This is a genomic window from Rathayibacter sp. AY1E2 (assembly GCF_002932325.1).
Taxonomy (GTDB): domain Bacteria; phylum Actinomycetota; class Actinomycetes; order Actinomycetales; family Microbacteriaceae; genus Rathayibacter.
This window is the reverse complement of record NZ_PSVO01000014.1, coordinates 1-94,135: the sequence shown is the minus strand read 5'-3', so window position 1 is coordinate 94,135 and position 94,135 is coordinate 1. Positions and strand designations below refer to the sequence as shown.

Genomic DNA, 94,135 nt, shown 5'->3' with positions numbered 1-94,135 from the left:
CTCGGGGGCGGTGCAGGAGGAGCGCTGCGGGACGCTCCTCCCCCGGCCCGTCGCGCGGGGGCGCTCCGGGCCGGGTGGAGAGGGGATCAGCTCGCGAAGGTCCAGGTGAGCGGGAGCGAGGCGGACAGGCCCTGGTAGGCGTTGGTGGCCGACGAGTCGAGGGTCACGGCGATGGAGAAGGGGGTGGAGGTGCCGGGGGTGACCGGGGCGGTGTTGAGGGTCTTGACGGCCGAGCCGGCGAGGGTCGCGGCGGTGCCGGTGAAGACGGTGGTCCCGCCGGAGGTGATCACGACGTTGAGCTTGCCGCAGAAGTCGGTGGCGGAGCCGGAGGCGCCGGCCGCGACGTTGTTGCTCTGCGAGCAGGTGGCGCCGGGGGTCAGCGTGAAGGTGTTGGCGTTGACGGTGCCGGTGTTCTTCAGCGTGATCGCGGTGGTGACGGTCTGGCCGGGGACCATCGTGGTCGATCCGCCGAACTTGTTGATGGTCGCGCAGGTCGCGGTGTTGGTGCTGATCGAGCCGCCGTCGGTGCTGAGGCAGGTGATGGGGCTGGCGCCGGTCGACTTCTCCTCCATGACGAGCGAGCCGGAGGCGGCGGTGTTGCCGGTGTTGGAGATGCTCGCGACGAAGCCGGACAGGGTGCCGGACATCGAGACGGAGAGGAGAGCAGCGGCGGCGATGCTCGTCGCGATGGCGAGGGGAGCGAAGCGGACGCGCTTGGACTTGGCGGTGTGGGTCGACATGGCAGGACTCCTGATCGGATGGGGCGGGCTGATGCTGAAGGGGGAGGGTCCGGCTGGTGTTCCGCCGAACTCGATTGACCGCTAAGTTACTTGATGGCAAAGATACATTGCAATCGTTCTTTCACCCCCTGTCCGGGTGACAGGCCGGGACCCCCGAGGGCGACCCGTACGATGACCCCAGCCCTACCCCGAGAAGGACGAATGACCACCGAGAGACCGACCCCGCGCGACGTCGACCAGGACGCGCCCGCCGTGCAGCTGCGGCAGTCGCTCCGCCTGCTCGAGAACGCGCAGCGGCACCTCCGCGCGAGCATCGCCGCGGGCGTGGGCGTGGGCATCTCGGAGCTCACCGCGCTCGAGGTCCTCGGCGAGTCGCCCGACCTCACGCCGAAGTGGCTGGGCCTCGAGCTCTCCCTCTCGACGGGCGCCGTGACCGCGCTCCTCGACCGGCTGGCGACCGCCGGCCACGTCGACCGGCTCGCCAACCCGCAGGACCGCCGCAGCGTCCTCCTGCGCCTCACCGCCTCCGGGGAGCAGCTGCTCGCGCAGGTGGACGAGCGCTACGACGAGGTCAGCGCGGAGGTGCTGAAGGCCTCCCCCGGGCTGAACGGCATGGCGGACGACCTGGCGCGTGCCGCCGCGGTCATCACCGCGCACACGATCCGCTGATCCGCGCCAGTCGCTAGGAGTCCAGCGCCCGGGTCAGGGTCCAGACGTTGCGCCCCTCCGAGCGCTCGTGCTCGAACGTGGTCGTCAGAGCCTGGATGAGAGCGAGCCCGCGGCCCGACTCCGCGAAGACGTCCGGCATCTCCCGCGGCCCCGTGCCGATGTCCGGCGGATCGGCCGTGTCGACCAGCTCCGCGTGGATCGCGTCTCCCTCGACGCGCACGACGAGGCGGCAGACGATCGTCGTCGTCGACGTCGCGTGCTGGATGACGTTGTCGACCAGCTCGACCAGCGCCGTCTCGACGGCCATGCGGTCGCGGGCCGGCAGGTCCGGCCGCTCGCCCCAGAGCCCGGCGAGCATCTCGTGGACGACCTCGGTGTCGTCCGGGGGCGTGCGGAACCCGACGCTGCGCTCAGTCACGGTACGCGTCGCCGGCCGTGTCGAAGAGGGTGAGCACCCGGTCCAGATTGGACAGCTGCAGCACCATCACGACCTGCTCGCTGGGCGCCGCGATCCGCAGGTCGCCGCCCGCCTGCCGCGCGGTCTTGAGAGCGCCGACCAGGGCGCCGAGGCCGGAGGAGTCCATGAACGTCACCGCGCTGAGCTCGACGACGATGCGGGGGCTGCCCTCGTCGATCGCCCGGCGGACGGCCGAGCGCAGCTCCGGAGCCGAGGCCGCGTTGAGCCGCCCCTCCCCCCGCAGCACGGCGATGTCGGGGGCGATCGTCTCGGTCGTGAACGTCATGCGGGGTCCTTCTCGGCGGAGCGGTCGGCGCCCGTGCGGGTCAGCACGAGGGCGGTGATGTCGTCGGACGCGGAGCCGGAGGCGGCGAGCGCCTTCAGCGCCTGCAGGAACTCGGCGGTGTCGGCGGAGTCGCGGGCGAGATCGACCGCGCGCGCCAGGGACTGCAGGGTCCCGTCGTAGAGGTCGAGGACGCCGTCGGTGAAGGCCAGGAGCGAGTCGCCGACCGCGAGCTCCACGGTCTGGGTGATCCAGCCGCCGTCCTCCGCGATGCCCAGCGGGAGGCCCAGTGCCGCGAGCCGCTGGAACGAGCCGTCGGCGCGGAGGAGGACGGTGAGCCCGTGGCCCGCGTCGACGAAGTCGATCCGGCCGGACGCGGTGTCGAGGCGCCCGTGGAAGAGGGTCGCGAAGGTCTCCGTGGCCGTGAAGTCGTCGTGCAGCTGGGCGCTCACCGCGCTGACGACCGCGTCGGGGTCGCCGCCCAGGCGCGCCCGGAACGCGGAGCGGATCGAGGCGGCCACGATCGCCGCCGCCGTCCCCTTGCCCATCACGTCCACGAGGGTCAGGTCGACCGTCTCGTCGTCGCCGCGCCAGCTGTAGAAGTCGCCGGTGATCGTCCACCGCGGCAGCGAGAGCCCCGAGAGCTCGTAGCCGGCAGGGTGGTGGAGGGAGGAGGGAGCCATCTGCGTCTGCATGTCGGCGGCGCGGTCGCGCTCCGCCGTGTCGCGCAGCTCGCGCTCGACCCACTCGCCGAACTCCTCGAGCAGCTGCCGCTCGTCCGGGGTGAGGCTCCGGGGCACGAAGTCGATGAGGCAGAGGGTGCCCAGCTGAAGGTCGCCCTCGACCGACAGCGGCCGCCCGGCGTAGAAGCGGACGTGCGGGTACCCCGCGACGTGCTCGTGCCCGACCCACGCCTCGTCGGCACCGAGGTCCGGCACGACGAAGGTGGTGCGCTTCTCGAGCGTCGCGTCGCAGAAGGTGCCGGCGCGCGGGTAGGCGAGCACGGCGTCCGGACGCTGCGGGGACTTCGTGAACAGCGTGGTGTCGTCGAGGAAGTGGATCTCGGCCACGGGCACGCGGAACAGCTCCTCGGCCATCCGCGTGATCCGGTCGAAGCGCTCCTCCGGAGCCGACCCCATCATCTCGAGCGCCTCGAGCGCCACCAGCCGCGGATCCTGCTCGGCCTCGATCATCCGTGCCCCCTTCCCCCTGCGCGCCGCGCCGGGACTCCCCGGAGCGCACACGCACCTCCGACCGTATCGCCCCGCTTGACGGGTGGGGGACCTTCGGCGCCTCTGTACCCCTCACGGGGTACGGCTGTCGCAGATCGCGCGGTCGGGAGCGTCGGCGGTGGCCGATCCCGGCCGTCCTCGCGTCCGCCTCTTGCCGCCGGACGGAGCGGACCCCTACTCTTCACCCGACGCTCCCCCGGCGACCCGTGAGCACCCGAAGCCCGCAGGCTCGTGGGCGTCGCCTCAGGAGCGCCCGTGCCCACCCAGCCGCGTCCCCTCCGCCGAACGCGCGCGGAGACGAACCGACCCTCTCGATCCGACGCGCCCCGGCGCGGGAGCCCGCTCGCTGCGGCGCTCCTGCTGGTGACCGCCCTGATCCTCCCGCTCGCCGCCGCGCCGACCGCGTCCGCCGTCGACTCGGCGGGCGACGAGTACGACGCGATGCGCCTCGGCCTCGTCGCCGACCTGACGGGCACGATCCCGGGCAGCGCGAGCGTCGGCGGCCTCGCCGCGGCGAAGGGCCGCCTCGTCGCCGAGGCCGAGGGCTACTGGTCGACGCTCGAGACCGGCGGCGGCGAGCCCTGGCCCGACCTGGTCACGGGCACCTCGGCGGTGGAGGTGTGGGCCGCCTACAAGCGGGTCACCGTCCTCGCGACCGCGCTGAAGACCCCCGGCACCGCCCTCAGCGGCGACCCGGCGCTCCTCCGCGACGTCGTCACGACCGCCGACTGGCTCTCGGCGAACCGCTACAACCGCTCCACCACCGGCACCTCCCGCTGGTGGGAGCAGCAGATCGGCATCCCGCTCGAGCTGAACAGCATCACCGCCCTCCTCTACCCCGACCTCTCGGCGGCGCAGGTGCAGGCCTACCTGTCGGCCTCGACGCGCTTCGCCGACACCGTCACCCGGACCGGCGCCAACCGCGTCTGGACGGCGGCGGTCATCGCCGGGCGGGCGGTGCTGCTGAAGCAGCCGACGAAGATCGCGGAGGCGGCCGCCGGCATCGACCCGGCGCTGCGGACGGTGGCGTCCGGCGACGGCTTCCACGCCGACGGCTCCTTCGTGCAGCACAGCGTCTTCGCCTACAGCGGCGGGTACGGGCTCTCGATGCTCGACACCCTCGACGACCTGTACGCGCTGCTCGCCGGCTCCCGCTGGGAGATCACGAGCCCGGAGGGGCTCGGCGTGTACGACCGGCTCGCCTCCTCCTTCGCCCCCGTCACCTGGTGCGGCGCCGTGATGTCGACGGTCCGCGGCCGCGAGACCGCGCGGGCGGAGTCGGAGGACGGCGACGTCGGCGTCCAGCTGCAGGCGGCGGTGCTGCGCCTCGCCGACAGCGCCCCTCCCTCGGCCAGGACACGGACGAACGCGCTGGCGAAGAGCTGGCTGGCCTGCAACTCCGGCAGCCCCGTGAGCATCGAGACGGCCGGATCCGTCAGCGACGTCGTGCGCGCGCGGCTCGTCCTCGCCGACACCGGCCTGACCGCGACCCCGATCGGCTCGGGCGTCCGGGCCTTCGCAGGCATGGACCGCTTCACGCGGACCACGGCGACCTCGGGCTTCGCCGTCGGCCTGTCGAGCACGCGGATCGCCCGCTACGAGTCGCTCAACGGCGAGAACCGCAGCGGCTGGTACACCGGCGACGGAGCGACGTCGCTCCACCTGGGCAGCGGGCGCCAGTACGACGACGGCTACTGGGCCACGGCGAACCCGTACCGGATGCCCGGCACCACCGAGGACACGATCGTCCGGAGCGCGGGCGAGGGCGCGTCGTCCCGCCCGACGACGACCTTCACCGGGAGCCTCGAGAGCCCGTCGCGGCGGACGGGGATCGCGGCGCTCGACTTCGACGCGGCGTCGGTGAGCCTGGTCGCGAAGAAGGCCTGGTTCACCTTCGACGACGAGATCCTCGCGCTCGGCTCCGGGATCACGGCGACCGACATGTCCGGGACCGGCTGGGACGGGGCGCGCCGGCGCGCGGAGACGGTGATCGACGACCGCCGCGACGTCGCTCCCGATGCGAGGCTCCGCGTCGACGGCGTCCTCCGCGGTGCGGAGGCGACCGCCACGAGTACCGCCCGCTGGGCCTCGATCACCGGCTCCGCGGAGTCGGTGGGCTACGTCTTCCCGACGCCGATCGCCCTGACCGCGCAGGGGCGGACCCGCACCGGAGCCTGGAGCGCCGTGAGCGCCGCCGGTCCGACGGCGCCGGTGACCGGCCACTACTACTCCCTCACGACGAGCCACGGCACGAACCCGACCGGCGCCTCGTACGCGTACACGGTCCTCCCCGGCGCCTCCGAGGCGGCGACCGCCGCGTACGCGGCGGACCCGGACGTGACCGTGCTCAGCAACACACCCCAGCTGAGCGCCGCCCGCGACCGCTCGACCGGCACCGTGAGCGCCGTGTCGTGGAAGGCCGGGACCACGAGCCCCGTCCTCGTCGGAGGCGCCCGGGTCGCGAGCATCACCGGCGCCGGACTGGTCTCGATCCGGGAGGACGCGGACACGGTGACCGTCTCGACCGTCGACCCGACGCAGGTCTCGACGAGCGCGCTCACCGTGACGCTCGCGCGGCCGACCGCGGGCACGGTGTCCTCGAGCGCCGCCCTGAGCGTGACGAGCAGGACGAGCACCGCGACGACGATCACGTTCCGGCCGAACGGGCTGAAGGGAGCGACGGCGTCCATCGTGCTCGCGAAGAGGGCCGCCACTCCGGTGCCGACGGCCACGCCCACGCCGACCGCGACCGCCGCGTCGACCTCGACGCCGACCGCCACGGCGACTCCGCTTGCCGCCGTCGGGGCCGGCACCCACCAGAACGGCTCACCGGCCGTCGCCGTCACGGGCACCTGGTCCACGACCTCCTCCTCCGCGGACAGCGGCGGCGGCGTCTCCTTCTCGTCGACGGGGGGCGCCTCGGCGACCCTCCGCTTCACCGGCACCGGAGTCTCGTGGGTGAGCCGCCGGTCCAGCACGTCCGGGATCGACGAGGTCCGCCTCGACGGCGTCCTCGTGGCCTCGGTCGACCGCTACAGCGCCACCACCCGCTCCGCCCAGACCGTCTGGACCAGCGGCATCCTGCCCGCCGGCATCCACACCGTCACGATCACCCGCGGCAGCACACGGAATCCGGCGGCGACCGGGGGCAATCTGATCCACGACGCCTTCGTCGTGAGGGGCTGACCGCCCGGCTATCACCGGCCGCGGTGCCTGGCCAGGCCGCCCCCTCTCCTGATAGGCACACCGTCTCTCTATCCCTCCGGCTCCTGCGCGGGCCGCAGTCGTCTCGGACCACACCGCGAGATCGCCTACCGGCCGCCCCCCGAAGCGACCTCGGCCGCCGGGCGGTAAGTAGCGGTGAGGCAGAACTACCGTCGATAATGGTTCGGGTCGTCGGCCGAGCAGCCCTTTTTGCTACTCCGTCTCAATAACAGCGTCACGATCAGCAGCGCAGGGAGTCTCGAATGACAGCGTGGGTAGTTCGAGCCGGGGCGAGTGGCGAACGCGACTCCTGGACCCTCGAGAAGTCGATCGCAGGAGGCGGGTTCCACGAGGTCGAGGACCTTTCCCACCTCACTTTACGGGGCCAGATCGCCGCATCAGTGGAAGCGGGGTTCCCAAGGGACTCGCAGCCGGGTCGGCTCGCGAACTACACCGGTCAATTACTCGCCCTCCGGACCCTCATCGAGCCGGGCGACATCGTTGTGACTCCACTGAAGTCGACGAAGCGAATCGCGATCGGGGTGTGCACTCGCGGCTACAGCTTCGATGCCGACGAGCCTGATCCGACACGCCGCCATACCATCGGGGTCGAATGGAGAAATTCGGAAATCTCCCGCGGTTCCCTCAAGGACGATCTTCTCAACACGGTGAATGGCGCAATGACCATTTTCCGCGCAACGAAGAACAATGCAGAGGCAAGATTGCGAAGCGTGATGCAGACAGGGGTGGATCCGGGCTCCGGACCGATCAGCGCTCCCCAGAGCTCCGCGGTTTCCGCTGGAATGGACGAAAGGCGAAGCACGGTCGAGGACGTAACGGACCCTCGAAGCGTTCCCACTCTTCAGGCAATCCGCGACAGGGTGAGGACTCACCTCATCGAGAACTTCGGCGGCCACAAGTTGAGCCACCTTGTCGGCGATCTCCTGAGGGCCGAGGGCTACACCTGTGATGTGTCACCCGAGGGGCCCGATTTCGGGGTAGACATCATCGCCGGACGCGGTCCGCTCGGTCTGGATTCTCCGACCCTCATCGTCGAGGTCAAATCTGAAGCAGGTCAGATAGGTGCGCCTGTTGTACGAGGCCTCCAGGGAGCGATGGCTTCGAACAAGGCTGATCAGGGTCTGCTCGTAGCCTGGGGCGGTCTGAATCGTCAGGCGCGCACCGCCATTCGCACCGATCGCCTGACGATCCGCGTCTGGGACTCAGAGGACCTTCTTGATCGTTTGTTCATGGTCTACGAGCGCTTGCCCGAAACCACTCGATCGAGAATCCCACTGACGAGGACGTGGATTCTTGACGAGGACATCGACTCTTGAAGACCTGAAGGTACTTGGCGGCAAGCAGGATCGCTTCTCCCGAAACTCCCGGGTCGATCCGTTTCGCCTCACCCGAGGGGCGATCAAAATGGTCGTCAATGCCTACTCGAGCAAGTGGACGCGTTGAACACGGTGATTTCTGCGCGCAGGTAGTATTCATGCATGACAGTCGCGAGTCCGCCACGCCACAATCGCCCCGCCTCCTTCTGGGTGGCACTCATCGGTGCTGTGATAGTCGCCGTCCTTGCCGCTGTCGCGGTCGCAGTGACAGTCGTCACACAGCAACAGGAACTCGCACGAGCGTCTGAGGCGGCGACGAATTACGCAGCTCAAGTGGACGACCTGCGGGACGCCCTGGACGAGGCGGACTCGCGTCTCGACGTCTGCGAGGCGGAAGCAGACCTCCTCGCAGCGAACTTCGACTCGGCTCTGGCCTCATTCACCGCGATGCTCGCCGCCAGTGACTCGCGAGACGACGCCGCTTTCGCAGAGAGCTACGCGAATCTGGCTGTGTCTCGTGACAGTCGAGATTCGTATATCGGCTGCTGATCCGAAGGTTTCAGCCCATTCGGCGTGAGCCTCGGTCGCCGGTCCTCGGGCTGAGGGTGTCTTGGCCAGGGAGTGCCCCGTCGCTATGGTGCAGATCTCCAAAATTCCCCATTGGCGACGCAAGGGCTGTGTCTGGCCCGATCGCTCCTCCAGCTCACCACTCACGACGGCCCGGCTATCACCGGCCGCGGTGCCTGGCCAGGCCCTCGCCCGGTGGCGGGCGGGCCCGTAGCGTCGCCCGGACCGATCGACCCGCCGGGGTCACGACGAGAGGACGCGCCATGAGCAGCACGAGCGACATGATCCGGAGCCACCCCGAGGAGCTGCGAGGCGTCGATCCGGAGGTCCTCGCCGAGTGCATCGACGCGTGCGGCGCCTGCGCGCTCACCTGCACCGCCTGCGCCGACGCGTGCCTCGGCGAGGAGTCGGTCGCCGAGCTGGTCCACTGCATCCGCACCGACCTCGCCTGCGCCGACGTGTGCGCCGCGACCGGCGCCGTGCTCTCCCGCCGCGGCGTCGTCGGATCCGCGGCCGTCCGCGCCCTCGTCGAGGCCTGCCTCCTGGCCTGCCGCGCCTGCGCCGACGACTGCGAGCAGCACGCCGGGATGCACGAGCACTGCCGGATCTGCGCCGAGGCCTGCCGCCGCTGCGAGCAGGCGTGCGAGAGGCTGCTCGCGCAGCTCTGAGCGCGGGCGCCACCGCGGGACGCCTCCCCCACCGGATTCGACGGGCGGCTGTCAACCGTCCTGCCCTGAGCGTCCGGCGCTCCTACGGTCGGTGGCGAGCACGGCGTCGTCGGGGCGCGGAGCGATCGCAGGCGGTCCTTCCGTCCCCGACGATCCGCAGACGCTCGAGATGGAGGACGACCGTGGCCCAGACCAGCACCGAGCGCGACCGCACCGCGCCCGACCCCGACGACTCCCGCAAGCCCGACGGACCGACCGAGGTCACCAAGCGCTCGTGGGGCTACGTCCTCAAGAAGACGCTCCGCGAGTTCGGCGCCGACCAGTGCACGGACATCGCGGCCGGACTCACCTACTACGCCGTCCTCGCGCTGTTCCCCGGGCTGCTCGCGATCGTCTCGATCCTCGGCCTCTTCGGCCAGGCCGAGACCACGACCGACACCGTGCTCGAGATCGCCGGCGGGTTCGTCTCGGCCGACGTCCTCGACACGGTCCGCGGCCCGATCCAGGAGCTCACCTCCAGCCCCGCCGCCGGCCTGGCGTTCGTCACCGGTGTCCTCGGCGCCCTCTGGTCCGCCTCCGGCTATGTCGGCGCGTTCGGGCGCGGCATGAACCGCGTCTACGAGATCGACGAGGGCCGCCCGATCTGGAAGCTGCGCCCCACGATGCTCGCCGTCACCCTCGTGACGGTCCTCCTGCTCGTGATCGCCGGGCTGATCCTCGTGCTCAGCGGACCCGTCGCGCAGACCATCGGCGACGCCGTCGGCCTCGGCGAGGTCGCCCTGACCGTGTGGAGCATCGCGAAGTGGCCGGTGCTGATCGCGATCATGGTCGTGATCGTCGCGGTCCTCTACCACTGGTCGCCGAACGTGCGGCAGCCGAAGTTCCGCTGGACCAGCATGGGATCGATCCTCGCCCTCGTCGTCTGGGCGCTGGCCTCGGCCGGCTTCGCGTTCTACGTCGCCAACTTCAGCAACTACAACAAGACCTACGGCGCCCTGGGCGGTGTGATCGTCTTCCTCCTCTGGCTCTGGATCACGAACCTCGCCCTGCTCTTCGGGGCCGAGTTCGACGCCGAGCTCGAGCGCGGCCGCCAGCTGCAGGCGGGCATCCCGGCGGAGGAGCACATCCAGCTCCCGCCCCGCGACACCCGGCAGAGCGAGAAGAAGGCGGAGAAGCACGCCGAGGACGTCGCCGACGGCCGCGAGCTCCGCGAGAGCGCCGGGCGCCCCGAGCGGTGATCCCGACCGGGCGGGACCTCCCGGCCCATTAGGGGAGCCGCCTCCCCGCGGCAACCCTCTTGAGGGCCCGTGGGCGGCGCGCGGAGGCTGGACGCATGCGGAAACTGCACTACTCCAGCGGCCACCTCCTCGTCGGCGACCTGACCTGCAAGGCGGTCCTCCGGTACGCCCGGGCCCTCGCGGACGTCAACAAGTCGGACGTCGTCTCGGTGCCGGTCCTGACCGAGGGCGGCGGCCGCGCCTACGCCCACCTGCTGATCGGGCCGGCGAGCCAGCTCTGGTCGCTGCCGATCGACAGCAGCGAGGTGGAGGATCCGGACGACGCGGAGGTCATCGCCCACATCGAGCTCGAGACGCGCCGCATGCAGCCGGCCCGCCCCTCCTGGAGCGAGGAGATGACGGACATCCCGCCGCTGGACTTCCTCGAGTACACGGACATCGCCGACCTCGAGGACGCCCGGCGCGACCCGACGGACTAGGCCGCCGCCGGCTCCTCGGTGGAGCGGGAGTCGCTGAGGGACAGCGAGCCGATCGTCGCGATCACGCCGACGAGGACCGCCACGACCAGGAAGGCGACCCGCTCACCCGCGAAGAAGCTCCGGACGAGGTCCGCGCTCCACGCGCCCGCCGGGAGGGTGGTCGCCACCAGTGCGGCGATCAGCGTGCCGACGACGGCCGTGCCGATGCTGGTGCCGATCTCCTGGGCCGTGTCGTTGAGCGCCGCACCGATCGACGTGCGGTTCGCGGGCATCGCCTCGACGAGGGCGACGGCGCAGATGGTCATGATCGTCCGCAGGCCCACCGTCATCACGACCATCATCACGGCGATCGCGAGGTAGCCCCGGTCCATCGCCCAGGACATCCCGAGCAGCGCGCCGACCAGGAGCCCGGTGCCGATCAGGCAGGCCGCGCGGTGCCCCAGCTTCGCGGCGAGGCGCTCGGTGACCGGAGTGGCGGCGAGCATCGTGACGATGACGGGCAGGTTCGCGAGGCCGGCGCGCACCGGGCTCCAGCCGTAGGCGTACTGGAAGTGCAGGATCAGGCCGAACAGGACGCTCGCGAAGGCGACCGAGGCGCCGAGCTGCGTGAGCGCCGCTCCCCGCGCGGGGCCGGCGCGGAAGATCGCGAGGTCGATCATGGGCGAGACGGCGCGGCGCTCGCGGACGACGAATCCCGCGACGGCGGCGACGGTGCCCGCGGCGCAGGCGATCGTGAGGAGCGACAGCCAGCCGTTCTCGACTCCGCTGGTGAGCGTGTAGCAGCCGAGCCCCACCGCGGCGACGGTGAGGGCGGTCCCCGGCAGGTCGAGCCGACCGGAGGTGAGGTCGGCGCGCTGATCCGCGGGGACTCCGAGGCGCACGCCGATCCAGACCAGCAGCGCGATCGGGGCGTTGACGACGAGCAGCCACTGCCAGCTGACGGTGCTGAGGATCGAGCCGCCGAGGAGGGGGCCGAGGACCATGCCGGACATCCCGACGATCATCACGATCGTGATCGACCGCATGCGGAGCCTCTCGTCGTCGAAGAGCCGGAACACCAGCGACATCGTGACGGGCGCCATGGCGGCCGCGGCGCAGCCGAGCGCCGCGCGGAGGGCGATCAGCTGGCCGATGTCGGTGACGAGGACGACGGCGAGGCTGATCAGCCCGAACGCGGCGAGGCCGGTGAGGAGCACGCGGCGGCGGCCGAACCGGTCGGCGGCGGACCCGGCTGTCAGCAGCAGCCCGCCGAAGGTCAGGGAGTAGGCGCCGGTCACCCACTGCAGTCCGGCGGTCGACCCGTCGAGTGAGCGTCCGATCGTCGGGAGGGCGATCGAGAGCAGCGTGTTGTCGACCATCTCGACGAAGAACGCGAGGCAGAGAGCGGCGAGCGGGAGTGCCGCGGAGCGGAGGGAGGTGTGAGCGCGGGACTCGGTGGAGGTGGTCGTCGGAGCGGACATCGAGGCGCCTTCCTATCGAACGCCGTTCGACTCTCGTACGGCGTTCGATAGTATGGAACGCCGTTCGGTAAGATGCAAGCCATGCCTGCAGATCGCCCGACGGAGACCGCTGCCGCGCCCTCCCCCGCCCGGGGCCGCCGCCGAGCGTCGCACTCGCTCGACACCGTGCTGGCCGAGGCGATCGCGATCCTCGACGAGTCCGGGGAGTCGGCCCTCACGTTCCGCGCGCTCGCGGCCCGACTCGGCGGCGGTGTGGCGAGCATCTACTGGTACGTCGGCAGCCGCGACGAGCTGCTGGAGCGGGCGACCGACGAGGTCATGGGTCGGGTCCTCGCAGACAGCGAGCCGCTCACCCACGGGCCGGACCCGATCGACAACGTCCGCGCCGTCGCACTGGCCCTCTTCGACGAGTGCGTCCGCCGACCCTGGTTCGGCCTCTACATGCTCCGCACGACCGGGGTGCAGCCCAACTCGATGGCGATGTACGAGCGCCTCGGGCAGCAGCTCATGGCTCTCGACCTGACGCCCCGGCAGCGGTTCCACGCCGTGTCGTCCATCGTCAGCTACGTCGTCGGAGTCGCGGCCGACCTGGCGCAGCCGCCGCCCCGCGAGTTCCTCGAGAGCGGGATGGAGAGGGGCGAGTTCCTCGAGCACCTGGCCGACCGCTGGCGCGCCCTCGATCCGGAGGAGTTCCCCTTCGGCCACCACGCGGCCGACGTCATGGCGACGCACGACGACCTCGACGTGTTCCGCTCCGGCCTCGACCTGCTGCTGGCCGGGCTCCGGCTGCAGGCGGGGCGGGGCTGAGGCCTCCGGCGAGACGCCCCTACTGCTCGTCCCGGGACCCGCGACAGCTCGACGAGCGCCGTACGACGAGCTCGGGCTGGAAGCGCACCTGACGCGGCTCCCGCTCGAGGAGGAGCTCGACGGCCGTCGCGCCGAGGAGCGCGCTCGGCTGCCGGACACTCGAGAGCGGCACGACCGTGGCGGTCGCGAAGGCGATGTCGTCGTAGCCGATGAGGGCGATGTCCTCGGGGACGCGGACCCGGCCGAGGAGCACGAGCGCCTGCAGGACCCCCACCGCGAGCAGGTCGTTGGCGCAGAAGACCGCGTCCGGGCGATCCTCCGCGTCCCGCTCGGCGAGAGCCCGGCCGGCTTCCCTGCCCGCCAGGACCGAGAGCGCGTCGGTGGGGATCTCCTCGAGGACCGCGCCCTCGACGGCGGCGACGGCCGCGCGTGCACCGGCCAGACGGTCGGCGACCTGCCGGATCGACTCCGGACCCCCGATCACGGCGAGGCGGCGGCGACCGAGACCGAGCAGGTGCTCCGCGGCGAGGCGCCCCCCTGCCACGTCGTCGACCGAGACCGAGGAGACGGCGGGGTCGTCCGATTCGCTGTCGACCAGGACGCAGGGGATGCCGTGCGATCGGAGACGGGCGAGCCGCGTCGGGTTCTCACCCTGCGGCGAGAGGAGGACACCGGTCACCCGCTGCTCCTCGAAGAGGTCGAGGTAGGCGCCCTCGCGTTCCGCGTCGCCGTCGGTGCTCGCCAGCAGGACGGCGAGACCGGCCTCCGCAGCCCGGGCCTGGGCACCCCTGGCGAGCTCGGCGAAGAAGGGGTTCCCGCCGTCGAGGACGATGAGGCCGATGCTGCGGCTGCGTCCGGCGCGGAGCTGGCGGGCGGCGTCGTTGCGCACGAAGCCGAGCTCGGTGATCGCGTCCTGCACCCGGCGGACGGTGTCGGCGTTCACGCTCGATCGCCCGTTGAGGACGTTCGACACGGTGCCGACGGCGACACCCGCGCGGGCGGCGACGTCCCGGATGCTCACGGCCACGGCGGGTCCCTCCTCCGGTCGGGTCGGGCCCGACGCTCGGAGCCCCGGGCCCGAGGGTAGGCCATCCCCTCCTCGCCGGGACCGCGGGCAAGCGGTTCCTTTGACACCGGGCGGAGGGGGCGACTAGGGTCGCTGCCGAGCGATGAAACGATTCATCCATCGCCTTCCGCCACCGCCGTCTCGAAGGATCCGCCCGTGACCGACCTCTCCCCCGATCTCCTCACCCGGCTCGAGCAGCAGGCGATCGAGCTGCCCTCGTGGGCCTTCGGCAACGCCGGCACCCGCTTCAAGGTCTTCACCACTCCGGGGACCCCGCGCACCATCGAGGAGAAGATCTCGGACGCGGCGACCGTCCACGAGCTCACCGGACTCGCGCCGACCGTGGCGCTGCACATCCCCTGGGACGAGGTCGACGACTACTCCGCGCTCGGCGCCTTCGCCGCATCGAAGGGCGTCGCGCTGGGCACGATCAACTCGAACACCTTCCAGGACGACGACTACAAGTTCGGCTCGCTGACGCACTCCGACCCGCGGATCCGCCAGAAGGCGATCGACCACCACCTCGCGTGCATCGACGTCATGGACGCGACCGGATCGCGCGACCTCAAGATCTGGCTCGCCGACGGCTCCAACTACCCCGGCCAGCAGGACATCCGCGGTCGCCAGGACCGCCTGGCCGATTCCCTCGCCGCGATCTACGAGCGCCTCGGCGCCGATCAGCGGATGGTCCTCGAGTACAAGTTCTTCGAGCCCGCGTTCTACCACATGGATGTGCCGGACTGGGGCACCTCCTACGCCCACGTCGCCGCGCTCGGCGACCGCGCGCTCGTCTGCCTCGACACCGGCCACCACGCGCCGGGCACCAACATCGAGTTCATCGTCGCGCAGCTGCTGCGCCTCGGGAAGCTCGGCTCCTTCGACTTCAACTCGCGCTTCTACGCGGACGACGACCTGATCGTCGGCGCCGCCGATCCCTTCCAGCTATTCCGCATCCTCCACGAGGTGGTCCGCGGCGGCGGCTTCGGTCCCGACTCGCCGGTCGCGTTCATGCTCGACCAGTGCCACAACGTCGAGGACAAGATCCCGGGCCAGATCCGCTCCGTGCTCAACGTGCAGGAGATGACGGCGCGCGCGCTGCTCGTCGACCGCGACCAGCTCGAGCAGGCGCAGCTCGCCGGCGACGTGCTCGGTGCGAACGGGATCCTGATGGACGCCTTCTACTCGGACGTCCGCCCCGCGCTGGCCGCCTGGCGCGAGACCCGGGGCCTCCCCGCCGACCCGATGCGCGCCTACGCCGACTCGGGCCGCGCTCAGCAGCTCGCCGAGGAGCGCATCGGCGGCACCCAGAGCTCCTGGGGCGCCTGACCGATCCAGGGCGGGGCCGTCCGTCGCCGCGGCGGACGGTCCCGTCCCGACCCCTCCCTCCTCCTCACCACTTCTCTCCGAACAGGAACCCTCGCACCCCATGACGAACGACACCGCCGCGGAGCTCATCGCCCGCTCGAACCGCCTCGGAGCAGACCCGCGCACCACGAACTACGCGGGCGGGAACACCTCCGCGAAGGGCGTCGAGACCGATCCCGTGACCGGCGAGCCCGTCGAGCTGCTGTGGGTGAAGGGCTCCGGAGGAGACCTGGGCACGCTCACCGAGTCCGGCCTCGCCGTGCTCCGGCTCGACCGCCTCCGTGCGCTCGTGAACGTCTACCCGGGCATCGAGCGCGAGGACGAGATGGTCGCCGCCTTCGACTACACGCTGTACGGCAAGGGCGGCGCCGCCCCCTCGATCGACACCGCGATGCACGGCCTCGTGGACGCCGCGCACGTCGACCACCTGCACCCCGACTCCGGCATCGCCTTCGCGACCGCCGCCGACGGCGAGCGCCTCACCGCCGAGGCCTTCGGCGGAACCGTCGCGTGGGTCCCGTGGCGCCGCCCCGGCTTCCAGCTCGGCCTCGACATCGCCGCCGTCAAGGAGGCGCGCCCCGAGGTCATCGGTGCGATCCTCGGCGGCCACGGCATCACCGCCTGGGGCGACACGAGCGAGGAGGCGGAGGCGAATTCGCTCCGCATCATCCGGACCGCGAGCGCCTACATCGCCGAGCACGGCCGCCCCGAGCCCTTCGGCCCGGCCCTCGACGGCTTCGCCGCCCTCCCGGAGGAGGAGCGCCGCGTGAAGGCCGCCGCCCTCGCCCCGCACCTGCGCGCGATCGCCTCGCGCGACCGTCCCCAGGTCGGCCACTTCACCGACTCCGCCGAGGTCCTCGACTTCCTCGCGAGCACCGAGCACCCGCGCCTGGCCGCACTCGGCACCTCCTGCCCCGACCACTTCCTCCGCACCAAGGTGAAGCCGCTCCTCGTCGACCTGCCGGCCACCGCGTCCGTCGAGGAGATCCTCGAGCGCCTCCCCGCCCTGCACGAGGTGTACCGCGCCGACTACCAGGCCTACTACGACGTGCACGCGACGCCGGAGAGCCCCGCGATCCGCGGCGCCGACCCGCTGATCGTGCTCGTCCCCGGCGTGGGCATGTTCTCCTACGGCGCGAACAAGCAGACCGCCCGCGTCGCCGGCGAGTTCTACGTCAACGCGATCAACGTCATGCGCGGCGCCGAGGCGATCTCGACCTATGCGCCCATCGACGAGGCCGAGAAGTTCCGCATCGAGTACTGGGCCCTCGAGGAGGCGAAGCTGCAGCGGATGCCGGAGCCCAAGCCCCTCGCCTCCCGCATCGCCCTGGTGACCGGTGCCGCCTCGGGCATCGGCAAGGCCATCGCCACCCGCCTCGCGGCAGAGGGCGCCTGCGTCGTCGTCGCCGACCTCGACCTCGCGAAGGCGCAGGCCGCGGCCGCCGAGCTCGGCTCGACCGACGTCGCGGTGGGAGTCGCGGCGAACGTGGCCGATGCCGCTGCCGTGAAGGCCGCGATCGACGCGACCGTGCTCGCCTTCGGCGGATTGGACCTCGTCGTCAACAACGCCGGTCTCTCGCTCTCGAAGTCGCTCTTCGACACCACCGAGGCCGACTGGGACCTCCAGCACGACGTGATGGCGAAGGGCTCGTTCCTCGTCTCGCAGGCCGCTGCCCGGGTGCTCGTCGACCAGAAGCTGGGCGGCGACATCGTCTACATCTCCTCGAAGAACTCGGTCTTCGCGGGCCCGAACAACATCGCCTACTCCGCGACCAAGGCCGACCAGGCCCACCAGGTGCGCCTGCTGGCGGCCGAGCTCGGCGAGCACGGCATCAAGGTCAACGGCATCAACCCCGACGGCGTCGTCCGCGGCTCCGGCATCTTCGCCTCCGGCTGGGGCGCGAACCGCGCCAAGACCTACGGCATCGACGAGGAGGACCTGGGCGCGTTCTACGCGAAGCGCACGATCCTCAAGCGCGAGGTCGTCCCCGAGAACGTCGCCAACGCCGTCTTCGCCCTCTGCACGTCCGACTTCTCCCACACCACGGGTCTGCACATTCCCGTGGACGCTGGAGTCGCGGCGGCGTTCCTCCGATGAAGGCCGTCGCCGCCGTCGACCTCGGCGCGACCAGCGGCCGGGTGATCCTCGGCTCCGTCAGCCACGACGAGCTGCGGCTGCGGCACGTCGCGCGGTTCCCGAATCAGCCGGTGCGCACCCACGAGGGCGCCTCGTCCGCACTGCACTGGAACATCCTGGAGCTGTACCGCTCGCTGACGGCGGGGCTCGCGAGCGCTCTCCGCGAGGAGCCGGAGACCCTCTCGATCGGCGTCGACTCGTGGGCCGTGGACTACGCGCTGTTGCGTCAGGGCCGGATGCTCGGCACCCCGTACCACTACCGCGACGAGCGGACCGTGCGCGGCGTCGCCGACGTCCACGCCCGGATCGACGGCGACGAGCTGTACCGGCGCAACGGCCTGCAGCACCTGCCGTTCAACACGCTGTTCCAGTTCGCCGCGGAGCGCGACGTGCTGGCCCTGGCGGACCGGGCTCTGCTCGTCCCCGACCTCATCGGCTACTGGCTGACCGGTGTCGCGGCGACCGAGATCACGAACGCCTCCACCACCGGGCTCCTCAGCCCGCACACCCGGGCGTGGGACGAGGACCTCCTCACGCGCCTCGACCTTCCGCGCGAGATCCTCGCGCCCCTGATCGAGCCGGGCACCCGGCTCGGCACGCTCCTGCCCTCCGTCGCCGCCGACCTCGGCGCACCGGAGAGCCTGGGCGTCGTCGCCGTCGGCTCCCACGACACGGCCTCCGCCGTCGTCGCGGTGCCCTCGACGGGCGATCACGTGGCGTACATCTCGAGCGGAACATGGTCGCTCGTCGGCGTCGAGCTCGAGAGGCCGGTGGTCTCGCTGGAGGGTCGGACCGCCGGCTTCACCAACGAGGGCGGCGTCGACGGGCGTGTCCGCTTCCTGAAGAACGTGTCGGGACTCTGGCTCCTCTCGGAGTCGATCCGGACCTGGGAGAAGCAGACCGGCGAGCGGATCGAGCTGCCGCTCCTCCTCGCCGAGGCCGCCGCGATCCGCGGCCGCGTCACCACCTTCGACGCGGCCGACGAGCGCTTCGTCGCACCGGGGAACATCCCCGGCCGGATCGTGGAGTGGTGCGTCGAGCGCGGGGTCGCTCAGCCCCGCTCCCGCGCGGAGTTCGTGCGCTCGATCCTCGAGTCCCTCGCGGAGGCCTACGCCACGACCCTCCAGCAGGCGTCCGCGCTCTCGGGCACACCGATCGACACCGTGCACATCGTGGGCGGCGGATCGCAGAACGAGCTGCTCTGCCGGCTGACCGCCGACCGCACCGGCCTCACCGTGCTCGCCGGTCCGGTCGAGGCGACCGCGATCGGCAACATCCTCGTCCAGGCCCGCGCTCAGGGCCTCGCGCACGGATCCCTCGAATCGCTCCGCTCCCTCGTGCTCCACGCCTTCCCGCCGGTCCGCTACGACCCCCGCCCCACCTCCTCCCCCGAGAAAGGCTGACCAGCATGGTCCAGCGCCAGTTTCCCAAGCCCGTCGAGCTGCTCGAGTACCTCAGCTTCAAGAAGCCCGAGCTCGACGGCCGCAAGCGCCGCCTCGACGCCGCCCTCACGATCGAGGACCTCCGCACCATCGCGAAGCGCCGCACCCCCAAGGCCGCATTCGACTACACCGACGGCTCAGCCGAGGGCGAGATCTCGATCGCTCGCGCCCGCCAGGCCTTCGAGGACGTCGAATTCCACCCGCAGGTGCTCCGCGACGTCGCCGCCGTCGACACCACCGCCACCGTCCTCGGGGCGCCCTCCGCCCTGCCCTTCGGGATCGCTCCGACCGGGTTCACCCGCCTGATGCAGACCGAGGGCGAGACGGCGGGAGCGGGTGCCGCGGCCGCCGCGGGCATTCCGTTCACCCTCTCCACGCTCGGCACCACCTCGATCGAGAACGTGAAGAAGGTCAACCCCGACGGCCGCAACTGGTTCCAGCTCTACGTGATGCGTGACCGCGAGATCTCCTACGGCCTCGTCGAGCGCGCCGCGGAGGCCGGCTACGAGACACTCTTCTTCACCGTCGACACACCGGTCGCCGGTGCGCGGCTCCGCGACAAGCGGAACGGCTTCTCCATCCCGCCGCAGCTCACCGTCAGCACCGTCCTTGACGCTCTCCCGCGCCCCTGGTGGTGGTTCGACTTCCTCACCACGCAGAAGCTCGAGTTCGCCTCCCTCAGCGCCACCGGCGGCACCGTCGGCGACCTCCTCGACCTCGCCATGGATCCCACCATCAGCTTCGAGGACCTGAAGGTCATCCGCGAGATGTGGCCCGGCAAGCTCGTCATCAAGGGCGTGCAGAGCGTCGAGGACGCCCACAGGTTCGCCGACTTCGGCGTCGACGGCATCGTCCTCTCCAACCACGGCGGCCGCCAGCTCGACCGCGCGCCGATCCCCTTCCACCTGCTCCCCGAGGTCGTCCGCGAGGTCGGTGGCGACACCGAGGTGATGGTCGACACAGGCATCATGAACGGCGCCGACATCGTCTCCTCCATCGCGCTCGGCGCGAAGTTCACCCTGATCGGCCGCGCCTACCTCTACGGCCTCATGGCCGGCGGACGCCAGGGCGTCGACCGCACCATCGCGATCCTCTCCGACCAGATCGTCCGCACCATGAAGCTCCTCGGCGCTCACTCCCTGGAGGAGCTGACGCCGCAGCACGTGACCCAGCTCGAGCGCCTGCTGCCGCGGCCCCGCAGCTGAGACGAGCAGCGCGGACGTCTGCGTCCTTCCTCCGAAGACGTCCCCACTCCTCCGAACGTCTCGTCCTCTCGCTAGTCTTGAAGCGCTTCATTCTTCCGACGACTCAATGACGAGGAGCAGGACATGCATTCGACGACAGAACCCCGACGATCAGCGGACGGGGGCGTCCCGGACCACCGGCGCCGCAGGCGGGCCGGCCTCGCCGGAGTGGCCGCACTCGCGATCGCGGCACTCGGCGTGACGGCTGCAGGGCCGGCGGCCGCCCCAGCAACCGCAGCCGGAGGCAGCGTCTCCATCACCTGGAGCTCGGACGACGGCGCCTACCGCCTGACAGACCGGCCCTCCGCGACCCTGGCGACCACCACGACCACCACCACGGATGCGAGGATCACCGTCGACCCGGGAGCCGCGTACCAGCGCATCCTCGGCCAGGGCCAGTCGCTCGAGAGCAGCAGCGTCGCGAACATCGCCGCGCTGTCGCCGACGAAGCGGGAGCAGCTGATGAACCAGCTGTTCAGCCCCTCGACCGGGAACGGATACAGCATCATCCGCCTCTCGATGGGATGCCCCGACTTCTGCTCGCAGGAGTTCTACACCTATGACGACGTCCCGGCCGGACGGACCGATGAGAGCCTGTCCGGCTTCTCCATCCAGAAGGACATCGACGCGGGCATCATCGCACTCGCTCAACGGGCGAAGCAGATCAATCCGGCCATGACCTTCTACCTGTCGATGTGGTCCGCCCCTGCGTGGATGAAGACCAACCAGAGCTTGAGCAACGGCGGCTCGGTGAAGCCCGAGTACTACGACGAGCTCGCCCGCTACCAGAGGCTCGCGATTCAGGCCTACCAGGCGCAGGGGATTCCGATCACGGCACTGACCCCGCAGAACGAGCCGAGGGTCGTCACGAACTACCCCACTGGCGAGTGGACGGGCGAGCAGATGCGCGACTACATCCGCGACCACCTCGGCCCCGAACTGGAGCGGTCCGGGTTGTCGACCGAGATCTGGGTGGGCGACGACAACCCGCCCCGGTTGAAGGACTTCGTCCCGGCGATCCTCGACGACCCGAACGCGGCCCGGTACGTCGACGGCGTCGCGATCCACGACTACAGCGGCGACGACCCGACCGTTCTGTCGGAGTTCCAGGTGAAGTACCCCGGCGTCCCCCTCCATCTGACCGAGCGGACCTACTACGGCGTCACCGGCGAGCGGAATGCGGTGGACGGCAGCCAGCAGGCGGGGGTGACCCGGGTCATGGACTTCTTCCGCAACGGTCTGACGAGCTGGACGTACTGGCTCAGCTTCTTCGACACCAACGGAGAGCCCAATACCGGTCCGCTCCGCGCCGAATGCTGCTCCCTCCCCGTCACCGCGGCTCCGGGGGCGCTCGACGCGTACACGCTCAACCGCGACTACTACCTCTACGGGCAGTTCTCGCGCTACGTCACGCCGGGCTCGGTCAGGATCGGGTCGGACCAGACGTCGCGCGACGTGACGAACGTCGCGTTCCGGACGCCGACCGGGACGATCGTCGTCGTGGTGGCGAACAGGGCCGCGAGCGCCCGCTCCGTGACGATCACGTCCCCGGACGGCGTGGTGACCGACACGATCCCCGCCGCTGCCGTCGCCACCTACCGCTGGGCGGGGACGACAGTGCAGTCCGACGCCCGGCTCGGCTCGTTCGAGCTGGTCAACCGAGCCCACCCCGACCTGGCCGTGCACACCACCAGGGAGACCTACCTGGGGAACCCGGATGCGACCCACGCCGTGGCGACACCCCTCGCCCTGAACCTCCTCGAGCAGCGGTGGAGCATCACGACCGCGGGCGGCGGCTACTACCGGGTGACGAGCCGCAGCGCCCCGTCGACCGTGCTCCACACGACCGGCGAGCACTACCGCGGGTCGGCGTCCGTCTGGAGCATCGCGAGCGTGTCGGGTGCTCTGAACTGGGACGAGCAGCTCTGGCGGATCGAGCCGACCGGCGACGGCTACTACCGCTTCGTCAACAAGGCCCGAGGGACCGCGCTGCAGGTCACCGGGGACCCGTACGGCCCGTACGGATCCGCGCGCGAGCTCGCCGGATCGCCGACGTCCTGGAACACCACCGAGCAGCAGTTCCGACTGATGCCGGCCGCCTGAACGGTCTCGCGTACGAAGGGCGCCGCTCCTCCTGTCCGAGGGGCGGCGCCCTTCGTCGTGCCGCCTCCCGTCGAGGTCCTCGTCCGCGCCCGCTCCCTCCGGGGGCCGTCACTCGGGTACTGCCGGATCCCGTTCCTCGTCCCGGAGGAGCTCGGCGTCCGGTCGTCTGCGGCGACTGCCGCTCCGGCGCGGCGTGCGCTCGACCGGACGAGCCGCCGCGGACCCTCCCGCTCCCTGCGCCGCACACGGCGAACGGCCGCCGGCCTCCGAGGAGGGCCGACGGCCGTTCACTGCGTCCGGCGTGCGCCTAGCGGTACGAGCGGACCGGGCCCGTGTTGCCGGCGACGTCGGTCGCGCGGTACTCCACCTTGATATAGCTCGGCAGGCCGAACAGGACCGGGCTGCGGTAGGTCAGCCACGGGGTCATGCGCGTGACCCCCTTCACGGAGATCTGGTACCGGTACTCCACCTTCTCCACGCCCGACGTCTCGTCGGAGGCGGTGAGCGCCACGCGGTAGCGCGACTTCTGCGCCGCCTCGACGGTCGGCGCGGTCTGGTCGATCCGACCGGACCACTGCACCGTCTCGGAGACGTTGCCCGAGGCGTCGGTCGCTCGTGCGACGAGCGAGTGCTCGCCGTCCGTGTCGAAGACGACGGGTCCCGTGACGGGGGCGAAGTCGCCTCCGTCGATGCTCGCCTCGACGGCCGGTGCCGCATCGACGTCGTCCGTCGCCGTGGCGGTGACGGTCACCGGGGTGCGGTACCAGCCGGCCTTGCCGGTGGGCTCGGCCGGATCGATGCCCAGGCTCACGACCGGGGCGACCTCGTCGTCGGAGGCGCCGACGACGATCGAGTCGGTCAGGCGGATGTCGCGCGAGGACGCCCCGGCGAAGAGCGTCGTCTCCCCCTCGGGCGTCACCCAGGCGTCGGACGCCGTGTCCCAGTAGGCGAGGCGGTGGGTCGAGTCGTTCAGCGGCACGGGGATCTCCACGGTCCCGGTCGCTCCGGGCTCGAGGGTGATCTGGCCCCAGCCGAGCAGCTGGCGCTCGGGAGTGACCACCGCGTCGGTCGGCAGGACACCGTGGTAGAGATTCACCGTCTCGGTGCCGGCGACGTCACCCGTGTTCTCGACCTCCACGCGGACGAGACCGGGCTCGGTCGCTCCACTGGCGTCGGTGACCGGGTCCTGGACGTCGATGCTGCGGTAGTCGAAGTCCGTGTACGAGAGGCCGTAGCCGAACTCGAACAGCGGGTCGATGTCCTTCGCGTCGTAGCCCCGGTAGCCGATGTTCACGCCTTCGCTGTACTCCACCGTCAGATTCCCGGTGTTGACGTCGTAGACGGGGTTCTCGATGCCGAGATCCTCGGTGACCTGCTCGGTCGACCTGGGCCAGGTGATCGGCAGCTTGCCGGAGAAGTTCTCGTCGCCGAACAGCAGTGCGGCGACCGCTGCCCCCGCCTCCTGCCCCGGGTACCAGGACTCGAAGACCGCGGCGACGTCGTTCAGCCACGGCATCTCGACACCGGTTCCCGTGGCGAGGACGACGACCGTGTTCGGGTTGACCGCGGCCACGGCCGAGATCAGACGGTCCTGGTTCTGCGACAGCGCGAGGGTTCCGCGGTCGAGCGACTCGCCCATGTAGTCGTTGGCCACGATGACCGCGACGTCCGACTTCGCGGCGGCCGCGACCGCCTCGACGATCTGCGGGGAGGCGGCGGCGCTCGGCGGGGTCCAGTCGAGGCGGATGGCCGTCCCGATGTTGCCGCCGGTCGAGCAGCACTGCCCGGGCGCATCCGGGACGTAGTCGATCCGGATGTCGTAGCTGCGGCCCGCCTCGAGGACGCGGTCGACGGAGTAGGTGTCCATCGTGTCGGTGTCGACGTCGAGCACCTTCTCGCCGTCGACGTACAGGGTGGCCGAGCCGAGGGCGGTGAAGCCGAGCCCGTAGGTCCCCGACACGGTCGGGTTCAGCGAGCCGGTCCACCGGGTGGCAGTGGGAGATCCGGCGAAGGTGGTCACGGGAGGGAGCTTCGGAGCAGGCGAGGGGTCGTAGCCGAAGGTGGCGAGGAGCGCCACGAGTCCTTGGCCCCAGTTGACCTGGTCGTCGACACGCGTGGTGACGGCGGGGCCGCTGAAGTCGGGCGAGCCGAACCACTCGCCGGTGATGCCGGGGGTGGTGCCGTCCGCGGCGCGGAGCACGCCCGAGGGGATCGGCTGAGCGCCGGGGAGCAGGTCGCCGGGGCGGACCGGGTCCCAGCCCTCGACGTGCTCGACGGTCGTCCCGGCGCCTGCGCGCTCGGTGATGCCGTCGAGGATCGTCGACGTGTCGGTGGGGTTCACGACGATGTCGCTGCCGAATCCGGTGATGTACCGGTCGGCGCCCTCGCCGATGACGGCGACGGAGTCGATCTGGTCGGAGTCGAGGGGCAGGGCGTCGTCGTCGTTGCGGAGCAGGACGGAGCCGTCGACCGCCATGCGGTAGGCCGCGTCCCGGCCCTCCTGCACGACGGAGGCGGGCAGCGGCGAGGCGGCGGGCGCCGGGTTCTGCAGGCTCCCGGGCGGCGGGTTGTCGATCAGCCCGTGCTCGAAGTAGGTCCGGAGCACGCGGTGCACCATGTCGTCGAACCGGTCGGGAGCGATCGTGCCGTCCTCGACCGCGGCGCGGAAGGTGGCCGCGTCGGGGAAGTTCGGCCCGCACACGTCGGTGCCGGAGTTGTACGCCTTCAGGGTGACGCACGCGTTGAAGTCCGAGGAGATCCAGCCCGGGAAGCCGAGGTCGCCCTTGAGGGTGTCGGTCATCAGCGACGGGTTCTCGCACGCCTTGCTGCCGTTGACCTTAGGGTAGGCGCACATGATGGCGCCGGGGTCCGCCTCGACGATGGGGCCCCATTGCCGGACGTAGAGCTCGCGCAGGGTGCGCTCGTCCACGACGGTGTTCATCGTGGTGCGCGAGGTCTCCTGGTTGTTGGCGACGAAGTGCTTGGGCAGGGAGTAGACGCCCATCGTGTCGTTCGTCTCGTTGACGCCCTCGACCACCCCGGCGGGCATGAGGCCGCCGAGCAGAGGGTCCTCGCCGTAGGTCGCGAACTGGCGGCCGTGGAACGGCGTGCGTCGGAGGTCGGCGGCGGGTCCCGCCCAGCCGGAGAAGCCCGTGAGGTGGGCCTCCTCCCCGGCGATGCGCCCGAACTCGCGGGCGAGCTCGAGGTTCCAGGACGAGGCGATGGCCTGGCCTGCGGGGAACGCGGTCGTCGGGGTGCCGGCTGCGATCACGCCGCTCGCGCCGTCGATCTCGCGCCGTGCGGGGATGCCGAGCTCGGGGATGGCGACGGCACCGCTGCCGCTGCCGGCGAAGAGAGTGAGCTTCTGGTCGAAGGTCATGGCGTCCGCGAGCAGATCGGCGCGCTCGTCCGAGGAGAGGGTCGTATCCATCCACGGGTCCCCCTCCGCTGCGGCGGCCGGCACCGCCGCGGCGGTGGCGATGAGGGCACCCGCGAGGGCTGCGGAGACGAGCCCCCGCAGCCAGGGTCGGCGGGACGAGGGTCCCCCTCGTGGTGAATCGGGCTTCGACAGCGTCATCGCTGACCTCCAGGCGGTGAGAACACGCAGCGGTCAGGGGGATGTGGGTGCCGCCGTGTCCGCCCAACTTGGCAGTTGAAGCGCATCAAGTCAACGATTCCGACTGCCCGCGCACTATTCGGCCGACCTGGGAAAAAGCTGGAAATCAACGAAGAGATCCTGTCGAATCGCTTCACCTCCTGCCGGGTCACCGGCGCGTGGAGTCCGCGACGCGTTGCTCGAAGCGGATGAAGTCGACGACCGCGTAGGCGTTCGGCGATGATTCCGTTCCGTTTCGGGGCCAGGTCGACTCGTCGACGTCGCCCGAGAGGAACGATCCGACGGTGAGCACGATCGTGACGAAGAACGGCCGGTCGAAGGGCCACCCGCCGGCCGCGCGCGGATCGGAGGCGTCGGCGACGTGGTAGACCGTCCCGTCGATCGCCCAGCTGATCCTGCCCGGCTCCCACTCGAGCACGTGCTCGGCCCACCGGTCCACCAGTGAGGGGATCGCGCCGGTCGCCGAGATCGGCGAGCCGCCGGAGTAGCCGGGGCCGTGGATCGACGCGAAGGGCGACCTGGGCCGCCCGGCGGCGATCTCGGTCGCGTCGATCTCACCGCACGCGGGCCATCCGACGGAGTCGATGTCGACGCCGTAGAGGCAGACGCCGAAGCCGAGGCCCTGACCCGGCCCGAGGAGCTGGCGGGTGCTGAGCCGACCGTAGGGCCCGACCGCCAGCTTGTCCTTCGACGAGATGCTCCCCGCGACGAACGGATAGCCCTCGCGCTCCTGGCGTCGGGCGTGGAGGACGAGGCTGCCCCCCTCGATCGCGACCATCGCCGGATCGTTGTAGTGCTTCTCGTTCAGATCGCGGTTGCCGCCGTGGTCCGCGGCGGTCCAGACGGCGGCATCCAGGTCTGCGCTCGAGAAGTCCTCCTCCCAGACGACCTCCCATCCGGATGGGGCGGCCGACGGGAGCGGGTCGGGACCGATCGGTGCAGGCTCGGCCGAGCCGCCGTGCGGGCTGCAGCCGGCGAGGGCAGCCGACACTCCGATCGCTCCGCCCGCGGTCAGCAACGATCGGCGGGACACCGCTCGGGGAGCAGGATCGATCATCGGTCGGCCTCCTCTCCGCTCCGGGCGGCGCTGCCGCCTCCCCAGGTGCGAGAAGATGGACCGATGGACTCACGGGCGGCGGCGGACGAGGCGCGACAGGGCGTTCGCGCGACCGGTGAGGCGCGGCCCGGTTCCGTTCCGAATGCTTCCGAGCGGGTCTCCCCTCCGCGGATGGAGGACGTGGCGAGACGCGCCGGCGTGGCTCTGGGCACCGTCTCGAACGTGCTGAACCGCCCGTCGCTCGTCTCGGCCGCGACCCGGTCGAGAGTGCAGCAGGTGATCGACGAGCTCGGCTTCGCACCGAATCGTGCCGCCCGCGCCCTCGCCGCGGGGACGAGCAGCACCATCGGCTTCGTCGTGATCGACCTGAGCAACTCCTTCTTCCTCGACATGGCGCGGGGAGCGGAGCAGACCGCGGAGACCGCGGGGATGACCGTCGTCCTCGGCAACGCGGACGTCCGGGCGATCAAGCAGCGCACGTACCTCGATCTCTTCGTCGAGGAGCAGGTCGCCGGCATCCTCCTCGCCCCGCTCCCCGAGACGGCCGCCGATGCGATCGGGAGGCTCCCCCCGGGGCGTCGGCTGGTCTTCCTCAACGACTCGGCGGTCGACGGGGCCTGCACGGTCAGCGCGGACGACGAGCACGGCGGGTACCTCGCCGCGCGCCACCTGATCGAGCTCGGGCGCCGGCGGCTCGCCTTCGCAGGCGATCCCGCCATCGCGGTCCCCGTCCGGGACCGGCTCCGAGGAGTGGAGCGCGCCGTCGCCGAGAGCAACGGCGCGGTCTCCTTGGAACTGGATCTCACACCCGAGGTGCAGGTCGAGGACGGACGCCGCTTCGGCCATCTCCTCGCCGACAGGGCGGTCGCCGACCGGCCCGACGGCGTCGTCGCCGCTGCCGACCTCCTCGCCCTCGGCGTCCTCCAGTCCCTCCTCGCGCGCCCCGACCTCCGCGTCCCGGAGGACATCGCGGTGACCGGGTACGACGACAACCGCTCGGCCTGGGACAGCGTCGTGCCGATCACGACCCTCGCCCAGCCCGGCGAGGCCATGGGGGAGGCAGCGATGAGGCTCCTCCTCGACGAGATCTCCGATCCGCAGCACGTGCACCGCCACGAAGTACTGCGTCCGCGCCTCGTGGTCCGCGGCAGCACCGTTCCGCGCTGAACCCCTCGGCACGGAAGCGGCCGTCCCGAAGGCCTGCGGCTGCTGCCGATCCCCTTCGCCACCCCGCGGTCGCCTCGTCGGGTCACCGGGACCGCGACTCCTCCAGCGTCCTGGTGCCCGTCGGCAGCGGCTCGGCGAACGAGTGCTCGCCCGGGCCGACCTCCACCACGCTCCGACCGGGCAGGACGACCTCGGCCGTCGTGCCGATGGGGACGACGACGGAGACGGACACCGTCGTGTCCGAGACCTCCCAGTCGATGCTCGCGTCGCCGTACGGCGTGCGGTGCGTCGCTCCGGCCGACGTCAGCCCCCCTCCGGGTCGCGGCTCGAACCGGATCCGGCGGTAGCCGGGTGCGGCCGGTGTGAGGCCTGCGACGACCCTGTGGAGCCAGTCGGCCACGGCGCCCAGGGCGTAGTGGTTGAACGAGGTCATGTCCCCGGGATTGACCGTCCCGTCGGGGAGCATCGAGTCCCAGCGCTCCCAGGTCGTGGTGCCGCCCATCGCGACCGTGTAGAGCCAGGACGGGCACTCCTCCGTGAGGAGCATCCGGTAGGCCTCGTCCAGGTGCCCGCCGAGCGTCAAGGCGTCGGAGACGACAGGCGTCCCGGCGAAGCCCGTGGCGACCCGTCCACCGGCGGCGTCGACGAGCTCCGCCAGCCGTCGGGCGCCGGTCTCGGAGGCGTCGGCGTCGGGCCACAGCCCGAAGACCGTGACCAGGGACAGCGCGGTCTGGGTCTCCTCGCGGAGCCGCCCGTCCGGATCGATGTACCGCGCCGCGAAGGCCTGCACCACCCGCTCCCCGAGGTCACCGAAGTAGGCCTCGTCCTCCCGCTCGCCCACGATCCCCGCGATGCGGGCCATGGCCCGCGCCGAGCGCGCGAAGTACGCGGTGGCCACAAGAGCGGGATCGGTCGTCGCGAGCGCCGGGTCGTCCGGCGGTGCGGCCGGATCGAGCCAGTCCCCGAGCTGCATCGTGCCCTCGCAGATCAGATCGCCGCCCGCCCGCTCCTGCACCTGCAGGACCCAGGCCCGGGCGCTGGCGTACTGGCGGCGGAGTATCCCGGCGTCCCCGGTGCGGTCGTAGAGGACCTCCGGAGTGAGGACGGCGGCGTCGCCCCAGACGGCGACCGGGTCGACCGGCGCGTCCGCCCAGGAGCCGAGCGGGAGGTAGGGCACGTAGAAGGGGACCGTGCCCCGGTCGTCCTGGTCGTGCGCGAGATCCTGGAGCCAGGAGGCGAGCATCCCGGTCACATCGAAGAGGAAGGCCGCGGTCGGCGCGAACACCTGGATGTCCCCGGTCCACCCCAGGCGCTCGTCGCGCTGCGGGCAGTCGACGGGCAGGTCCACGAAGTTCGACCGTGCGCTCCAGACGACGTTCTCGTGCAGCCGGTTCACGGCCGCGTTGCTGCTGCGGAACCATCCGGTCCGCTCCATGTCGGTGTGCAGGACCCGCGAGACCACAGAGGAGGCGTCGAGCGGACCGCGCCATCCCGAGATCTCGGCGTAGCGGTATCCGTGGATCGTGAACTTCGGCTCCCACGTGAAGTCGCCGCCGGCGAGCACGAGGCGGTCGGTCGCGTCGGCTCCCCGGAGCGTCCGGGTGTAGAGCTCGTCGTCCTGCAGGACCTCGGCGTGCCGCAGTACGACGGTGTCCCCCGCTTCACCGCTTCCGGTGATGCGGAGCCGCCCGGAGTGGTTCTGACCGAAATCGAGCAGCCACCGGCCGTCGCCCCGGTCGTGGACAGAGACAGGAGCGAGCTCCCCGGTGCAGCGGACGGGCGAGCCGGTCGGAGCGACCAGGATCGAGGGATCCGCAGGGATCACTCGTGCTGCGACGCGCTCCCCCGACCAGTCGGGGGTCGACCATGAGGGATCGTCGAGACGGAGGTCGGTGTGCTCGCCCTCGTAGAGCCCGGTGCTGAGGATCGGGCCGCCGCCGACGGTCCAGTCCGGGCCGCTGGCGATCGTGAGGAGAGTGCCGTCGGCCCGTGTCAACTCGATCTGCGCCAGCGCGCTCTGATCGGCTCCGTAGACGTCGGTGAGGCCGCCGTCGAACCCGACGAGGCCGCGCCACCATCCGTCCGCGAGCCAGATCCCGACCGCGTTCGCACCGGAGCGGAGGTGGGAGGTGATGTCGTAGGTCGCATAGCGGAGCCGGTGGCGGTAGGTCGTCCAGCCCGGCGTGAGCTCCTCGTCGCCGACGCGCAGCCCGTTGACCTCTGCCTGGGCGAGGCCGTGCGCGCTGAGGTAGAGGCGTGCCCGGACCACGTCGGCAGGAGAATCGAACTCGGCTCGGACGCGTGAAGGACGCCGGAGACCGGATGCGTCCTCGTCGTCCGGCCCGACGAACGACGCGGTCCACTCGTCCGGACCGAGGAGACCGACCTCGACCGTCGACGGAGCGCTCCAGCCTGCTCCTTCGAGAAGAGGGTGGACGCGCACGGTGACGCGCTCCCGCGAGCGGAGCGGACGAGCCGGCCATGCGACGAGCACCTGCTCGGGGCCGGCGTGCCGGTGGAGGCTCACCTCCGGATCGGAGCCCGGCCGCTCGATCGACACCTCGATGTCGACCCCGGTCTGGACGTAGCCGGTCGGGGCCTCGCCGTAGCGCCAGGAGAGCCGCGGAGCGCTCTCCCCGATGCCCAGGCGGCCGTCCTCGTGGTGCTCGAATCGGACGGAGGACACGGAGACGACGGCGCTCATCCCTTGACCGCGCCCGCGGCGAGCCCCCGCATGACCTGCTGGTTCAGGAACACGTAGAGCACGAGGATGATCAGCACGTTGATGCAGATGGCCGCGAAAGTCGGGCCGTAGTCGACGACTCCGAACTGCCCGGTGAAGTTCAGCAGGCCGACCTGGACCGTGCGCAGACTGTCGTCCGTCGTGAACGTCAGGGCGATGAGCAGGTCGTTCCACATGAAGAAGAACTGGACGAGCGCGATGGTGAAGACGGCGTTGCGCATCATCGGGAACGCCACGGACACGAACGAGCGGATGATGCTGGCGCCGTCGAGCGTGGACGCTTCGAAGATTTCGCGCGGGATCGCTCGGAAGTAGGTCGCCATCATGAACACCGTCAGCGGAAGCGCCGTGGCCGTGTAGGTGATGATCAGCGGCCACAGCGACCTGCTCAGCCCGAGGTTGAAGTAGACGGAGAAGAGCGGCAGCAGGATCATCTGGCCCGGGATCATGATCCCGACCAGGAAGAGCAGCAGCATCGTGCGCCGGCCCTTGAACACCATGATCTCGAGCGCGAAGCCCGCGGCTGTGCCGATCACGAGAGTGATCAGCAGCGCAGGGAAGACGGCGAGCACCGAGTTGAGCAGGTAGCCCGCGACCGAGCCCCAGGCCGTGGTGTAGTTCGAGAAGTTGAGCCAGTTCTCGGGGAGGGCCCACGTCGGATTGTTCAGGAACTCGTCCTGCGTCTTGAGCGATCCGAGCAGGAGCCACACCAGCGGATAGACGAAGACCACGAGGAGAACGGCGACGACGAGGTAGAGCGGCAGTCGCTTGACGAAGGCGGCGCCGACGCCCCGGCCCGCGCGGCGCGGTCCGCCGGGTCGTGGCGATCGAACGGCGGTGGCCGCAGCTGCGGCAGCGGTGGTGGTCATGCGCGATCCTTGTCGGTGGTCATGGAGCCGCGGAAGATGACCGCTGTCACGAGCAGGCACATCACGGTCAGCAGCAGAGCGATCGTCGCGCCGTACCCGTAGTCGCCGCCTGCGAAGGAGGTCCGGTACATGTACAGCGTGAGCGGAGTGGTCGAGGTCCCCGGCCCGCCTCCGGTGAGGGCGTAGATCGAGTCGAAGACCTTGAGAGTGCCGTTGATGCTGAAGATCGCAGAGGAGACCACGATCGGGAGCGACAGCGGGAGGATCACGTGGCGGATCAGCTTCCCCTTCGAGGCGCCGTCGAGGCTCGCGGCCTCGATGACGTCGTCCGGGATGTCGAGGAGGCCGGTGTAGAGCAGGACTCCGTAGAAGCCCATCGCCCGCCAGATGTCCATCAGGGCGATGACGATGAACGCGGTGTCGGCGCTGCCTAGCCAGTCGACGGAGGGGATGCCGACCGAGTTGAGGACGGAGTTCACGAGCCCCGTCTGCGGGGCGAACTCGAACAGCTTCTGGAACAGCAGCGAGACGGCCACGGTCGGGAGCACGACGGGGAAGAAGATCAGCGTCCGGATGAGGCTCGATGCACGCTTGAGGAAGAACTGGTAGAGCAACGCGAGCAGGTAGCCGGCTACGACCTGGCCGACAGTGACCAGCAGCGCGTACTTGACGGTGAACAGGACGGCCGGCCCGACGGACGGATCGCTGAAGAGCCGCTCGAAGTTGGTCAGCCCGGCGAAGCTGAAACCGCCCAGGACGCCGCCGGTGAAGAAGGTGTAGCCGAGCGACCAGAGCATCGGCAGCAGCATCACGGCCGTGTAGACCACGAGCGCGGGGCCGAGGAGGAGGGCGATGGCGCGCTTGTCGGCGAGCACAGAGTTCATGGTGTCCTCAGGGGGAGAGGGAGGGAGAGAAGGGAGACGAGGGCGGGGCCGGAGCCCCGCCCTCGTCGGAGCGGCTGCTACTGGCCGAGCGAGGACTGCACGGTGTTCATGAAGTCCTGTCCCGAGACCTGACCGGCGCCGAGCGGGCCGCCGTTGCTCTGGCTCGTCGTGGTGGCATTGGCGCCGAAGAGCGCCTCGAACCAGGCCACGCTCTGGTCGGTCGCGGCGATCTGGTCCTGCACCTGCTGGGTGAGGGCGGGGATCTCGACGTCCCCGTTCACAGTGAATCCGGAGATCTGCCCGGCTTCGCGCAGCGCGGCCGCCGCGTAGTTCTCGGAGATGCACGAGGCCCAGTTCTGGACCTTCTCGTCCTCGTAGGCCGTCTTCGAGAACGCGATGCTCGTTCCGACGTTGGCGGGAGTCTGGTCGGTGGTGCCCACTCCGCCGTCGACGGTCGGGAACGGCATGAAGCCGACGTTGTCGACGCCGATCTTGTTGGCGGTCTCGTCGGTGAAGTTCGAGACGGCCCAGGACCCCATGTAGATGAAGGCGGCGTCGCCGGTCAGGAAACTGTTGAGAGCCGTGGCGTAGTCGATGGACGAGGGCGACGGCCCGAAGTCGCCGGCCGAGCCGAGCGCTGCGACCTGCTCGGCGGCCTTCACGTACTCGGGATCGGTCAGCTTCGCCTCACCGCTCTCGATCCTGCTCATCGCGTCCGGGCCGAGCTCGCGGTAGAGGTAGGCGCCGACCCAGCGGGTGACGCCCCATCCGTCGCCGCCCTTGCCCGCCGCGGAGACGGGCTGCACGCCCGCGGCCTTCAGCGTGTCGAAGGCCGACACCAGGGAGTCCCAGGAGTCCGGGATCGTGATCCCGTTGTCCTTGAGGATCTGATTGTTGTACCAGATGCCCTCGATGTTGAGCTCGGTCGGCATGACCATGGTCGTGTCGCCGTAGATGGAGGCGATGCTCGACGCCGCGACCGGCACGAAGCTCTTCGCGATGTCCGAACCGGTGAAGTCGGCGACCTTGTCGGCGGCGAAGAGGTCCTTCATCAGGTCGGGCGAGTTGGCCGACACGAAAGCGGACGGCAGGGCGTTCTGGCCACCGAGCAGCTGGAGCTGCTGGTCGAGCGAGCCCTGCGCCTGCTTGTTGATCTTCAGCGGCAGGGCCTCGTTCTCCGCCGAGCACTCGTTCTCGCTCAGCGAGGTCAGGACCGCGGGGATGGTCGTGTTCTCGTTGATCGCGAGGAAGGTGAACTCGGTGGCAGCGGCCGAGCCGCCACCGCCTCCACCACTGCAGGCGGTGAGGGCGAGAAGAGTGACAGCGGCCGCGCTGAGGGCGGTGACCGTGCGTCGAGACTTCATGCTGGTGCTGGGCATGGGTTCCTCCTTGAACCTAGAGCTGTGATTGAAGCGCTTCAGACGCCGCAGGTGACACCGTAGCACCTCGTCGCCGGAACGACGTCGGCGATCGGAATGAGGCGCGCTCCCGGCCCCGACCTGCTGCCGACACGCTGCGCCTGCAGGCGGGGCGGGCACGAGCCGGGTCAGCTCCCCGAGGTCCGCCGGATCGCCACCACGGTCACGTCGTCCGCCAGCATTCCCTCGGCCGCCAGGCCTGTGACGCCGGCGACCGCGTCGGCGGCGGTCGCCGGGGCGGCGACGGCCGCGTCGGCCACCCGGTCGAGGGCGGCGAGGGAGCCGTCGAAGAGGTCGAGCACACCGTCGCTGCAGATCAGCAGCAGGTCGCCGGGGTCGAGCCGGAGGCCGGTCGGCTGCCACTCCTGCGTGCCGAGGAGGCCGAGCGGCAGGTGGGCGGAGGGGATGCGCTCGCGGGAGCCGTCGGTGCGGCAGACGATCCCGAGTCCGTGGCCGGCGTCGACGAGCGCGATGTCGCCGGTCGAGGCGCTGAGCCGCAGGTGGAGGAGCGTGACGAACGCGTCGTTCGCCGACAGATCCGGCTCGACGACCCGGTCGATGAGCGCCATCGTCGCCGCGGGGCCGAGAGCGGGAGGAGTGACGCGCAGGGCGGCGCGGACCGTGGCCGCGATCATCGCAGCGCCGACCCCCTTGCCCATCACGTCGGCGACGGTGACCGCGAGCCCGTCGGGCGTGCAGCGCCAGTCGAAGAAGTCGCCGCTCACCGTCCCGCTGGGCACGCAGGCGCCGGCGACGTCGTAGCCCGGGAGGTCCGGGACCGAGCGGGGCTCGAGCCGCCGCTGCACCCTCTCGCCGTCGGCGAGCTCCTGCCGCGAGCGGGCGGCGCCGGCGGTGAGCATCTGCGCGACCTGCTCGCCGCTGAGCGAGGCCATGCTGAACGACACCACGACCAGCAGCACCAGCGTGATCAGCGTGGTGGTCGGGGTCCCGAACCAGGTCGCGAACAGCTCGCTGCGCAGCCCCGCGGCCAGGAACACGGCGAACCGGAGCGCGTAGTAGAGGGAGAGGGCGCCGGAGCTCAGCAGCAGCGGCCAGCGCGTGCGCGAGCGCCCGGCGCCGAGCAGCGCGATCTCGCGGGTCGACAGGCCGATGAGGAGCGCCATCGAGGCGAGGTAGAGCGGCCCTCCCGACCAGTCGTTGACGGCGGGCGAGTCGAGGCTGGACACGCCCGTCACCACCACGGTCGGAGCGACCACCAGCCACCACGGCGTCGGCCGGCCGCGGAGGGAGCGGCTCGCCGCCCAGACCGCGGCGGCGCCGGCCACGATGAGCCCGTTCCCGAGCGGATTCGCCCACACCTGGTCGGCCGTGCCGTCGCGGAGGTAGGCGAGCGAGCCGCCCATGAACAGCGCGAGCGCCGTGCACCACCAGAAGCTGAAGGACGAGCGCGTCGATCGGTAGGTGACCAGCGCGAACAGCAGGAAGAGGGTGAGGGCGGTGACCCCGAAGGCGACGCGGAGGGTCGTGGCATCGAGCAAGGCGGGTCCGTGGCCCTTCCAGGAGACCGAGCGGCGGAGCGGCGGACGGGCGCCGTGATCAAGGGGATCCTGGCACGGCGCACGGGCCGTACGCGGCGCGCCGTGGAGGCCGGCCCCGGGGATCCGCGGCAGTGCGGCCCGTCCGCCCACCCGACGGGGGGAGAAGGAGGGGACCTCGCACGTTCGGGGAGAGACCACCGCCCTCGCGCTCGATACAGCATCGCGTGTACCGTCGCTCCCGTGCCCGCCTCCGCGACCCTCACCCACTCCGCTGCTCTCGCGCGCCTCGGATCCGCCCTGGCCGACGAGACCCGGTCCCGGATCCTGCTCACGCTGCGCGAGGCTCCGGCCGTCCCCTCCGACCTCGCGGACGCGCTCGGGGTCTCGCGGCAGGTGATGTCGAATCAGCTCGCGTGCCTCCGCGGATGCGGGCTGGTGGAGGCCGTGAAGGACGGCCGATACACCTGGTACCGGCTGGCCGAGACCCGGATCGCCGGGGCGCTCGACCATCTGCTCCGCCTGGCCCTCGTCGTCGATCCGGACTGCTGCTCCGGCGACGACTGCCGCTGCGCATGACCGCCCTGCGCGCTCCGCTCCTCCCCGCCCGCCGCCGCGTGCTGCAGAGGCGCATCCGCTGGATCGTCGGCGCGACGATCGGCTACAACGTGGTGGAGGCGATCGTGGCCCTCGCCGCCGGGACGGTCGCGTCGTCCACCGCGCTCGTCGCCTTCGGCCTCGACTCCGTGGTGGAGGTGCTCTCCGCCGCGGCCGTCGCCTGGCAGTTCTCGGGCCGCGATCCGGAGGCGCGCGAGCGCACCGCGCTGCGGGTGATCGCCGTCTCGTTCCTCGGCCTGGCTGCGTTCGTCGCCGTCGACTCGGTCCGGGCGCTGCTCGGATTCTCGGAGGCCCAGCACTCCCCCGTCGGCATCGTGCTGGCCGCCGTCAGCCTGCTGGTGATGCCCGCGTTCTCCCTGCTCGAGCGCCGGACCGGCCGCGAGCTCGGCTCGGCCTCGGCCGTCGCGGACTCGAAGCAGACGCTCCTCTGCTCGTACCTCTCCGCCGCCGTCCTGGTGGGCCTGCTGCTGAACAGCACGCTCGGATGGACGTGGGCCGACCCCGTCGCCGGCCTCGTGATCGCCGCGGTCGCCGTCCGCGAGGGCCTGGAGGCCTGGCGCGGCGAGTCCTGCACGACGCCGATCTCCGCGCTGACGAGCGAGGACTCCGAGGCCTGCGGCTGCTGCTGACGGTCGGTGCTGTTCCGACGAGGAGGGCGGGACGGCGCGCTTCGGCGGCCCTCTCTCCGCGCTGACGCCGCAAGCCCGTCCCCCTCTCGAGCCGCCGCCGCCGGAGCAGGTCCCTCACGAGCGTCGGCGGGTCAGGAGGCGCCGGGGCCGCCGGGGATGAGAGGGTTGCGCGATGTCCACTGCGAGCGTGCCGTCGCCGCGCGCCGGGGTCCGGACCCGGCGCTTCCGGCGCCTCGCCCGCACGGGATTCGCCGTCAACGGACTGATCCACCTCCTGATCGGCGGCCTCGCCCTGCGCGTCGCGGTCAGCGACGAGACCTCGCGGGAGGCGGACGCGTCCGGAGCGATCGGGCGCATGGCCGACTCCCCCGTCGGGCTCGTGGTGGTCTGGGCCGCGCTGGTCGGGCTGGTCGCGCTCGGCCTCTGGCAGCTCTCCCTCGGCGGGCGCTCCTCCGCGCCGGGGCTCCCCGCCCGCCTGGGCCGCCGGATCGTCGAGTCGGGCAAGGGCTTCGCCTCGCTCACGCTCGCGGGCACCACGCTCGTCTTCGCGCTCGGCGGCTCGACGAGCTCGTCGGCGACGATCCGCCGCATCAACACCGAGCTGCTGACGAGCACGGTCGGAGTCGTGATCCTCGTGATCGTCGGCGGGATCGTGCTGGGCAGCGGGATCGGCTTCGTCGCGATCGGGATCCGACGCGGCTTCCGCAAGCTCGTCCGCATCCCCGAGGGCCCGACGGGGACGGCCGTGCTGATCCTCGGCGCGACCGGCTACATCACGAAGGGGCTCGCTCTGGGCCTGGCGGGCGGGATCTTCGTGGTCGCGGCGCTGACCGGCGACGCCCGCCAGGCGACCGGGCTCGACGGGGCCATCCGCTTCCTCGACGTCCCTCCGTACGGCACGATCGCCCTGACCCTCGTCAGCGCGGGACTGGTCATGTACGGGCTGTTCCTCGTCGCCCGGGCGAAGCTCGCGAAGCTCTGAGCCGACGCGGCAGTCGTTCACAGTCGCCACCCATATCGCTGAGTATCGTTCGGAGAAACAGGAGGTCATCATGAACGGATCGTCATCGACCGGCGCGTTCGGCACCGGCACGCCCATCGAGAGCATCTGGCGCGCGATGGAGCAGGCCCGCTCCCGCATGGAGAAGCGCGTCGGCTCCCGGGTCGGCCGCGGGGACGTGCGCACCGCGGTGCTCGCGCTCCTCGCCGAGCAGCCCATGCACGGCTACCAGATCATCCGCGAGATCGAGGAGCGCAGCGGAGGCGACTGGAAGCCGAGCCCCGGCTCGGTCTACCCGACCCTCCAGCTCCTCGCGGACGAGGGACTCATCACGGCCGACGAGCAGAACGGCCGCAAGACCTACACGCTGACCGACGCCGGCCGCGCGACGGTCGCCGAGCACGGCACCTCGACCCCGTGGAACGACTCCGACCACGTCGACTTCGGCGCCCTGCCCAAGGCGGGCCTCGAGCTCGCCCAGGCCGCGGCCCAGGTCGGACGCTCGGGCACCCCCGAGCAGATCCGCAAGGCCGTCGCCGAACTCGAGGACGTGCGCCGCCGCCTGTACGCGATCCTCGCGCAGGACTGACCCGGGTGGCCTCGGTCAGCCCGGGTCCTGCCGCCCCGGGCCACCGAGAGCGGGAGGACCGGCGGCGCTACCGCCGGATCCTCCGCTTCGCCGCGTGGCATCTCGCGGTCACCTGGTTCTTCGACCTGCTCCTGCCGCGGGTGGGGCTCACGCGCGTCGCGCTCCGCACCCGGCCCGGCCGGATGCGCCGCTTCGCCCGCAGCTTCCACGTGCTCGCGGTCGACCTCGGCGGCCTGATGATCAAGGTCGGCCAGTTCATGTCGTCGCGCCTGGACGTGCTGCCGCCCGAGATCACCCGCGAGCTGGAGGGGCTGCAGGACGAGGTCCCGCCCGTCCCGTTCCCGCGGATCCGGGCGCTGGCCGAGTCCGAGCTCGGGCTGCCGCTCGAGCGCGCGTACGCCGGAGTCGACGAGTCGCCCGTCGCCGCCGCCTCTCTCGGGCAGGCCCACCGCGCCCGGCTCTCCCCCGCCGACGCCGAGGACACCGGCTACTCCGCCGCCATCATGAAGGTGCAGCGGCCGGGGATCGACCAGATCGTCGAGGTCGACCTCGCGGCTCTGCGCCGCGTCGGCGGCTGGCTCAGCCACGTTCGCCTCGTCTCGGACCGCGTCGACGCCCCGGCACTCGTCGAGGAGTTCGCGGTCACCAGCCTCGAGGAGATCGACTACCTGCAGGAGGCGGCCAACTCCGTCCGCTTCGCCGCCGACTTCGCGGGCGACGCCCGGGTGGCCGTCCCGGACGTGGTCTGGGAGCGCTCGACCCGCAAGGTCCTCACGCTCGAGGACGTCACCGCGATCAAGATCACCGACCACGCCGCGCTGCTGGCCGCCGGGATCGATCCGCGCGAGGTCGCTCCGGTCTTCGCGGCCGTGATGTTCGACCAGCTCTTCACCAACGGCTACTTCCACGCGGATCCGCACCCCGGCAACGTCTTCGTCACGCCGACCCCTGGGGGCGAGCTACCCTGGCGCCTCACCTTCATCGACTTCGGGATGATGGGCGAGGTGCCGCCGAGCACCCGCGCAGGCCTGCGCCGGATGCTGATCGCCGCCGCCTCCCGCGACGGCAAGGGGCTCGTCGACGCGGCCCGAGCGGTCGGCGTCCTCCTCCCCTCGGCCGACTCCCGCGAGCTGGAGCGGGCGCTCACGCAGCTCTTCGCCCGCTTCGGCGGCATGGGCTTCGCCGAGCTGCGGGAGGTGGATCCGCGCGAGTTCCGCGACTTCGCCGTGCAGTTCGGCGACGTGGTGCGCGCACTGCCGTTCCAGCTCCCCGAGAACTTCCTGCTCGTCATCCGCGCGATGTCGCTGACCTCGGGCGTCTGCAGCGCGCTCGACCCGGCCTTCAACCTGTGGGACTCGGTCGAGCCCTACGCGCAGCAGCTGATCCGCGAGGAGCGCGGCTCCGTCGTGCAGGACGTCGGCAAGCAGGCCGTCGACACGCTCGGCCTGATCTGGCGCCTGCCGCGCCGACTCGACGAGCTCGTCACGACCCTCGACGACGGCGAGCTCGCGGTCACCGTCCCCACCATCGAGCGCCGGCTGAACCGGCTCGAGGGCACCGTCCGCCGCGTGATCTCGGCCGTGCTGTTCGCGGGCCTGCTGATCGCGGGCGCCGTCGTGCGCCCGGACGACAGCGGCTTCGGCACGGTGCTGATGATCGCGTCGGCGCTTCCGCTGCTGCACGCCCTGCTGGCCCGCGGTCCGCGCGGCTGACGGCCGCCGTCGGGCCGCGGCCGCCGCGTCGCATCCGTCACCTCCTCCGCCCACCTCACCGGCGGCGCGGTCGACATCGGCTACACGGACGCGGACAGCTGGCTCGCGCAGCACGGCATCGACTACGGGCTCTGCCAGATCTACGCGAACGAGATCTGGCACTTCGAGCTCGCCACCGAGCCGGGCGGCGACTGCCCGGAGCAGCTGCCCGACGCGAGCGCGACCTGAGCGGCTCTCCCGCGCTCCCGGGATCCGATGCGTCGCGAACGGTCGTCATCGGAGCCGCGTGGGAGCCGTTCGCGACGCATCGATCGCGCAGGCGGCCGGGCTCAGCGGCTGGTGAGCAGCTCGACGAACTCGTCCGCCATCGCGAGCTGGGCGCTCAGCGCCTCGCGGCGCTCGCGGGCCTGCGCGACGAAGGCGTCGAGCTGCGCGCGGACCTCGGCCGGCGCGTCGTCGCCCTCGGCCTCGAGGGTGTCGATCACGCGGAGCAGCGCGGCCATCTCCTCCAGCGAGAAGCCGAGCGGCTTCATGCGACGGATGAGGATCAGGCGGTCGTAATCGGTGGACGTGTAGAGGCGGAAGCCGCCCTCGGTGCGGCCGGACGCCTTCACGAGGCCGATCTCGTCGTAGTGCCGCAGGGTCCGGAGCGAGAGGCCGGTCCGCTCGGCGAGCTCGCCGATGTGCATGGTGCCGATCCTGCTCACTCCTTCAGATCTACCCTTACGTGAGGGTAGGGTTGCCCGTGCTGCTGACACGCCTCTGCAAGCTTGGCATCCCCGCCCGCTTCCGCCGACCCGATGCCGCAGCCCTCCGCGCTCCTCGTCGAGCACCCCTCCCACTCCCTGGAGCCGCCGCGATGGCCCTCGCCTCGAAGACCCCTGCCCGCCCCCACGCCGAGCCCACCGTGATGACGGCGCTGCGCACCCCCCGCATCCTGACCCGCGAGGTCCTCGCCGGCCTCGTCGTCGCGCTCGCGCTCATCCCCGAGGCGATCTCGTTCTCGATCATCGCGGGCGTGGATCCCCGGGTCGGCCTCTTCTCGTCGTTCGTGATGGCCGTGTCGATCGCCTTCCTCGGCGGCCGCCCCGCGATGATCACCGCCGCCACCGGCGCCGTCGCCCTCGTGATCGCCCCCGTCGCCCGCGACTACGGGATGGACTACTTCATCGCGACGGTGATCCTCGCGGGCGTGTTCCAGATCGTGCTCGGGCTGCTCGGAGTGGCGAAGCTCATGCGCTTCATCCCCCGCAGCGTGATGGTCGGCTTCGTGAACGCGCTGGCGATCCTGATCTTCTCGGCGCAGATCCCCAACCTGATCGGCGTGCCCTGGCTGGTCTACCCGCTGGTCGCCGTCGGGATCGTGATCATGGTCGTGATGCCGCGCCTGACGAAGGCCGTTCCGGCGCCTCTCGTCGCCATCGTCCTCATCACCGTGGCGGTCGTCGTCACGGCGGTCGCCGTGCCGACCGTGGGCGATCAGGGCGAGCTGCCCCGCAGCCTCCCCGAGCTGTTCGTGCCGAACGTAGCGCTGACCTGGGAGACCTTCACGACCATCGCGCCGTACGCCGTCGCGATGGCGCTCGTCGGACTCCTGGAGTCGCTGATGACCGCGAAGCTCGTCGACGACATCACCGACACCCCCTCCCGCAAGACCCGCGAGTCGCTCGGGCAGGGCGCCGCGAACGTGCTCTCCGGCCTGTTCGGCGGCATGGGCGGCTGCGCGATGATCGGCCAGACGATGATCAACGTGAAGGCGTCCGGCGCCCGCACCCGCATCTCGACCTTCCTCGCCGGCGTGTTCCTCCTGATCCTCGTCGTCGCGCTCGGCGACCTCGTCGCGATCATCCCGATGGCCGCGCTGGTCGCGGTGATGGTGATGGTCTCGGTGGCGACGTTCGACTGGCACAGCATCCGCCCGTCGACCCTGAAGCGGATGCCCGTCGGCGAGACGGTCGTCATGATCGCCACGGTCGTCGTGGTCGTCCTCACCCACAACCTGGCGATCGGAGTCGTCATCGGCGTCCTGGCAGCCATGGTCGTCTTCGCCCGCCGGGTCGCCCACTTCGCCACCGTCGAGCGCACCCTCTCGGCCGACGGATCGACGGCCCACTACACGGTCACCGGCGAGCTGTTCTTCGCCTCCAGCAACGACCTCACCACGCAGTTCTCGTACGCGGAGGACCCCGCGCACGTCGTGATCGACCTCTCCGGCTCCCACATCTGGGACGCCTCGACCGTCGCCGCGCTCGACGCCGTCACCACCAAGTACGAGCGCCACGGCACCCGCGCCGTGATCGAGGGCATGAACGACGCCTCCACCCGGATGCACGGCCGCCTCGCCGGGAACCTCGGCGCGGGGCACTGAGGGTCGGGGCTGCGGGACCGCACGCGCAGCCCCTCAGAGCGGCGCGAGCACCAGCGACCAGAGCCAGCGCCCGCCGACGACCCGGTGCACGACCACGAACAGGGCGGTGATCGCGAGTCCGACCGGCAGCAGCACGGCGCCGGCCGCGAGGCGGTCGGCGGGCACGGCGAGCAGCAGGCCGAGCGGCACCGACGCGCAGGCTGCGACCAGCGCCGCGACGAGAGCGGCGCGGCGGTCCCGGGTCGGCTGCGGCACGACGCCGATCCGGCGCCGGACCAGCCAGTGGGCGAGGGCCCACGCGGCCGTGGTCCCGAGGGCGGTGCCGCCCGCGATCGCCGGCACGACGAGTTCGGCAGGCAGGAGGAGCCCGCCGACGAGCGCCCCCACCGCGACGCCGACGGCCGAGACGACCTGGGTCGCCAGCGAGTCGCGGGCCCGACCCAGCGCGAACATCGCCCGGTTGAGGACGTAGGTCTGGCTGAAGCCGACCAGGCTCAGGGCGAGCAGCTGCAGGACTCCGCCGATCACCGGTGTGCCGAAGACGAGCTGCGTGAGCAGTGGCGCCGCCGCGACGAACAGGAGCGTCGCGAGCAGAGTGACGGCGAGCACCGCGTCCTCGGTCCGTCGGAGGTTCACCGCCGCGGCCGCCCGATCGCCGCGGTGCAGGTCCCGGCTGAGCGGCGTGAACATCGCCGTGGCGACGGAGACGACCAGGATGCCGTGCGGCAGCAGGAGCAGCAGCTGCGCGCTCGAGAAGGAGTTGAGGCTCGGCCCGTCGACACCGGCGCGGTTCATGGCCTGGCCGGCCGCCGTCGCCGCGTTCGAGACGACGATGTACGACACCTCTGCGACGAGGGCGCCGAGGAACACCCAGACCGCGTCCCGCGACACTCCGCCGAGCCCGGCGACGCCGAAGCGCGGCCGCAGGCGGACGCCGACGGACCGCGAGAACGCGACCGCGATCACCCCCTGCACCACGATCGCCGCAGTGGCAGTGCCGCACAGGAGCGCCACCATCTCCGGCGTCCACTCGTCGGCGGGTGTCGACGCCGCCTCGGGGTGGATCAGGAGGAACACCGCGATCCCGAGCACCGAGATCACGTTCGCGCAGGCGGGCGCCCACGCGCCCGGCCCGTACTTCTCGGCGGAGTTGAGCAGCTGCGAGAAGACGGCGAAGACGATGTAGAAGAAGATCTGCGGCAGGCACCAGTAGGCCATCTGGGTGGCGAGCAGAGCCCAGTCGGCCGACCAGCCCCCGGCGTAGAGCCCGACGATCAGCGGCGCCGCGAGCGTGCAGGCGGCCGTGAGGAGCGCCGCTCCGCCGAGGCACACGGTGAGCAGCCGCTCGAGGGTCCGCACGCCCTCCGGTCCGTCGGCCCGCGCCCGGACCATCTGCGGCACGAGCACCGCGCCGAGCACCCCGCCCGCGATGAGCCCGTACAGGTAGGTGGGCGCGGAGTTCGCGACCTCGAACACCTGCCCGCCGACCGACGCGCTCGTGCCCCCGACCGCCACGATCAGGAGCGCCAGCCGGACGAACCCGAGGATCCGCGAGACGAACGACGCGACCACCATCCCCCCGGTCGCGCTGCGCATCCGGGCAGCATAGGCGGTGCGACCCGGGTCGCCACCGACCGCGGCGCCCGCCGGGGTCGATGCGTCACGAACGGTCGTCACGGGCGCGGGATAGGGGCCGATCGTGACGCATCGATCCCGCGGAGGGCGGGCTAGACGCGCACGGGTGCGACGGAGGCGCGGCGGATCAGCCGCGTCTCCAGTTCCATGCGGGTGGCCGAGGCTCCCGAGGCGAGCGGGGTCGCGGACCGGTGCGCCTGGTGCAGCATCCGGAAGGCGATGGCGCCCATCTCGCCGATGGGCTGCTGGATCGTGGTCATCGGCGGGGTCGCCCAGGCCGACTCCTCGACGTCGTCGAAGCCGATGACGCTGAGGTCTCGCGGGATGCGGAGGCCGGCGTCGTCGGCGGCCTCGTAGACGCCGAGCGCCATCACGTCGGAGCAGGCGAAGAAGGCGGTCGGCGCGTCCGGCTCGGCGAGCATCAGCCCGGCGGCCTCGCGGGCCAGCTCGCGGTCCCAGTCGCAGTAGGCGACGCGCGGATCCTCGACTCCGGCGGCGCGGAGCGCGGTGGTGAAGCCGTCGATCCGGGCGCTGCTGTAGAGCTGGGTGCGGGTGCCGCCGAGGACGCCGAAGCGGGTGTGGCCGGCGTCGAGGAGGTGCTCGGCGGCCATGCGGCCCCCGTCCCAGTTGGTCGCGCCGACGCTCGCGACGTCGGCCGGCGGCCGCGTGCTGGGGTCGACGACGACGACGGGCAGCTCGGCGGTGGTCAGCAGGTGCAGCTGCGCGGCCGAGACGTTGACCAGCACCACGATGGCGCCGAGTGAGGGGCGGCGGAGAAGGCGGCTGATCCAGGCGCCGTCGTCGCGGGCGCGGGTGAGCACCAGGTCGGCCCCGGCGGCGGAGGCCTCGGCCTCGATCCCCTCGAGGACCGGTCCGATCCAGGTGCCGCCGATGTGGCCGACGACGACGTCGACGATCTGGGCGGAGTGCGGATCCTCGACCGGCGGGCGCAGGCGCGGTCGGCGGCGGTAGCCGAGCGCGTGCGCCGCCTCCATCACGCGCAGACGGGTCGCCTCCGAGACGTCGGTGCCGCCGTTGAGCACCTTCGAGACGGTGGGGACGCTCGTCCCGGCGCGCTCGGCGATGAGCGCCATGGTCGGGCGGGTGGTCGCTCCGGAGACGTCGTCGTGGTCGGGCATGTGCTCACCGTAGCGGATACCGACTTTCGCAACTGGACCGGCGCGCGGACGGCTTGCTCCCGCCGGGAACCGCGGTGCATGATGGTCGGACGCCGGGGCTCCCGCACAGAAGTTGCGCAAGTCCTGTTCGATGACGAACCGCGGAGCGATCCGCCCGCACGTGAGGACGACGATGACCGACCACTCCCCGACCACTCCCGGCAAGACGGCCCTCGTCGTCCGAGGGGGCTGGGACGGCCACCAACCGGTCGAGGCGACCGAGCTGTTCCTGCCGTTCCTCCGCGACAACGGCTACGACGTGCGCGTCGAGGAGTCGACCGCCGTGTACGCCGACGAGGCGTACATGCGGACGGTCGACCTGATCGTGCAGTCGAACACGATGACCTCCATCCAGTGGGAGGAGTTCCTGGGCCTCCGCGCGGCGGTCGAGCGCGGCACAGGCCTCGCCGGCTGGCACGGCGGGATCGCCGACTCCTACCGCGACAACTCCGACTACCTGCAGCTGATCGGCGGCCAGTTCGCCTCGCACCCCGGCAAGCACCCGGACGAGCGCACCGGCGAGCAGTCGGACAACTACATGCCGCACACGATCGAGATGACGGCCCTCGCCGCCGACCACCCGATCACGCAGGGCATCACAGACTTCGAGCTGGTCACGGAGCAGTACTGGGTGCTGCACGACGACTACAACGACGTGCTCGCCACGACCACGCAGGCCGTCCGCCCGTGGGACCCGTGGAAGCGCCCCATCACCTCCCCCGCGATCTGGACCCGCCTCTGGGGCGAGGGCCGCATCTTCGTCTCGACGCCGGGCCACCGCGTCGAGATCCTCCAGGACGACAACGTCCGCACGATCATCGAGAGGGGAATGCTGTGGGCGTCCCGCTGAGAGTCGGCATCATCGGCGTCGGGAAGATCAGCGAGCAGTACCTCGCGAACCTCCCGACCTTCCCCGGCCTCCGCCTCGTCGCGGTCGCCGACCTGAACCAGGAGCGGGCGCAGCAGGTCGCCGACGAGCAGGGCGTCCGCGCCCTCACCGTCGACGCGCTGATCGACGACCCGGAGATCGACGCGGTGCTGAACCTCACGATCCCGGCGGCGCACGTCGAGATCGGCACCCGCGCCCTGAAGGCGGGCAAGCACGTCTTCGCCGAGAAGCCGCTCGGGCTGAACCCGGCCGAGGCCGCGCCGATGCTCGACCTCGCGGACGAGCTGGGCCTGCGCTTCGCGAGCGCCCCGGACACGGTGCTCGGGACCGGCGTGCAGACCGCGCGCCTCACCCTCGACTCCGGCGCGATCGGCACCCCGATCGCCGCGCAGGTGCACTGGGCCGCTCCCGGCCACGAGCGCTGGCACCCGGCGCCCGAGTTCTACTACCAGCCCGGCGGCGGCCCGCTGCTGGACATGGGCCCGTACTACCTGACGGCGCTCGTGCACTTCTTCGGGCCGGTCGTCCGCGTCACGGGCCTGGCCACCCGCTCCGACCGCCCGCGCACGATCGAGACCGGGCCGAAGGCGGGCACGCCGATCGAGGTGACGATCGACACGCACATCACCGCGCTGCTCGAGCACGCGAGCGGAGTCGCCACGACCGTCACCGTGAGCTTCGAGGTCTGGCGCAGCCGGGCCCCGAAGTTCGAGGTCTACGGCACCGAGGGCACCATCTCGGTCCCGGATCCGAACATGTTCTCGGACCCGGTCGAGGTCGCCGTCCGCGACGAGGACTGGCGGGTCGTCCCCGACTCCGCCGGCGTGATCGACACCGGTCGCGGAGTGGGACTGGCCGACCTCGCAGAGGCGATCGCGGAGGACCGCCCGCACCGCGCCTCCGGCCGCGTGGCCCTGCACGTGCTCGAGATCATGGACGCCGTGCTCCGCTCGAACGAGGAGAAGGCGGTCGTGACGATCGCGAGCACCGCCGAGAAGCCCGACGTGATGCCGCTGCGCACGGCCGGCTCGATCGGCGCCTGACAGCGCCGGGGGGCGACGACGGGAGGCGGGGGATCGCCGCCAGCGCGTCGCTCCCCGTTCGGGGGTGACCGCGGCGCGCGACGCCGTAGACTCGGCGGATCGACGGTCCTCAGCCGCCGTCGCACGCGGAGGGGGATCGGCCGTGGCAGTCGGCTTCCGGCGGAGCGGTGAGCTCCGCGCCCTCACACGCCCCCGGCTCCGGGCGGCCGGCGACCCGCTCTCCCCCGAGGACCACCGCTCCCGGCTGTCCGGCTGGCTCGGCATGCCCGGCGGGCCGGGTCTCGTGCGCCCCTCCGCCCTCGCTCCGGCGTGGGAGGCGCCCCTGCTCCGGCTCGTGCGCGCCGGGGCGCCGGCGGAGGACCTGCACGAGGCGACCACCGGCTCCCCCGAGGGCTCGCGCCTCGCGGCCGTCGTCGAGCTCGTCCGCGACGCCCTTCACTCCGCGGACGACGACCGCGCTCTGCGGCTCACCGGCTGGCTGGTGCGCATCCGCTACGACCCGTCGGCCGACTCCTTCCTCCGCCGCTACGGGATCGCGCTGACCGTCCGCCTGCCGCTGAGCGGCGGCCTCGACGTGGAGGTGCCGCTCGACGCCCCGGCGCTGCGCCTGCTCTACGCCGAGCTGGCGGCACCCACGGATCCGGCCGCGGCGGTCGTGGCGGTCGAGACCCTGGAGCCGTCGACCCTCGCGGCGTCGACGCTCGCCTCCCTCTACTCCGCCCGCCGACGCTGGAGCGACGTGGCCGAGTTCTCGGCACCCGTCGAGAACGTGGACGCCGCCTCCGCCGCGGTGCTCATCCGCCGCGGCGTCGCTCTCCGCGAGCTCGGCCTGATCGAGGGCGCCCTCGAGGCGTTCGACCGGGTGGTGCGCCCGACCGTCACCAGTGCGCGGCCCGTGGAGCTGCGGGCGGAGGCGCTGCTCGAGCGCGCGAGCACGCTCCTCTCGGACGGGCGCACGGCTCCGGCTCGGCGCGATCTGGAGCGCGTGCTCTCCCGCTACCCGGACAGCGCCGCGGCGCACGAGCTGCTGGCGGTCACCGGGCGCTGACGCGACGGAGGGGCGCACCCTCTGCAGGATGCGCCCCTCCGGGGAGTGCGTCGGCTCAGCCCTCGGCTCAGCCCTCGGCCTTCGAGGGCTTGCCCTCGGCGGGCAGGACCTCGTGCGGGGTGTCGCGCTCGTCCTCGCCCTCGGCCTGCGACGGCTTGTCGGACTGGTCGTCCGGGTCCTCGACGGGGCTCGGGGTCTGGTCGCTCATCGGAGTCCCTCCGGCTCGTCGGACGTGGCGGACGGCTCGGGGTGCGCCTCGAACTCCATCCAGGCGCGGTCCAGATCGGCCTGCGCCGACTCGGGCTCGCTGGCGAAGTAGCCGTCGTAGATCGCGCGGCCGCCGTGCTCGGGCAGGTCGTCGCGACCGCCGAAGGCCTGCGCGAAGCGGCCGACCTCGTCGTCCCTCTTCTGCTGATCCCGCAACCAGGCGGGGAAGGTCTGCGTCATGGTGACACCTCTCTCTCCTGCCCTCCAGCCAATCGCCCGCCGCGGATCCGGGCAAGCCCTTCCGCCGCGGGCCCCGAGGGGCCAGGCTCCGCCCTGGAGGAGCGGCGCTCCGCCCTCTAGAGGACATGTCCGCTACAGGGCGCCCCCGCCCCCGCCGCGGAGGAGAGCCGGCCCCTAGCGTGAGCCCGTGACCGACCCCGCTTCTCCGCGCCCCGCCCGCACCGCCGCGGGCCTGCGCCGCACTCTGCTCGCCCTGACCGCGACCGTCGCCCTGCTCGCCGGCACCGCGGCTCCCCTCGCCTCCGCCGAGCCGGACCCGGTGCCGGTCGGGAACGACCACCTCGCCAACGGCGTCGCCGCCTGGGGGCGCTACCTCAACGGGGAGTGGGACGTGCCGGCGGGCATGTCCGACCTCACGGACGTCGCGAGCAGCTACAGCCACACCCTCGCGCTCCACACCGACGGCACCGTCGAGGCCTGGGGAGCGGATCTGGAGGGCGAGCGGGACGTGCCGGCCGGGCTCCGCGAGGTGACGGCGATCACGACCGGGTACCTCCACAGCATCGCCCTCACGATGGAGGGGACGGTCGTCGCGTGGGGCGACGACCGTCAGGGCCAGACCGACGTCCCGGCCGGACTCGGCGGCGTGACCGCCGTCGCCGCGGGCAGCTACCACACCCTCGCTCTGCGGGGCGACGGGACCGTGGCGGCCTGGGGCTCCGATCAGTTCGGAGCGACCGACGTGCCGGCGGGTCTCTCCGGAGTGGTCGCGATCGCCGCGGGCGGCTGGAACAGCCTCGCGCTGCGCGCCGACGGGACCGTCGTGGCGTGGGGTGGCGACGACAGGGGCGCGTACACCGCCCCGGCAGGCCTCCGCGACGTCGTCGCCGTGTCGGTCAGCTACTCCCACAGCCTCGCCCTGAAGCGGGACGGCACCGTCGTCACCTGGGGCGACCCCGCCGACTCCGGCTTGCCGCGGGTCCCCGCCGATCTCGGCGGCATCACCGCGATCGCCGCCGGCATCGGCTTCAGCGTCCTGCTGACGTCCGACGGCACCGTCGTCTCCCTGCACCCCGACGGCGACACGGAGCTGGACGTCCCGGCCGGAATCACCGGCGCCACCGGCATCGCGGTCGGCTTCAACCACGCCTTCGCGATCGGCCCGCTGCCGACCCTCACCGCCGACACCGCCGAGACGCTCGTCAAGACCGGGACCCGCTACTCCGCGACCTTCACGGCGTCCGGCCCGGCCGCGACCTTCGAGGTCTCGTCCGGCGCCCTTCCCGCGGGGGTGACCCTCTCGCCGGAGGGCGTCGTCTCGGGCAGGCCGACCACCGCAGGCGACTCCACCTTCACGGTGAGCGCGCGGAACGCGTACGGCACCACGGCCGGCGTGCCGCATACGGTCACCGTGGTCCCCGCGAACACCCCGCCCGTCGTGACGGTCGCCTCCGCCACCGACGGCGCCTCCTACGAGAAGGGCTCGGAGCCGAGGGCCGCCTGCGCGATCACGGATGCGGAGAGCGGAACGTTCAGCGAGGAGGCCGTCGTCACCGGCACGCTCGTGAACGGCCTCGGCACCCGCACGGCGACCTGCACCTGGACCGATCCCGGAGGACTGACCACGACCGCCGCCGCGACCTACCGGATCGTCGACACCGGCGTCCCCACCATCGCCGCGACGACCGCGCCGACGGCTCCGAACGCCGCGGGCTGGTTCCGCTCCCCCGTCTCCGTCGGCTTCTCCTGCGCCGACGGCAGCGGCTCCGGGATCCGCAGCTGCACCCCCGCGCGGATCCTGCGCGAGGGCCCCGGCCAGAGCGTCACCGGCACCGCCGTCGACAACGCGGGCAACCGCGCCACGACGACCCGCAGCGGCATCGCCATCGACACCACGAAGCCGCAGCTCTCGTTCACGTCGAGGCCCGAGGGGTCCTACCCCTTCGGCACCGTGCTCCCGGAGGCGCGCTGCCTCGCGGACGACGCGCTCTCGGGCCTCACCGGCGACTGCGTGATCACGGGCGGCGGCCGATCCGTCGGACCGCACGTGTACCGGGCGACCGCGACCGACCGGGCGGGCAACGTCTCGACCCTCACCGGGTCCTACACCGTGACCCCGTGGGCGATCGGCGGGCTCAGCACCTCGGTGAAGAGCGTGGCCGCCGGAGCCGCGACCGGCATGACGTTCCAGGTGACCTCGACGTCCTCCGCGGGAACGTTCCGCCACTCCGCCCTCGCCGACGTGCGCAGCGTCACGCAGAAGCAGACCTCCTGCACCGCCGGCGCCGTCCTCACCGGAGCGCCGACGACCACCCTGACCGGACGCCTCCGCTACGACACCGCGACGAACCGCTACGTGAAGGCGTGGACGGTGCCCGCGAAGCGGGGCACCTGCTGGACGCTGACGGTCACGACGGCGGACGGCAGCACGGGGAGCGCCCGGTACTCGGTGAAGTAGCGGCGCCGGACGGCCGCCGCGGTCCGGTCAGGCTCCCGCCGCGGCGTACCGCTCCGCGAGCACGCGGAACGCGGCGGCCAGCTCGGGCGGCTCGGCCCCGGCCATCGGAGCGTCGAACCGGCCGAACGACGCGGCGAGCGCCTCCCACGACCAGGCGCCGAGGGCGAGTCGGCAGCCCGCGTCGCCGAGGTCCTCCACCTCCCCGTCGCCCGCGTAGGGCAGGACCTCGGCGGCGGGCGCCTCCAGCACCACCGAGCCGCGGCACGGCCACCCCTCCCCGGGCGCTCCGCCGCGGAACCGCGCCTCCAGGAACTCGGCGGGACTCCCGCCCGGCAGCACCCGGCGGCGGAAGCGGGCCCCGCGGGGCGAGCGCGGCTCGAGCCGGTCGACGCGGAACACCCGCCAGTCGTCGCGGTCGAGGTCGAAGCCGATGAGGTACCAGCGGCCCTGACGCGCGACCAGGTGGTGGGGCTCGACGCGGCGCACCGCCTCCGCGTGCGCGAAGCGGAGCACCTCCGAGGCCCGGACGGCCGCCGCGACCGCGACCAGCCGCTCCGAGGGGACCGCGGGAGCCGGCGCCGCCGCGACCGTGAAGCGCAGCGCATCCGCTCGGGGCCGGAGCCGGGCGGGCAGGACCTGCCGCACCGTCGCCAGCGCACGGGCCGACGCCTCCTCGAGCCCCGCGATCGGCGCGCGCAGGGCGGCGGTGAGGGCGAGCACCTGCTCGTCGTCGAAGAGCAGCGGCGGAAGCTCGGCGCCGGCCTCGAGCCGGTACCCGCCGTCGGGGCCCTTCGCCGCGTCGATCCGGTAGCCCATCGTGCGGAGTCGGTCGACGTCGCGACGCACCGTGCGCGGCGCGATCCCCAGGCGCTCGGCGAGCACTCCGCCCGGCCAGTCGCGGCGGGTCTGCAGGAGGGAGAGGAGCAGGAGGAGCCGCTCGGTCGTCGTGGGCACGTCCCGAGGGTATTCCGAGAAGAGGACCGTCACCGTCCTCTTCTCCTGGGAGCGTCGGGGCACCGGGCGATCGACCCGGCACGACTGCGAGGAGCGCACGATGAGCATCACCACGACGACCCACCTCAACTTCCGCGGACAGGCCCGCGAGGCACTGGAGTTCTACGCCTCGGTCACGGGAGGCCGGGTCGACGCGATGTCCTACGCGGACGCGAACGCTGTCACCTCGCCCGACGAGGCCGACCAGCTGATGTGGGGCCAGGTCGTCTCCGAGGCCGGCTTCCGCGTCATGGCGTACGACGTCCCCGCGCACACGGCTTACGACCCGGGCACGATCCCGGTGTTCGTGTCGCTGCGCGGCTCCGACGCCGACGAGCTGCACCGCCTCTGGGACGGCCTCTCGGAGGGGGCGGCGGTCGTCGTGCCCCTGGCCCCGGCGGCCTGGTCGCCCCTCTACGGGATGCTGCGCGACCGCTTCGGAGTGACGTTCGTCGTCGACCTCGAGGTCGCCTGGGGCTGAGGCCCGCGGGCTCGGCGGCGGGGCGCGTCCCACTGCGGACGCGCCGGCCGCCGACTCGGTACGCTCAGCACCGGATCCGGTCGGAGGGACGCTGCATGCTGGAGACGATCTCCGAGGCCCTCTCGCTTGTCACCCTCCCCCTCGGCGTGCTGTTCCTGCTCGCCGCGTTCGTCGCGGCGCTGATCGACGGACGCTGGCTGACGACGACCGCCTACCTCGAGGAGGGTCCGCCCCTCGCGCTGTACTGGGTGACCCGGGCCGGCGAGGTGCGATCGCGTCCGCTGTCCGCCGGGGACCCGCTGACGCCGACACGGTCGGACCAGCGGGAGGTGCACTACCGCGAGGAGGATCCGCACCGCATCCGCCTGCGCCGGTGGAGCGACGCGGTGCGGGCGCTGCGCCTGACCGGCCTGATCCTGCTCGGGGCGGGCGTCGTCCTCGGGATCCTGTCGACGGCGCTGGCGGTCCTCGCCTAGGCGGCGCTCCATGCGCGAGGATCGGACCCGTGGATGCGGAACGGGTTCTCGGAGACGGTCGGGCCGACGGGGTGTGGTGCCGGCTCGGGGAGCCGCTGACCGTCGCGCAGATCGCGCGCGGCGGGCCGGCGTGGCTGTGCCTGGACGCGCAGCACGGCGCGTTCGACGACGCCGCGGTCCTCGCCTCCCTTCGCGCACTCGGCGCCGTGAGCGGGAGGCCGCCCGTCGGCGTCCGGGTCGCGGGGCTCTCCGACGCGCTGATCGGCAGGGCGCTCGACGCCGGAGCGGACGTCGTCGTCGTCCCGATGATCGAGACGGTCGAGGAGGCGCTCGCGGCCGTCCGCGCCGCGCACTACCCGCCGCTCGGCCGCCGCAGCTGGGGGCCGATGTCCGATCTCTGGGGCGCCGCTCCCCCGTCGGCCGCCGAGGCGCGCACCGCGCTCTGGGTCATGATCGAGACGCAGGCCGGTCTCGACGCCGTCGATCGGATCCTCGCGGTGCCGGGCGTGAGCGGAGTCTTCGTCGGCCCGTTCGACCTCGCGATCGGCCTCGGACGGGACCTGTCCGACCTGCTCGCCGCGGACGGACCGGACGACCCGCTGCCGAGGATCGCCGCGGCGGCCCGGCGCGCAGGCAAGGGTGCCGGGGCCTACGCCGGCGACCGCGAGCGCGCCGGGCTGCTGCGAGCGCTCGGCTTCCCGAGGGTCGCGGTCGCGACGGATCAGTCGCTGATCGCGCTCGGCACCGCGGCGGCGCTCGACGCGGACGCCGCCGACTCCGGCTGCTGAGCCCGAGGCCGGGCACGGGGCCGGCCGCCGGTCACCGGCGAGCGCTCCCGCCGGGGGGACGCACGGGCTCCGGCGGCTCGGGGACGAAGCGGAGGCCGCCGGCGGAGTTCGCGAGATCGGTGAGCGCCGAGATCCAGGCGGGGTTGATGCGGGGCATGCGGCCGCCGGCGTAGGTGTAGCGGAGCGTGTGCGAGGGGTGCAGCCAGATCGCGCTGCGGCCGTCGCTCATCCCGTTCTCGTCGCGCCAGGTGAGCAGGCACGACTCCCCCCGGCGCAGCTTCGCGGTGAGGACGATCTGCAGGTGGGCGAGCACCCGGTCCTCGACGTCGATCTCGACCGATCCGTCGTAGTGCAGCTTCCCCATCGGCGTCTCCCGGCCTCGTCCTCGGAGGACGGGCGCGCCTCCGGCCCACCATCCTCGGGTGTCGTCCAGTGACCAGTTCGGGGCGGCGACAACCACCGGATCAGCTGGTATCGGCGAATCCGCTGGTCTCGACGGGGCAGGGCTCAGGCCGGCGGGTTCGCCGCCATGAAGTCGCGCATCGGCAGCAGGTTCTGGAGAGGCGCGAAGTACCCGAAGCGGGGCAGGTCGAAGACCACTCCCGCGACTCCGGAGGACCTCATCGCCGCGATCCACTCGAGCGCGGCCGGCATCGGCACCTTCAGCACGCGCGACGCGTCCTCGTCGGAGAGGCCGGCGTGCAGCGCCCCGGCGCGGGCGCGCTCCCCCGTGGTGAAAGCGAAGACCATCGGCCCCGACTCCAGGCCGCCGACGAAGGGGGTGGGCGCGTCGTCCGGCCCCCGCGCGATGAAGCACCACATCGGCAGGGCGTAGACGCTGCGCCAGAGCGCGTCCATCGCGGCGAAGCTCTCGGGGTCGGCGCGCAGGGCCTCCGCCCGGGCGTCGATCTCCTCGGTCTGGTCCATGGGGCTCCCCTCAGCGCCGGCGATCGGCGCGGACCTCCACGCTAACGAGGCTCCCGCGCGCCCGCACCCGCGATCGATCCGTCAGCAGCGGCCCGTCCCGGCGGAGGGCACGGGCCGCGGACGACGGATGGACGCGGCGGCGGCCCGCTCAGGCCGTCGCGTGCAGCGCGGCGTACGCGCCGCCCGTCGCGAGCAGCTCATCGTGCGTCCCCTGCTCCACGACGCGCCCCTCGCTGAGCACCACGATCCGGTCGGCCGTGCGGACGGTGCTCAGGCGGTGGGCGACGATCAGCGTCGTGCGCCCCTCGCGCAGCCGGTCGAGGGCGAGCCGGACCTCGCGCTCGGTGCGCGGATCGAGTGCGGCGGTCGCCTCGTCGAGCACGAGCAGACGGGGGTCGCGGATCAGGGCCCGCGCGATCGCGAGGCGCTGGCGCTGGCCTCCCGACAGCAGGGCGCCCCGCTCCCCTACGACCGTGTCCCAGCCGTCGGGCAGCTCGAGGACGAACTCCGCGTTCGCCGCCCGCAGCGCCGCCTCGAGCCGGTGGTCGTCGGCGTCCCCTGTCCCGTAGAGCACGTTGTCGCGGATGCTGCCGCGGAAGAGCACCGACTCCTGCGGCACGACCGAGACGAAGCGGCGGGCCGTGCGCATGTCGAGGGCGGCGATGTCACGGCCGTCGAGCAGTACTCGGCCCTGCGAGGGGCGGACGAATCCGAGGACCACCCGGGTCAGCGTCGACTTCCCCGAGCCGGAGGGACCGACGAAGGCCACGGTCTCCCCCGGGGCGATCCGGAGCGACACGTCGTGCAGCACGCGCCGGTCGCCGTAGTCGACGCTCACCCGGTCGAGCTCGACTCCTCCGGCGAGGGCGTCGACGACCGGCTCGCCCTCGTTGTGCTCCACGTCGGGGTCCGCCAGGACCTCGGCGATCGAGCGGCGCGACTCGAGGCCGCGGGTGACCAGCGGAGCAGTCTGGAACGCCGCCGTGATCGTCCCGGTGAGCAGCGCGAAGTAGGAGCTCAGCAGCACGACCTCGCCGACCGTCACCGGCAGGACGCCCGTCATCGCGATGACGGCTGCGCCGAAGAGCGAGCCGAGCGTGATGAGCTGGTAGCTGCTCCACGACAGCGCCCCGAAGCGCCCGTTCAGGCGGTCGAGGGCGACGCCCGCCCGCTCGACGCGGCGGGCGGCCTCCACCACCCGCTGGACCGAGACCTTCTCGAGGCCGTGGGCGCGGGTGACCTCGAGGAGCGCGGACATCTCGCCGACGGTGCCGGACATCGTCTCGACGTGGCGCCGGAACGCCTCGTTGCCGGCCGCTGTCCGCCGACGGAGCCAGAGCACGAGTGCGGCCGCGAGCGGGACGGTCAGCGCGAACACCAGCAGGAACTGCGGCACCCTCGTGCCCGTCGCCACTCCGGCTCCGACGAGCACCACCAGCGCTGTCAGCACCGGCCCGAAGGCCTGCTGCAGCATCAGCTCGAGGTTCTCGACGTCGCGCACCACCTTCGTCTGGGCGATGGAGGCGCTGCCTCGCGAGTGGTAGTCGAGCGAGAGGCTCTGCAGCCGCTCGGCGAGCGCCTCCCGCAGCCGCAGGCCCAGCGCGCGGACGGCGGACGAGGAGAGCCGCACGTAGACCGCGTTCGCCCCGATGTTCGCGAGGATCGTCGCCGCGGCGGCCGCGGCCGGCACGACGAGCGCCGATGGCGACCGGCCGTCGACGAGGGCGTCGACCACGGCGGCGGTGACGAGCGGCAGGATCCACAGCGGGCTGTCCTTGACGACGTAGGCGAGCGCCGCCCCTACGACCCGGTGCCGCGACGGGCGCAGGGCCGAGCGGAGCGGATGCTCGGAGGAGATGCCGCTCACGGCACGAGGGCGGGCTCGCGCGCCGCCGCCGTCGATCGGAGGATCAGGGCGGCCGCGCCGATCAGAGGCCCCTCCCCGCCGAGCCCGGACGGGCGGACGTCGAGACCGCGGGCGTAGTCCAGGACCGCGTGCTCCCGGGCGCTCGCCAGCACGAGGTCGAGGTAGTCGCCGGTCACGCCCGCGAAGCCGCCGCCGACGGCGAAGTCGTGCACGTCGAGCAGGGTCGCCGCGCCCGCGATCGCCGTGCCGACGGCCTCGGCGGAGCGGCGGACCGCGGACAGGGCCACGGCTTCGCCGTCCGCGGCCGCGCGCCCGAGCTCCTCCCCGGTGCTCCCGGCGAAGCCCCGGCGCCGGGCCCAGGCGACGGTGCTCGGTCCGGAGGCGATGCTCTCGAGCGTCCCGTCGCTCCCCTCCTCGGGGTCGGCGTCGGCGACGTGCACCTGGCCCAGGTGGCCGGCGTTGCCGGAGCGGCCCGCCAGCACCCGGCCGTCGAGGACGATCCCGCCGCCGATCCCGGTCGACACGACGAGGCTCACCGAGGAGACGGCGCCCCGGTTGGCCCCGTACCAGTGCTCGGCGAGGGCGATGCAGGTCCCGTCGAGGCGCAGCTCGACCGGCCGACCGGGCACGAGCCGCTCGAGCGCCTCCCGGAGCGGGACGCCGTGGAGCAGCGGGAGGTTCTTCGGTCGGATCCGGCCGCCGTCGAGGTCGATCGGCCCCGCGGATCCGGCGCCGACGCCGACGACGTCCGCCCCGGCCGTCGAGGCGGCGACGCACTCCGCGAGCGCCCGCTCGAACTCCTCAGGAGTCAGGGCGGGGCCGGTCGCGCGCCGGTGCCGCGTGCCGGGCACGAGCCCGCCCCCGGCGTCGACGAGGGCGGTCTCGATCTTCGTGCCGCCGACGTCGACGGCCAGGGCGGGCTGCGTGCTCACCGCGGATCAGGCCCAGTCGGCGACGAGCTGGTTGGCCGTGCGCAGCACGCTCGGCGACACCAGCGCCTCGGGGTCGAGACCGGAGCCGCGCACCGTGAAGACGACGCTCTCGCCCGGCAGCAGCGTGACCAGCTGGTCGTCGACGACGGCGGACGGGTCCACCTTGTCGACCAGGAGGGTGACGTCGCGCACGAGGTTCTCGGCGGTGACGGTCACCTGCACTCCGCCCTCGACGGGGGCGGCGCTCGTGCGCAGGCGCTCGGCCTCCAGGGCGGAGTCGCGGTACTCGGCGAAGAACCAGAACGCGCGCGTCCCGGCGAAGTCGACGACGAGCAGCTCGGCGGCGGCGTCCTCGGGCGTCGCCACGCCGGACCCGATCGGCAGGGTGCGCACCGAGCGCGCCCCGACCGCGAGCTCCTGCCGCTCCTCCGCCAGCACCGTCCCGTCGAACGCCAGGCGGCGCACGACGCACTCGCCCGCCCACTCCTCGGGGGAGTCGCCCACGGCGACCACGGCGAGCCCCTCCCCGCGCGGCTGCACGGTGAGCAGACGGTCCTCGAAGACGTGCTTGAGCGCGTAGAGGAGCGGCTTGGCGGTGCCGTCGCCGTCCACCGCGGCCCACGAGGTGACCGGCCAGCAGTCGTTGAGCTGCCAGACGATCGAGCCCATGCAGCGCGGGCTCTCGGAGCGCTGGTGCTCGATCGCGAGCGTCACCGCGAGCGCCTGGTTGAGCGACATCGCCCAGTGCCAGTCCTCCGTGTCGTCGGGCAGCGGGAGGTGAGCGACGAGACCGTCGGTCAGCTTGTCGTTGCCGTCGGTCGCCTTCTGGTGGTGGATCATCCCGGGCGACTCGGGAGTCAGCGGCGAGTCCGAGATCGAGCGCTGGATGGTCGACCACGACGCCGGCCCCTGCCAGCCGAACTCGGCGACGAATCGCGCGTGGGCGTCCCGGTAGGCGGGGTAGTCGACGCGGTTCCACAGCTCCCAGAGGTGCACGGAGCCGTGGTCGAGGTCGTTCGCGAAGATCTGCGGGTCGCCCGACCAGGGGCTCCCGGGCGTGTACGAGCGCGCCGGGTCGAGCTCGGCGACCAGGCGCGGGAGCAGATCGAGGTAGTAGCCCAGGCCCCAGGTGCGGCCCTGGAGGCGCTTCTCCCAGCCCCACTCCTCGAAGCCCCAGATGTTCTCGTTGTTGCCGTTCCAGAGCGCGAGGCTCGGGTGCGGCATGATCCGCGTGACGTTGTCGCGGACCTCCGCCTCGACCTCGCTGCGGAGCGGCTCCTCCTCCGCGTAGGCCGCGCAGGCGAAGAGGAAGTCCTGCCAGACGAGGATGCCGCGCTCGTCGCAGAGGTCGTAGAAGTCGTCGGACTCGAAGTAGCCGCCGCCCCAGATGCGGAGGAGGTTGAGGTTCGCGGACTCGGCCTGGTCCATCCTGCGGGCGAGGCGCTCGCGGTCGACCCGGGTGATGAAGGCGTCGTCCGGGATCCAGTTGGCTCCGCGGATCCAGACGGGCTCGCCGTTGACGACGAAGCGGAACGAGGTGCCCTCGTCGTCGCGGTCGAGCTGCACCTCCAGGGTCCGGAAGCCGATCCGCTGGGAGCGCTCGTCGATGACGGCTCCGCCCTGCAGGAGCGCGACCTCGAGGTCGTGGAGCGGCTGCCCGCCGAAGCCCCGCGGCCACCACAGGGCCACCTCGGCCGCCTCGAGGTGGAGGACCGCGGTGCGCTCGCCACCGGGGACGCTCGCCACGGCCTCCGCGCCGGCGACGGAGGCGCGCACCTCCACCTCGGCGTCCGAGGCCCGGTCGAGCCCCACGTGCAGCTCGACGCGGCCGGTCGTCCCGTCGACCGTGACCACGGGGCGCACCGAGGCGAGGCGCGCACCGCTCCAGGCCTGGAGGGTCACCGGCTTCCAGATGCCGGCGGAGGCGGCGTCCAGCCCCCAGTCCCAGCCGAAGTTGCAGGCGGCCTTCCGCAGGGCGTTGAAGGGGTGGGAGTAGGTGTGCGGCCGGTAGCCGATCTCGAGGCTCGCTCGGTCGGCCTCGGCGACGGGCGAGGCGAAGGCGACGACCAGCTCGTTCGCCCCCTCCTGCAGAGCCTCGTCGACGCGGATCCGGTAGGTGCGGTGCTGGTTGCGGGTGCGGGCGATCTCGCGCCCGTTCAGCGTGACGACGGCCACCGTGTCCAGGCCCTCGAAGACGAGCTCGTGCACGTCGCGGCCGTCGGGGGCCCAGTCGAATGAGGAGGAGTACTCCCAGTCCGTCTCGCCGATCCAGGTGACCTTCTTCTCGTTCTGGTCGAGATAGGGGTCGGGGATCAGCCCGGCCGCGAGCAGATCGGTGTGGACGAGGCCGGGGACCACCGCGGGGACGACGGCCGAGACCAGCTCGGCGGGGATCGGCCCGCGGGTCGCGCGGACACTCCAGCCGTCGTGCAGCGGACGGCTGGTGGCCGCCGCGGTGCGAGGAGTGGTGTCGAGGGTGTGGGTCACTTCGTAGCTCCTGATGTCAGTCCGTTGTAGATGAAGCGCTGGAGGAAGAGGAACGCGATCAACGTCGGGACGATCACGAGGATCGTGCCGGCGGCGATGACCTCCCACTGCGCCCCGAAGGGCCCCATGAAGCGGAAGAGGGAGGTCGAGATCACGCCGAGGTCGCGGGAGGGCATGTAGAGGAAGGGGATGTAGAACTCGTTGTAGACCGCGATCCCCTTGATGATCACCACGGTCGCGATCGCGGGCTTCAGCAGCGGGAGCACGATCCGCCAGTACACGGTGAAGCGGCTCGCTCCGTCGAGCATTGCGGCCTCGTCCAGCGAGACCGGGATCGACTGCATGAACTGCAGGAAGATGTAGATCGCGACGATGTCGGTGCCCGTGAACAGCAGGATCGCCGACCAGCGGGTGTTGAAGAGGTCGAGGGCGTTGATCACCTGGAACGTCGCCACCTGCGTGGTGACGGAGGGGACCAGCGTCGCGAGCAGGAAGAGCCCGGTCACCAGGCTCCGCCCGCGGAAGCGGAACCGGTCGATCGCGTAGGCGGCCATCGTGCCGATCAGCACGGTGCCCACGATCGAGACGACGAGGATGATCCCGGTGTTGAGGAACCCGGTGACCATCCCGCCCTGCGTGAAGGCGATGGCGAAGTTCTCGAGGTTGAACCAGTTCGAGGGCGGCGTGAGCGGTCCGGTGCCCCGGTACTCCGCCGAGGTCTTGAACGCGAGCATCACGATCGTGACGATCGGCACGAGAGCGAAGAGGCAGGCCACGATCAGCGAGCCGTACTTCCCGATCGAGCCGAGGACGGATCCCGCCGACCGGCGGGTGCGCCGCTCCTTCACGGCCGCCTGCCGCGTCACCGGGAGACCGGTGACCGCCGGGGGGCGCTGCTGGGTGCTGGTCATTCCTGGCTCGCCTTCTCGTCGGGGAACACGCGCCGCTGCACGGCCGTGATGATCAGCACGATCGCCAGCAGCACCACGGCCATCGCCGACGCGAGGCCGACCTTGGAGTAGCGGAAGGCGGTGTCGACGGTCTGGATCACGAAGGTCTCGGACCCGTTCGCGCCGCCGGTCATGATGTAGGGCATCTCGAAGGCCGAGAGCGCCCCGGCGATCGCGAGGATGAAGGACAGCCCGAGGATGCGCCGGATGCTCGGCACGATGATGTAGCGGAACTTGTCGAACGCGCTCGCGCCGTCGAGATCCGCCGCCTCGTACTGCTCCTCCGGGACCGACTGGATCGCACCGAGGAACAGCACGAAATTCAGCCCCATGTAGCGCCAGACCGAGGTGGCCGCGAGGGACACGTTGACGACGGAGGGGTCGCCGAGCCACTGCGGGGTGTCCTGCACGCCGAAGACGCCGAGCACCGCGTCGAGCGTGCCGTCCGGACGGAAGAAGTAGAGGAACATCAGCCCGATGGCGACGCCGTTGATCAGGTAGGGGAAGAAGATGACGCCCTTGAAGAAGTTGCGGAACCGGGTGCGGAAGCTCAGCAGCGTCGCGAAGAAGAGGGCGAGGCCGAGCTGCGCGATCGCGCCGGCGAGGTAGAACAGGCTGACGAAGAAGACGCGGAAGATCTCGGGCCGGGTGAAGATCTCGACGTAGTTCTCGAGGCCGACGAAGGTCTTGTCGGGGTCCAGGCCGTCCCAGTCGGTGACGCTGTACCAGAACATGTTCGCGACCGGGATGTACGTCAGCACGACCAGGAACGCCAGCGGGACCGCCAGGAAGAGCCAGGGGGTGATGCGCCTGCCGGTGAGGCGCTGCCGGCGGCGGGGCCGGATCCGCTTGCTCGCTCCGACCTCGATGGGCGGAGCGTCGGTGATCGCCATGGTCGATCCTTCCGTCGTTCGGGGGTGCAGGAGCCGTGGAGCTCCGGAGGGAGGGGGCGGGCGGCCGCGGGAGGCGGCCGCCCGCGGGGACTACTCGGCGACGTCGGCGCGGGCCGCGGCCCAGCGCGAGTTGAGGTCGGCGAACAGCGACTCCTTGTCGCCGGCGCCCGCACCGCGCGCGGCGTCGATCAGCTCCTGGCGGTAGGCGTTGCCGAACAGGTCGATCTCGGCCTCGTTGGCGATGTCGTTGATGACCGCCTCCTTGCCGACCGGGTCCGGGGCGAGCTCGAGGTACTGCACGCCGAGCGCGTCGAAGTCCGCGAGGGTGTCGGGAGCGGGGTCGCTGATCACGGGGCTGATCGCGCCCTGGCTCTCGGCGTAGCCGGACTCGTTCGTGAACCAGTCGATCCACGCGCGGGCGGTGGCCTTGTTGTCCGAGTTCTTGTTGATCGCGAGGAACTTGTCCGAGGCGGTCACCGAGGTGAAGGTCCCGTCCTGCGCCCACGGCATCGGCCAGAAGCCGATGACGTCGCGGGACTTCCCGGCCTTCTCGGCCGCGTCCTGCATCTGCGAGACGGCCCAGGAGCCGAGCACCATCGAGCCGATCTCCCCGCTCGCGAGGAGGTCCTTCGACTCCTCCCAGTTCGTGGTGGTCGGGTCCGCCTCGCTGAGGCCCTGCGCGACCGTGTCGTAGAGCAGGCCGTCGATGTTGTACTGGTCGTTGCCCTCGGTCCAGGGCGCGTCGTCCGCGATCATCTCGGTGCGGACGTCCGCCCCCTGCACCGTGCCGAGGTTGCCCTCGATCGTCGCGAGGGGCCACCCGTCCTTGTAGTTCGTGTAATAGGGGACGACGCCGTCGGCCTTGATCTTCTCGAGGTCGGCGAGGTACTCCTCCTCCGTGGCGGGCGGGTCGGTGATGCCCGCCGCGGTCCAGACGTCGCGGTTGAACACGTAGCCCATGGCCGAGCCGAAGGTCGAGACTCCGTAGGCGGTGCCGTCGAACGAGCCCTCGTTGGTGAAGCGGTAGGTCTTCGACAGCTCCTCCGTCGAGCCCAGCGGCTCGAAGTAGTCGGAGTAGTCGTCCTTGGTGACGTTGGAGCTCGGGATGAGCAGCACGTCGCCGTAGTCCTTCGAGTTCAGGCGGATCTTGGTGTCGCCCTCGTAGTCGGTCAGGGCCTCGAACTTCACGGTCGTCCCGGGGTACTTCCCCTCGAACGTCGTCGCGTAGTCGGCGAAGGTCGTGTCGACCAGGTCGGTGCGGTTGGTCAGCACAGTGATCTCGCCGGCCGGCTCGCCGGAGTCGTTCCCCGCCGATCCGCCGGAGCAGCCGGCGAGCGCGAGGGAGGACGTGACGGCGACGGCGACGATGCCGATCAGCGTGGTCCTGCGGTTTCTGGTGGGTCGTTGCACGGGTGTTCTCCTCGGTAGGGCGTCGCGGTGCGACGGTGAGTGCAGTGGGTGCGGGACGGAGGTCAGTGACGGGCCTGCCACCAGTGCCGGATCGTCGGGAGGTACTGGCGCACCAGCGACTCCAGCCACGACGGCACGTGGGGGTGGGGCGAGGGTCCGGCCGTCGGCGGCGCGGTGGGAGTCGTCGGCGGTGCGGTGGGCGTCGTCGTCGGCGGGGTGGTCGGCGTCGTCGTGGGCGGAGCGGTCGGCGTCGGCGTCGGGGCGGGTCCGGCGGCGACCACCGTCGCCACGTCGTCGACGGTGAGGACTCCGGTCCCCGATCCGTTCACGTAGAGGGCGTACCGGGTCACCGAGGTCAGGTCGAGATCGGCCTCCGGGGCCCACGACGGCGGAGCGAAGGCTGAGAAGGGGACGACGGTCGGCCCCTCCGTCGCCGGGGTGACGGAGGCCTCCCAGTAGGCGCCGTTCGCGACGAACTGCACCGAGAACGGGGCCGCGGCGTCCACGTCGAGGGTCAGCCCGGAGTAGCCCCACCAGTTCTGCGGAGCATCGAACGTCTTCACGACGCCCGCGTAGCCGGCCGTGCCCGTGTCGTAGTCGAAGCGCGCGGCGCTGCCGGCGCCGGAGGGCACCAGCGTCGGCGCGATGGTGCCGCCCCCGCTGTTCCGGACGTAGGCCTCGCGGACCGCCGCGTCGTCGGCGTAGCCCTCGAAGTCGTCGACCACGACGGGCTCCGTCGGCACGGCCGAGGTCTCGAACGAGCGGACCTCGGACACGGCGGAGCCGACGCCGTTCACGGCGGTCACCCGCCAGGAGTAGCGCGTCTCGGGGGCGAGGTCGACGTCCGGGCGGACGGTGGTCGCGGTGAGCCCGGTCGTCTCCACGATCGGGTCGGAGAGGTCCTCCGATGCCGAGAGGGTGAAGCGGTAGAACGCGGCGTCGGCGGCGGGCTCCCACGAGAACGCGGGGGTCGCGGTGATCCCGTCGGCGCCGGCGGCCGGCGCGACGAGCGCGGGGGCGGCCGGGGCGCCGAGCGGAGCGGCGTTCGGCGAGAAGAGGTTCACGGAGCCGATCTGCGGCGTCCACGCCTCGCCCGGGCCCTGCGGCCACGAGACGCGCAGCTGGTTCACGCCGGAGAGGCCGCGCACCGACAGCGTGTACTGCTTCCAGTTCCCGGTGCCGCCGCGGGTGTCGACCGCGATCGGCGCCCACGTCGCACCGTCGGCCGAGCCCTCCACGGTGAGCGGGGCGACCGGCTGGTCGGGCCAGTACCAGGCCGTCACGTCGGCGCCGCTGATGTCGTCGAAGCTCCAGGTGAGGCTCGCCGGATCGGTGCTCTCGCGCTTCACGCGAGAGACGTCTCCGCCGAACTGCGCGGGCGAGCCGGAGTCGATCGCGAGGCTGCCCGTGCGGGCCGACACCTTCGAGAAGTCGTCGAGCGGGTCGGCGAGGGCCACCGCCTCCGCCGCGCTCGTGACGGTGGCGCGCTCGAGGGTGGCGCTGCCGCTCCAGGAGAGGCGGACGGCGTCGCCGTCGAGGCCGTCCGCTCGGAGGGCGCCGCCGTCGACCGTGGTCGCGGCCGGAGTCCAGGTCGTCCCGTCGGTGCTCGTCGAGACGGTCGCGGCCGAGGGGTCCGAGAGGAGGAACTCGGCGGCGGTCACGCCGTCGCGCTGCCAGGTGATGCTCGCAGCGCCCGTCGCGGCGACGACTCCGCCGGCCGGCGTCGGCTCGAGCCGCGCGTTCTCGTGTGCCGAGCTGAGGGTCCAGGTCTGCAGCGGGTCGACGAGCACCGTGCCGGCCTCGGGCGCGGCCACGGGGTCGGAGGCGGGGCCGGGGCGATCGCCCTCGCCGACCGCGACCACGCGGTAGCGCGCTCCGTCGGGCGAGTCGTAGTCGGTGACCGGGGAGGCGGAGGCGGAGACGGCGCCGTCGGTCACGTCGCTCCAGGCACCGCCGTCGACCGAGCGCTGCACGAGATAGCCCTGCGCTCCCGCGGTCCCGCGCCACGAGACGGTGGTGATGCCGTACACCTGGTCGAGGGCCGTGACGAGCGGGGCGCCGAGCTCGTGCCGGCCGGGCGTGCTGCCGACGGCCGCGCTGTAGCGCTCGACCGCGTCCACGCTCTCCCGCTCCCGCGCCGAATCGCCCGGGTAGTGGAGGGTGAAGCCGTCGTCGTGCGGGACGAAGCCCCCGCGGTCGTTGTTCCCGAACAGCGACCAGAAGAACATGCCCGAGACGTTCCGGTCGGCCGCGGCCGCGTCGAGAAGCGTGGCGGAGGCGGCCGTCGAGGCGTACTCCCCCGCGATGTAGACCTTGCCCGCGTCCGCGACGGTCCGCGCGTCGGCCGAGACCCGCTCGGCGGTCGGCGGGTAGTAGTGAACGTCGACGATGTCGAGGTCCGGCGACGCGAGGGTGTCGGGATCGATGTCGAAGCGGCGGCCGGCGGCGACGAGCTGCTCCGGGGCCTTCTCCTTCAGGTGCGCGACCTGGGCGTCGATCCACTCGCGGGTCATGCCCTCGAGCTCGTTGCCCAGCTCCCACGCCATGATCGTCGGGTCGTCGACGAAGCGCGTCCCGGTGATCGTGTTCGTGTGGTCGAGCACGTGGTCGACGTAGTCCTGGTATGCCGCGATCGCGGCCGGGTCGGTGTAGAAGTCGTCCGACTCGAGGCCGAGCGGAGTCGTGAAGTCGCGGTGACCGCCGTGGTAGTACTCCCACTGGTCGGTGAGCGGCAGCACCAGGCGGATGCCGAGGGTGCCCGCGTAGGCGACCGCGAAGTCGATGGTGCGGAACGCCTCCTCGTTGTACTCGCCGAGCCGCGGCATCAGCGCGAGCGGGTCGGCGTCGTCCTGGCTGGTCGACGTCATCATGTGCGAGCGCACGACGGTGACACCGAGCCCGGCCGCCGTGTCGAGGGCGTCTTTGATGCGGAAGTAGGTCGGGTAGTCGATCCCGCCGACGTTCTCGTCGAGGCCGAGCCAGTAGATGTTCGTCCCGCTGGCACGGAAGCGCTCGCCGTCGAGGGTGAGGGCGCTGCCGTCGCGCTGGACGAACGCGGTGTTGGCGCTGGTCCAGTCGGCCGGCGCGGCCTGGGCGGAGGACGCGGTCGCGACGAGGGTCGAGGCGACGACGGCGGCGATCGCTCCGCCGGCGAGGGCCGAGCGGAGGCGGGAGCGCCTCGGGGCGGACGGTGCTGCGGCACGGGTCATGTGTGTTCCAGGGCTCCTTCGACCGGGGTGGAGGACCGGCTCGCGTCGTTCCGCTCTCGGGATCGGGGCTCGTCGCCCCGCCCTCGTCGGCCGGTCCTCGGACAGACTCCCCTGTCCTGCCCGTCGAGGTCAATATCAAAAGTAAATAATTTATGTAACGAATCGAGACGGCAGTTCGAGCACGCGGGGCGTGGCGACGGCCGTCGACCGACGGTCGGAGATGCTCAGGCCGCCGGCGCGCCCGTGGATCCGCGCGGGACGATCACGACGGCGGGGCTGCTGATCGCACGGCTCTCGCCACCCGCGATGCCGGCCAGGAGCTCCCGGCCGGCGAGCATCCCGATGACCTGCACGTCGTGCGAGACCGCCGAGAGCGGGGGCTCGCTGAGCTGGCACTGCGCGGAGTCGTCCCAGGCGAGGAGCGAGAGCTCGCCCGGGACGGCGAGACCGCGATCGCGGGCCTCGTCGAGTCCGCCGAGCGCCATCAGGTCGCTGTCGAAGACGACCGCCGTCGGCCGCTCGTCGCCGTCGAGCAGGGCCGCCAGAGCACGGGCCCCGGAGGCCCGCGAGTAGTCGCCCCCGGCCGTCGGTCCGGACACTCCGTGCCGCGCGCACTCCTGCGCGAACGTCTCCTCGCGGATGCGCGTGTGCAGCAGCTCCGCGGGTCCGGCGACGCGGCCGAGCCGGGAGTGGCCCTGACCGGCGAGGAAGTCGACGGCCGCGCGCATCGCGTTGTCGTCGTCCGTCCACACCGCGCGGAAGCCGACGGCGGCGCTCGGCGGGCCGATCACGACGGCGGGGAGGCCGAGGCCGCGCACGAACTCCGGCCGCGGATCCCCGTCCTCGAGGTCGACCAGGATCACGCCGCTCACCTCGCCGTCCTCGCTCCACCGCCGATAGGTCGCGAGCTCGGCGTCGGCGTCGGGCAGGACGTTGAGGAGCACCGAGTAGCCCGAGGGGCGGACCGCCCGCTCGACACCGGCGATGAACTCGTGGAAGTACGGCTCCGCGCCCATGATCTCGGTCGCCCGCACCAGGGCCAGGCCGATCGGTCTCGTCCGCGTCATCGCCACCGCCCTTCGTCGCCCGTCCAGAGTAGGGGGCCGATCGGCGCCGGAGCCGTCCCGTACGCTGACGAGCGGAACGGGAGGTGACGGCATGGCACGGCGCGAATCGACACCCGCGGCCCCCGGGAGCCGCGCCCTCGTCGTGGACCTGATCCGCTCCTCCGGGCCGATCAGCCGCGTCGAGCTGACCGCCGCGACCGGCCTCACCCAGCCCGCCATCTCGATGATCGTGCGCAAGCTCCTCACCGACGGCATCGTCCGCCAGACCGGCTCGACCTCGACCGGGGGCAAGCCGCGGCAGCTGCTCGAGATCAACGCGCGGGCGAGGATCGCCATCGGCCTGCAGCTCGGCTTCGAGTCGATCACCCTGGTCGCGACCGACACGGGCGGAGGCGTGATCGCACGCCAGCAGATCGACGGCGCCGCGCTCGCCTCCCCGGAGGAGGTCACCGCGCGCCTGGTCCGGGCCTACGACGACTTCATCCGCGGGACCGGGATCGACCGCGGCTCGATCGCGGGCGTGGCGGTCGTCGCTCCCGGCCCGATCGACCAGGCCGCGGGCCGCGTCCTCGGCCCGCCGACGCTGCACCACTGGCGCGACCACCCGCTCCGCCAGGAGCTCGGCGCCGGTCTGGGCGCGCCGATCCTGCTCGACAACGACGCCGCCGCCGCCGCGATCGGCGAGTTCTGGAGCCGCGGCGTCTCGCGGCACCGCACCTTCGGGAGCATCTACGTCGGCACCGGCATCGGGGCCGGCGTCGTCCTCGACGGCGCACTGCTGCGCGGGGCGAGCTCGAACGCGGTCGAGATCGGCCACGTCACGATCGTGCCGGGCGGGCGCGAGTGCTTCTGCGGCAACATCGGCTGCCTCGAGCGGTACGCCTCGCCGACGGTGGTCGTGGAGGAGGCGCGCTCCGACCGCGCCGCGTTCGCCGACCTCGACCTCGCCTTCCGCGCCGAGGAGCACGCCCGCGACTTCGACGTGCTCAGCCTGGCGGCGATCAACGGCCATCCGGCGGCCCTCGCCCTGATCGAGCGCGCGGCCGGGCACCTGGCCGACGGCGCTCTGATCCTGGCCAACCTGTTCGACCTCGACGAGCTGGTCCTCACCGGCCCCGGAGTCGCCATCGCCGGATCGATCCACACCCGCGCGATCCGCGCCCGCCTCGACGAGCGCCGCTTCGCCCGCCGGGCCCACCCGATCGAGGTCGAGCTCTCGAGCAACCCGCGCGACGCGGCCGCCGTCGGAGCGTCCTCCCTCGTGCTGCAGAGCACCCTCTCGCCCGGGCACGGGCCGGTGCTCCTGCAGCCCGGAGGGCGCGATGGCTGAGGCCGTCGTCTCCGCCGGCCGGCTGCTCGGGCGGACCGTCGAGACGCCGGACGGAGCGGCGCACGCGTTCCTCGGGGTGCCCTACGCGGGCGACCCCCGGCGCTTCCTCCCGGCTCCGCCGCTCGAGGCCTGGAGCGGACGGCGCGAGGCGCTGGAGCCCGGACCGCGGGCTCCGCAGACGTCGGGTGGAAGCGAGACCGGCTGCCTGACCGTGAACGTCTGGACGCCGGAGGCAGCCGAGGCCTGCCCGGTGATCGTCTGGATCCACGGGGGGCTGCACGTCGCCGGCTCCCCCTCCGAGCCCTTCTGCGACGGAGCACGGCTCGCCGCCCGGACCGGCACCGTCGTCGTGGCGCTCGGCCACCGGCTCGGCGCGCTCGGATTCCTCACCGTGGACCACCTCCTCGGCCACGAGTACCGCGACTCCGCGAACGCGGGCCTGCACGACACCGTCGCCGCGCTCGAGTGGGTCCGCGACGAGATCGCGGCGTTCGGAGGAGACCCCGGTCGGATCACGCTGGCCGGCCAGTCCGCCGGCGCGACGTCGGCCGCGATGCTGCTCGCAGCGCCCCGCGCCGAGGGCCTCTTCGCGCGAGCAGTGCTGCAGAGCGCGAACCCCGAGCGCGTCGGGTCCCGCGAGTACGGCGAGGAGGCGACGGCGGAGCTGCTGGACCTGCTCGGCGCGCCGCCGGAGCGGCTCCTCGACCTGCCCTGGCCTCGCCTGATCGAGGCGCAGGACCGCCTGCTCGCCCGCCGCTCGGCCGCGGGTCCGAACACCGTCGCCGTGTTCCGGGCGGGCCTCGACGGCCGCCTGCTGACCCGCGACCCGGTGTCCGCCGTCGCGGCGGGAGCCTCGAGCGGAGTGGATCTCGTCGTGACGACGAACGTCAACGAGGGCTCGGGCTCCGTCGACCTCCGGGCTCCCGACTCCGTCGAGCTGCGCGCACAGCTCGACCGGCACGTCGCCGACCTGCTTCCGGGAGGGGACGCGGGGGCCTATCGAGAGGCTCTGGCGGCCGACCTGGGCCGCACCCCCTCGGACGCCGAGGCCCTGGAGGCATGCCTCGCCGACGAGATCTACCGGCAGCCGAGTCTGCGGCTGCTCGACGCCCGGGCCGCAGCGACCGGATCGACGCGCGCCGCCCTGTTCGCCTGGCGCGCCGACGACTCCCGCGGCGCGACCCACTCCCTCGAGCTGCCCTTCCTCTTCCGCAGCCTCGACGACGCCCGTGGCACGATCGGGCCCGCCCCGCAGCGCCTCAGCGACGAGGTCTCGTCGCGCTGGGCCGCCTTCGCGGCGACGGGCGACGCCGGCTGGCCCGAGTACGGATCCGAGCGCACAACGCTCGTGCTCGACGACCCCGTCCGGATCGTCGACGCTCCCCGCGAGCACCTGCGCCGCCTGGTCGCGTCCCACCGCCGCTGATCCCACCGGCCACTGGCCCCGTCCAGGCGGTTAGGTTAGGTTAACCTTCGCAACCCACACCACCCCCTTCGAAGGATCGCCGTGCCCGCCACTCGCACCCCCCTCCGCCTGACCGCCGTCGCCTCGCTCGGCCTCGCCGCGCTGCTGCTCACCGCCTGCTCGGGAGGAGCCGACGCCGGCTCCGAGGGCACGTCCGAGAGCAGCGCCGCCGAGAGCAGCGAGGGCTTCCCCGTCACCGTCGACCACGCCTTCGGCAGCACCACCGTCGAGTCGGCCGACCGCGTCGTCGCGACGAGCTGGACCAACCAGGACGTGGCGCTCGCGCTGGGTGTGACCCCGGTCGGCTTCACCCGCGCCTCCTACGGCGACGAGGACGGCGACGGCCTGCTGGTGTGGACGAAGGAGGCGCTCGACGCCTCCGGCGCCGAGACCCCGACCCTGTTCGACGAGACCGACGGCGTGCCCTTCGAGGCGATCTCGGACCTCAGCCCGACCGTGATCCTCTCGGCCTACTCCGGCATCACCCGGCAGGACTACGACACCCTCAGCCAGATCGCCCCCACCGTCGCCTACCCGGGCCTGCCCTGGGGCACGACCTGGCAGGACTCCGCGAAGCTCGACGGCGCCGCACTGGGCCTCGAGGACGAGGCCGTCGCGAAGGTCGGCGAGATCGAGAGCGACATCACGCAGACCACCGCGTCCTACCCGCAGCTCGCGGGCACCACGTTCATGTACGGCTGGTACGACCCGACCGACGCGAGCACCTTCACCTACTACACGCCGAACGACGCGCGCGTGAAGTTCGTCGAGGACCTCGGTCTCGACGTCGCCCCGAGCGTCGCCGAGCTCTCCGGCGACTCGGAGGCGTTCAGCGGCACCATCAGCTCGGAGAACGCCGACCAGCTCGACGCCGACGTGCTCGTCGTCTACGGCGACGACACGACCCTCGCCGCACTGCAGGCCGACCCGCTGCTCTCCAAGATCCCGGCCGTCGAGCGCGGCTCCGTCTACGTGCTGGAGGACGGCTCCTCCGCCGCCATGGCCACCTCGTCGCCGAACCTGCTCAGCATCCCGTGGGTGCTCGACGAGTACACCGCCGGCCTCGCCGCGGCCGCCGACAAGGTGTCGTGACCCGCACCGCACCCACCCGGAAGACGAGGGCGACCGCGCTGGCGGTCGCCCTCGTCGCGCTGGCCGTCGCGTCGGTCCTCTCGCTCGTGTACGGCTCCCGCGAGATCCCGCTCGGCGAGGTCTGGCCGGCGCTGACTTCGCCCGATCCGGCGTCCATCGTCGACGCGGCGGTGCAGGGGCGGGTGCCGCGGACGGTCCTCGCGGTCCTGGTCGGCGCCGCGCTCGGGCTCGCCGGAGCCGTGATGCAGGGCCTGACCCGCAACCCGCTCGCCGATCCGGGCATCCTCGGCCTCAACTCGGGCGCCTCGCTCGCGGTCGTGCTCGGGATCGCCGGGGTCGGCGCGACGAGCCTGCCGCAGTTCATCTGGCTCGCGTTCCTCGGAGCCGCCGCCGCCGGGGCGTTCGTCTACGCGGTCGCGTCGCTCGGCCGCGAGGGCGCCACTCCGCTGAAGCTCGCCCTCGCCGGAGCCGCCACCGCCGCCGCGCTCACCTCCCTCATCAGCGCGGTCCTGCTCACCCAGGAGACCACGCTGAACCGCTTCCGCTTCTGGCAGGTCGGCGGAGTCGGCGGCGCCGAGACCGCGAGCATCCTGCAGGTCCTCCCGTTCCTCGCGGTCGGCGCGGTGCTGGCCCTCTCCAGCGCGCGAGGGCTCGACGCCCTGGCGCTCGGCGACGACCTGGCGACCGGCCTCGGCCGGCGCGTGGGGCGCATCCGCCTGGTCGCGGGGCTCGCGGCCGTGCTGCTCTGCGGCGCCGCGACCGCGATCGCCGGACCGATCGGATTCATCGGCCTGGTCGTCCCGCACCTCGCCCGCCGCGTCACCGGCCCCGCGCACGCCTGGCTGCTGCCCTCCTCCGCTCTGCTCGGCGCCCTGCTGCTGCTCGTCGCCGACGTGGTCGGCCGCGTGGTCGCCCGGCCGAGCGACGTCGAGGTGGGCATCGTGACCGCGCTGATCGGCGCCCCGGTGCTCATCGCGATCGTGCGCCGCTCGAAGGTGCGGGCGCTGTGAGGACCGCGGAGGCGCCCGCCGCGGTCGGCATCGCGGCCGGCCGCACGCTGCGCCGTCGGCGCACGGTCATCGGCTGCGCGGTCCTCGCGGTGCTCGCGCTGGCGCTCGTCGTCGTCTCGCTCACGGTCGGCAGCACGGTCTACTCGGTGCCGCAGGTCGTCCGCGTGATCCTCGGCGAGACCGTGCCGGGCGCCTCCTTCACCGTGGGCACGCTGCGGCTGCCGCGCACCATCACGGCCGTCCTGGTGGGCGTGGGCTTCGGGATGGGCGGCGTGATCTTCCAGACGATGCTGCGCAACGCCCTCGCCAGCCCCGACATCATCGGCATCACGTCGGGGGCGAGCGCGGCGGCCGTCGTCGCGATCGCGTTCTTCGGGCTCTCGGGCGGCGCGGTCTCGGTGATCGCGGTCGCGGCCGGGCTCGCGACGGCCCTGATCATCGCCGGGCTGGCCGAGGGCGGCGGAGTGATCGGGGCGCGGCTGATCCTCATCGGCATCGGCGTCGCGGCGATGTTCCAGAGCGTGATCGCCTACGTGCAGACCCGCGCCGACTTCGAGGACGTCCAGGAGTCGCTGCGCTGGCTGACCGGCAGCCTCAACTCGGCCGCCTGGCCCTCCGTCCCGCCGCTCGCGCTGACGATGCTCGTGCTGGTGCCGCTGGCGCTGCTGCTCTCGGGCCGGCTCGGCGTGCTGCAGCTCGGCGACGAGTCGGCGACCGCGCTCGGGCTCGACGTGCGGCGCAGCCGGCTGGCCCTGCTCGCGGTCGGAGTCGGCCTCGTGGCCGTCGCGACCGCCGCCACCGGCCCGATCGCGTTCGTCGCCTTCGTCTCGGGGCCGATCGCGCGGCGGATCCTGCCGAGCGCGCGCACGCTGCTGATCCCCTCCGCCCTGGTCGGCGCGGTCGTGGTGCTCGCCGCCGACCTGCTCGCCCAGTACGTCGTCGGCGCGCTGTTCTCGGGCGCGCGCTTCCCGGTCGGCGTCGTCACCGGCGCCCTCGGCGCGCCCTTCCTGCTCTGGCTCCTCGCCCGCCGCAACCGCTCCGGAGGCTCCCTGTGACCGACGCCCCGCCCACCCTCGCCGCCGACGCGGTCACCCTCGCCTACGACGAGCGCGTCGTGGTCGACGGGCTCTCGCTCGCCGTGCCGCCCGGCCGGATCACGGTGATCGTCGGCGCGAACGCCTGCGGCAAGTCGACGCTCCTGCGCGCGATGGCGCGGCTGATCACCCCGCGCTCGGGGAGCGTCCTGCTCGACGGGCGCGCGATCCACCGGCTCCCGACGCGCCAGGTCGCGCAGCAGGTGGGGCTGCTGCCGCAGACCCCGATCGCGCCGGAGGGGATCGCTGTCTCCGACCTGGTCGCCCGGGGCCGCTACCCGCACCGGGGCCTGTTCGGCCGCGGCTCCGGATCGGACGACGACGCGATCGTCGAGGAGGCGCTGCGCGACACCGGCACGCTCGAGCTCGCCGACCGCCCCGTGGACGAGCTCTCGGGCGGGCAGCGCCAGCGGGTGTGGATCGCGATGGCCCTCGCTCAGCGGACCGACGTGCTCCTCCTGGACGAGCCGACGACCTACCTCGACGTGTCGCACCAGGTCGAGGTGCTCGACCTGCTCACCGACCTCAACCGCTCGCGCGGGACGACCATCGTGATCGTGCTGCACGACCTCAACCTCGCCGCCCGCTACGCCGACCACCTCGTCGCCGTGCGCGACGGCGCCCTGTACGCGTCGGGCACGCCCGCCGAGGTGGTGACGCCGGAGACGGTGCGCGCGGTGTTCGGGATGGAGTCGCGCGTGATCGAGGACCCGGTCTCGCGGACGCCGCTGGTGCTGCCGATCGGGCGCCACCACTCGGGCTGAGCCCGGCCGTTCAGGGCCGAGCGGTCAGGGCCGGCCGGTCAGGCCGGGGCCGCGGCCAGGGAGGCGCCGTCGACGAGCGTGCAGCGGAGGAGCTGCTGCTCCCGTCTCGCGGGGTCGCCCTCGATGAGGATGTGCACGGCGCGGCGCCCCATGTCGCGCCGGGGCAGCTCGAAGCCGGCCTGCCAGCCGGTGCGGTCGGCCGATCCGGAGAGCGACACCAGCGACAGGTCGCCCGGCACCGCCACCCCCTCGGCCTCGGCGGCCTCCTGCAGGAGGACGAACTGCTCCTCCTGCTCGGCGAGGACGACCGTGACGCCCTCGGCGGCGATCCGGCGGATCCACTCCCGCGGCGACGCCTCCGGCCCCGGCACGAGGTGGAGGAAGCCGTCGCCGAGCTCGGCCCTCGCGCCGGCCATGCGGTCGGTGTACGACTCGACGCCCTCGCCGTGGCCGGCGTAGGCGAAGCGGGTGTGGCCGAGGGCGCGTGCGCAGGAGATCAGCTCGCGGACGATCGACGCGTAGTCGGCGGCCACGTAGGGCACGGGCCCGCCGGCGTCGTCGCGGCGGCCGATGCTGACGAAGGAGAAGCCGCTCGCGTTGAGGAACTCGAGCTCCTCGCGGGGCATGCGCTGCCCGAGGAGGATGCAGGAGTCGGCCAGGCGCAGCCGGGTGGCGCCGCCGCTCAGGCCGCCGCGGCGGCCGCCGACGCGGCCGCTGGTCAGCAGGAGGAGGTCGATGTCGCGGTTCTGCGCCTCCTCCTCGATGCCGGCGAGGAACGGGTGGAAGAAGTCCTCGCGGTCGAGCGGGAACAGGCTCTCGTAGGTGTAGACGCCGATCATGCCGGTGCCGACCTGCTTGAGGCGGCGCGCGATGGGGTCGGCGACGTACCCCGTCTCCTGGATCGCCTTGAGGATCCGCGCCCGCGTCGCCTCCGGGACCCGGGCGAGCTGCTCGCCCTTGTCGTTGAGCACGAACGACACCGTCGTCTGGCTGACTCCCGCGAGACGCGCGATGTCCTTCTGCGTGATCCGCGGCACCCGGACACCCCCGCTTCATCCTGGTAATAGGTATTACGTCTTGACCTCAGGCTACCGATGACGAAGGATCGCCGTACGCCCATCCGGGGCGAGAGAGGGCGGAACGTCGACGATGATGAATCCCGCAGACCCAGACAACCAGACCACGGCCTCCCCGAGGCCCGATCGGCAGCACAAGCCCGATCAGCAGCCCGAGCACGATCCGCAGCGCAGGCCCGACAACTCGCGCCGCCTCTTCCTCGCCGGGGGCGCCGCCGCCCTCGCCGGCGCGGCAGGGGCCGTCGGCGCCGCCACTCCGGCCGCCGCCGCGCCCCCGGCCGACGCTCCCGGGCAGAAGAAGCGCCTGAGCGTCACCGAGGGGCCGATCTCGCCGCTCGACAAGGAGTTCCGCTGGGACGACCGCGCCGGCGCCGACAACACCCGCGCGGTGCAGGCGGCCATCGACAAGGCGATGACCGCTCCGGGCGGCGAGGTGTCACTCCCCGCCGGCGAGATCCGGGTGACGGGCCTCGCGGTCGACTACCGCGGCTACCCGGTGCAGCCCGAGAACGGGCCGCCCTACGGCTACGCCGGGCCGAAGATCGTCGGCGCCGGCATGCGCCAGACGAGGATCGTCCAGATCGAGGGCTCGACCCGCGACATCTTCACCGTCTCCGGCCAGACGGGCGACGCGGCCGGTCCCGCCAACAACAACAAGGCCACCGGCGTCGTCCTCGCCGACTTCGAGATGACGGGCACGCCCTCCGGCGGCCACGGGATGTCGCTGCGCTCGCTGGTCAACTGCGAGTTCCGCAACCTGTGGATCCAGAAGACCGGCAAGTCGGGCATCTTCCGCGAGCGCGCCACCTTCGTCTCGGGCGTCGACGACGAGTACTCGTACGCCAACTCCTGGAACAAGATCAAGATCGTCGCCCCCGCGGGCTGGGGCGTGGAGGACTCGGGCAAGGCCTCCATCGGCGGCTCGATGACCAACGTCGAGGCGATCAGCCCCGGCCTCGGCGGCTTCCTCCTCGCGCCGACGAACATGACGCTGCTCGACTGCCAGGCCATCGGCGGCACGGTCGGCCTCCGGTCGATCCGCAACGAGAACCGGCGCTCGGTCAACTCCGGCCTGACCCTGATCAACTTCCGCTCGGAGGGCTCCCGCGACGGCTGGGAGGTGCTGATCGAGGCCGGCACGAGCCACATGATCGTGAACCCGAACTTCTTCCCGACCTCGGGCGCGAACTGCCTCGGCGTCGGCCTGACGAACGGCGGGGCCGACTTCGAGGTGCGCAACCTCACCGTCCTCGGCGGCTTCTACGGGCTCAGCCTCGGCCGCTTCCCGCAGCAGAAGGCGATCGTGCTGGGCAGCGACTCCTCGCAGACGCGCCTCGTGAACCCGTTCATCGAGCGCGGCGCCGCGGGAGTGGACGAGGGCTCGCTGATCGTCGACGACGGACGCCTGACCTCGTTCGAGCTCGGCCGCGGCCGGGTGGAGCGCGCGGCCGGCTACACCACGGTCGCCCGCGCCCCCGAGACCATCCCGACCCCTCCGGCCGGGCAGGTCAACGAGGGCTGGGAGCGCTCCGGCGACACCTGGCGGAAGGTGGCCGTCTTCCCCGACGGGCACCGCGTCGTCATCGCCTCCTGACCCCGGGCGGCGGCGCCCTCCGCGCCGCCGCCCTCCCCCACTGCACACGGAACGAGCACCAGAACGCATGCATGACGACAGCACCCGCATCGAAGCCCGCATCGCCCGCTTCCGCGCCGAGAGCCTCCGGCCGGCGATCCACCGGGCGGTCGAGCCGCTCGGGATCGAGTCGTGGACCGCTCCGGGCGAGCCGGTCCCCTTCGACCAGGCGCGGGCCGCGTCCTACGCGCCCGCCCGCATCGGGGAGCCGTGGGGTGCCCCCTGGGGCACCGTGTGGTTCCACGTGCGCGGCGAGATCCCCGCCTCGTGGGTCGGCGTCGACGGCTGCGAGCCCGAGCTCGTCGTCGACCTCGGCTACACCGGCGCCCAGTCCGGCTTCGAGGCGGAGGGGCTCGTCTTCACCGCGACCGGCACGGTCGTGAAGGCCGTCGAGCCGTTCAACCAGTCGGTCCCGCTCGACCGGCTGCCCGGCCGCGAGGCGGGCGACCGCACGGTCGAGCTCTACATCGAGGCCGCCGCCAACCCGAACATCACCGGCGACTGGTCCTTCACCCCCACGGCGCTCGGCGGCCGCCCCGCCGACGGCGCCCTGCCGTCCGACCCGCTCTACCGCCTCCGCCGTCTCGAGCTCGGACTGCTCGACCGGGAGGTCTGGGAGCTGGAGCAGGACATGGCCGTGCTCGTCGGGCTGATCGGGCAGCTGCCCGAGTCCTCCCAGCGCCGCGCCGAGATCGTGCGCGCCCTCGACCGCGCCGTCGACGTCCTCGATCCGGACGACGTGTCCGGCACCGCCGCCGCCGGCCGGGAGGCGCTGCGGACCGTCCTCGAGCGGCCCGCCTCGGCCAGCGCGCACCACCTGCACGCCGTCGGCCACGCCCACATCGACTCCGCCTGGCTCTGGCCCGCCCGCGAGACCGCCCGCAAGGTGGCCCGCACCTTCTCGAACGTCTGCGACCTGATCGAGCGCGAGGAGGGCTTCGTCTTCGCCGCCTCCTCCGCGCAGCAGTACGCGTGGCTGAAGCGCGACCACCCGGAGCTGTTCGAGCGCGTCCGCGGCCACGTGCTCGCGGGCCGCTTCGTGCCGGTCGGCGGGATGTGGGTCGAGTCGGACACGAACATGCCCGGCGGCGAGGCGCTCGTGCGCCAGCTGCTCGAGGGCAAGCGCTTCTTCCTCGACGAGTTCGGGATCGACACGGAGGAGGTCTGGCTCCCGGACTCCTTCGGCTACTCCGCCGCGCTGCCGCAGATCATCGCCGGAGCGGGCGGGCGCTGGTTCCTCACGCAGAAGATCTCGTGGAACGAGACCAACACGATGCCCCACCACACCTTCTGGTGGGAGGGCATCGACGGCACCCGCGTGTTCACGCACTTCCCGCCCGTCGACCTCTACAACTCCGACCTCTCCGGAGAGGACCTCGCCCGAGCCGAGCGCCAGTACGCCGAGAAGGGCAGCGGCACCATGTCGCTCGTGCCCTTCGGCTACGGCGACGGCGGAGGAGGCCCCAACCGCGAGATGATCGCGGCCGCCCGCCGCACGCGCAGCCTCGAGGGCTCGCCGACCGTCGAGCTGTCCACACCCCGCCGCTTCTTCGAGGAGGCGCAGGCCGAGTACCCGGACGCGCCCACCTGGTCGGGCGAGCTCTACCTCGAGTTCCACCGCGGCACCTACACGTCGCAGGCGCGCACCAAGCAGGGCAACCGCCGCAGCGAGCACCTGCTCCGCGAGATCGAGCTGTGGGCGACCACGGCCCTCGTCCGCGCCGGGGTCCCGTACCCGGCCGACGAGCTGCGCGAGATGTGGCGGACGGTCCTCCTGCAGCAGTTCCACGACATCCTGCCCGGCACCTCCATCGCCTGGGTGCACCGCGAGGCGGAGGAGAACTACGCCCGCATCGCGCAGCGGATCGAGGAGATGATCGCCGAGACCGTCCGGGCCCTCGCCGGCGAGGGCTCCGCGGAGCTGCTGGTGAACTCCTCCCCCTTCCCCGTCGGGGGCGTGCCGGCGCTCGGCGCGGCCGCGGCCGACCCCGCCGCGGAGCACTCGGCCCCGACGCTCCGCTCCGACGGCGACGCCCACGTCCTCGACAACGGGCTCGTCCGGGTGCGGATCGGCGCCTCCGGGCTCCTCGAGTCGGTCGTGGACCTCGCGAGCGGCCGGGAGGTCGTGCCCGCCGGCGCCGCCGCGGGGCTCCTCCAGCTCCACCGCGACACCCCGAACAAGTGGGACGCCTGGGACCTCGACGACAACTACCGCCGCACGGTGGAGGACCTCGTCGGCGTCGACTCGGTCCGCGCCGGCACCGTGAGCGACCCGCTCGGCCGCGAGGTGCCGGCGGTCGTGATCACCCGCTCGTTCGGCGGCTCCACGGTCGTGCAGACCGTCTCGCTGCAGATCGGCCGGGCGGCCGTCGACCTCGACCTCGACATCGACTGGCACGAGCGCCGCAAGCTGCTCAAGCTCGCCTTCCCGCTCGACCTGCTCTCGGACCGGGCGACGTCCGAGATCCAGTTCGGCCACGTGCACCGCCCGACCCACGTGAACACGACGTGGGACGCCGCCCGCTTCGAGACCGTCGCGCACCGCTGGGTGCACGTCGGCGAGCCGGGCTTCGGCGTCGCGGTCGTCAACGACTCCACCTACGGGCACGACATCACCCGCGACCGCGCCGCGGCCGGCACCCCGACGACCACGGTCCGGCTCTCGCTCCTGCGCGCGCCGCTGTTCCCCGACCCGGACGCCGACCAGGGCCGCCACCGCCTCGCCGTCTCGCTCGTGGTCGGCGCCGATCTGCCCGACGCCGTCGAGGCCGGCTACGCGCTGAACACCCCGGTCCGCAGGCTCACCGGCGCCGCGCCCGTCGCTCCCCTGGTGTCGATCGACGACCCCTCGGTGATCGTCGAGGCCGTGAAGGCGGCGGACGACGGGAGCGGCGACGTGATCGTGCGGCTCTACGAGTCGCTCGGCGGCCGCGCCGCAGCGACCCTCCGCGCCGCTTTCGCCGTCCGGGCGGTCACCCGCACCGACCTGATGGAGCGCCCGACCGAGCAGGTCCGCATCGAGAGCTCCGTCGAGGCGGAGTCGGCCGACGTGCGGCTCGAGCTGCGCCCGTTCGAGATCGCGACGGTGCGCCTGGCGCGCTGAGCGCGAGGGGACGCGGGGGCGGGAGCAGGCCGGGTCGGCTTGCTCCTGCCCCTGCGTCATGTGGTCTGCTCGATGCACACCGTCCCGATCGGAGAGGTCCCTCATGCAGTCGTTCCCCGCCCCGCCCCGCCAGGTGCAGATCGGCGACGCCGCCGCGTTCGCCGGCGTCACTCCGCGGGCGATCCGCCACTACCACCGGCTCGGCCTGCTCCCCGAGCGCGAGCGGGGCGGAGACGGCCGTCGGCGCTACGGCTACGACGACATCATCCGGCTGCTCTGGATCCGCCGCCTGGCCGACGCCGGGGTCGCACTCGAGGACGTCCGGGACGCCTTCGCCGTCGCAGCCCCGGCCGGCGCCGAGGACAGCGCCGACCGCGAGGACGAGGTCGCGGGTGTCCTCGCGCGGCTGGACGACGCGCTCGCCGCGCAGGAGGAGGAGCTGCAGCGGAAGCGGGCCTCGGTCCGGCGCATGCGGACCCTCGGCGGCCGGCTGGGGCTGCTCGACGACATCGTCTCGCGCCGCCTCGAGAGCGCACCCGAGGGCTCGCTGCGCCAGGCCGACCTCGACACCCTGCTGGTCACCGAGCGGATGTTCGGCCCGCTGGGCGCCGTCTCCCAGGCCGGCCGCTTCGTCGTCCTCGCCGCCGATCCGGCGCTGCGGGCGGAGGCCGACCGCGTCGACGCCGCCGAGGAGGCCCTCGACGACACGGTCGCCGAGGACGACCCCCGGGTGGAGCAGGTGGCGCAGGAGCGGCACGCCTTCGAGGCCCGGCTGATGCGCGTTGTCGAGGAGTCCGGTCAGCTCGAGGAGGACGAGGCGATCTTCGACGCGTGGGACGAGGCGCACCCGCCCGAGGACCCCGCGCCGGCCCCCGATCCCGCACAGGGCTCCCGCGCCCGGAGCGCCGGCGAGATCATCCGGAGCCTGCCCTACGACGTCTCGCCGGCCCGCCTGCGCGCCATGGACCTGGCGATGCGGCTCGGGATGGAGGAGGCGCCGGCGTCCTGAGACGCGGCGTCACGCCCGCGCGGTCACCCGAGGACCTCCCGCAGCACCTCCAGCGCCCGCTCGCGGTCGCCGACCCCGCCGCCCTCGTGCCCGCTGTACGGCCACACGTCGATCGACGTCTCGCCGCCGGAGACGTTGTGGGAGGCGAAGACCGTCGAGGGCGGGCAGATCGGGTCCATCAGGCCGACCGAGCGGTGCACCCGGCAGCGCAGGCGCCGCGAGAAGTGGACGCCGTCGACGTAGGAGAGGGTCCGCTCGACGGCGTCGAGGTCCTCGGGGCGGGTCGCCAGGTAGCGGGCGATCTCGACGTAGGGCGCCTCGTTCGTGACGGTCGTCGCGCGCAGGACGTCGGAGAGGAAGGGCACCAGGGCGATCGCCGCGCGCACCCGGGGGCGCAGCGCCGCCGCGGCGGTCGCGAGCGCTCCGCCCTGGCTGCCGCCGAAGACCGACACGCGGTCCGAGTCCAGCCCGGGGAGCGCCTGCACGGCGTCGACGGCGAGCGCCGCGTCCGCGATGAGGCGCCGGTAGTAGTACGTCTCGGGCGACTCGACGCCGCGGGTCGTGACCCCGGGGTACGCGGGTCCGCTGCCGTGGGGGTCGGGGGTGGCTCCGGAGCGGGCGAGGCGGCCGGCTCCCTGGCCTCGCGCGTCGACGACCAGGTGCGCGTACCCGGCGGCGGCGATCCAGAGGTGCTCGATCGGACGGCCCCGTCCGCTGCCGTACCCGGGGTACTCGATCACCACGGGGAGCGGGGCGCCCGGGTCGACCGCGGGGGTCATCAGCCAGGCGGCGATCGGCTCGCCCGCGAAGCCGGGGAACCGCACGTCCCGCGCCCGCACCAGCGGGAGGCCCGCGTCGACCGGCGCGGCGCTCACGGCGGGGCCGCCCTCCCGCCCGAGCGCGAGGGTGGCCCGCCAGAAGGCGTCGAAGTCGTCGGGCTCCGCGACCTCCGCACGGAACTCGCGGAGGGCGGCGAGGGGGCGATCCGTGAACACCGGGTCAGCCTTTCAGACCGGAGTGCGCGAGCCCTTCCACGAACTGCCGCTGAGCGAGGAGGAACACGGCCAGCACGGGCACGACCGTCATCGTCGCCGCGGCGAGCTGCACGTCCCACATCTCCCCGCCGTAGGCGTCGGTGAAGCGGGTGAGCGCCTGGGGCAGGGTGAAGAGCTCGGGTGAGGTCAGGTAGACCGTCGGCTCGAGGTACATGTTCCAGGACCCGAGGAAGGTCAGGATCGCGACGGCCGACAGCGCGGGCTTGGACAGCGGCAGGAAGATGCGCCGCCAGATCCCGAAGCGGCCGAGGCCGTCCAGGCGCGCGGCCTCCTCGAGCTCGCCGGGCATCGCGATGAAGTACTGCCGCATGATGAACGTGCCCAGCACCGCCGGCGCTCCGACCATCGGCACCAGCAGCAGCGGCACGTGGGTGTCGATGAAGCCGAGCTGCCGGAAGATCTGGAACAGCGGGATGATCGTCACCTCCGTCGGCACCAGCAGGCCGGTCAGGACGACGAGGAACACCGCGTTGCGGCCTGGGAACGGGATCCGGGCGAAGGCGTAGCCGGCCAGGCTCGACACCAGCAGCGTGACCACGGTGACCGTGACCGCGATGTAGAGGCTGTTCCAGTACTGGAGCGCGAACGGCTGGAACCGGAACGCCTCGGCGTAGCCCGCCAGGCTCGGCGAGTCCGGCAGCAGGGTCGGCGGGTTCGAGAAGATCTCGTTCACCGGCTTGAACGACGAGGCGATCATCCAGAACGTCGGCACCGCGAACGGCAGCACGAGCAGGATCAGCGTCACGACGAGCAGGGCGGTCATGAGCGGGCTGCGGCCGCGGCGGCGCTTGACGGGCGGCTCCGGGACGGCTTCGAGGCGTGGCGTGAGCGGGGTCCCCTGCTCGACGACGGCGTCAGTTCTCATAGAAGACCCATTTCCTGCGCAGCTGCCACTGCACGACCGTGAGGATCAGGACGAAGAGGAGCAGCATCAGCGAGAGCGTCGCGCCGTAGCCGATGTCGCTGAACTCGAAGGCCTGTTGGAACACGTAGTAGACGAGCACTGTCGTCGACAGCTCCGGCCCGCCCTCGGTCAGGACGGCGACCTGCGCGAACGCCTGCAGCGATCCGACGATCGTGAGGATGGCGGTGAGGAGCAGGGTGGGCGAGATGAGCGGGAGCGTGATCCGGAAGAAGATCGCGCGGGGGCTCGCGCCGTCCAGCCGGGCCGCCTCGTAGAGGTCGCCCGGCACCCCCTGCAGCGCGGCGAGGAAGAGCACCATGTTGACGCCGACGCTGCGGATGACCTGCGTGACGATGACGCTCGCCATCGCGGTGGGGCCCTCCTGGAGCCAGTTCGGCCCGTCGAGGCCGACCAGCGAGAGCAGGCCGTTGATCGCGCCGTTGTCCTGGAGGAGGAAGCCCCAGACGAGGGTCCAGGCGACCACCGAGATGACGACGGGCGAGAAGAAGAGCGTGCGGAACAGGGCGCCGCCCGGGATCCTCCGGTTGAGCAGCACGGCCAGGCCCAGCCCGAGGGCGAGGTTCAGGACGACCACTCCCCCGGAGAAGACCGCGGTCGTGCCGAGCACCGCGCCGATGCTCGGGTCGTTGATCGCCCGCTCGTAGTTCTCGCCGCCCACGAAGGTCATGGAGCCGGTGAAGACGTTCCACTCGTTGAGGCTGAACCAGACCGCGAGCCCGACGGGCAGCAGCACGAACACGATCACACCGAGCAGCTGGGGCGCGATGAAGAGCCAGCCGGCGAGCGCGTCGCGGCGCCGGAGGTTCCAGTAGGCGCCGGCGGGAGCGGATCGGCGGCTGTCCGTCGAGGTCGCGGTCACGGGATCACTTCCCCTGGAGGACGGGCGCGATGGCGTCGCAGACGCCTCCGAGCACCTCGGCGACGTCGGCGTCGGCCGACCACATGCGGTCCAGCGCCGTCTTGCCGACCGAGGTGATCTCGGCGGGGCTCGTCACCGGAGGGGTGGCGGACACGTCGGCGAGCTCGTCGACCACGACGCGGTCGAGCTGCTCGGCGCTGAGGCGCGTGTTGACCTTCGCCAGCTCCTCACCGGACAGCAGCGACTCGCGGGGCGGCGGGAAGAACTGCGCGAGCTTGGCGGAGTTCTCCGGGTTGGTCATGAACGAGAGGAAGCCGGTCGCCTCCTCCACGTGGTCGCCGCCTGCGAGCGCGGCCATGCCGGCCTGGCCGATGTTGCCGTACTCGCCGGCGGGGCCGACGGGCAGCGGGTAGATCTCGAACGGGAACGAGCCGTCGAGCAGGCTCGCCCGCGAGACCTGCGCGGTCGTGAACGCGGCGTCGCCGGCGAAGAAGTCCGCCGTCACGCCGGGTCCGGGGGTCGCGCCGCTGACGTAGACCGAGTCGTGGAAGAACTGGAACGCCTCCACCATCTCGGGCGAGTCCATCGTGCACTGGGTCCCGTCGTCGCTCCACGGCTGGGCTCCCCAGCCCGCCCAGAGGTTCGCGAGGCTCAGCCAGCCCGAGAAGTCGAAGTCGCGGATGATGTAGCCGGCCTTGCCGGTCGACTCGTTGACGGCCGCGCCGATGCGGTCGACGTCCTCCCAGCTGAGCGTCGCGGGGTCGACGGTCTGCCCGGCCTGCGCGATGAGGTCCTGGTTCACGTACAGCGCGAACGGCGAGTTGGAGAACGGGTACGCGTAGAGCTCGCCGTCCTGGCTGAACGACTGCGCCACGCTGGGCAGGATGTCGTCGTACTCGTAGCCCTCGGTCCCCTCGAAGGTCTCGGTCAGCGGAGCGAGTGCTCCGGCGTCGATCAGGTCCTTCGCGATGTCGCCGACCCAGGCGAGGTCGGGGGCGTTGCCGCCCGCGGCCTGCGTGGTCAGGGTCGAGTTGTAGTCCGCGAACGGGAGGGACTCGAAGGTCACGGACTCGATCTCGGGGTGGTCGGCGATGTACTCGTCGGCCATCGAGTCGAACAGGGCGAGCTGCTTCTCGTCGGAGGTCCAGACGGACATCCTCAGAGCGACGGGTGCTGAGTCGTCCCCGCCGCCGGCGGCGCCGCAGCCCGAGAGGGCGGCGATCACTCCGACTGCGGCGAGCGAGGCCATCAGCTTCTTCGCTGGTCTCATCGTCTCTCTTTCTCCAATGGTCTTCTCGGTGTTCCCGGTCAGTACCCGACGACGTCGGGCCAGTGGGTCTCTACGCCGCGCGACTCGAGCCTCGCCTGCAGGCGGGCGACGAGGGCGGGGTCGGCGGCGATCTCGTGGGGCGACAGGTCCTCGGCGAGGGCGAGGGCCGCCAGCTCGCCGACGGCCTCGCCGATGTTCCACTCCACGGGGTGGAGGCGGTACGCGCCGTTGGTGATGTGCGTCGTCCCGATGTTCTTGCCCCCGGGCAGCAGATTCGTCGGGGTGCGCGGCACGAGGGCGCCGAGCGGGATCTCGAACGGCGAGCACTCCACGTCGAGGTAGTTGTCGCCTCCGGTGGTCGGGTGCAGGTCGATCCGGTACATGCCCACGCCGACGGAGTCGTCGAAGCGCGCAGGGCTCCCCGTCCCGCGGGCGGCGACGGAGACGTCCTGCTCGCGCACCGTGGTGAGCGCGCGGATCCGGCGGGACTCGCGGATGTAGGGGGCCTGCGCGAGGCCGTCGGCGGTGCCCATCACGTCGCCGCGGAGCCGGAGCCCGGGCCAGCCGCGGCCGCCGTCGGGCCGGGGCGCCTCGGTCTGGAGCCAGTAGAAGTACGACAGCGAGAGCGCGCGGGCGCCGGCGAGGTGCTTCTCCGGCTCCGGCACGTCGAGGATCGAGCTGTCGAGGTAGTCGAGCATCGGCCAGTTCGCGAGCACGATGTCGCTGTCGAGCGCGCCCGGCCGGAGGGTCTCGGTCGCGAGGATCCGGCGGAACATCCAGAGGTCGGTGTCCCCGCCCTGCGCGCGCTGGTCCGCGGTGCGGGTGTCGCCCACGGCGTTCACGTGCATCGTGCGGGTCTCGGGGCGCAGCGTCCTCGGGTTCGGCGCGGTGAAGGAGAGGAGCTTCCCGCCCCAGAACGGCACCTCGTACTCGTGCCAGTAGTCGTAGTCGGCCGGGCGCTCGATGGTGTGGTCGCCGTCCGCGCTGTCGAAGCCGAAGCACCAGGTGACGGCCTGCACGTTCATCGGGTCGGCGACGGCGGGAGCGCTGGGCTCGCCGTGCTCGTCGCGCGACTCGGAGCCCGTGACGTAGTCGACCTCCGCGAGGGGGAGCAGCTCCCCCGTCTCGGTCGCGTCGACCACGTACCGTCCGGAGACGGCGAGCTCCTCGCCCGAGACCGCGTCGCGCAGCAGGACGCGCTCGATCCGGCCCGGGCCGCCGTCGACGGCGAAGGGGACGACGCCGGTGACGACGCGGATCGCTCCGCTCGAGCGGTAGGGGGCGAGCATCTCGTCGAGCACGGCGACGGCGACGCGGGGCTCGGCGCAGAGCCGGCTCACGAGTCCGCGGCCGGGGTTCAGGCGGTCGTCGCGCATCGCCTCGGCGGTGAGGGGGTAGTTGCGGCGGTAGTAGCCGCGGATGCCGTCGCGGAGGCGCCGGTAGTCGGCGGTGACGCCGAACTGCTCGACCCAGGCGTGCTCGTCCGGCGGGACGCCCTGCGAGGTGAGCTGACCGCCCAGCCACGGGTACTGCTCGGTCAGCACGACCGAGAGGCCGTTGCGGGCGAGGGCGATCGCCGCGGCCACTCCTCCGAGTCCGCCGCCGATCACGGCGACATCTGCTTGCATCGGGGTCACGCGTCCGCCTCGTCCTCGTCGACAGTCTGGGTCATCGGCCTACTACCCGCGGGTAATACGTATTGCCGATTGATTAGACCGTAACGCACGAGTGTCCGGTTGGCAACGGTCTCCGCCGTTCCGAGCGACGCCGCGGCGACCCGCGGGCGTCCTCAGCCGGGAGTGGGCCGGATGTCAGGGCTCGGTGGCATGCTCGACCCCGAGCGCGGCCGGCGGGCGGCGGCGCGGAGCGGAGCAGCATGATCGGGTTGGATCTCACCGGGCGCACGGCCCTCGTCACGGGGTCGGGGCAGGGCATCGGGCTGGCCATCGCGACGACGCTCGCGGAGGCGGGCGCCGAGGTGATCGTGAACGCCCGCTCCGAGCGGTCGATCCGCCGGGCGATCGAGGCCGTCGGCGCGGCGGTGCCGGAGGCGCGGGTGCGCGGAGTCGCAGCCGACGTGTCGACGGAGAAGGGCACGGCCTCCCTCCTGCGGGCGGCCGCCGACGTGGATGTGCTCGTCAACAACCTCGGGATCTTCGGCTCCGCCGATGCGCTCTCCATCGACGACGACGAGTGGCGCCGCTACTTCGAGGTCAACGTGCTCACCGGCGTGCGCCTGACCCGCGCCTACCTCCCGGGGATGATGGAGCGCGAGTGGGGCCGCGTCCTCTACATCGGCAGCGACTCCGCCGTCGTCACGCCCGCCGAGATGATCCACTACGGAGTGTCGAAGACCGCGCTGCTGGGCGTCTCGCGCGGCTTCGCCAAGGCCTCCGCCGGCACCGGGGTGACGGTGAACAGCGTGCTCGCCGGGCCGACCCACACGGGCGGCGTCGAGGACTTCGTCTACGAGCTGGTCGACCGCGAGCTCCCGTGGGAGGAGGCGCAGCGCGAGTTCATGCGCCTGCACCGGCCGCAGTCGCTGCTGAAGCGCCTCATCGAGCCGGAGGAGATCGCCCACATGGTGGCGTACCTCGCCTCCCCGCTCGCCTCGGCCACCACGGGCGCAGCCGTGCGCGTCGACGGCGGCTACATCGACTCGATCGTGCCGTAGCGCGCGCTCCCGGGGCTTCCCGGGGCGCCCGTCAGTGCGGAGGGGCGACCGAGCCGCCGGGGCGCCACGGGCCGCCGATGCGCTCCTGGAGGAGCGGTGCCGCCGGGTCGGCGAGGCGGGCGAGCAGCGCCTCCACTCCGCGGCGGCCGAGCTCGCGGCCGGGCGCGACGAGCAGGTCGAGCGCCGGGTCGGCCAGGTCGGCGACGTCGGGGTCGGAGGCGAGCAGGACGATCGAGAGGTCCTCGGGCACGCGCAGCCCGCGGTGCCGCACCTCGTGCGCGAACCCGACGGCGGCGCCCCCGTTGACGATCACCACGGCGGTCGCGGAGGCGGGGTCGAACGAGCGGGCGAGGGTGCGGCCTCCGGCGGGCGACTCCTCGCAGCGGAGCAGCACGCCCTCGACGCCGCGGGCCGCGCAGGCGAGTGCGAACGCCTCCTGGGTGCGCGCGTAGGGGCCGAAGTCGGCCGCGGCGTCGCGGTCCGGGCCGAGCACGAGCGCCACCCGCGCGTGCCCCAGGCCGGCGAGCCGGCCGAGCGCCTCCTCGACCATGCCCTCGAAGTCGATGTCGACCCAGTCGAGGGCGGACGGGTCGCGGGTGCGCCCGATGAGGGCGAAGGGCGTGCCGGAGTCCCGCAGGACCGGCACGCGCTCGTCCTCGCTGGTGACCTGCATCAGCACGACGCCGTCGATCAGGCCGTCGGCGCGCAGGTCGGCGAGGCGGTCGGAGCCGCCGACCGTCGGCCACAGGACGATCGAGTGGTCCTGCTCCGCCGCGGCCTCGGCGGCTCCGAGCAGGAACGAGGTGGCGGTGTTGAGCGGCCGGCTCGACACGAGCGGGTAGACGACCGCGATGATCCCCGAGCGGCGCCGCGCGAGGGCGCGGGCCAGGGCGTGCGGCCGGAAGCCGAGCTCGCGCATCGCCGCCCGCACCCGCTCGCGGGTCTCGGGCGAGACGGGCTTGGTGTCGTTGACCACGAACGAGACCGTCGCGATCGAGACCCCCGCGAGGCGCGCGACATCCCTCATCGTGGCCACCGCGCCTCCTCCGCTCGCGCCGCCCGGCCGTGGTTGACGCGGGGCGGACGTCTCCCGCATCCTAGGAGACGCGGCCGGTAAAGCGGTTAACCCCGTGTCGGGCCGCCCACTGCCGCACCGTCTCCACCGTCGAAGAAGGAACACCGTGACCACACCCTCCTCCCCCGTCCGCGTCCTCGTCTGGGGCGAGAACCGCCATGAGCAGATCGAGGAGAAGGTCCGCGCGATCTACCCCGACGGCATGCACAGCACGATCGCCGACGGCATCCGCGAGAACCTCGGCGAGCGCGCCTCCGTCTCCACCACCACGCTCGACGAGCCCGAGCACGGCCTCACCGAGGACGTCCTCGACGCCACCGACGTGCTCGTCTGGTGGGGCCACATGGCCCACGGCGACGTCTCCGACGAGATCGTCGAGCGCGTCCAGCGCCACGTCCTCTCGGGCATGGGCCTCGTCGTCCTGCACTCCGGCCACTGGTCGAAGATCTTCGGCAAGCTCATGGGCACCACCTGCACGCTGCGCTGGCGCTCGGAGCAGGACCGCGAGCTGGTCTGGACCGTCGACCCCACGCACCCCATCGCCCAGGGGATCCCGCACCCCTTCCTGATCCCGCAGCAGGAGATGTACGGCGAGTTCTTCGACGTGCCGGCGCCCGACGAGCTCGTGTTCCTCTCGACCTTCACGGGCGGCGAGGTCTTCCGCTCCGGCATGACCTGGAAGCGCGGCCACGGGCGCATCTTCTTCTTCTCCCCCGGCGACCAGGACTACCCCGTCTACCACCAGGCCGAGGTGCGCCGCGTGATCGCGAACGGCGTCGAGTGGGTGCGCTCCTCGCGCCCCGAGCGCCGCCTCCCGGTGCTGCAGCGCTACGAGACCGAGGACTTCCACAACGGCCAGGACTACGAGGGAGCGCTCGTCCGATGACGGTCCGCCTCGTCCAGGTCGGCGCCGGCGCGATGGGCCGCGCCTGGATCCGCACCATCCGCGACTCCCCGGACGCCGAGCTCGTCGGCCTGGTCGACCTCGACGTCGACCTCGCGACGGCTGCCGCGGAGGAGGAGGGGGTCGGCCCGGTCGCGGTCGGCACCTCCGTCGCCGAGGTCGCCGCGCGCTCCGGCGCCGACGCCGTGGTCAACGTGACCGTGCCGCGGGCGCACCTGCCCGTCAGCTCGGAGGCGCTGTTCGCCGGGCTGCCCGTGCTCTCCGAGAAGCCGATCGCTCCGACCATCGCCGAGGCGCTGGTGCTCGCGGCGACGGCAGAGGCCTCGGGCCGGCTCCTGATGACCAGCCAGTCGCGCCGCTACTACTCGGCGATCACCGCCTTCCGCGAGCAGATCGCCGGGCTCGGGCAGCTGGGCACCGCCTCCGTGCACTTCGCGAAGGCGCCCCGCTTCGGCGGCTTCCGCGACGAGATGGACCACGTGCTCCTGGTCGACATGGCGATCCACGCCTTCGACGCGGCGCGGTACCTGCTCGACAGCGACCCGGTCGCGGTCTACTGCGAGGAGTACAACCCGGGCTGGAGCTGGTACGCCGACGGAGCCGCGGCGAGCGCCGTGTTCGAGTTCGCCGGCGGAGTGCGCTTCAGCTACACCGGCAGCTGGTGCGCCGACGGCCTCGAGACCTCGTGGAACGGCGACTGGCGCGTGAACGGGGCCGGCGGCACCGCGCACTGGGACGGCGACGGCGCTCCGGAGTGGCAGTCGCGCGAGTCGGAGCCGGTGCGGACCGCCGCGCTCGAGCCCGTGCCCGAGGAGATCGCGGGCTCGCTCGCGGAGTTCGTGCGAGTGCTGGGCTCGGGGGCGGTCCCCTCGGGCGAGGTGCACTCGAACGTGCGGAGCCTCGCGATGGTGGAGGCGGCGGTCCGTTCCTCCGAAACAGGCGCGCGGGTGCGGCTCGACGACGTGCTGGAGGAGGGGTACGCGGAGGCGCTGACGCTCGCGCGCGACGAGCGCGTCCGCGCGGCCCTCGGCTCCTGGGGCTCGGCCGCGGAGGGCCTCGCGCGCTGACCACGCCGCCTGGCGGATCTCGAGGCGTCCGTGCGGCGGACTGCGGCACGCGGCGTCTCGAGACCCCCGCCCGGTCGCGGCTCCGCCACCGCGCGTTCGCCGGGCGGACACCTGCGGGCGGCGGGGCGTTCACCGGGGGCGGCCAGCGTGGGCGGGTTCCTTCGAAGCCGCTCAGGAGACCCGTGTCCTCTCGTCACACCCGCACCCGCACCCGCACCGCCGCCCTCGCCCTCACCGTCACCCTCGCCGGCTGCACCCTCGGAGCCGCGGCCCTGCCCGCCTCCGCCGCGGGCGACTCCTTCTTCACCCGCATCGCCACGGTGCCGGCCTACCTCAACGCGGCCGACCCGTCCGCAGACTCCGCCGTCGCCGAGATCTCGAGCGCGTCGCCCGACGGCCGCCTGGTCTACTCGACGGACTCCGCCGGGCAGCGCATCGACGTCCTCGACATCTCGGACCCCGACTCCCCCGAGCCGCTCGGCGGCGTCGGCGTGGGCGGCGAGCCGACCTCGGTCTACGCGACCGGCGAGTACGTCCTCGCGGTGGTCGACACGAGCGACGGCGACTTCGCGAACCCCTCCGGCCACGTCAGCGTGCTGCACGCCGACGACCTCGCGCCCGTCGCGAGCATCGAGCTCGGCGGCCAGCCCGACTCCATCGACGTCACCACCGACGGCTCGACCGCGGTCATCGCGATCGAGAACCAGCGCGACGAGGACCTCGCCCCCGAGGGCGGCGAGGAGGGCGACCTCCCGCAGGCGCCCGCCGGGGAGCTCGTGGTGATGGACCTCGCGGGCGACCCCTCCGCCTGGGTGCCGGAGCACGTCGACCTCACCGGTCTCGCCGGCCTCGACACCCCGTCGGACCCGGAGCCCGAGTACGTCTCGATCAACCCGGCCGACACGGCCGTCGCCGTGACGCTGCAGGAGAACAACGCCGTCGCGATCGTCGACCTGGCCACCCGCTCCGTCACCGCCTCATACACCGCGGGCACCGCCTCCGTCAGCGGCATCGACACGCTCGACGACGACTCGATCTCGCTGACCGGCTCGATCACCGACGTCCCGCGCGAGCCCGACGCGATCGGCTGGGTCGGCGACGACCACGTCGCGATCGCGAACGAGGGCGACTGGAAGGGCGGCACGCGCGGCTGGTCGATCCTCGACGCCGCGACCGGGGCCGTGCAGTGGGACGCCGGGAACTCGTTCGACCACCTCGCGGTGCGCCTCGGGCTCTACCCGGACAAGCGCTCCGACGCGAAGGGCTCCGAGCCCGAGGGCCTGCTCTCGGCCACCTTCGACGGCGTCCCCTACGTGTTCGTCGGCGCCGAGCGGGCCAACTTCGTGGCCGTCTACGACGTGTCGGAGCCGACCGCGCCGCGCTTCGTGCAGGCGCTGCCGTCGACCCCGGGTCCGGAGGGGCTGCTCGCCCTGCCCGAGCGCGACCTGCTGGTCGTCTCGAGCGAGACCGACGACGCCGAGGCCGCCGTCCGCGCGAGCGTGCAGCTCTACGCGCTCGGCGCCTCCGCCCCCGCGTTCCCGACCGTGCTGTCGGCCGACGTCGACGGATCGCCGCTGCCCTGGGGCGCGCTCTCGGGCCTCTCGACCGACCCGGCGGCGCCCGACCGCCTGTACGCGGTGAGCGACAGCGCCTACGCGCCGAGCACCCTCCACTCGATCGACACCTCCGTCTCGCCGGCGCTGCTCGACACGACGCTCACGGTGACCGAGGGCGGCGAGCCCGCCGCTCTGGATCTGGAGGGGATCGCCGCCCGCGCCGACGGCGGCTTCTGGGCCGTGACGGAGGGCGGGACAGGCGACGGCAACGCGCTCCTGCGACTCGACGCGGACGCCGCGGTGACCGAGCGGATCGCCCTGCCCGCGGAGCTCGCCACCGCGCTGGGCAAGCAGGGCTTCGAGGGAGTGACCCTCGAGGACGGCGCCGCCGGTGAGATCGTCTGGACGGCGCTGCAGCGCGAGGCCTCGATCGACGCCGACGGAGTGGTCCGGATCGGGCGCTACGACGTCGCCGCCGACAGCTGGAGCTTCTTCGGCTACCCGCTGGAGGCCGTGTCCGGGGCGGACGGCGACTGGAACGGGCTCTCGGAGATCACGCTGACCCCCGCGGGCACGCTCGCGGTGATCGAGCGCGACAAGCTCAACGGGCCGGACGCCGCGCTGAAGGCCGTGTACACGGTGCCGCTGCCGACGGAGGCCGGCGCGGCGGTCGGCGAGACGCTGCCGATGCTCGAGAAGACGCTCGCGGTCGACGTGCTGCCCGCGCTGCAGGCCGGGAACGGCTGGACCCAGGAGAAGCTCGAGGGTCTCGGGATCACCGGCTCCGGCGAGGTGTTCGCGGTGACCGACAACGACGGCGTGGACGACGCGAACGGCGAGACGGTGCTCGCATCGCTCGGCTCCGCGGAGTCCGTGTTCGGGACGGGGACGGTGCCGACTCCGGGGCCGACTGTCGAGCCGACGGTGGCGCCGACGGATGAGCCGACCACGGCGCCGACCGCGCAGCCCACTGCACAGCCCACCGCGCCGTCCACGGCCGAGCCGACCCGCACGCCGGCTCCCGCTCCGGCCGGCGCCGTTCCTCCGCGGACCGGCTCGGGACTCGCGAGCACCGGCGTCGAGACGGGCTGGACCGCCGCGGCGGCCCTCGCCCTGCTCGCCGGCGGAGCGCTCGCGCTCGGAGTCACGCGCCGCCGCCGCGACGCGCGCTGACGGACGCCGACGGCCCGGGGGACAGTGTCCTCCGGGCCGTCGGCGTTCCCCCGGGCGACCGGGGCGGGTGGTCGGGTATCAGCTTCCGGTGGGGGCGTCCTCGGTGTCGGGAGCGGTGCTCTCGGAGGGCGCCTGCGGGGCGACGGGCGCGGCAGGGCC

Annotated in this window: 76 protein-coding genes; 40 read left to right on the top strand and 36 right to left on the bottom strand. The window is 72.4% G+C overall.

Annotation, left to right across the window (positions count from 1 at the left end):
* Positions 1-86: 86 nt before the first annotated feature.
* Complete coding sequence (locus C5C49_RS11520) at positions 87-740, bottom strand: hypothetical protein (protein WP_104224276.1); 654 nt, start codon at positions 738-740, stop codon at positions 87-89.
* 201 nt (positions 741-941) lie between these two features.
* Between C5C49_RS11520 and C5C49_RS11515 the strand changes: the two genes are divergently transcribed.
* Entirely contained in the window at positions 942-1,409 is a 468-nt protein-coding gene (locus C5C49_RS11515) for a MarR family transcriptional regulator (RefSeq protein WP_104224277.1), read from the top strand.
* 13 nt (positions 1,410-1,422) lie between these two features.
* Here C5C49_RS11515 and C5C49_RS11510 read toward each other — a convergent pair whose 3' ends face one another.
* The 3 genes from C5C49_RS11510 to C5C49_RS11500 are packed head-to-tail and all read right to left on the bottom strand — an operon-like array spanning position 1,423 to position 3,342.
* Complete coding sequence (locus C5C49_RS11510) at positions 1,423-1,827, bottom strand: ATP-binding protein (RefSeq protein ID WP_104227126.1); 405 nt, start codon at positions 1,825-1,827, stop codon at positions 1,423-1,425.
* Positions 1,820-2,152 (bottom strand): STAS domain-containing protein, encoded by a 333-nt coding sequence (locus C5C49_RS11505; protein ID WP_104224279.1) that lies wholly within the window; start codon positions 2,150-2,152, stop codon positions 1,820-1,822. The genes C5C49_RS11510 and C5C49_RS11505 overlap by 8 nt, the downstream gene beginning before the upstream one ends.
* Positions 2,149-3,342 carry a PP2C family protein-serine/threonine phosphatase gene (locus tag C5C49_RS11500; protein ID WP_104346209.1) on the bottom strand — a complete coding sequence of 398 codons (1,194 nt, stop codon included), beginning with the start codon at positions 3,340-3,342 and terminating at the stop codon, positions 2,149-2,151. The genes C5C49_RS11505 and C5C49_RS11500 overlap by 4 nt, the downstream gene beginning before the upstream one ends.
* Before the next feature lie 402 nt (positions 3,343-3,744).
* On the opposite strand from C5C49_RS11500, the gene C5C49_RS11495 reads away from it, so the two are divergent.
* The 6 genes from C5C49_RS11495 (at position 3,745) to C5C49_RS11470 (ending at position 10,874) form a co-directional block, all read left to right on the top strand.
* Positions 3,745-6,567, top strand: a complete 2,823-nt coding sequence (locus C5C49_RS11495; RefSeq protein WP_104346208.1) for a polysaccharide lyase 8 family protein — start codon at positions 3,745-3,747, stop codon at positions 6,565-6,567.
* Positions 6,568-6,848: 281 nt separating this feature from the next.
* On the top strand, positions 6,849-7,922 hold the full coding sequence (locus tag C5C49_RS11490) for a restriction endonuclease (protein WP_258065958.1): 1,074 nt from the start codon (positions 6,849-6,851) through the stop codon (positions 7,920-7,922).
* 162 nt (positions 7,923-8,084) lie between these two features.
* A complete protein-coding gene (locus tag C5C49_RS16740) occupies positions 8,085-8,471 on the top strand; it encodes a hypothetical protein (protein WP_146081551.1) in 387 nt (128 codons plus the stop codon).
* 281 nt (positions 8,472-8,752) lie between these two features.
* Positions 8,753-9,157: a four-helix bundle copper-binding protein gene (locus C5C49_RS11480; protein WP_104255963.1), complete on the top strand. Its 405-nt coding sequence runs from the start codon at positions 8,753-8,755 to the stop codon at positions 9,155-9,157.
* 182 nt (positions 9,158-9,339) lie between these two features.
* A complete protein-coding gene (locus C5C49_RS11475) occupies positions 9,340-10,395 on the top strand; it encodes a YihY/virulence factor BrkB family protein (RefSeq protein ID WP_104297719.1) in 1,056 nt (351 codons plus the stop codon).
* Between the two features lie 95 nt (positions 10,396-10,490).
* Complete coding sequence (locus C5C49_RS11470; protein WP_104282587.1) at positions 10,491-10,874, top strand: hypothetical protein; 384 nt, start codon at positions 10,491-10,493, stop codon at positions 10,872-10,874.
* On the opposite strand, the gene C5C49_RS11465 is transcribed toward C5C49_RS11470, so the two are convergent.
* The gene (locus C5C49_RS11465; protein ID WP_104346207.1) at positions 10,871-12,334 is read right to left on the bottom strand and encodes an MFS transporter; all 1,464 of its coding nucleotides are present in this window, start codon (positions 12,332-12,334) and stop codon (positions 10,871-10,873) included. The genes C5C49_RS11470 and C5C49_RS11465 overlap by 4 nt on opposite strands.
* A gap of 81 nt (positions 12,335-12,415) precedes the next feature.
* Here C5C49_RS11465 and C5C49_RS11460 point away from each other — a divergent pair, with 81 nt between their 5' ends.
* Positions 12,416-13,141 carry a TetR/AcrR family transcriptional regulator gene (locus tag C5C49_RS11460; RefSeq protein ID WP_219812210.1) on the top strand — a complete coding sequence of 242 codons (726 nt, stop codon included), beginning with the start codon at positions 12,416-12,418 and terminating at the stop codon, positions 13,139-13,141.
* Positions 13,142-13,160: 19 nt separating this feature from the next.
* Here the strand turns inward: C5C49_RS11460 and C5C49_RS11455 are convergent, their stop codons facing one another.
* On the bottom strand, positions 13,161-14,168 hold the full coding sequence (locus tag C5C49_RS11455; RefSeq protein ID WP_104346206.1) for a LacI family DNA-binding transcriptional regulator: 1,008 nt from the start codon (positions 14,166-14,168) through the stop codon (positions 13,161-13,163).
* Positions 14,169-14,363: 195 nt separating this feature from the next.
* On the opposite strand from C5C49_RS11455, the gene rhaI reads away from it, so the two are divergent.
* The 5 genes from rhaI to C5C49_RS11430 all read left to right on the top strand — a co-directional run bounded on the left by rhaI (position 14,364) and on the right by C5C49_RS11430 (position 22,498).
* Positions 14,364-15,533: an L-rhamnose isomerase gene (rhaI, locus tag C5C49_RS11450; protein WP_104346205.1), complete on the top strand. Its 1,170-nt coding sequence runs from the start codon at positions 14,364-14,366 to the stop codon at positions 15,531-15,533.
* 100 nt (positions 15,534-15,633) lie between these two features.
* Complete coding sequence (locus C5C49_RS11445; protein WP_104346204.1) at positions 15,634-17,670, top strand: bifunctional aldolase/short-chain dehydrogenase; 2,037 nt, start codon at positions 15,634-15,636, stop codon at positions 17,668-17,670.
* The gene (locus C5C49_RS11440) at positions 17,667-19,112 is read left to right on the top strand and encodes a rhamnulokinase family protein (RefSeq protein ID WP_104346203.1); all 1,446 of its coding nucleotides are present in this window, start codon (positions 17,667-17,669) and stop codon (positions 19,110-19,112) included. Before C5C49_RS11445 ends, C5C49_RS11440 begins: the two co-directional genes overlap by 4 nt.
* A gap of 5 nt (positions 19,113-19,117) precedes the next feature.
* Positions 19,118-20,356, top strand: a complete 1,239-nt coding sequence (locus tag C5C49_RS11435; RefSeq protein ID WP_104346202.1) for an alpha-hydroxy acid oxidase — start codon at positions 19,118-19,120, stop codon at positions 20,354-20,356.
* A 123-nt stretch (positions 20,357-20,479) separates the two neighbouring features.
* Entirely contained in the window at positions 20,480-22,498 is a 2,019-nt protein-coding gene (locus C5C49_RS11430) for an RICIN domain-containing protein (RefSeq protein WP_146084880.1), read from the top strand.
* 307 nt (positions 22,499-22,805) lie between these two features.
* Here the strand turns inward: C5C49_RS11430 and C5C49_RS11425 are convergent, their stop codons facing one another.
* Complete coding sequence (locus C5C49_RS11425) at positions 22,806-25,928, bottom strand: glycoside hydrolase family 3 protein (protein ID WP_181135763.1); 3,123 nt, start codon at positions 25,926-25,928, stop codon at positions 22,806-22,808.
* Positions 25,929-26,262: 334 nt separating this feature from the next.
* Complete coding sequence (locus C5C49_RS11420; protein WP_104346199.1) at positions 26,263-27,171, bottom strand: family 16 glycosylhydrolase; 909 nt, start codon at positions 27,169-27,171, stop codon at positions 26,263-26,265.
* 171 nt (positions 27,172-27,342) lie between these two features.
* Here C5C49_RS11420 and C5C49_RS11415 point away from each other — a divergent pair, with 171 nt between their 5' ends.
* A complete protein-coding gene (locus C5C49_RS11415) occupies positions 27,343-28,338 on the top strand; it encodes a LacI family DNA-binding transcriptional regulator (protein ID WP_104238508.1) in 996 nt (331 codons plus the stop codon).
* Positions 28,339-28,420: 82 nt separating this feature from the next.
* Here the strand turns inward: C5C49_RS11415 and C5C49_RS11410 are convergent, their stop codons facing one another.
* From C5C49_RS11410 to C5C49_RS11390, 5 genes are all read right to left on the bottom strand, one after another.
* Complete coding sequence (locus tag C5C49_RS11410; protein WP_104346198.1) at positions 28,421-31,042, bottom strand: alpha-L-rhamnosidase; 2,622 nt, start codon at positions 31,040-31,042, stop codon at positions 28,421-28,423.
* Positions 31,039-31,950: a carbohydrate ABC transporter permease gene (locus C5C49_RS11405; protein WP_104238506.1), complete on the bottom strand. Its 912-nt coding sequence runs from the start codon at positions 31,948-31,950 to the stop codon at positions 31,039-31,041. Before C5C49_RS11405 ends, C5C49_RS11410 begins: the two co-directional genes overlap by 4 nt.
* Entirely contained in the window at positions 31,947-32,834 is an 888-nt protein-coding gene (locus C5C49_RS11400) for a carbohydrate ABC transporter permease (protein WP_104238505.1), read from the bottom strand. The genes C5C49_RS11405 and C5C49_RS11400 overlap by 4 nt, the downstream gene beginning before the upstream one ends.
* 77 nt (positions 32,835-32,911) lie before the next feature.
* Complete coding sequence (locus C5C49_RS11395; protein WP_181135762.1) at positions 32,912-34,213, bottom strand: ABC transporter substrate-binding protein; 1,302 nt, start codon at positions 34,211-34,213, stop codon at positions 32,912-32,914.
* A gap of 167 nt (positions 34,214-34,380) precedes the next feature.
* Positions 34,381-35,751: a PP2C family protein-serine/threonine phosphatase gene (locus C5C49_RS11390; RefSeq protein ID WP_104346197.1), complete on the bottom strand. Its 1,371-nt coding sequence runs from the start codon at positions 35,749-35,751 to the stop codon at positions 34,381-34,383.
* Positions 35,752-35,991: 240 nt separating this feature from the next.
* Here C5C49_RS11390 and C5C49_RS11385 point away from each other — a divergent pair, with 240 nt between their 5' ends.
* From C5C49_RS11385 to C5C49_RS11365, 5 genes are all read left to right on the top strand, one after another.
* A complete protein-coding gene (locus C5C49_RS11385) occupies positions 35,992-36,327 on the top strand; it encodes a helix-turn-helix transcriptional regulator (RefSeq protein ID WP_104346196.1) in 336 nt (111 codons plus the stop codon).
* A complete protein-coding gene (locus C5C49_RS11380) occupies positions 36,324-36,995 on the top strand; it encodes a cation diffusion facilitator family transporter (protein ID WP_104288666.1) in 672 nt (223 codons plus the stop codon). Before C5C49_RS11385 ends, C5C49_RS11380 begins: the two co-directional genes overlap by 4 nt.
* 172 nt (positions 36,996-37,167) lie before the next feature.
* On the top strand, positions 37,168-37,977 hold the full coding sequence (locus tag C5C49_RS11375; protein ID WP_104227140.1) for a DUF1206 domain-containing protein: 810 nt from the start codon (positions 37,168-37,170) through the stop codon (positions 37,975-37,977).
* Positions 37,978-38,047: 70 nt separating this feature from the next.
* Positions 38,048-38,584, top strand: a complete 537-nt coding sequence (locus C5C49_RS11370; RefSeq protein ID WP_104224292.1) for a PadR family transcriptional regulator — start codon at positions 38,048-38,050, stop codon at positions 38,582-38,584.
* A gap of 5 nt (positions 38,585-38,589) precedes the next feature.
* Entirely contained in the window at positions 38,590-40,296 is a 1,707-nt protein-coding gene (locus C5C49_RS11365; RefSeq protein ID WP_104227141.1) for an AarF/ABC1/UbiB kinase family protein, read from the top strand.
* A 329-nt stretch (positions 40,297-40,625) separates the two neighbouring features.
* Here the strand turns inward: C5C49_RS11365 and C5C49_RS11355 are convergent, their stop codons facing one another.
* Positions 40,626-40,985 (bottom strand): MerR family DNA-binding transcriptional regulator, encoded by a 360-nt coding sequence (locus C5C49_RS11355; protein ID WP_104227142.1) that lies wholly within the window; start codon positions 40,983-40,985, stop codon positions 40,626-40,628.
* A 170-nt stretch (positions 40,986-41,155) separates the two neighbouring features.
* Between C5C49_RS11355 and C5C49_RS11350 the strand changes: the two genes are divergently transcribed.
* Entirely contained in the window at positions 41,156-42,664 is a 1,509-nt protein-coding gene (locus tag C5C49_RS11350; protein ID WP_104346195.1) for a SulP family inorganic anion transporter, read from the top strand.
* Positions 42,665-42,697: 33 nt separating this feature from the next.
* Here the strand turns inward: C5C49_RS11350 and murJ are convergent, their stop codons facing one another.
* Together murJ and C5C49_RS11340 are read right to left on the bottom strand one after the other, a co-directional pair.
* On the bottom strand, positions 42,698-44,260 hold the full coding sequence (gene murJ, locus C5C49_RS11345; protein WP_104234036.1) for a murein biosynthesis integral membrane protein MurJ: 1,563 nt from the start codon (positions 44,258-44,260) through the stop codon (positions 42,698-42,700).
* Positions 44,261-44,391: 131 nt separating this feature from the next.
* The gene (locus C5C49_RS11340; RefSeq protein ID WP_104295812.1) at positions 44,392-45,438 is read right to left on the bottom strand and encodes a LacI family DNA-binding transcriptional regulator; all 1,047 of its coding nucleotides are present in this window, start codon (positions 45,436-45,438) and stop codon (positions 44,392-44,394) included.
* 172 nt (positions 45,439-45,610) lie between these two features.
* Here C5C49_RS11340 and C5C49_RS11335 point away from each other — a divergent pair, with 172 nt between their 5' ends.
* From C5C49_RS11335 to C5C49_RS11325, 3 genes are all read left to right on the top strand, one after another.
* Entirely contained in the window at positions 45,611-46,327 is a 717-nt protein-coding gene (locus C5C49_RS11335; protein WP_104227162.1) for a ThuA domain-containing protein, read from the top strand.
* Positions 46,312-47,409 carry a Gfo/Idh/MocA family protein gene (locus C5C49_RS11330; RefSeq protein WP_104255953.1) on the top strand — a complete coding sequence of 366 codons (1,098 nt, stop codon included), beginning with the start codon at positions 46,312-46,314 and terminating at the stop codon, positions 47,407-47,409. Before C5C49_RS11335 ends, C5C49_RS11330 begins: the two co-directional genes overlap by 16 nt.
* A gap of 142 nt (positions 47,410-47,551) precedes the next feature.
* Positions 47,552-48,457: a tol-pal system YbgF family protein gene (locus tag C5C49_RS11325; RefSeq protein WP_104282600.1), complete on the top strand. Its 906-nt coding sequence runs from the start codon at positions 47,552-47,554 to the stop codon at positions 48,455-48,457.
* Between the two features lie 67 nt (positions 48,458-48,524).
* Here the strand turns inward: C5C49_RS11325 and C5C49_RS17040 are convergent, their stop codons facing one another.
* Positions 48,525-48,665: a hypothetical protein gene (locus tag C5C49_RS17040; protein ID WP_159940045.1), complete on the bottom strand. Its 141-nt coding sequence runs from the start codon at positions 48,663-48,665 to the stop codon at positions 48,525-48,527.
* Complete coding sequence (locus tag C5C49_RS11320; RefSeq protein WP_104227148.1) at positions 48,662-48,904, bottom strand: hypothetical protein; 243 nt, start codon at positions 48,902-48,904, stop codon at positions 48,662-48,664. Before C5C49_RS11320 ends, C5C49_RS17040 begins: the two co-directional genes overlap by 4 nt.
* A gap of 187 nt (positions 48,905-49,091) precedes the next feature.
* Between C5C49_RS11320 and C5C49_RS11315 the strand changes: the two genes are divergently transcribed.
* Positions 49,092-51,362: a PxKF domain-containing protein gene (locus C5C49_RS11315; RefSeq protein WP_104346194.1), complete on the top strand. Its 2,271-nt coding sequence runs from the start codon at positions 49,092-49,094 to the stop codon at positions 51,360-51,362.
* Between the two features lie 27 nt (positions 51,363-51,389).
* On the opposite strand, the gene C5C49_RS11310 is transcribed toward C5C49_RS11315, so the two are convergent.
* Positions 51,390-52,316: a YafY family protein gene (locus C5C49_RS11310; protein WP_258068446.1), complete on the bottom strand. Its 927-nt coding sequence runs from the start codon at positions 52,314-52,316 to the stop codon at positions 51,390-51,392.
* 100 nt (positions 52,317-52,416) lie between these two features.
* Here C5C49_RS11310 and C5C49_RS11305 point away from each other — a divergent pair, with 100 nt between their 5' ends.
* The 3 genes from C5C49_RS11305 (at position 52,417) to C5C49_RS17030 (ending at position 54,100) form a co-directional block, all read left to right on the top strand.
* Positions 52,417-52,836, top strand: coding sequence for a VOC family protein (locus tag C5C49_RS11305; RefSeq protein WP_104251003.1), 420 nt, complete (start codon positions 52,417-52,419; stop codon positions 52,834-52,836).
* Positions 52,837-52,931: 95 nt separating this feature from the next.
* A complete protein-coding gene (locus C5C49_RS17035) occupies positions 52,932-53,312 on the top strand; it encodes a hypothetical protein (protein ID WP_181135761.1) in 381 nt (126 codons plus the stop codon).
* 29 nt (positions 53,313-53,341) lie between these two features.
* Positions 53,342-54,100: an HpcH/HpaI aldolase/citrate lyase family protein gene (locus C5C49_RS17030; protein ID WP_159940053.1), complete on the top strand. Its 759-nt coding sequence runs from the start codon at positions 53,342-53,344 to the stop codon at positions 54,098-54,100.
* Between the two features lie 31 nt (positions 54,101-54,131).
* Here C5C49_RS17030 and C5C49_RS11295 read toward each other — a convergent pair whose 3' ends face one another.
* The 10 genes from C5C49_RS11295 to C5C49_RS11250 form a co-directional block, all read right to left on the bottom strand.
* Positions 54,132-54,464: an ATP-dependent DNA ligase gene (locus tag C5C49_RS11295; protein WP_104258024.1), complete on the bottom strand. Its 333-nt coding sequence runs from the start codon at positions 54,462-54,464 to the stop codon at positions 54,132-54,134.
* Positions 54,465-54,607: 143 nt separating this feature from the next.
* Positions 54,608-55,027, bottom strand: a complete 420-nt coding sequence (locus C5C49_RS11290; protein ID WP_104346192.1) for a hypothetical protein — start codon at positions 55,025-55,027, stop codon at positions 54,608-54,610.
* A 148-nt stretch (positions 55,028-55,175) separates the two neighbouring features.
* A complete protein-coding gene (locus C5C49_RS11285; protein ID WP_104238484.1) occupies positions 55,176-56,894 on the bottom strand; it encodes an ABC transporter ATP-binding protein in 1,719 nt (572 codons plus the stop codon).
* A complete protein-coding gene (locus tag C5C49_RS11280; RefSeq protein WP_104346191.1) occupies positions 56,891-57,826 on the bottom strand; it encodes an ROK family protein in 936 nt (311 codons plus the stop codon). The genes C5C49_RS11285 and C5C49_RS11280 overlap by 4 nt, the downstream gene beginning before the upstream one ends.
* 6 nt (positions 57,827-57,832) lie before the next feature.
* Positions 57,833-60,313, bottom strand: a complete 2,481-nt coding sequence (locus C5C49_RS11275) for a glycoside hydrolase family 2 protein (protein WP_181135760.1) — start codon at positions 60,311-60,313, stop codon at positions 57,833-57,835.
* On the bottom strand, positions 60,310-61,224 hold the full coding sequence (locus C5C49_RS11270; RefSeq protein ID WP_104238482.1) for a carbohydrate ABC transporter permease: 915 nt from the start codon (positions 61,222-61,224) through the stop codon (positions 60,310-60,312). The genes C5C49_RS11275 and C5C49_RS11270 overlap by 4 nt, the downstream gene beginning before the upstream one ends.
* On the bottom strand, positions 61,221-62,156 hold the full coding sequence (locus C5C49_RS11265; RefSeq protein WP_104234025.1) for a carbohydrate ABC transporter permease: 936 nt from the start codon (positions 62,154-62,156) through the stop codon (positions 61,221-61,223). The genes C5C49_RS11270 and C5C49_RS11265 overlap by 4 nt, the downstream gene beginning before the upstream one ends.
* Positions 62,157-62,246: 90 nt before the next feature.
* Positions 62,247-63,566 (bottom strand): ABC transporter substrate-binding protein, encoded by a 1,320-nt coding sequence (locus tag C5C49_RS11260; protein ID WP_104234024.1) that lies wholly within the window; start codon positions 63,564-63,566, stop codon positions 62,247-62,249.
* A gap of 62 nt (positions 63,567-63,628) precedes the next feature.
* Complete coding sequence (locus tag C5C49_RS11255) at positions 63,629-66,775, bottom strand: cellulase family glycosylhydrolase (RefSeq protein WP_104346190.1); 3,147 nt, start codon at positions 66,773-66,775, stop codon at positions 63,629-63,631.
* A 224-nt stretch (positions 66,776-66,999) separates the two neighbouring features.
* Positions 67,000-67,842: a LacI family DNA-binding transcriptional regulator gene (locus C5C49_RS11250; protein ID WP_208543581.1), complete on the bottom strand. Its 843-nt coding sequence runs from the start codon at positions 67,840-67,842 to the stop codon at positions 67,000-67,002.
* A gap of 91 nt (positions 67,843-67,933) precedes the next feature.
* On the opposite strand from C5C49_RS11250, the gene C5C49_RS11245 reads away from it, so the two are divergent.
* The 6 genes from C5C49_RS11245 to C5C49_RS11220 all read left to right on the top strand — a co-directional run bounded on the left by C5C49_RS11245 (position 67,934) and on the right by C5C49_RS11220 (position 74,597).
* The gene (locus C5C49_RS11245; protein WP_104247753.1) at positions 67,934-69,172 is read left to right on the top strand and encodes an ROK family transcriptional regulator; all 1,239 of its coding nucleotides are present in this window, start codon (positions 67,934-67,936) and stop codon (positions 69,170-69,172) included.
* Entirely contained in the window at positions 69,165-70,598 is a 1,434-nt protein-coding gene (locus C5C49_RS11240; RefSeq protein WP_104247754.1) for a carboxylesterase/lipase family protein, read from the top strand. The genes C5C49_RS11245 and C5C49_RS11240 overlap by 8 nt, the downstream gene beginning before the upstream one ends.
* A gap of 81 nt (positions 70,599-70,679) precedes the next feature.
* A complete protein-coding gene (locus C5C49_RS11235; protein WP_181027213.1) occupies positions 70,680-71,729 on the top strand; it encodes an iron-siderophore ABC transporter substrate-binding protein in 1,050 nt (349 codons plus the stop codon).
* Positions 71,726-72,739: an iron ABC transporter permease gene (locus C5C49_RS11230; protein WP_104346189.1), complete on the top strand. Its 1,014-nt coding sequence runs from the start codon at positions 71,726-71,728 to the stop codon at positions 72,737-72,739. The genes C5C49_RS11235 and C5C49_RS11230 overlap by 4 nt, the downstream gene beginning before the upstream one ends.
* Positions 72,736-73,794 (top strand): iron chelate uptake ABC transporter family permease subunit, encoded by a 1,059-nt coding sequence (locus C5C49_RS11225; RefSeq protein WP_104346188.1) that lies wholly within the window; start codon positions 72,736-72,738, stop codon positions 73,792-73,794. Before C5C49_RS11230 ends, C5C49_RS11225 begins: the two co-directional genes overlap by 4 nt.
* Positions 73,791-74,597: an ABC transporter ATP-binding protein gene (locus C5C49_RS11220; RefSeq protein WP_104224308.1), complete on the top strand. Its 807-nt coding sequence runs from the start codon at positions 73,791-73,793 to the stop codon at positions 74,595-74,597. Before C5C49_RS11225 ends, C5C49_RS11220 begins: the two co-directional genes overlap by 4 nt.
* Positions 74,598-74,635: 38 nt before the next feature.
* On the opposite strand, the gene C5C49_RS11215 is transcribed toward C5C49_RS11220, so the two are convergent.
* Positions 74,636-75,634 carry a LacI family DNA-binding transcriptional regulator gene (locus C5C49_RS11215; RefSeq protein WP_104346187.1) on the bottom strand — a complete coding sequence of 333 codons (999 nt, stop codon included), beginning with the start codon at positions 75,632-75,634 and terminating at the stop codon, positions 74,636-74,638.
* Positions 75,635-75,746: 112 nt separating this feature from the next.
* Between C5C49_RS11215 and C5C49_RS11210 the strand changes: the two genes are divergently transcribed.
* From C5C49_RS11210 to C5C49_RS11200, 3 genes are all read left to right on the top strand, one after another.
* Positions 75,747-77,267 (top strand): hypothetical protein, encoded by a 1,521-nt coding sequence (locus tag C5C49_RS11210; RefSeq protein ID WP_104234018.1) that lies wholly within the window; start codon positions 75,747-75,749, stop codon positions 77,265-77,267.
* Positions 77,268-77,334: 67 nt separating this feature from the next.
* Entirely contained in the window at positions 77,335-80,409 is a 3,075-nt protein-coding gene (locus C5C49_RS11205) for a glycoside hydrolase family 38 C-terminal domain-containing protein (RefSeq protein ID WP_104346186.1), read from the top strand.
* 103 nt (positions 80,410-80,512) lie between these two features.
* Positions 80,513-81,418 carry a MerR family transcriptional regulator gene (locus tag C5C49_RS11200; RefSeq protein ID WP_104346185.1) on the top strand — a complete coding sequence of 302 codons (906 nt, stop codon included), beginning with the start codon at positions 80,513-80,515 and terminating at the stop codon, positions 81,416-81,418.
* A gap of 23 nt (positions 81,419-81,441) precedes the next feature.
* On the opposite strand, the gene C5C49_RS11195 is transcribed toward C5C49_RS11200, so the two are convergent.
* The 5 genes from C5C49_RS11195 to C5C49_RS11175 are packed head-to-tail and all read right to left on the bottom strand — an operon-like array spanning position 81,442 to position 87,155.
* A complete protein-coding gene (locus tag C5C49_RS11195; protein ID WP_104346184.1) occupies positions 81,442-82,413 on the bottom strand; it encodes an acetylxylan esterase in 972 nt (323 codons plus the stop codon).
* A gap of 4 nt (positions 82,414-82,417) precedes the next feature.
* Complete coding sequence (locus tag C5C49_RS11190) at positions 82,418-83,338, bottom strand: carbohydrate ABC transporter permease (protein ID WP_244229554.1); 921 nt, start codon at positions 83,336-83,338, stop codon at positions 82,418-82,420.
* Entirely contained in the window at positions 83,328-84,257 is a 930-nt protein-coding gene (locus C5C49_RS11185; protein ID WP_104234014.1) for a carbohydrate ABC transporter permease, read from the bottom strand. Before C5C49_RS11185 ends, C5C49_RS11190 begins: the two co-directional genes overlap by 11 nt.
* Before the next feature lie 4 nt (positions 84,258-84,261).
* Positions 84,262-85,527 carry a sugar ABC transporter substrate-binding protein gene (locus tag C5C49_RS11180; RefSeq protein ID WP_104224315.1) on the bottom strand — a complete coding sequence of 422 codons (1,266 nt, stop codon included), beginning with the start codon at positions 85,525-85,527 and terminating at the stop codon, positions 84,262-84,264.
* A gap of 38 nt (positions 85,528-85,565) precedes the next feature.
* Positions 85,566-87,155, bottom strand: coding sequence for an FAD-dependent oxidoreductase (locus C5C49_RS11175; RefSeq protein ID WP_104346210.1), 1,590 nt, complete (start codon positions 87,153-87,155; stop codon positions 85,566-85,568).
* Positions 87,156-87,406: 251 nt separating this feature from the next.
* Here C5C49_RS11175 and C5C49_RS11170 point away from each other — a divergent pair, with 251 nt between their 5' ends.
* Complete coding sequence (locus C5C49_RS11170; protein ID WP_104339128.1) at positions 87,407-88,201, top strand: SDR family NAD(P)-dependent oxidoreductase; 795 nt, start codon at positions 87,407-87,409, stop codon at positions 88,199-88,201.
* A gap of 31 nt (positions 88,202-88,232) precedes the next feature.
* On the opposite strand, the gene C5C49_RS11165 is transcribed toward C5C49_RS11170, so the two are convergent.
* Positions 88,233-89,228 carry a LacI family DNA-binding transcriptional regulator gene (locus tag C5C49_RS11165; RefSeq protein WP_258061427.1) on the bottom strand — a complete coding sequence of 332 codons (996 nt, stop codon included), beginning with the start codon at positions 89,226-89,228 and terminating at the stop codon, positions 88,233-88,235.
* Positions 89,229-89,382: 154 nt separating this feature from the next.
* Between C5C49_RS11165 and C5C49_RS11160 the strand changes: the two genes are divergently transcribed.
* The 3 genes from C5C49_RS11160 to C5C49_RS11150 all read left to right on the top strand — a co-directional run bounded on the left by C5C49_RS11160 (position 89,383) and on the right by C5C49_RS11150 (position 93,976).
* Positions 89,383-90,162, top strand: a complete 780-nt coding sequence (locus C5C49_RS11160) for a ThuA domain-containing protein (protein WP_104337939.1) — start codon at positions 89,383-89,385, stop codon at positions 90,160-90,162.
* Positions 90,159-91,247, top strand: a complete 1,089-nt coding sequence (locus C5C49_RS11155) for a Gfo/Idh/MocA family protein (protein ID WP_104263301.1) — start codon at positions 90,159-90,161, stop codon at positions 91,245-91,247. Before C5C49_RS11160 ends, C5C49_RS11155 begins: the two co-directional genes overlap by 4 nt.
* Before the next feature lie 182 nt (positions 91,248-91,429).
* Positions 91,430-93,976 (top strand): esterase-like activity of phytase family protein, encoded by a 2,547-nt coding sequence (locus C5C49_RS11150; protein ID WP_104346183.1) that lies wholly within the window; start codon positions 91,430-91,432, stop codon positions 93,974-93,976.
* Positions 93,977-94,135 lie beyond the last annotated feature (159 nt).

Bases quoted from the DNA above. Each gene is read 5' to 3' on its own strand.
- C5C49_RS11500 (WP_104346209.1), bottom strand. From the start codon at position 3,342: ATGATCGAGGCCGAGCAGGATCCGCGGCTGGTGGCGCTCGAGGCGCTC.
- C5C49_RS11405 (WP_104238506.1), bottom strand. From the start codon at position 31,950: ATGACCACCACCGCTGCCGCAGCTGCGGCCACCGCCGTTCGATCGCCA.
- C5C49_RS11425 (WP_181135763.1), bottom strand. From the start codon at position 25,928: ATGGATACGACCCTCTCCTCGGACGAGCGCGCCGATCTGCTCGCGGAC.
- C5C49_RS11165 (WP_258061427.1), bottom strand. From the start codon at position 89,228: ATGAGGGATGTCGCGCGCCTCGCGGGGGTCTCGATCGCGACGGTCTCG.
- C5C49_RS11305 (WP_104251003.1), top strand. From the start codon at position 52,417: ATGAGCATCACCACGACGACCCACCTCAACTTCCGCGGACAGGCCCGC.
- C5C49_RS11505 (WP_104224279.1), bottom strand. From the start codon at position 2,152: ATGACGTTCACGACCGAGACGATCGCCCCCGACATCGCCGTGCTGCGG.
- C5C49_RS11270 (WP_104238482.1), bottom strand. From the start codon at position 61,224: ATGACCAGCACCCAGCAGCGCCCCCCGGCGGTCACCGGTCTCCCGGTG.
- C5C49_RS11180 (WP_104224315.1), bottom strand. From the start codon at position 85,527: ATGAGACCAGCGAAGAAGCTGATGGCCTCGCTCGCCGCAGTCGGAGTG.
- C5C49_RS11465 (WP_104346207.1), bottom strand. From the start codon at position 12,334: ATGTCCGCTCCGACGACCACCTCCACCGAGTCCCGCGCTCACACCTCC.
- C5C49_RS17035 (WP_181135761.1), top strand. From the start codon at position 52,932: ATGCTGGAGACGATCTCCGAGGCCCTCTCGCTTGTCACCCTCCCCCTC.
- C5C49_RS11515 (WP_104224277.1), top strand. From the start codon at position 942: ATGACCACCGAGAGACCGACCCCGCGCGACGTCGACCAGGACGCGCCC.
- C5C49_RS11370 (WP_104224292.1), top strand. From the start codon at position 38,048: ATGAACGGATCGTCATCGACCGGCGCGTTCGGCACCGGCACGCCCATC.
- C5C49_RS11375 (WP_104227140.1), top strand. From the start codon at position 37,168: ATGTCCACTGCGAGCGTGCCGTCGCCGCGCGCCGGGGTCCGGACCCGG.
- C5C49_RS11400 (WP_104238505.1), bottom strand. From the start codon at position 32,834: ATGAACTCTGTGCTCGCCGACAAGCGCGCCATCGCCCTCCTCCTCGGC.
- C5C49_RS11210 (WP_104234018.1), top strand. From the start codon at position 75,747: ATGATGAATCCCGCAGACCCAGACAACCAGACCACGGCCTCCCCGAGG.
- C5C49_RS11335 (WP_104227162.1), top strand. From the start codon at position 45,611: ATGACCGACCACTCCCCGACCACTCCCGGCAAGACGGCCCTCGTCGTC.
- C5C49_RS11295 (WP_104258024.1), bottom strand. From the start codon at position 54,464: ATGGGGAAGCTGCACTACGACGGATCGGTCGAGATCGACGTCGAGGAC.
- C5C49_RS11415 (WP_104238508.1), top strand. From the start codon at position 27,343: ATGGAGGACGTGGCGAGACGCGCCGGCGTGGCTCTGGGCACCGTCTCG.
- C5C49_RS11480 (WP_104255963.1), top strand. From the start codon at position 8,753: ATGAGCAGCACGAGCGACATGATCCGGAGCCACCCCGAGGAGCTGCGA.
- C5C49_RS11355 (WP_104227142.1), bottom strand. From the start codon at position 40,985: ATGCACATCGGCGAGCTCGCCGAGCGGACCGGCCTCTCGCTCCGGACC.
- C5C49_RS11190 (WP_244229554.1), bottom strand. From the start codon at position 83,338: ATGAGAACTGACGCCGTCGTCGAGCAGGGGACCCCGCTCACGCCACGC.
- C5C49_RS11155 (WP_104263301.1), top strand. From the start codon at position 90,159: ATGACGGTCCGCCTCGTCCAGGTCGGCGCCGGCGCGATGGGCCGCGCC.
- C5C49_RS11250 (WP_208543581.1), bottom strand. From the start codon at position 67,842: ATGACGCGGACGAGACCGATCGGCCTGGCCCTGGTGCGGGCGACCGAG.
- C5C49_RS11440 (WP_104346203.1), top strand. From the start codon at position 17,667: ATGAAGGCCGTCGCCGCCGTCGACCTCGGCGCGACCAGCGGCCGGGTG.
- C5C49_RS11380 (WP_104288666.1), top strand. From the start codon at position 36,324: ATGACCGCCCTGCGCGCTCCGCTCCTCCCCGCCCGCCGCCGCGTGCTG.
- C5C49_RS11520 (WP_104224276.1), bottom strand. From the start codon at position 740: ATGTCGACCCACACCGCCAAGTCCAAGCGCGTCCGCTTCGCTCCCCTC.
- C5C49_RS11490 (WP_258065958.1), top strand. From the start codon at position 6,849: ATGACAGCGTGGGTAGTTCGAGCCGGGGCGAGTGGCGAACGCGACTCC.
- C5C49_RS11245 (WP_104247753.1), top strand. From the start codon at position 67,934: ATGGCACGGCGCGAATCGACACCCGCGGCCCCCGGGAGCCGCGCCCTC.
- C5C49_RS11205 (WP_104346186.1), top strand. From the start codon at position 77,335: ATGCATGACGACAGCACCCGCATCGAAGCCCGCATCGCCCGCTTCCGC.
- C5C49_RS11395 (WP_181135762.1), bottom strand. From the start codon at position 34,213: ATGCCCAGCACCAGCATGAAGTCTCGACGCACGGTCACCGCCCTCAGC.
- C5C49_RS11470 (WP_104282587.1), top strand. From the start codon at position 10,491: ATGCGGAAACTGCACTACTCCAGCGGCCACCTCCTCGTCGGCGACCTG.
- C5C49_RS11265 (WP_104234025.1), bottom strand. From the start codon at position 62,156: ATGGCGATCACCGACGCTCCGCCCATCGAGGTCGGAGCGAGCAAGCGG.
- C5C49_RS11410 (WP_104346198.1), bottom strand. From the start codon at position 31,042: ATGAGCGCCGTCGTCTCCGTGTCCTCCGTCCGATTCGAGCACCACGAG.
- C5C49_RS11435 (WP_104346202.1), top strand. From the start codon at position 19,118: ATGGTCCAGCGCCAGTTTCCCAAGCCCGTCGAGCTGCTCGAGTACCTC.
- murJ (WP_104234036.1), bottom strand. From the start codon at position 44,260: ATGCGCAGCGCGACCGGGGGGATGGTGGTCGCGTCGTTCGTCTCGCGG.
- C5C49_RS11175 (WP_104346210.1), bottom strand. From the start codon at position 87,155: ATGCAAGCAGATGTCGCCGTGATCGGCGGCGGACTCGGAGGAGTGGCC.
- C5C49_RS17040 (WP_159940045.1), bottom strand. From the start codon at position 48,665: ATGAGCGACCAGACCCCGAGCCCCGTCGAGGACCCGGACGACCAGTCC.
- C5C49_RS11445 (WP_104346204.1), top strand. From the start codon at position 15,634: ATGACGAACGACACCGCCGCGGAGCTCATCGCCCGCTCGAACCGCCTC.
- C5C49_RS11255 (WP_104346190.1), bottom strand. From the start codon at position 66,775: ATGACCCGTGCCGCAGCACCGTCCGCCCCGAGGCGCTCCCGCCTCCGC.
- C5C49_RS11340 (WP_104295812.1), bottom strand. From the start codon at position 45,438: ATGCCCGACCACGACGACGTCTCCGGAGCGACCACCCGCCCGACCATG.
- C5C49_RS11430 (WP_146084880.1), top strand. From the start codon at position 20,480: ATGCATTCGACGACAGAACCCCGACGATCAGCGGACGGGGGCGTCCCG.
- C5C49_RS11350 (WP_104346195.1), top strand. From the start codon at position 41,156: ATGGCCCTCGCCTCGAAGACCCCTGCCCGCCCCCACGCCGAGCCCACC.
- C5C49_RS11320 (WP_104227148.1), bottom strand. From the start codon at position 48,904: ATGACGCAGACCTTCCCCGCCTGGTTGCGGGATCAGCAGAAGAGGGAC.
- C5C49_RS16740 (WP_146081551.1), top strand. From the start codon at position 8,085: ATGACAGTCGCGAGTCCGCCACGCCACAATCGCCCCGCCTCCTTCTGG.
- C5C49_RS11290 (WP_104346192.1), bottom strand. From the start codon at position 55,027: ATGGACCAGACCGAGGAGATCGACGCCCGGGCGGAGGCCCTGCGCGCC.
- C5C49_RS11420 (WP_104346199.1), bottom strand. From the start codon at position 27,171: ATGATCGATCCTGCTCCCCGAGCGGTGTCCCGCCGATCGTTGCTGACC.
- C5C49_RS11200 (WP_104346185.1), top strand. From the start codon at position 80,513: ATGCAGTCGTTCCCCGCCCCGCCCCGCCAGGTGCAGATCGGCGACGCC.
- C5C49_RS11240 (WP_104247754.1), top strand. From the start codon at position 69,165: ATGGCTGAGGCCGTCGTCTCCGCCGGCCGGCTGCTCGGGCGGACCGTC.
- C5C49_RS11460 (WP_219812210.1), top strand. From the start codon at position 12,416: ATGCCTGCAGATCGCCCGACGGAGACCGCTGCCGCGCCCTCCCCCGCC.